Raw genomic sequence first — 115343 nt, forward strand, 5'->3', positions numbered from 1 at the left:
GAAAAAGATATTTAGTTGGGCGTCCTGGTGTGCCACTTGTAATAATTCATCTGAACGTGAAAATAAATGGATTGTTTCATTATAAATATTTCTTGCATGTAGGATATTTGTTACCAATGCTTCTAACGCTTTTGCTTGAATAATTTGGTCTTCTAATATATAAATAGCCATTTGTTCACTCATCCCTTTCTCAAGAAGATATAAAATTACACAACAAAAGACAAATGATTATAATGTTCAATCAATTTATACACCAATAAAAGAGATAAAAAATTGATTGTCTGTTAGTATATTCACATAAATTTAGTATAGCGATTTCAGTAGTTTCCTGCAAACAAAAACATAAAATAACAAAGCATCAAGAAAGAGTACTTTGGACTATTCATCTTTTGCTAACGAATCATGAGGACTATTGTCTCTTCGTTGATGAAAAACAAAGAATCAACCGCCAAACTGTTCTTGTCATTTTATACATGACAAAATCAATTCATTGGTCGATTCTGGTTATTTTAATTTGTTAGTTCACACATGGATCATTGTGCTAATTTTTTACTTAAACATCCACAGTTCTTCCTGTTGAATGAGTCGCTTAAGCGCCAATGTAGGTCACGCCACTACTATAAGCAATTACATTAGGTAAGACACGATACGAAATCGTTTGATCATTGATGACATTGCTTTCAGAAATAATGATTCCATCAGAAGTGACCGCTTCAACAAAAGCAACATGTCCATATTGATTATCTGCGCCAGCAACTCCTGGTTGGAAACTAATCGCACGACCAGCTTTAGGCAATGAACTAACTTGATAGCCTAATGCACGTCCTTTTCTTCCCCAGTCACTGCCATTTCCCATAAATTCATCCACAGAAGTGCCCAACTGTTTGAAACGATTATAGACATACCACGTACATTGGCCTACGGGATAGCTACCACTCCGATTATAATTGATCCCATCATAGACTGGAAAATGCATTTGTTGCTGTTCCGCTTCCGACAGCTTATTTTTAGATTGGATAATCAAACCGTCCACTGTTTTTGGTAAATCAAATTGCGTTAAGTTATAAACCGCAATTAACGAATTTAATTTATTATCGTATTGCTTGTCTGTTGCATATTTACCTGTTAAAAAACGCGTTGCTTGAAGGTAGTTTTTGGCTTCCGAACGCCACGCTGGTTTATAAAAATCTTGATTTCCGTCAATCCCTTGTCGGAGTAATTGAACATAATCTTGCAGTGAGTCATTATAGCCACCGTAATCGCGAAACCCAGCGGAAATTGTATAAAGTTGGCCCCTCTGATCAGCCTCTTTTGTTGAAAAGCTAACACTATTTCCTTGGAACGAACCTTTCACGCCAAAGAGATTATAATAAGGTTCTTTGGCTAGTTGACTTTCGCCAGAGCCACTTTCTAAAATAGCCTGAGCTATCATCACTGATGCAAAAACATCGTATTTTTCGCCAAGTTCTCTGGCTGTCTCACCAATTTTTTTAATAAACGCTGTGGTTTGTTCTGACTTCTGCATTTCAAATGACGCACCATATGTTGCTAAAACTTCTTTACCATACTCCGTTAATGTGAACTCCTTAAAAGGATTAGTCACTACCAAGCGTTTTTCCTCTTTTGAGTCTGGTTGTTGTTTGGCAGTATAGATATTCTCTAACTGAGCGATTACTTCTGGTTTCTCTTTAGAATCCGCTTCCGCTGCGGCAATTAAATATTTTCCTTGGCCAAGATAAACACCATTTTGAAGCGTTTTTCCTTCAGCTGTTTGCCAAAAAATCAGATCACCAGGTTCTGCCTCCTCTATAGAACGAACTTTACCAAATGTCATTTGTTCTTGCGGCGTACTGCCAATGTCTATTTTAAATAATTGTTGGTAAATTTTTTGGGCAAGGAAACTACTGGTCAATACTTGCTCCGTCAAATTAAATTCTTTTTTTGTTTTCCCAACGTGTCTTAATGCTTCAGCCACCACGACTGCCCGTTTCTTTTCGCCAAAAGACGACAACAGTGGAAGTTCGTAGCCTTTTAAATTTGAAGAAGCTATTTCATCTACTTTGAGGGACGGATTTAACGATACAGCCTGATTTTCTTCAACAACGTTATTGGTGGCTTCAGGAACTTGAATAGGTTCTTCAGGTTCTTGCTTGGTCACAGGAACTTGTGGTGGTTGCGATTGTTCAACAGGCTGCGTGATTTCTGATGATACCGTTGGCTCTGTAGGTTCTTTTTTTGTTTCAGAACTAGTATTTGTGGTTGTCGTTTCTGTCGTTGACTGACTCGTTGATTCGGTAGTCGTATCGGTAAAACTACTTGATTCAGATGACGAACTACTAGTGGACGTTGTCGATGTAGCAACAGTTGTTTCGGTTGTTTCAATTACTTTTTCTTCCGAAGTAATTGTCGTTTCCGAGGACAGAGCTGTTTGTAGCGAGCTACTTGGTAATTCTGCAGCCAACGTAACAACTGGAGCGACTTCCAAACTCAGAAGAACGAGAATACTTGTTAAAACAAGTAGTTGATTCTTGATTTTCTTTCTTTTCATTCGTAAAAATCCTCTCCTATTACTTACTTGCGCATTTGCACACTGTTTTTGTACAAATGCGCCTTGTAAGTTAATGATACGCTAATTTTGGTCTTTTTTATTTTTGAAGAATAATTTTCCTAAACCAATACTTACTATCAATAGAAAACCACTGATTGACCAGATTGGCGAAACAACTTCATTTGCTTTTGGCAAAGTACCAGAAGTGGTGGTTTTTGTTGTCGTTCCACCTGCTGCTGTGCCCTTTCCTGGACTGGTTACACCACCAGTCCCGCTAACCGTGCCATGATTTCCATTGTTGCCTGTAGAGTTGCTACTGATTGGCTCTTCTGCCATTGCTTCAATGGCTTGTGCTAAAATACTTAAACATTTGTCCACAGCTTCTTGCGTCGCATTTGGGTCCTCAACAAGTGCTTTTGCTTGTTTAATTGCTTCAGCTAAAGCTTCTTGCGATGCTTTTGTAAATTGTTTTGCTGCTTTAGGTTTCAAGGTTTCTGCTTTTTGAAGCAGTTCTCTCAACTTTGTTTTATCCGCTTGAAGGACTTGTTCCTCTAAACTATCCAAAGCAGTTTTTACATTTTTTTCAGCAGTATCAATTTGTTCTTGCCGAGCATTTTTATCAGCTAAAATCCCTTCCGCTTGGTCAATTGCTTCAGTTAAGCGCGCTTTAGATTCGCTGGTAAATTCTTTTCCGGCAGATGGTTTGATTGCTTTTGCTTTGGCTATCATTGCCTCTAAGGCTTTTTTATCTGTAACTAACGCTTCTTCTTGTAACCCATCAATGGCACTAGTTAATTCAGCAACCGCTTCCTCAATCATTTTTTGATTAGCTGCTGGGTTTTTCAATGTGTTTTTAGCTGCTAAAAGCGCTTTTTGTAAATCTTGTAACGAGGAGGCAGTAAATTGGTGCCCTTCACTTGGAGTGACTTGCTGCGCTCGTTTGACAACTTCTTGTAATTGGTCTTTATTTACAAGGGGTACTTCTTTTAATCGAGCCATTGCAGTTTCCAATGCGTTTAGAGCCGCTGAGACTTCTTCTTTTGTCGCCGTTTCTTTCGCTACGATTGCTTCAGCCGCTTGAATTGCTTCTTGCAATTGTTTTTCTGTTTCTTTTGTAAATTGGTATCCTTCTTCCGGCTTTCTTCCTCGGGCTTGAGCGATTTTCTCTTTTAAGGTTTCCTTATCAACGGCGACGGGTTGTTCTTTTAATTGTGCAATTGCTTCACGCAATGTTTTAGTCGCTTGGTCTATTTCTTCTTGGGTAACTTTTTCTTGAGCAAATACTTTTTGAGCTGCTGCTAATGACTCTTCGAGAACTTTTTTAGTTTCTTCGGTGAATTCTTGCCCATCACTTGGTTTCTTCGTTAGCCCCTCTTGAATTGCTTTTTCTAAATCAGCTTTATTCGCTACATCAGGCATTTTTTCCAACTGTTCTACAGCCTTTTTTAGGTTTTCCACAGCAGCAGAAACGTCTGTCTGTGTGGCTTGTTCATTGGCTAGAACAGCTACTGCCTCATCTAAGACTGGTTTAAAAATTGCCCAAGTTTCAGGCGTATATTCTTTTTCGACACGTGCTTGATTTAGCGTAATTAGCGCTTGTAATAACTCTTTATCTACTAGCTCTGTGGGCTTCACTGTTACAGAAAAATCTGAAAGTGTGGCTTGTTGGAATCCTTGGCCTACTAATAAGCCTTGACTCATATCAAATTGTAATGGCTGCTCAACAGTTGTCGCACGTTTTACGCGAGTTGTTTCTTTTACTTTAACTTTAAAGGTAACTAAGTCCATTGAACCATTTAACAATTGTTTATTTCCTTGATTACTAAGAACTAAATACAGATTCTCCACATCATTTGAATGTTTCCGATATTTAGAATAATTTTCCATTTGTTTTGTATTATTCGTGGTTGCAGGCTGACCGACAAGTTCAAATTTGCTAGAATCAAAGGACATTTTTGTGCTTAACGCATTAATGTTTTTTAAGTCTTGACCTTTAAGTGTAAAGGTTAATGTATCGCCAGGAAGATAAGTATCCTTGCCATTTTCATTAACCACAGCAAGGGATAAACCGCCCGCAATTTCTTCGACATCAGGTATCTCAATCCCACCATCTAATTGTCGTAAAACATAACTGATATCATAAGCATCAATTACCCCATTTTTATTTAAATCGCCTTTTTCAACATAGCCATTAAAGTCACTGTCCACAGATTCTAAGCCTGTATAGTTTCGATAACTCATTGCATCATTTTCATCAATCGTTCCATCGTTAGTAATGTCTCCATGTAAGATTCCTTCTGTTCCTGGTTGTTTGTAAAAGAGCATCTCACGACCAGAGCCAAAATTACCCACCGATTTTAATACCTTCATTTCAACAAAACGATACGCTTGGTCCTTCGTTTCAATGGTTTTTGTCAAAGCATCTTGCTTCCAGTTAATAGGTTCTGAAAACTCTGTCCAATTAGCTCCATCTTTCGACGTCCGATACTGGAGTTGCAAAATATTTCCGTTGCCGGCATTGTCTCTTGGCAAGTATTCAATTTTATCCATTTGATACTCCGCACCAAGATCAAATTTTAAAGTCAAGAAATTCCCATCACTTGGATTAGCGATGCCAGTTGACCAGTTCGTATGCCAGCCTGTACTTAAATCTTTATCTGTTAATTTCTTCAATTCTGCACCCGGTTGTTCTGGTAAATTACTTGTTGCTTTGACTTGATTAATTGTTTCTTTATAGGGATCATCTTGTGTTTTTCCTTTAATCGGTTCACTCCATTCAGAGACCCCGTTTTTTCCAACAGCTCGAACTCGAAAAGTATGTTCGCTTAGGAAGGAAAATCCATCAAATGTTGCTGTATTCGTTTGAATATTTCCGAAAACAGTCCCGTCACGCTCTACTTCATAGCTTGTTGCCTCAGTTACTTGATCCCATTGAAGAGTCAAAGAAGATGGCGTTGTTTTTTCTTCATTGATTGCGACATTTGCCGGAATAGTTAACTGGTCATCGACCGTTGTATTTCCTCCGTCAACCGTTCCTTTATTAATGAAACCTTTGACAGTTATTTGAACATCTTTGGCGGTCACAGATTGTTTCGCTAGTTTTACTGATAACGCTGATTGGTTCAGTTTTTCTCCTGAAGCTTCAGAAAGATACTGATTCACTTGGAATTCTTTATCAAAATAATATAGATTTGTGCCAGCCAAAAATTCTTCTTTATTAGCTGCTTGTTTCAAGGTTACTTCTGTTCCCCCCACCATTGCTGTTACGCTTTCGGGCGCTTCTGAAGCTAACAAATCAAGCGTGGTGCTTCGTTCATCAACAAAGTCTTTATAACTTCCTTTTGTCGGTTCGATAGTAACGGTCAGATCCCCTTTTTCGTTTGATTTAGGGCCTTGACTATTTATTTTAGTCGTAGCTGATTGCCCAGCTTCATAACTAGTTGAAATTCCGTCATCTTCATACATATTAAAAGAAGTGGCGCCATTTGGATAAATCAAGAAAGATCGTTGATCTCGTTGGATTTCCTTTGGATTGTTGTTTGGATTCGTCATTGGGATAATACTGCCATCTTTGACGAAAACGGGCACCTTCCACAGCGGTGTTTTTACTCCATTTAAGACACGGCCACCTTGATATTTTTCGCCTGTAAATAAGTCAACCCAGACTTGTTTTTCATCTGGTAAATAGATTCCATCACGGATTGAATTTCCTGCCTCATCTTGATTGCCATTATAAATTGGGGCAACGAGTAAATTGGGTCCCCACATATATTGGTATTGAGAATCTTTTGTATATGCTGTTCCTTCATTAGGAAATTCTAAAGCCATGGCCCGTACCATTGGTAGTCCATCAACTGATTCCTTGGCAATACTGTAGTTATAAGGCATCATCATTGATTTTAATTTTAGATACGCTCGGTTCAAATCTGTGGCTTCTTGATCAAAAGCAAATGGCGTTTTTGGATTGGAGCCCCAGCCGTCCATATTTAGCTGCACTGGTGTAAAAGTTTTCCATTGGAAATCACGTATGTTGACCTCTTTATTTTTTCCACCAAAAATTCCATCCATATCTGAACCGACATTTGGTTGTCCAGACAACGAAGTCCCGATATATGTTGGGATATGGAAGCGAATATATTCCCATTGACCACCCGTTTGATCGCCTGTCCAAATACCAGCGTGCCGTTGGGTTCCGGCCCAACCATCTAATGAAACAATCATCGGACGAACTGCGCCGTCTGTTTCTTTTACAAAAACATTCGCGGCATCTTCTACACCATTTAAGCCAAAGGAATACCCATACCCGACCCACGCCACGTCAGTTTTGAGAGCTTTAACACCAGCGACACTAACTTCTTTCGCAATATCCCGTTCTCCTTTTTTAGGATTTTTAGGATCCGCTGGATGGAGATTAGATTGGGTCCACAGCCCCACTTCAACACCATTGGCTTGAGCATACTCTGTAAATTCTTTTAAGTTTTGTACATCGCCGTCCAATGAATCTGTTTGGCCATAGCCAGCACCGTAACCGTCATTTGGCAAGAACCACCCTAACGGCATATCGTTTTTCTTATATCGATCAATAACTGCGCGTGCAGAAAATTGATAATTCTCTTTTTCTCCATTTAAAGATTCTAGCGTGCCATTTAAGTTTCCTAGATCGCCTGGTTGGTATTCTTTGTAAAAATTACCATCTTCAAACTTAACTGCTCCCGCGGTTCCTTCTGCTACTTTCACCCAATAGTCCCGATTATACGCGTTTAAATGCGCTTCATAGAACCCGTATTCTGGCATCAAAGCTGGTTTCCCGGTTAATTCATAGTAATCTTTTAAAATACCTGCTGAGGAATTATTAAAGAAATAAAAAGCATCAAAATCTGTTCCTTCGTGCGTTGTTGTGGTTGTTTGTGGATCATGACTGCCAAAATCATAGTTGCCAGGTTTCCATGTATTTCGAACAACGCCATACCCTGCAGTTGACCAATAAAATGGGTTAGGCGATGCTACTCCGCCATCTACCCAATTGTTCGTATTGACAATCTGGATAGCTGTTCCTTTATGCGTAAATCGACCATTTTGAGTTCCTCCGCCAAAATAATTTTCTTGACTACTTTGTTTTAACGTTTGTGTAGCTTTATCATTTTTAAAGGATAGCGGAGCGGTTTCTTCTAAAATAACTTGATTCTTTTTCTTGTCTAGAACCTTCATTAAAGCGCTTTCTTTTTCGAATATAATTTTTAAACCATTATTTTCTAGAATAAATTGGTTTCCTGAATCTGTGATGTTCGTTTGCTCAAAGGCTTGTGTGCCATAGTCGGCCATTGTTTTAGCCGTAATTTTCGCAACATGCTTTGGATCATTTGGCGTTGGATATTCTTCAAATTTACCAGTTGGATCTAGATGATAGCGAAAAAGATGGTCGTTTAAAATACTAATTTGTGCTTTTTTTCCAGAAGCATACGTAATGACAAAGTTTTTCTCCGCTTTTTCAATCGACACAATTGCTCCGACTGACGTTGCTGAATCAGCTACGTCTTCTTTTGCTGTTTGCTCTTGCGCATCAACCATTTGAGAATCCATCGTAACAAACGAATGGAACGCCAATACAGACGAACTCACTAATAAAAATGTCAACCAGTGCTTTTTACCGTAAATTTTTTTACCCTGATACTCTTTGTTCATTTTTTCCTCCTTAAAATTGCTCCCCATAGAATAGTTCCGACACAATTACTCACAAAATCCAAAACCCAACAAAGTTTTATCCAGATGAAAAGTCATAATGATTTTCTTAGTTTACTGAGACTGTTAGAAAGTCAGTTTCAGTAACCCCTTCCTAAACACATCCTTTCAATAAATTATTAAATGAAAACAATCCATTTTCATCTTATATAAAAAATTTAGTACAGAATCACAATTTCCAATGAATGCGTTTTCATTTGTTGACTACCAATTTTTCACTTTTTTAATAACATAATTATCGTATGATGGTTTTTTTGTGTTTGTCAACGGTTAATTATAGCAGCCACCATTAACAAGTATTAACCCTTGATAAACCTGTTCATTCACTTATAATGATGATTTTATTGCGAAAATATCCACATCAGAAAAAGAAAGACTTTTTTCAAAAATCTAATACCTGTTGCTCAAATTTAGTCTATTTAAAAATAATCAACACCCTCCTGCTCAGCAAGAGGGTGTTAATTACTCGTTTTTTAGTGATTGATTTGACTTGCTGGTGTGAAAAGCAAACTAATGATTATGCCAACTATCAGTACCGCTAGCAATATAAAAATTAACTTTCCAAACCGGTGATAGGGATTGATCGAAAGCCCAATCCCATAAACTTTCGGAACCCACAAAGGAGGCGTTGGATTATCTTTTTGATCTTTATAGGCTATCTTTAAAATCTGCCACGCAAAATACAACAATGGTAAAACCATAATTACCCCAACTATACCTAGCCATTTTGCTAATGAGTCACTAGTATGCAAAAGACTGATTGTCAGAATTGGTACAAACAAAAGAATAAAGCTAATTGTGGCTCCCACTTGTGCTTGTTTAAGCAGTCGTCTCTCACGGAGAGTAAGATTCGCAAACATTCCATCCATCCTTTCATGGTTTTCAGATTAAATCAACGAATCACTAAAAAACTAAATTAACTGCGAAAATCAATGACCATGCGCCCGCGAATTTTTCCTTGTTCCATTTCTTCAAAAATAGCATTAATTTCTTCTGGTTGGCGTGTTTGACAAACAGGAACAACTTTTCCTTCTGCACCGAATTGGAAAGCTTCGCTTAAATCTTGACGGGTTCCAACTAACGATCCGACTACGTGAATGCCATCAAGAACAAGACGTGGAATAGATAAATCCATTGTCTCAACAGGCAATCCAACGGCGACAACCGTTCCTCCCGCACGGACTGCATCGACTGCGCCATTAAATGCTGATTTAGCTACCGCAGTGACTACTGCTGCATGAACACCGCCAATTTCTTTTTGAAGTTGTGCAGCAAAATCAGGATCTTTAACTGGATTAATTAAAAGATCAGCACCCATTTCTTTCGCAAAAGTTAACTGATTATCATTCACATCAACAGCTACTACTTTTGCATTAAAGACATGCTTGGCATATTGTAAAGCTAGATTACCTAGCCCACCTAATCCTGAAATCATTAGCCATTGACCTGGACGAATCCCAGATTCTTTTATCGCTTTGTAGGTTGTTACCCCTGCACAAGTAATAGAGGAAGCTGGCTCTGATGCTAAATTTTCTGGCACTTTCACTGCATAACCGTCTGTGACGATGCATTCTTCGGCCATGGCACCATCAACTGTATATCCAGCATTTTTTACTGAACGACAAAGCGTTTCTCGACCAGAAGTACAATATTCGCAATGCCCGCAGCCTTCATAAAACCATGCAACAGATGCACGATCACCAATCTTTAAACTAGTAACGTCTTTTCCAACCTCCGTCACAATCCCAATTCCTTCGTGACCTAAGGTACAACCGCTAACATCGCCAAAATCTGCATTCTTAACGTGTAAATCCGTATGACAGACACCACAGACTTCCATTTTCAACCGCGCTTCATTATCTTTCAATGGACGCGATTCTTTTTCAACAATTTTTGTTGTTTTTCCTTTTGCTGCGACAATTGCTTTATACATGGTTCTTTCCTCCTTGTTTCTATTGTGAATCATTGAACAATAATAGTATAATACTACTTTCCAAAATAAGGAACACCAATGACTTGCGTAAATTAACGCTAATTTGACAATTTATCCTTGCTAGACAGCTATTCTTCCCTTATGTCATAGATAATTCATACTGGCATGATTTTTTCTGCATAATTGTCAACTATTTTAAAGGCAGGTTTTACAACCTCATTTTCCCCTTCTTTTTTCCTAAGATATAGCAGACGGTACCTAAAATAACTAGAATTAAAAAGGCCATGAGGTACTTAAGCCAGTGAAGGTTTTTGGCTTTATGATCAACAGAACGCTTATTATACTGATCAGCTTGCTTCTTGTTTATCGTGAAATCCTTTGAGAACGTCCAGTTCCCCTCATGATTTTTCAACTTAATGGTATAGGTATAGTCTCCAGGTTTAAACGAATCTTTCAGTAAAATAGGTAGGTCAAACCTTGTGTTTGGTGCAAAACTAAGATTATTTTTCTTTTCGTGAATGATCGTTTTGTTTGTTCCTTTTTCTTTAACAAAAAAATCTCCTTCGACTTTTGACAATAACTTCCGCTGTGGATTTTTAATTTCCATCGAAACAGTATTGTGGCGGTTAATTTGCCCAATTTTAACAGAACCACTTTCCAATTTTGCAGGTATGGTCTCTGCTGTTTCATTCACCCGAATAGCAATCGTATGCATATAAACATTTTGAATCCCACCCTTGCTCTGGTCCCCAGCTATCTCTACAGGTCGAATCGTCACTCCACCTAATAAAATTCCTGAGAACAACTTTTCTGGCATCGTTATTTGAAAATCAATCGTTTGTGATTGTTTACCAGGAACACTAATATCCTTCCTATTAGGACTAATCAAATCACTAAGTACCAAACTCATCGATGGATCTTTTTCAAAGCTACTTTTTGTATAGTCAACTATCCCATTACTATTTGTTGTTGCTGTATTTACCTGAACTTTAAATTTTTGAGGGTTCGGCGTAGTATTGGTTATCGTTAATTTGAATGTATCTTTTTGTTTCGGAGTTAATGTCATATCAAAAAAATTACTGGTTTTGTTATTTTGAGTTGCTCCGAAAACGGGTGTGACTGTATACGCATTCGCATTGTCAATTGTTGCTGAACTATTGGTATTAGACGGCTCTGCCCAGGCACGCATCGCTCCACCTAAACAGAGAATAGTCAATATAAAAAGTATCTTTAAAATTCTTTTCAATTTATCTGCCTCGTTTTCTTACATCGTTTTATGTTAAATTCTTAGGCGGGTGCTCCATCGATGGCATTCCAGACGATGGTCCCAGAGTAGGTATTTGCAGCAATACTTTTAGGTATATTTAACGTTGCATTTAAATCGGCTGTCGTGACAGTGTCTGATAAACGGATATCACTTTTATCTAGCGAAATAATGGTTGAAGCATCTGTGGTTAAATCAACGCCCGTAAAGGTACCTTTTTCAGAAGATCCGTCAGGTTTTTTAGTGTCTAAATGAAGTGTCATTCCGTCTAAGCCAGTAACACCTTTTCCTTTATCTTCTAAATTCGCTGTCAGATACCAACCTGTATTCGTTGTCCCACGATTATCATTAATGATAAGTTGCGACTTACTTTGATCTGGTTGCGTATGATCTTGGCCGTCTTTTGTCACCGTCCCAAAGTTAATTTGTGCTAATGGTGTAATGGTTAATCCGCCACCTAAAACCGACACATTCGCTGTGGTATTGGTATTATCAGCCGCATTCACAGTTTGTTGTCCAATTAAAAAGATTCCCGTTCCTAAAGTGACAGTTAAACCAATTATTTTTTTATTCATTATTTTTCCTCTTTTCTTTATAAAGTCCGACGATTAATGTACCTCCGAGTACCACGATTCCTAAAAGCGTCTCTTGAGACGTAATCTCGTTTGTTTTTGGTAAAAAATTAGGTTGTCCTCGTGAAGTTGGCATATCGTTAGTCTGAGGTATAAGCTCATTGGGATGTGGAACAATATCCTCACTCTCTTTCACTATTACCATGACTTTTGTGCCAGCTTGTGCGTCAGTTGTCTTGTCTTCAGCTTGTGCTTGAATTGGCAAACCAAGAATAAAGGCAACAAACAATAAATCATAGATAAACCATTTCACAGCTATTCCCTCTTCCCTTACGGTGTTGCTTCTAAGTTCCAAATTAACTGAGCTTCATATTTATCAGCAGGTGTGACTTTTGAAATAGTTAATGTGGGCAATAATTGTAATTTCGTCAAAACTTTTTTATTTTTGATAGATTGGTTACTTACATCAGCTACTAATTGTTGCTCATCGTTAACCATAATATTTTGCTCAGTTGTTACATAATCGACTGACTTTGGATTTAGCGTGAGATCAAGCCCTGCGTCTTTCCACGCTTGTGTTTTCTGATCATTTAAATTATAGGCTACTTCAAGCTGCCAGCCAGTTGTCCGATTAGGATCCCCCGTATCTTCAATGTTCATCTCACAACTTTTTAATGTCTGTGTTTGATCTTGGCCATTAAATTTTACGTTCTCAAAAGGCATTAGTTGTTCAGATAAGTGATAAAAGTCTAGACGATTAGAGTAATAGTAGGTCCAATCAACGGTAATATTTTCACTAAAACCTACTATTTTAGAGATATCATAAGTAATTCTATAAATGCCCGCTACTTCATCGTTTACCTGCTTAGGCGTATAGCGAATCGTTATCTTACTATAAGGAATGGACTGTCCATCATTATCTGTTGCACTATCAAAAAGACGTTTTGGATCGAAGGGCGTCCCTACAGAAAAGCTGCCGTTATGTGCACCAATATGAGCTGAAGAGGGAATGACTTCTAGTGCAGTCTGCGCCTCTAATCCTAGGTAGTTATAATCAATTTCATATTTACCAACCACTTTTGTATCCACCGCATCTACTGGGACTTTTTGCTCTCCGTCCAGTTTATATATGGTGACACTTACGTCTCGAAAATCACCTTTTTTACCATCTGGTGTTTGTAGGCTAGTCACTTCACTTTCTGGTTGCCATTGAGTATATTGATAAACCGTATCTTGAGATTTAACTTTAATTTGCGCTTGATCAATGTGCACAGCTAAACTTTTCTCATTTGAGTAGCTTTTAGATGTATCATCAACATCAAGAATTCTAAATGTTAATGTGTAATCTCCTGAAGTTGGTAAAGCATCTGCTAAACAGTTAAAACTAACGCAATCATCTGTGACTGGTAAATTTTTTAAATCTTGCTCCCCAATTTTATGAAAATCAGTTTGGGCAGCACCTGAAATTTTTTCTTCAATCTGAACTTTTCTAGTTGTCGGAGCCTTAACGGTTAGTTCTACTGGTATCTTTTGTTGCGGGTGAAATGTTGTTTGACCTTTAACAAAAGCTGCCTTTTCTAAACTTGGCACTTGGTATGGATCTATTGTGACGCGCATATATGTTTTATCTGTGGGCTCTGAAGAATCCGTTCCTGGCGGATTGACTAACGGCAGCCCACAACCATCTTTGCCACTAAACAAATAAGTTGTTAACCCGTTTTGTTGTTGTGAAGAGACATTCACATTGGCCTTAGGATCAACTGTGTGAGTATGAAAATTAACTACGCGCGCAAACCGTTGAGCAACATACCCATCTGTCCAATTAAGCGGATTGTCTTGTCTTTGGTTCATCGTAAACTTTGGTGATAAAAAATCCCCTGGTAACATCGTTTTGCTTTCAGGTATTTCAGGATATTTAGAGGCATCTTGGGTATTGTAATTGGATAATGGATTGTCTTTATCGCCGCTGTCCCATGGCGAGATATAAGAAGACCAAGTAGCCACTTTCCCAGTGATTCCAGTGATAATTTGATGATTCAAATTATTTGGATCTTGCTTTGCTGCTGCCGCTAAACTTGTCGCACGTAACCACATATCCGAACTAAACAATAGCCAATTATGATTAACCGTATTCGTTGTATCTGATTCGTAAGTTCGACCAAAAAAATCTGCCGACAACGAAAATTGATCACTTTCAGTACCATCTGACAAAACATTTGATACTGGTAAGCGATGTTTCGTTAAATTTTTATTGAGGGAATAATCCTTTGAATCGCCATCCTTCATTAAAGTAGCAACATCTAAATCAAAATGAAGTTCAAATTTTATGGCCGATTTGTCAGGTTCATGTCGCCAAATTTCATAAAGTTTAGTAAAAGAAAAATTAATAGTGTCCCCCCGTTCACAAAACATCACCTGATGCTCAGTATCAATTCCGCTATAATCTTGATCAGGATCACCCCATCCCGGTGAACCATCTTCTGAAGAACCGTTAAACGTCCGCATTCCTTTTGTGTTAACAATTGGTATTTGTGTGTTTTTTTGTCCACTAATTGAATAAAAATTTTCTGGATTATCCGCAAAAGCCTTGTCATAAGCCGCTTTAAAATTATCTGCACTTATATTTTCTGGCAAATGAAACATCAGTCCATATTGCATTCCTACAGTACCAAAAGAAAGAAACTTCAATGCTTCTGTATGAGAAGTGTCCACTGTTCCGTATAATTTTACGTGTAATTTTCCTCCAAATGATCCATCAGGACCACCACCACCGTCATGGCTTATCTCCATTCCATAAGGTAAATCAGTTCTCAAATCAATGGCTATCCCTCCCGCTTGATAGAGCGAAGCTGCCTCGCATTTTTGAAAATGCACGCTCAAAAAACAAGAAATCGATACCAATAGTAGACAAGAGTAAAAGAAATAAGCAATGCTTTTTTTTCTTTTGTAGGTTGGCATTTTCATTTTTAATTGTTCGTTGATTTTTTTCATTGCTTACTCACCTTGACCTTTTTTGGAATTAGAAACTAAATAATAATTATTCTAACTACTGCTAGCTTATCAACATTGAAATTGCTTTGCCACACACAATTAATGTATAAGGCTGTACATTAATTGTGATGGCCGCTTCTTATTGCGCTTGTGTTAACATATCAATACAAAAATTTAAAGAAAGTAGACTACAATGAACCTAAATTTTACTTTTGGAGGTCCATAACATGTTTCCATCCTACCTAACGAATGAGCTAGAAATTTTATTTTATATAGTGAAGCGAGCTCATACGTCATTAAATGAAATTTCTTCCAATTTAAAAATTTCAAAAAGAACGGTCAAAGAAAATCTGATAAAAATAAATCAAGAATTCGAGGATACTTATCAAATCCAACATTTTATTGTCTCTAACAATAATGGCATTGTTTGTGTAAATCCAGCGTACCGAAAAAGCGCGGTCGAATACGCCTACACGTTAAAACTCAATCTTTTAAAAAACAATGTACAATTTAATTATTGCGTACAATTGGTCACACATTCTTCCATTGATAAAAACGAATTAATTAAAGTTTTATATATTTCTGAACATTATCTGGTAAAAATCACGAAACAACTGAATAACTTTTTTAAAATTTTTGATATAGTAATCGTTAGTATTAAGGGTATTTATCAATTAACTGGCAATGAATTATCGATTCGAGTGTTTTCTTTCATTTTCCTACAAGATTCCTTTCAAGAATTGGCTTGGCCTTTTTCTAAAATAAGTCTTGAAGAAATAAAAAAAAGTCTACCCGATGAACTTCTTGAACGATCCTATAAAAATGTCCGAATGAAGAAAAGAGCGTTTTATATTTTATATGCGATATTTAAAACTAGAACAAGTGCACAAAACTTCTTAAAGATGCCGCACTCTAAAAACCTGCATTCTTTTTTTATTCTGATCAATCAATACAGTCATGTGACTTTATTTTTTCTTGAACACTCTTTCGCTGACATTCAATGCGAAACAAGAAAAACTGAAATTTTATACTTTAATTTTTTATCTCGCATTTTTATTCCTTATATCTTTTCGGAAAAGCAAACGAAACAAATAGAAAAATTATTTATAGAATCTAACCATCCTTATTGTGTCTTATCAAAAAAATTATTTAAGCAAGTAGCCTACTTACTGACAAATCAGCATGATTATCAATACGTTTACTACCTTTCTATTTTTAATGCTTGGTACTTTTTAACGGAGGGCAATTATTATACTTTTTTAACACTTTATTTACCGCAGCCAGAAATTTGTACTCCGTCAGATGTGGCATACTTTAATCGAATAAAACGAACGGTGGCAAAATTAGTTCACCAAGAAACGCATTTAGAGTTACTCAGTCAACTGCTTTACACATTGTCTGTGTCCGAAAAAAAAGTACAAGTGAGAATCTATTTACAAATTATCAAAGATTTTTATGCAAGTTATTTTATTAAAACACGGTTATCCTCCTTATATAATACAAACGCAATCTCTATTACCGAAGACTTCACAAATGCGGATATCATCATCACAGATTCCTTCGAAAAAGCTACTTCTAATCAAGATATTTTCTACTTAGATTCCATTGAAAATGAAGAAAGTTGGCATGAGCTTACAGAATTTATTCAACAAAAATATATGGCTAAACTTAATGTTGGCTTATGATTGTGAGTTTTCTTAAAAAGAGCAAATTTGAAAAAAAATTTTAGAGGTGTATACTAGCAGAGGAATAATTTTTTAGCTTTTAATAAATTTTTAAAGAAGGAATGTTTTGTGAAATTATCTATCAAAAAATTTTTTGAGGTCTTCTTAGAATCGTCTTGGGCGTATAGTCGTCCTATACTAACTTTTGATACAAGACAGAACTGGTTTGCTCTTGTTCTTAGTATCATTATTGCAAATGCTGTTGGTGCTGTTCTAACAATAGTCTTTCCTTTCGCTTTTGTTTTAGTAAATGTTGGTAGCTTTTTGGGCACTGTAATTTGTGTCTTGCCACGACATGGCTCTCCACAAAGAAGTGCCATAGATGGTATTTTAATGATTTTTCTTGGTGCCAGTCTGGGGATACTTTTACAGTCGTCAAGTATATTCATTATTTTATTATTCGTCCTTGGTTTGTATTTTTCAGGGATTGTAAGAAACTTTAGTATTGGTCTGTATATTCGATGTCTCTTTGGGACCATTTCTTTACTAGCTGGTGCGCAATTAAAAGGCAATTTGTCTATTGGTCAAACTTTTGAAGGTCTGGGTGCAATAATTTTAGGTATGTCCATCCTTTGTTTGTTCTATTGTCTTTATTCTAAGCCGCAAAATAATGAAGCACGAAAATTAGTAGCCGATTTATATGAACAATTATATTTATTAGCACAAGGAAAACCCGCACGCTATGTCCATTTCAGAATAAAAGTACGCGAATCTGTTGAAACGATGCCATGGGTCAATCATCAAAAAACACCATGGATTTATCCCTTGGTTTCACAAGCAGATGCAATTGCAGGCTCGTTAGATTCAACCAATGCAGCTGAAAATCTTCCTGCTTTAAAAGCAATTCTACTCTTTTTAAAAGGAGAACAATTAACCCTGCCTCTTCAAGAATTTGCTTCAGCAAACACCGAAATAAAATCAGCAATCCTTTTGATACAAAACAAACAAACCTCTAAAAAAATCTCATTTAAATCTTTCTTACCCACAAAAGAAGGACTTGCAGAAGCCAAAGAGATCCTTCATTCTTACAAAGGCAGCTCTGCTAGATTCGCAATTCGTTTAGCTTTAACAGGTTTAGTGTGTCATTTTTGTTCGCTTATACTTAATTACATGTACCCTTTGCCTTTAGCTAATCACGAATTCTGGGTAGTTATTTCTGGTTGTTTAATGGTTATGCCAGGTTATCATGGTACACTCGGTAAAATCACTTCAAGAACTATTGGTTCTATTTTAGGTGGTTGTTTAGGCATCTTTTTGTCTCAATTAATTGCTAACTTAACAAACCTAAATCCTTTATGGCCAATGCTATTGTCTTGTTTGCTAGTTATATTGTATGAAAGCGTCCGTAAATTAAGTCAAGCATTTCTAATGCTAAGTGTGACCACTTGGTTAACTTTCACATTAGGTGGTAGTTCTGCAGGCTATACAAGAGTTTTTGATGTAATTATTGGTGCGCTGATTGCTTTTGTTATGTTTTTTATTTTCCCAACATGGCATAGTCAAGTATTACGTAAAAATATCAATAGTTGGTCAAAAACGATCAGCTCTATTTTGCTAGCGTTAATCAATGAAGAGACCACGTTACCAAGTGATGCTTGGGTACTAGCTTATCGAGTACAACGTAGAGTAAACTATTCTATTCAAGAAATTGTTCTTGAATCTCCTATTTATAGTAACGATGCCTCTGCTGAAAGCTTAATGCAACAAAAACAACTAAATGATCAACTGTTGGAAATGCAAACTGCTATGGAAGAGCTTCTTTTAGAACTTATGAAAACACAACACTACTTAAAAAAATTAACGCCAGTTAGGCCGGACACACTAAACACTGAGTTATTTAACTATTCACAGCAAATACTTTCACTCACGAATCCCAAAAATAATCGACTAATCAACCAGTCCAAACAATCCATTTATTTTCCTCAAATTGAACAATCACTGGTAATCTTAAAAAATTCTACAGCTAATTTCTTTTTAGCAAATATCAAATGATTAAATAGACAAAAAGCCTAGGAAAAATCCAAAGGGAATTTTTCCTAGGCTTAAAAGTTAATAAACTACTGGCAGAGTAATCAATGAAAACAACCGACCTAATCGAGCAGAAAACTTGGTTTTTGTAACGGAATACCCCTGTCCTGACTCCGTTACACCGACTCAATTTTATAAATTTATCTGTCTAACATTCACAAAAAACTTTTTTTCAGTTTCTGTGAGGATATCATTCATTCGGCCAGATTTAAATCCTTCTAAGTCAAAAGTTACATAATTAAATCCTTGTTTTTTAAGATAATCTGCAATTTTTTCTCTGTTTTCTAATAACAGAGAAAGTTTGTCTTCTGGAATTTCAATCCGTGCTAAATCATGATGTGCTCTGACACGGACAATTGGAAAACCTATTTCCCGTAAATATTTTTCACTAGCAAATACTTGATCAATAGCTGAGCGTGTTAACTTAATGCCATAAGGAATTCTTGAAGCAATGCTACATGAGGCAACTTTACTCCAATTGGAAATACCTGCGTCTTTAGCAAGTTGACGTATTTCAATTTTATATAATTTAGCTTGTTGTAGCGGACTGATGACCCCTTCTTGATCTCTTGCTCTTAATCCAGGACGAAAGTCAGTATTATCATCCATAATCATCCCATCGGCCAGAACATCAAATCCCTCTTTCTGAATAGCCGAACGAATAGTTTTATATAATAATTTTTTACTGTAGAACCAGCTATTAGGGTTATTTGCAACAATTCTATCATCCGCTAATTCGCTCATTTCAAGGCCTAACACATTTGCTCCCAACCCATTAGCTAAATCAACCGCTTTATCAAACTCATCATCAGAAAATAATTCTGAATTTACAACAACCGCAAGTACATTTTCAGCACCTAAAGTGTCCAAAGCTTTTTTTAGCAAGTAAGAGCTATCAATTCCACCTGAATATGCAACAGCCAACTTATCCATTTTTTGTAATTCGCGAACTAAATTTTGTTCTTTCGTTTTCATGACAGACATTTAAACCATCTCCTATTGATTTTCTTTTACATAATTAATTATAGACATCTCCACATTAGAAAAAATCACGATTCATAGTATCAATTATTGTCAATATTTGTACACTTAATACCGTTTTAAATGTTGTAACAAGTTAGCATTGGCTTCTATCTCTTCCTTTGAGTACCTTGTGACAGCCGAATCAAACAATAAAATGGAATCAGCTTCCTCGCAAATACTCAAATAGTCATGGGTGGAAAGGATAATTGTTTTACCAAGTTGATGCAGATTTTTTATTATCTTTTTAAATAATTTTTCCGATTCTTTTGTCAACCCAGCAAACGGCTCATCTAATAAATACACGTCTGGATTCATTACTAACAGACTAGCAAAAGCCACTTTTTTCTTTTCTCCTCCCGATAATTGATAAGGCACTTGATTGCTTAAATGGGTAATTTTTAATAAATTCAAACAATCATTAATTCTTTTTGCTGTTTCATGCTCGGATAGTTGGAGCTGTCTAGGGCCAAATGCCAATTCGTCATAAACTGTTGCATTAAATAATTGTGTGTCCGTCTCTTGAAATAATATACCCAAATGAGCATAATACTTTTTTTTATGAATAGGGTCTTTTTTCCAGGCCGTTAATGATTGTTCCATAAAATAAATCGTTCCCTCGGAAGGTTTTAAAAAACCTGCGAGCAAATTTAAAAAAGTGGATTTTCCACTGCCGTTATCTCCCATCAAAACCAGATATTCTCCTCTGGCTATTTCCAAATTACAAGGCGAAAAAACAGGCTTCGTTTGATAGCGATAAACCAAATGATTTACTCGATACATATTAGTTCCTCCCTAAATAAAGCAACCCCCCGAAAAATAAAAGATAGGCAATACTAACCAAAAAATCTTTCGTTTTTAATGGTTGCTTTACTCGATAATATTGACCAGTATATCCTCTTGCTTCCATCACCATGTCCAACTTTTTCCCATACGTAAAAGATTTTAAAGAGATAAGACTGATTAAATTACTACCCGTACTCAACTGGATATTCCCACCAACTGCTCTAGCTTCTACAGCGGCAAGCAGTTGGATTAAGAGATTTCCAAAGAAAAAGATATATTTAATCGTAATATCTAATTGTAAAAGTATTATATTCGGAAAATGAAAGATTTTTAATGCTGCTATAAATTGATTCATGTTGGTTGTTTCCATATATTGACTAATCACTATGGCTAAAAAAAACAAATGAACAATAAATAATAAACTAAATTGACCTAAAAAAAAGATCGGTAAATAGATAATCAGCGGCATCAAAATGAGGATACTAGCTTTTTTGACAATGTTTCGTAGAATAGTTGGTTTTTCAACTAAAAGTAACATGCCTAGGTAGATGCCTAAGAGCCACAAAACAAGAACTTTTTGTGCTGTGCTGATTAAAACAATTAGTAAAAAAGTACTGATCAGTTGAATTGCTGGGTGTATATCACTGAGAATAGTCTTATTGCGTTTCCCACTCACCTGAAATTTATTTAATAAAAAAAGGATTCCTTTTCGATTTTTAAGCATAAAGGTTTCTTTTTTATTAGGTTCAAAGGACGTGGAAGATTCTTTCATCCATTCAGGCATCAACTTTGCCTTCTTCCATTAAATAAACGAAAAATGAGTAAAAAAACGATTATGGCTGTTACGCCACTTAAAATATACCCAAGTGCTAATGGCAGTCCTGGAATAAAGTAATCACTGAAAAGTGCATGAAATGAAAAACCATTCACCATACCTTTTGGTTGTACTGCAGGTAAATGATTCTGTTTTAAATTCTTGACTAATTCAGATAAATCCCATTCACCCCAAGCAGTGGCATGATCAATCAAACCTAATGGACATAAAATTACCATAACCAATAACAGTCTCTTTAATCGCAACAACGGAGTCCTTTTCTTCTTTTCTTCGATAAAAATTGCATCTTTTGACACACTTTTTACAAAATTATAGACACACACGGTGAAGAGACCTTCAACAATTCCTATTACTAACAGATGGACACTCATCATTGCTGGTATAGTTATAGAAAGACCATATGGGTTATAAAGTGGCGTACCATTCGCTTCATGGAATAGTAAGGGTTGGATACCTAATAATACAGAAGTAGAAAATGCCGCCACATTTACACCAAGATACCCAGCTAAGAAAAGACCCATTGTTTCAAATTTTTTTACACGCGTAACTAGCTTATAAACTCCATATCCCACGAATGGCATCACAAACGCCATAGAAAAGGCGTTTGCACCAAAAGCCAATATACCACCATCACCAAATAAACAAGCCTGTAATAGTAAAGCCACCGAAACAGACAGCGTCGCGGCCCAAGGTCCCATCAATAATGCGATGAGAACAGCCCCAACAGCGTGCGCAGTTGTTCCACCAGGTACTGGCAAATTAAACATCATTATTAAAAATGACAAGGAGGAGGAAATCCCTAACATGGTCCCTGTATCCTTTTTTAATTTAATTTGAACGTCAACTTTTTTTACAGCGCGGTACCAGACGGGTACCATAATCGCGCCCATCACTGCGCAAGTTTGTGGGCTTAAATAATTTTCTGGAATATGCATGTTCGTCAGACTCCTATCTTATCGATCAATATAATCAGCTAAATAACTTTGATCGTAAATCACAATTTTTTGTTTTTTGATATCGATGACTTTTTCCTCTTTTAAATCATGGATAATTCGGTTTACGCTATTTCTCGTTGAAATCCCGCAAAACCCCGCAATATCCTCATTAGTTACTTGAAAATCAATTAATATTCCTTCCTCTGTCTGTACACCAAACAAATCAATTAATTGGTAAATAAAAGTACAAACAGCCCCTTTCTTACCATTCATTGTCATATTCTGTAAGGAACTAATACTCTCCGATAATTTTGCTCGGTAGTAATCCCGTACATAATCTTGAAGAACAGCATCTTCTCTAACATATTCCCAAAATACAGTCCTTGGTATCCGATAAAAGCTAGCCTCTTCCGACTCAATGCGGATATTAAAAGGAGCAGATGTATAATTTGATACTTCATCACGTAACAATGAAATAATGTCAGGAGACACAATATACGACAGATTAAATTCTCGTCCATCCTTTAAAATAATACTCGTCTTAACGACCCCTTTCTTTAATACATAGGTGTACGCTTCCTCCAATCCATGATAAGCGAGATAAGTATGGCGTTTTTTTTTGATAATCGGTGTCTTCTTTCTATCTAAGAAAGCTGTAAGATAATCTGACTCCATAATTGTCACTCCTTTGACTAAGTTTCTGTTTGATTCGTTAACTATTATAAACACTCTCACCAACCTTTTGTTAGCAAATGTTACCCACAATAAGGACTGTGTGATTCCTAAATTTCATTATACTTAGTCTCGTAAAATATTACTTAGGAGATGATTGCTATGGTAGAAATTAACCTACCTTATGACAAGAAAATGATTACTGCAAGAATTCCCGATAAAAATTTTATTGGGCTTCTCGAATCAAAAGCTGAACATTTTTCAAATCCATATACTGAGAAAGAAACAGTCGAAAAATCGCTGGACAATCCTATTGGAAGCCTTCCATTAGAAGAATTAGCTAAGGGTAAAAAAGACATTGTCCTCATTAGTTCCGATCACACACGTCCCGTTCCTTCACATATTATCACCCCAATTATTTTGCGTAGAATTCGTTCAGTGAACAAAACAGCTAGAATCCGGATTTTAGTTGCTACAGGCTTTCATCGCCCTTCTACACGAGAAGAACTGATTAGCAAATATGGTAAAGCGATTGTAGAGAATGAAGAAATCGTTATGCATATCTCTACTGATGATTCCTCAATGGTCAAAATCGGTCAACTACCTTCAGGGGGCGATTGTATCATTAATCGCATTGCAGCAGAAGCAGATTTACTGCTGGCCGAAGGGTTTATTGAATCACACTTTTTTGCAGGATTTTCTGGTGGACGTAAATCTGTTTTACCTGGAATTGCTTCTTATAAAACCATCATGGCTAACCATTCTGGAGAATTTATTGATTCCTCCAACTCACGGACAGGAAATTTAACGGATAATCCGATTCATAATGACATGGTCTACGCTGCCGCTAAAGCGAATCTAGCTTTTATTGTTAATGTCGTTTTAGATGGTGACAAAAAAATTATTGGTTCCTTTGCAGGCGATATGGTTGAAGCGCATAAAGTTGGTTGTAACTTTGTAAAAGAAATTGCCCGTGTCAAAAAAATTCCTTGCGACATTGCGGTTTCAACGAATGGCGGATTTCCACTTGATCAAAACATTTATCAAGCAGTTAAAGGGATGACCGCTGCAGAAGCAACCAATAAAGACGGCGGTGTCATTATTATGGTCGCTGGGTGTCGTGATGGTCACGGTGGTGAAGGTTTTTATGAAAATATTGCCAATGTTAAAAATCCAAACGAATTTTTAGAAGCAGCCATCCATACACCACGATTAGAAACCGTGCCAGATCAATGGACTTCGCAAATTTTAGCGCGAATTTTAGTTCATCATCATATAATTTTTGTTTCAGATCTTGTTGATCCTGAGCTTATCACTTCGATGCATATGGAAATAGCAAAAACGTTTGATGAAGCGTTAGAGCGAGCATTTGAAAGAGAAGGTCTAAATGCAAAAGTGACTGTGATTCGAGATGGCTTGTCTGTCATTGTAGAATAATGATCCTTGAGAAATCAGGAATAAGGAGCGTTGTATTATGCAACCGAAAGAAATTTTAGGAGCTTTTAAAGAGGGAAAATTATCTTTAGAAGAAGCAACAAACAAATTAAATGGCTTTTGCGAATTAGACTTTGCAAAAATTGATACGCAGCGTAAAGAAAGAACTGGTTATCCAGAAGTCGTTTATGGGGAAGGGAAAACAATTGAGCAACTCATCAAAATTATCAATAGCTTAAGAAAAGAAAACAATACAATTTTAGTTACTCGCGTTTCACAACAAAAAGCCCAGCCTTTAGAGTCGAACTTTCCTCATGGAACCTACTATGAACTTGCACGTTGTTTCGTTATCAACCAAATGGAGACTACAACAAAAAACTATATTGCGATAGTTACTGCTGGAACGTCAGACATGTCCGTTGCTGAAGAAGCAGCAATCACTGCAGAAACTTTCGGGAATCAAATAAAACGTATCTATGATGTAGGCGTTTCTGGCATTCATCGTTTGTTCGCTCACCTAGATGAGATTCAACAGGCTTCGGTGGTTATTGTGATTGCAGGTATGGAAGGCGCACTAGTGTCCGTGCTAGGCGGACTAGTTAGCGTGCCAGTGATTGCCGTCCCTACTAGCATAGGCTACGGCAGCAATTTCCAAGGACTGACTGCTCTTTTAGGAATGCTAAATAGTTGTTCCTCTGGCGTTAGTGTAGTCAACATAGATAACGGGTTTGGTGCCGCTTATAATGCAAGTATGATTAATCAAATAAAGGAGTCTTCACTATGAAAAGCTTATTTTTAGAACCATTTTCTGGTCTTAGTGGTGATATGTTAAATGGATTGTTGCTTGACTTAGGCGGGGATTTAAACAAACTGTTAATCGAATTAAAAAAACTTCCCATCGATGGGTTCACCATTCAAGCCCAACGAATTGCTAAAAGTTGTATTTACGGAACAGATTTCGATGTTCTCCTACAACATGGAAAAAAGGATTACGGTATAAAACACAGTCTCTCTCCTCACCACGAAAATGAACATCATGAAACGAAAGAACATGCACATCATCATAGCCATTCTAGAAATTTAAAAGATATTTATACATTAATTGAAAAAAGCGACTTGTCCAATTTTGTAAAAAAACATAGTAAAAATGTTTTCTATGACATTGCAAAAGCTGAAGCTGCTGTTCATCAACAAACAATTGACACTATTCATTTTCATGAAGTCGGAGCAATTGATTCAATTGTTGACATCGTTGGCTTTTTTATCCTATGGGAACAGTTAGAGATTGAACAAGTCTATTCAACGCCAATTACAGATGGAAGTGGTACTATCACAATTGCCCATGGAGTCATGCCAATACCAGTTCCCGCGGTGATGGAATTACGTAAAGAAACAAATTTAATCATTCAACAAGACTTTGAGATAAAAACTGAACTTGTCACACCGACTGGCTTAGCTATTTTTAAAGAACTTAGTCCTCTATTTGTCGCACCAGAACAACGATTAATTGAAAAAATAGGTTACGGATTTGGCAAACGGGAAACAGGCAAGTTCAATGCCCTCAGAGGATCAATCTTTACTGAAACACATAGTAAAAAAAAGAGGACAGAACACCATGACCAAGTTTTAAAAATTGAAACAAATATAGACAATCAAACACCTGAACAGTTAGGTTACGTAATGGATCTATTATTGGAGCATGGTGCTCTAGATGTTTTTTTCACGCCCATTCATATGAAAAAAAACCGAAGTGCCATTCTATTAACGGTTTTAACAACAACAGAGGAAAAAGAATATTTTACAGAACTACTCTTTAAACATACTTCTACAATTGGTATGCGTTTTCAAACAATGGAACGTAGTGTGATGGACCGTTCTTTCAAAATCTTGGAAACACCTTTTGGTAAGGTCCATATTAAAAAAAATCATTATCATGGCCTATTGAAAGAGTCTATTGAATACCAAGATTGTGAACGAATTGCTAAACAATATAATTTTACAATTGAGGAAGTCTATCGCCTCGTCCAAACATTAAATAACAAAACTATTGATTAAAGGAGCTTTATCTTATGTTTCATCATATCTTATCAGAATTTATGGGAACTGCATTAATGATCGTATTTGGGGTAGGTGTTCACTGCGACGATGTCCTAAAACGAACAAAATACGCTGGTTCTGGTCACATGTTTGCAATCACTACTTGGGCTTTTGGAATCTCTGTTGTTCTGTTCGTCTTTGGCGGAGTCTGTATTAATCCAGCAATGGCCCTCGCTCAAGCTATTTTAGGAATGATTCCATGGTCTTACTTCATTCCCTATGTCATCGCTGAAATGTTAGGCGGCATTTGTGGCGCCGTCATTGTTTATATTATGTATGCTGATCATTTCAAGCTATCCGCCGATAGTGTCGATCCAATCGCTATTCGTAATATTTTTTCTACAAATCCGAACCAACGAAATTTACCAAGAAACTATTTTGTTGAAACTTTTGCAACATTCATTTTTTTAACATCTATTTTAGCGATTGCACATTCCTACGAAACACAACTACCCATTGCTGTTGGCTTGCTTGTTTGGGCAATCGGCATGGGGCTAGGTGGTACTACAGGATTCGCAATGAATCAAGCACGTGATTTAGGTCCTCGTATCGCCTATCAACTTTTACCAATCAAAAATAAAACCAATAATGATTGGCAATATGGGTTGATTGTTCCCGGAACTGCACCGTTTTTAGGAGCCATTTTTGCGACACTTTTCGTAAAATTTTTCTTAAAATTCTAATAAACCACTAAATTTCTAAAACAAAAAAATATATAAAATAGAAGCTAGTCTCTAAATTTCTTCTATTTTATATATTTTTATTTTAATCACAAGATTTTTTCTGTGTCTTAGAGAGTAAGAATTTAATTTATTAGCTTTTTCGTCATCGATTTTCTGCAAAAGCCAGTTCACTATAACACTTAGAGTCTTTTTTGGTGATTGTTCAGTAAGTTAATCCTGGATTGAAAACACCTAATAAAACGCCAACGAGAGAAATAACAACTAAAATAAGCATCGTCCAAATAGCGGAAACATGTTTTTTTGACATTAACCACCAACAAAACAAGGTAACAAGTATCGTTAATAATCCTGGATAAATACTGTCAATTTTATCTTGCAGTTTAAGGAAAACTTTTCCGTCAGCACCTATTAATTTAAGAGAAGTAGTTACATTTACCCAAGATGCAAGGACCCCACCAACAACCATACTACCGATAACTCCGATAGCAACTCTAACGGCGGCTCCTTCTTTCCCAACTAAGAAACTTACTGCTTTATCGCCAAAATGATAGCCTCTAAAATACAAAAAGCGTTGGCCAAAATAGGAAATTAACGTCCAAACAATAATATAAAATATGGCACCAATTGGCGAACCGCCCGTGGACATTCCTAAGGAAATTCCTAACAAGATAGGAATCAAGGTACCATCAACTAATGAATCACCAATCCCTGCAATTGGTCCCATTAATCCTGCCCTCATATCATTAATGGTTTCTCCATCAATTTCATTCTTACTTGCTCTAGCCTCTTCCATACTAGCAGTCACACCAACAATGACCGTTCCAAGCATTGGATTTGTGTTAAAAAAAGCTGTATATGCTTGAATGGCTTTCACTTGGTCTTCATGTTTTGGATAAAGTTTTTTGATAATAGGAAGCATTGAAGAAAGATAGCCGAAGGTTTGCATATGCTGTTGTGAAAAACAAGTTAACGCTCCCCAAAACCATAAATGAAAAGAATGCTTTAACGTTTTTTGGTCTAATTTATTGGCTTTCAACTCTTCCATCTCATATGTCCTCCTCTTCGTCATCATTCGTTAGACTTCCTGTTGAATCAACCAGTTTAGTATTGTTTTTAATCAAAGCAATTTTATAAAAAATTACAGCAAAAAGAAGCGCAATAATCGTTATTGAGACTAAATTGAGTTTTAATGAAGCAGCTAATGTGAACCCTACAAAAAAAGGGACAAAATCAATGTTCTTATTAACAATTTGACGTAACAAAATTGCAATTCCCACACACGGAAGCATGCCACCTACAGTAAAAAGCGTTTTCATTGCAAGACCATCCATAGGTAATGCATCTCTCATTGCTGTAACAGCCGTAGCCCCAAAATAGGTTAAAATCACGGTTGGCAAAAAGGAAAAAAGTAGATGAGAAATCCACGGCCAACCAAAATTAATGGCATATAAATGATCAAGCTTGCCTTTTTTTATATCTTTCCAACCAAACGATTGCCAAACTAAATTTAACGCAGCAACAGAATAAAATAATACCGTTCCGATCGTTCCAACTAATGTGCCGACCGATTTAGCCAGGTCGGCTGCAGAGCCGCCAAGTGGATCTAACCCTTTGGTCGAAATCGCCACCATCGCCAAAGGAATCCCGATATATGAAATTGCCCGCACGTCAGCAGACACTGTGCCTCCAGGTGTGACTAAAGCAATGTAAACTAATTGCATCGCTACGCCACAAGCGATTCCTAATTTTAAATCTCCTAAAATAATGCCACAAACTAATCCGCCGACTAAAGGACGCCCAATCGTATAATTTCCCACCGCTTGTCCAGCCATACAAGAATTTGAACACAGACAAGCAAATAGGCCTAAAATAGCCGCTTGTATCCAGTTGATTGTCATAATACTACTCTCCTCTTTTCAAAACTTCTAGAATCAGTAACCAAATTTAGCTTTAAAATGCGCCCAAGAACCAATTCGTTGATCAGGTAACAAGGCAAAATCCACTTTGTAACCAGCCTTTTCAATTTCTTCAAAAGCCGCTGCTTCTTCTGCTGTAAAGGATTGGTTATCCCCTAATTTAATTGTCCCTTCGCGGTCATTCCCCGGTCCAACATTAATCATTTTTACTTCACTTGGAACAAAATGCCAATCTACCAAAATTTTTTTCATATCCAAAGGGCTCTTTGTAATCAAAAAGTATTTTGACTTAGACGCTAATACTTTATCCTTTACATCAAAAAAATGCGCCATTGTCCAAATAAAGGTTTTTTTATCTTGTGCAGCTGCTTTATATGCTTCCTTTAAAATAGGGTTACTTGCTGCTTTGTCATTCACAGCTATAATGCCATCACAAGGCATTTCTTTAGTCCAACGTAAAGTAATTAAGCCATGAATCATTCGATCATCGATTCGAACAAAAGAAATTGACATGTTCATCTTCTCCTTTAGATATCCTCTTCAGTTACATCGTCTTCAGTTACAGTTAACTCTCTAATACCATAACAAGCATCTGCTACTATCATTTTTTTCAAATCAGATAATTCACTAGTTTCTTTCAATAGAAGCGCATTTAAAGCCATTGGAAAATTCACTCCTCCAACAATCAGAGAATTTTCTAGCATTTTTTGCTTATCTAATACTTTACAAATAGTAGCAAGTGGACTTCCGCCTACAATATCAGCCAAAACGATTAGCCTCGTTTCCTGCGGTAATTTTTCAACCTCACAAAGAAACCGCTTACCAAAATTATCGGTAGATTCACCAGGTTGTAAGCCAAACACTCTGACTGTCTCTATCTCCTCGCCAGCAAACATTCCTAATGAATTTTTTAATCCTCTAGCAAAATCGCCATGACTGACCAGAACTAAATAAGTCATTTCCTCTCTCCTTTCTTAACATTTCCACTTCAAAATTTTTTAAATCACCTCTTTTTAAGAGTCCATAATACAACTTTTATAAAATGAAAATATTTGCTTCGTTCGCCTCACACTCCTTTGATAGCATGAATGTTTAACAACAGTACCTTTCTAAAATTAAAGTCATTCACTAAAAAAGTTCTAATGAATTTGGCTGTTGTAGCTTGATGACAAGGAACAATGACTTTCTTTATCCATAAAAACATTTAGTTGATTACGCTTAAAAAAATAAATAATATAGCAATTTCCAAAAAAATTTACGTTTGAATAGTCCCTTTTCTAAATTTATTGATTCATTTTTTCAACTATTAGGTTAGCAAAGTCCCAACACACATTCCACCCACAATAGGTGTACATAGTTGTACATTATTCGGAGTTAATCAACTCATTTAAGCTATGGTAAAATAACTATATATCACTCCAATTTTCTAATTATATAGGTCATTCCAGGTCATCCTCTTTTGGATACAACAAAATGAACTTATATCGAATCTATGGTTTTATGCTCTTGATAAATTAAAAAGTAAAGTAGGGATATTTATATGTCAGCAAAAGAAAAAACGATGAAATATGGATTGGTAGGCCTCTTTTTAGGGATATTGTTATTAGCTCATCTAGATTTATTAGCTGAAAATCTTAGTTATCTTCTCTTAGGATTATTACTTTTACTTGTTGCATATCTAATCTTGGTAAAAAAATTTTATTTTTTCTCAAACTTGATTCCTAAAAATACTACTGATATAAATTTAGGTAAAAAATATGGTACGGCTTCTGGCATCGGCAGTTTAGTTATCGGCATTATTTTAATAATTCTGGGACTATTTTTATAGAAAAATAATTACTAAAATAAAACAAGCAGCGAAACCATAAAAAGTACACGAGTTCTTTTCTCGTGTACTTTTTATGGTTACCTGTATAGCCTTCAATTTGTTCCTTTGTTACTTCTTTTTCTTAATAATGCTCTTTACAGTGCCACATTAAAACAGCAATAAAAATTAATGAAGGGGAATTTAACTCAAATACCAATGATTATTATTTAAGACCGCTTTCTCAAATAACCCTCATTGATTACGTACTAATCGTGATAGACTCCTCGTTGCCATTTATCTAAAAATTCATCGAAAAAGTGCGCATCTTGTTGTTCTGGATGTTGTTTTTCAACTTGATTAATTTTTTCAATTAGTTGTTCGTTGTCTTCTGTTGGATGATAGTGTGCTTCAATAAAGGCCGCAGCGATATCACAGATCAAGAATTCTCCTGTTATTTTCCCACCGAAACCAATAACATTTGCGTTCAATTCCTCTTTCGCATACAACGCTGTAGTCATATCGCGAACTAAAGCAGAACGGATACCCGGCACTTTGTTAACCGCATTGTTAATTCCAACGCCTGTTCCGCAAATACATATACCCAAATCAGCCTGATTGCTCATTACGGCTTCTCCCACTTTTTTTCCGAAAATAGGATAGTGAGTTCGAGTAAAATCATACGTGCCTACATCTAAAATTTCATATCCCTTTGCTTTCAAAAAATCAGAAACTGCTATTTTGGTATCCGTCACAATATGATCACAACCAATGGCAATTTTCATAAAAACACTTCCTTTCTATTATTTGTTAAGCCATTTTATTTAACATATCTACACGTATTTGATGACGCCCGCCTGCATAATGACCTGTTAAGAATTCTTTTATTATGTTTTTGGCTAGTTCCGTTCCAACAATTTTTGCGCCCACCGTGATCATCCGAGCATTGTTGTGTTCTCGCGCCATATATGCAGAACGCTCATCTGACAACTCAGCGACAATCATTCCTTTAATTTTAGCAGCAGTCATAAAACTACCTGCCCCATAACCATCAAAAATGATTCCTAAACTTTCAGTATCCTTTAAAACTTCATGAGCCACAGCAAGCGTTGCTTCTATAAAGTCTTCCGAAGCACTTTCACTTTTATCGATTACCTCAACTTTTTCTTGCAATAAGTATTGTTTCATTTCTGCTTTTAATTTTATTCCATCTAAATCTGAACCAAGTATGACACGCATTTTGTTTTCCTCCTTACCTCGTGTATCTACTATTAAAATTCTGTCCCTTTCTTTAAACTCAAATCCCCTTCTCGAAAACATAATAAAACAATATCGAACTTTATTCAACATTTATTTTCTTTTTTGTTTATTATTGTTTAATATTGTGTTGACATCTTTTTGAAAGCGTTTTATATTATACTTGTAAATAAATAATAATATATTAAAGAAACGAGGGGTTCTATGGTTATTAAAACATCGATTTTTTCATTAGATACTACCTATATTTCAAACAAAAAAACACAAGAAGAAGTTTTTGAAGAAGTTTATTTAGACTTGTTAAAAAAGAAATTAGTTACACCTGATTTTCTAACTAATTTATTGGAACGAGAACATAACTATCCGACTGGTTTAAGTTTAACACCGATTGATCCTGCACTACCGAATATCGCCATTCCGCATACCGAAAGTACCTTTGTACGGACGACAAGAATTATCCCGATTAAATTGAAACAATCCTTATCATTTCATAACATGATTATCCCAGATGAAACGCTCTCTGTTTCCTTTCTTTTCATGATTTTAAATGAAAACGGTATTGAACAAACGGGTCTTTTAGCGACTATCATGGATTTTATTAACACGACAGACCGTTCATCACTATTGGCTTTTTTTCAATGTGAAGATAAAGAAGAAGTTTATCGTTTTTTACAAAAAAATTTTAAAGGAGAGATTTAACATGATTAAAATTTTAGCTGCATGTGGGGCTGGGGTAAACTCTAGCCATCAAATCAAATCTGCATTAGAAACAGAATTATCTAAAAGAGGCTACCAAGTTTCTTGCGATGCCGTAATGATTAAAGATATCAATCAAGAGATGCTATCCCATTATGATATTTTCGCCCAAATCGCCAAAACAGATTTAGGTTTCCCAATCACGATTCCTGTAGTTGATGCAGGCGCAATTCTTTATCGAATTCCAGCAATGGCTGAACCTGTTTATCAACAAATGGAAAGTATCATTCACTCTTTAAACAAATGATTTCCTTTTTAGACTAATTACTTACGCTTCATTGTCAACAATAACAAAACTAAGATAAAAATTTTGTTATCTTAGCTTATGAAGGAGAAAATAAATGAATACGATTATTGACCTAGCAAATACAATTTTTAAACCTTTAATTGATTTAGGTGCTGCTCCTTTAATGACTATTGTTTTAACACTGATTGCCCTTTGTTTTAAGGTAAAACCCACTCGCGCATTAGAAGGTGGTCTTAAACTAGGAATTGCTTTAACTGGTATCAGTGCTATTATAGGAATTTTAACTACTGCTTTCTCAGATGCAATGGCCTCTTTCGTAGAACGTACAGGAATTTCTTTAAATATTACCGATGTTGGTTGGGCACCTTTGGCCACCATCACTTGGGGATCTCCTTACACCCTTTACTTTCTTTTAATTATGGTGATTGTCAATGTCATTATGTTAATTCTAAATAAAACGAACACATTAGATGTGGATATTTTCGACATTTGGCATCTATCGATTGTTGGTTTATTTGCTATTTTTTGTGGCGCAAACTTAATAATTGCAACAATCTTAGTTATTTTCATAGGTGTTTTAAAAATTATCAATTCTGACTTAATGAAACCAACGTTTAACGATTTACTTAACGCCCCAGATACCAATCCTATGACTACCACGCATATGAACTATATGATGAACCCAATCATTATGGTTTTTGATAAAATTTTTGATAAGCTTTTCCCTTGGTTAGATAAATACGATTTTGACGCTGCCAAATTGAATAGTAAAATTGGCTTTTGGGGATCAAAATTTGCCATCGGAATTTACTTAGGGATTTTTGTGGGTCTTTTAGCTGGCCAAACACCCACGCAAATTTTTTCTCTATCCTTTACGGCTGCAGTCTGTTTGGAACTATTCTCTTTAATTGGAACTTGGTTTATCGCTGCAGTTGAGCCTTTATCACAAGGTATCACTGATTTTGCTTCGAATAAATTAAAAGGGCGTACACTTAATATTGGTTTAGATTGGCCTTTCTTAGCTGGTCGTGCTGAAATCTGGGCAGCAGCTAACGTATTGGCTCCAATTATGCTATTAGAAGCCATTGTCCTACCTGGCAATAAACTTTTACCACTTGGCGGAATTATTGCAATGGGTGTAACCCCTGCTCTACTAGTAGTTACAAGAGGTAAACTCATCCGAATGATTATCATTGGAGCAATCGAATTACCTTTGTTCTTATGGTCTGGTACCCTAATTGCACCGTTCGTTACCGAAACCGCAAAAAAAGTTGGTGCTTTCCCAGCGGGTCTAAATAATAATACTCTAATTTCACATACTACCATGGAAGGGCCAATGGAAAAATTCTTAGGATACTTAGTCGGCAATGCATCACAAGGTCAACTCGAATTTATTTTATACGCATGTCTGGCGCTAGTCGCCTATCTACTGATTTTCATTTGGTATGCAAAACAAATGAAGAAGCGAAATATTATTTATGCTCAAAAAGCTCAATAAGGGGAACTAAAAAGAAGAGGTGCATCTGCACCTCTTCTTTTTAGTAGATCACCCTGACAACTTTTTCCAATACTTTAGATGTGTCAAATTTATCTTTATTTGTAACTACCGCTGTCACTTCTTCTAATTGATAAAAAGAATAAAAATCCTGTTTCTCTACTTTAGAAGTATCCATTAATAAATATTTTTCTATTGAGTTATCTAATGCAATTGCTTGTGTTTGTCCTTCTTCAATAGTGGCTGTCATAATTTTATTATCTTTTAACGCATTGCAACTAAAAAATGCTTTATGGAAATGCATTTCTTCTAATGCTTTATTAGCGATTTCACCAAAAAAAGATTTAGTTAAAAGTCGCATTTCTCCACCAACCAAATAAATGGTCAACGCATTCTTTTTTTTACTTAACGTTTCAAACACAGGCAAACAGTTTGTTACTACTCTTAAATGTTTAAATTCCATTGCCTCGGCCAAAAGTTCAATAGTTGTTCCTGGTCCTAGGAAGATAGTTTCTTCTTCGTGAATTAAACTTAATGCTTTTTGGACAATTTCTTTTTTTTCAACACTATTAATAATTTGTTTATCAGCATGAGACAATTCATGTGGACGATATGTATTTAAACTGCTAGCTCCTCCATGTACTCGTTTTAAACGCCCCGCTGCTTCTAATTCTGTCAAATCTCTACGAACAGTCATATCCGAAACATTTAATCGTTCCATAATTTCAGTAACTTTGATTGCCCCTTTTTGATCTACTAGAGAGACTATCGCATTTAATCTTTCTTCTTTTAGCATTTTCATCGCTCCATTGTTAGTATATCTTTTATTCTACGATAAAATACTTACTATGAATACTAAAACATTTCTCCATTTATTTTAACATGAACGACGATTTTTAAAAAATTGACGATTTAGCCTATCTTTATATAAACAGATATCACTCCAACGATTGATTTAGATCTATTTGAGCCTAGTCAAATAGAGATCTAGCATAAAAACTTCCCAGAAAAACATCCCCTACTCTGAGCACCTCTATCCAAAAAAATAGCACATAGGCAAAGGCAGGTTACTTATAAAATGGTAAGCACCCCGCCTTTGCCTATGTTTAAGTAAGCGACGTATTTCCCCTATTACTGATTCAAAGTCCTTAAAACTTTATAATCACTGTTTTGCACAAGCAAGACGCTACTTGGGTTATCGGGATAAGCGGCATTACCATCAAATGATACAACAACAGTATTCGTACCAACTTTCGTGAATTGTGTGTATGAGCCCCCAGCACCGCCCACGTTGGCAAAATGCAATGTCAACGTGTCGCCTTTTGTTTCTACCTCGCGCCAATTTGCCCGCTGATAGTTATGCCAGTCAATTTGAGTTGAAATTTCGTTTGCCGTGTTTTTATACATTCCTTCGTAAAAATCAATCGCTTCCTCTTTTGAAGACCACGGATTGACTGAAATATTTGGGATTTGTTCTTTAGTAATTGACGGGGCACCTACAATTTTTTCAAACCCAGCCCTCAACTCTGCATTATCTGTTGCTCCAAAATACAGATAGCCATAAGGATCTCCTTGATTTTGCATCGTCACTAAAACTAAGGGATGATTGTTAACGATGGTGAATAAATACAAATGCTTTTGCATTTCTGGTTGCGTTTCTGCATCAGAGTAAACAGCAACTAACGCATATCCATCCTTCACTTGTCCATTTTCAGACCATTCTAAATAAATGGGATGCTGATCAATCGCTGGTTGCATAGTAGCATTTCCTACTAGACCATCAGGCGCTTGGATGCCATTGAAATTGATTGAATTTCCTGGTGTATATTCTTTATACGTTTGGTTCATCCGTTGCCCCCAATCAGCCATAAATTGTTGTAGCTGTGCCTTTTTTTGCGCAGACCACAACTGATTTTCAGCTTTACTAGAAGCAGAAGAATTACTTTGAGTCGTACTAGATTTTGACTCCGTGCTCATTTGACTTGCTTGGCTGTTGTTAACGGTAACAGGTGCTTTCATTTCTGATGTTGCTGTCGGCTTGCTTGCAGTGCTATCACCACTTTTGTTGGAAGAACATCCTGATAAAATACTCAATAAAAGACCTATCAAGATTATTTTTTTCATTGGGAATCCCTTCTTTCTGACAAGAATACTGTACTACTTTTCCACTTTTCTCACCAGCAAAACTCGATTAAAAACGACTATGTTTATTTGTTATTTAATTATCAAATTAAGTTGATTGTAAGCATCCCATAACCAAGGATGCACGACTTTAATATCGTGTTTCAAAATATAATCGATATAGAAATATGCGGCATTTTCTAAAGAACAATTTAAAGCTTGTAATAAACCATCTAAGTATGGTGGTTTACCTTCTTGATCCCACTTTATTTTATCAGCGACAAACAAAACTAAATCTATGTCCGAATAGTTTTTCTTCAATGTTGTATGGCATTCAATAGCTGATAAAATTTCATTGTCTTCAATACCAAAATCCATTTTCGCAATAGACTTAGAAATTTTTTGATGAATTATCATTGGAAAGGCCATTTCTGCTTCGTTTAATTCAATCCCATATTTTTGTGCGACATTAATTCTCTGATTATTTGGATAAACCGCAGAGATATCGTGTAAATATCCTGCAATACTTACTTTTTCTGGACTAGTTAAATATTTTTCACCAAGTTGATAGGCATACTCTCCAACTTCCATACAATGATAATACGTCTTCTCACAGTTTTTACTCACTAAATATTGTTTAATTTCATTTTTCAACACCTGTTGATGATCCATTTCCACAGTCCTTTCTCATTCCGATTACTCTTCTAGATAAATAAATTATACTCCTTTCATCCTCTAGCAACCTTTTATTTTTTATTAAATAAACAACTAACTAAATTGAAAAAATTGAAACTTTTTGGTCCTCAAATTCGTCTATAACTAATAGGACGTTCAATTTTGTATAACGTGGAGGTGTATTTTTTAACTTTTTCATTAACCAAAGAGGAGTGAAAGTATGCGACATAAGAAAAGAAAATTCAAAATAAACGGGTATGTATTATTTAGTGCGTTAATCCTCATTGTTCTTGTTTTCATTCAAACGTTCCTTTTAACTCAACCCAAGATAACAAGTAAAAATGATGATACTACGCAGACATCGACTAAAAATTCAACTGCAAAAAAAGATTCCCCGACCAAGTTAGAAAAGGAATCAACACACATGACTATTTCATCAAAAAAATATGCTTACTCAGCAGACAAAATCAGAAAATATATAACTGGAGAAGAACCTTACAAAGGTGAAAAATTAGTATTCTTAACCTTTGATGATGGCGTTAATAATCAAATAACCCCACAAGTCCTAGATGCATTAAAAAAGTATAACGTCCACGCAACTTTTTTTCTTGTAGGAAATACCCTAACTTCCGAAAATCAAAAGATAGTGAAACGCGAAGTTGCAGAAGGACATTCAATAGGCTTTCATAGTTCAACTCATGATTATGCAACGTTATATCCAAACGGGATTGTCAACACTGAAGAAATACAAGCGGAAATAGCGGACATGGAGAACTCTCTTAAAAAAATATTGGGCGAAACATTTCAAACAACTCTCTGGCGATACCCAGGAGGTCATATGTCATGGGGAGGTACAGAAAAATCTGATGAATTATTCAAACAACTTGGCATCCATTGGATTGACTGGAATGCGATGGTTGGGGATGCGGAGCCGTTAGACAGACAGCCTACTACAGTCGCAGAAATGCTTGCTTTCCATCAACATTCACTTGAGGTTTATCCGGATTATAATATTAGAGTAGTCTTAATGCATGATTCAGTAGATAAGGAATTAACAAAACAAGCATTGCCACAATTAATAGAGTTTTATCAAGCAAATGGTTATCAATTTGGTGTCTTATATTAGAGCAACTAGGAACAACTATAGAAAGTATTTCTGGTCTTAGTCAATGTTGATTTTCTACTTAATTACACACAAAAACACCCTCTTGCTGAGCAAGAGGGTGTTCGTTTGTCGAATAGTAAAGATTAACGACGGATTTCTTTGATTCATGTGAAAAGCTTGTTTTGTATTGATTTAAAGCCATTTGTATTGGCTTGACTACACTGTGACTGCATAATATTTGAGTTTAACTTTCTAATATTTCAAATGCTTTCAAAGGTTTCATTTTTTCTTCCGAAGTTAAATGGCGATAAATTTCAGACGTAGATTTATCAGCATGTCCTAATCGTCCTTTTAGAACTTCCCAGCTACAATGCTGTGCAACTAAGCTTGCCATTGTATGTCGAGTTAAGTGTGTATGGAATGGTTTAGTAATTCCACAACGTTCCACACAACGCTTTATGTGATCATTTACATATTCTCTTCGATAAGGTATTCCTCTCTTAAATGGAGATAGATAAACAAAAAGATAGTTCTCTTTCACCCTAAACGGAACTTGTGAATTCAGATTATCCAAAACTGTTATTAGTTGTTGCAACTTTTCCATAACTAAATCAGTTACTACTACTCGCCTTGCAGAACTTACTGACTTAGTAGTCTCAATTTTAAAATCAATTTGTTTTCCTTTTACAGAAGTTTGCTTATAAAAAAGAATTTCATTATTTTCAAAGTCAATATCTTCTGTTTGCAAAGCTAAGGCTTCGCTAATGCGACAACCAGTATAAAATAAGACATGAAAAAGTGTAGCAAGCGGTAATTCTTCATGAAGAATTGAATAATTTAACAGCATTCTAAGTTCATCAATTGTAAGATATTTTTCATCTAGGGAATTCAATGATTTTTTTAAATCCGTCACACTTTTTTGATATTTTGGCATTGGAACATTCGTTAGAGGATTATCACTCAGCATTCCTTTTTTTACACAATACTTAAAAATCATATTTAGCGTTTGTCTTAAAGAATACAATGTGTTCTTTGCGTATCCTCGAGTCTCACCATTTATTCCTCGTTCTTTTAAAGAAAACATTAATTCTTCTAAAAAATCAGGAGTTAAATCAATTAATTTCTTTTCACCTAGCCATCTGTTCAAAGCTCCTACTAATTCAGAACGTTTATCATATGTGCTTACCTTTTGCTCGTTCAAGGATTTATAGTACATAAACCACTGATCTGCAACAAGTGAAAATTTTTCATTTGAATTAACAAACTTCCTTCTTTTTTGTCGACTTTTTTTCAATTCCAAGAATTCTAGTTGCGCCTCTCTCTTTGTTTTAAATCCTCTTCGTGTTGTTCGGAATGCTTGAAAATACCAAGTAACTTCACCAGAAGTACCAATATGTTTTTTAAAACAATCTTTTGTTTCCATTCTTACATTTCCTCCTCAATTTGAAGGAGGTTGAAAAGCCAAATCTGAATTACTATATTCTCTTTACCTACCATTATAGTGCATCTCCTTTTAAATTTGAAGGTTATATTGAACGTAATAACTTCATTTTTTCTCTATAGCTTTCATAGTCATTCTTTTGATACCAGCTCATTATCTGATCTCTCGAATAATGACCTCGAATACCATACCAACAGCTCGGAAAATCGGTTAACTTGATTAATCGATTTAATGTACTGTCACTAATTTGGAATTCTCTTTTTAAATCATCATTAGTTAAAACCGATGGTAATCTATTTATTTTTTATAGTGTCGTTGCGTATCTCTCTAGAAAAGGAATTAACGTATTAATTAACTGATTTTCGATAGATTCTAAATTAATTTTCATCCCTCCATGTTCATAAAAAAATAACTTCATGACTTTTTGACATCGTATATTCATCTACAAATTTGCTAGTCAATCAAAACACTGTAAATTCTCTCATTTTTAAATCGCTTTAGGTAAAGCACATAGGAATTTCACCTCTCCTCGGTCTATGGGAGCCTTGCGGAAGTATCATTATATTCTGTCACCATCATTGCAACTTGATTACCTAGATCAAATCTTGCATTAACTAAATGTCGCTCGCTAAAGTCTTGGCGTAATTATGCTATAGCTTTGATAACAGAAAACGTAATTTAAAAGTTCATTATTCAATTTTCAAGGAACAATCGGCATTATTTTTGCCTTCACAAGATAAATAGACAAAGACAGATATTTTGAAACCATAAAATTTCAAAGTATTTCCTTTAACATAAATATCATTTTATAAGAATGATCTATGAATACACTGTTACTGCCACACTTTCCCCTCTTTTATACATAAAAAAGCAGCAAACCCTTTCAAAGTGATTGCTGCTGAATTAATCTATTTAGTTGGCATATTTTTAAAGAGAAATCTAAAACAAACAAAGTAGATCACAATGACATTCCCCACATTATTGCCATTTTCAAATAATTATATCAAAGTTATTAACTTAAAAACTTTTCCTTTAAAAATCTATCTCAGGAAATAAAGGACATCCATTTATGCATCCTTCTCCATTTCTGCTTTTAAGTAGCTTTCTTATATTTACAAATGTTATAGCATTGAGCCATATCTGTTCTAGATTGTTATCAGTGACCTCGATGCCAGAATACTTGCCTAGCATAAAAGAACAAGGATATGCTTTAGCATTTTCGTCAATGTACATGGAGAATCGTGCAGATTCACAAGGCTCTACAAAAACATCAGAAATATTTAAATATTTCTTTATCCCACTTACTGAGCAACTATCAAATCCAATCCCAGTTTTATATTTTTTTTGAAATTTACTTATTTCTGAAAAAAATGTTCTTACATGAGCACTTTCTTTACAAATAAGTTCTTTCTTTATTCCTCTTCCAACGGGTTTATAGTTTAAAAAAACTATCGCATTTACTCCTTCAAAAAATTTAGGTGGTTTCTTAAGTATTTCAATGGCTTTCTTGATGTTTTTCGAATCTAAAAGAAAATGAATGTTAGGCTTTATACCAAAGGCATTAAAGTTTTGTACACTACTTTTAACTTCACTATCGCTATAATAACTTACTGCTACTGCTCCACAGTATTTCTTAGTTGCTTCGAGAATTCCAGTTGTAAGCCCTCGACCATTTGTTGTATAAGAGGGAACTATACCATAATTGACTCTAGACAATTTTATCATTTCACAAAAATCTGGATGTTGATTTGGATTTCCACCGCCAAGAGCAATTTGAAGGCAGTCCATTTTCTGAGCTTGATTCAATATCATATCAAAAGTTTTAATACTCATATGATTTCCATGACAATTAGATTCTTTGTAGCAAAATGAACATCCTTTATCACACCAATTAGTAATTGAAATATCAATTAATTCAGGACCATGATGACTCATAAAAGGTTCTGAGTAATTTGGAAATTCCTTTCGAAGAAAGAAGCCATTTTCTTGGTTAAAAACTACTCCATACTTTTCATCTGGATAAATAATTGTTCTGATTTTATTATTACCAAGCATTTTCAAGCCCCTCAATATACAGTCTACTAGATTCTCCAAAGAATGACTGCTGCACAAAGATACGTTCAGCTTCACTGTCACCATCGCTAGATAAAGAACCTATATACACTTGTTTTCCAGCTTTTATCGAATCTTCTATTTTTTTTATTAACTTATCGCCATACTGTTTAGACTCTAAAAAACTAACAAATGATAATGATGGATTTTTCCAATGTTCATCCTTGTATTCATCCTCAATATTCATTGATTTATCGATAATTGTGTCATAAAGATCACTAAATAAACTATATATAGGAGACGACTTTGGAATTCCCAAAGTTTCAGAAAAGTCCGTTGCATCAAAGTCTCCATCAGATATTATTAAAAATGATGTACTCGAACTATTTGTAATAAAATTAGTTTTAATCTTCATTATCAAGATCCTCCACAATTTCATTTATTATTTTAATTAAGTCTTGATCCTCGGTTATATTTTGAGCAAGGCTATAATCCATTCCTAGCTTTAGTAATCCATAGTACATCTCACCTTCACTATTCTCAATTTCGATAACTTTATCAATTTGTTCTTTTTCGAAAAGAAGTTTTTTATAAAGAAACTCAGTAAATGCAGAATATTCAGAGTAGTATTTTTCATGCTCAACTCTTAAATTAATTACTCCAGAAAATATTGGCTCAAGCATTTGAATTAACAATTTTTCTCCATACGTATTTTCTTTAGCATATTTCCGAATTTTAATTACTTGTCTAATATTAACCATTTTCGGATCAATCTTTGAAAATAAAAAAAATGGATAAGTAAAACCTTCATCTTCAACAGGTAAATATAGCATGATTTCCCCACCTTTTTAAGGATTATAGTTCTTAAACAGTTCTTAAACAGTTTTTAAATATCCTTCAAATAGTTTTTTCCCCATTCAAACATGTCAGAATAAGTTTGTTCTATTTCTATAGAAAGCGATTTAAATTCAAAATTATTTAACCCCAAAAGATAACACAATGGTATCAATAATTTATGTTCTTCGTCAGTCAAGGAGTCTTTATTTAGCAAATCATCTACAAACTCTCTTAATGATTCTCCTAAACTATCAGTGTATCGATACCAATGATCTGTTCTAGGAGCTAAAATCTTATTAAAAAAAGTTTTAGATTCTTCAGAATCATCCAAAAGAAGTTTAAATAGAAAATGAATGCCAAACTTTAAGGTATTATTAGGTGATCTGCGACGTATCATTTCAACAAAAAGTTTCTCATATGGACCTTGGAAAGAAAACATCATAGTCTTTACAAGTTTTAAATCTTGTTCAGTAATCTTTGTATCATCTAGCATAATAATATTTTGAAGCAATGTAAGAGGATACCAAGCATTAGATTTTATTAAATCAAAGAAAGTAGGATTAGCAGTTTCTTTTGATGCAAAGAAAAGATATTTTCTAAGCCCCTCAGTAACAGGATAATTGTTTTCTTCATTTGTAAGCTTATTAATCAAATTTACAGCCAGCTCTGAATCTTTTTCATAGAGTACAAGTAAGTGGTTAGCTATTAAAAAATCTCGCATTTCGTCATACGTAAAACTTATTTTCGTAATCAGTCTTGTTCTAATCCCCTCACTCACGTCTGTAGTCAATTTATAAAGAATACTTTCTTCAACTACTTTATCTAAAAATGTCACTTGATCTGATGATAATTCGTTAATTGTTACTTCACTAAATGTGTCATATTTAAGCATAGATTCAATTATGATATTTAATATACGATCGAATTCTAGTTGTTCAGATGTGTTTATACAAATTCTTTCTTGTTGCCTATTTAGATATCCATTAAATAATTTAGCTAGATTTAGATGTTCAATTGATAATAACTCACTTGGTGATTCCGTAGTTTCATTGCCATAGGTTTCCGAAAAAATCCTTAGTAGAAGTTTATCACTAACGAGTTGTTTTTTAACATCAGAACCCAAACGACCAATCTTTATATTAAAGAATTCCATATATCCATCAAACAAACGTTTGTCAATTACAGAATTACTCGAATAAGATTCTTTAAGATTGAACTTAACAATATTAGGATCCTGAGCTATTTTTGTAAATCTTTCTTTAAATAATTCATTCCTTACAGACATTATTATTCGCACATATGGATACATTTCAAATCTCTTAATTAAACTATAAATTGAGTTTTCAAAATTATGTGGATCTTTTATTTCATTGATTCCATCAATAACAATTATTAGTTGTTTTCGCCTATATACCCACATTTCTTCTAGTGCACTAAAAAATAGTGTTGGATCATTTCCAAAAAGTGTGATTCTCAACGCTTCAAAGCTTGTTAGTATATTATCTTCAATTATATTCGAGACATCAAATGCCATGACGGGAATAGAGTGTGCAGCCAAAAAAGTATTTATGAAATCACAAAGAAAATTGGTTTTTCCTTGTCCTGCATCCGCCATAATAATTGAGTTTTTAATATTAAATGTCGATAACTTTTCAGAAATATCATCTAAAGGGAAATGAAGTCCATATTGACTTCCAAAAAAAGCTCTAGTAAAATCAAATTTTTCATTTTTAATACCAAAACTATGATCTAGCTTTCGAAGTGAATGACTCATTTCATCGACTATCTCTTTGTTCTTTTTCGGTATCTCAAAAATGGACTTTACATCTTGATGATCCAGTTCAATTAGTGATCTCTTTTTTAAGGCCTGAAGCCCCATCGTGGATAATTCATAATTCATCGAGTCTAAATTAATATATTGATATGTTTCTATTGCTTTATTGTATAATAGTGCAGGATGAGCTATAAAGCGGTAATTTTCTTTGGTTTCATCAGTTTCAATAAAAATTTGAGGGATATATTTTCTACTATTTTTATTTCTATAGATGAATTGTTTTGAAATAGAAAATAGTTTTCTTTCAAAGTCATCTAATACCCAAGAATTTTCTAAAAAGTCGTAACTTTCTGCAACTTTAATTAAACCATTTCGAATACCTAGTACACTACGAATTTGTGGTGAAGCAGTTTGACTAGTTACCATACCGATAATCATGTCGTTTAGGAAAATTGGACTTCCAGATGCCCCTTGCAAATTGGTTGAGTGTTTATCTAAATAAAATTCGTAATCTTCACCACTTAATGTTTGATTTTTAATTATCCTAGCACTGTCACTTTTGAACCAATGACCTAATATTTGATAGCCTTCACTATAGCTAAAAAATGCATATTTGCCTTGTGGAGGCAGCTTAGTTTCTTTTACAATTCCTTTAAAAATTTCAGATCTGTATTGCAATAATTCAAGCAAAATAATATCATACTCTTCGTCTTGATAAATTATTTTCGCTACCTTGTCTGCAGAGTCTGCATCACTAGCAATTTCAATGACTATTTGATCATCATTCTCATACTCTTTTAATAAATGCTTAGCGGTTAAAAATAAATTCGGTTTTACGAAAAAACCCGTATTTGAGTTTTTTTCAACCCCTTCACTATTCAATAACTTAACTGAATGAATAAACTTTTCTACTTCAATCATATGAACTCCTTATAGTAATGTATTTCAAATTTACTTCATTAGGGAAAACAAGTTTGCACCCTAATTTCTCGCGAAAAACATCAGAATATTCAGCAATTTTGGGTATGAAGTAATTGAAGTAAATAGCGCATCCTGGATTTTTTTTAGCAATCTTTGCAAGAACATTCAAACTTGGATGATTATCATATTTTATGCCATCTGTAGAAATAAAAAACATATTTGACTCAACATGATCTATCCAACTCCAATTATTTCTAATACTTCCATGATGAGAAACTTTAACACCAACAAATTTTTTATTTTTTCTTTGCTTCAAAACTTTTTCTATAGTTAGATCATCTGAATCAGAACAATATAAGAATTCAAATCCCTGTGAACTAATAATAAATGAAATAGCCGCTCTATTAATGACTGAAGTGTCATTTTCAGGAGGTTCAATAGATAATAGATCTTCAATTGTATTGTTTGATAGAGAAATTTGCTCAGTACCATTTCGACTATCACCAATAGAAGATGTAATTAGTTGATAATTCTCAAAAGCTTCAACAATCTCATTATCTACAGCCTTTGTTTTTCGTTTCAAAGAAAATTCTAATTCTTTTTCCCATTTTGTTTTCAGACAATTTAAATCACTTAATTCTGGAGAAATAATTGTGATAGTAATTTCTTTATGAATCAATATAGGTTCACTATTAGCAACTATTAGATCATGTCCTGAATTACGTATTAAATCGCAACGATTTTTTAAGAGGGTAGACAAAGATTCGCCTTGTCTCCGACTAATTTCTTTTCCATTATTCCTATCCTCAGATATGTAAGAAAAATCTGCTGCTAATTTTCGTTTTTCAGAAAATGTTAAGTAATCATTAGAACAATGTGTAAACAATTCATAGAATCCATTGTACCAAACATCTTTGATATGGGGATAGCTTTCAACTAAAGGTAGGATTCCTTCAATATGATCTTGATCATAATGAGTACATATAACTATATCTAATTCAATATGATTACTGATTAAAAAATTTTCTATATATTCCTTATATGTTGAGGTATATCCGCCATCGACTAGGATATGCATACTGTCTACTTGGATGAGTACAGAGTCTCCACCTCTAGCTGGAAATTGAAGAATTTTTATCATTATGCACACCCCTTGGATATTTATTACACAAAAAAATATTCCGTTTATAACAAAAAATTGATTGTTTCATAGGAAGTCAATATAGGACAATAAACTGAATTTGTCCTACATAGACCATATCTAGAAAATTTCTTTATACTGTTTGATTATATCTTTCTTTACTACTTCTACACACTACATTTACAGCATTTCCAATAACTTGAGTAGAGTTTTGAAAATATCTTTTTTAACGTACAAAAGTATATTACTCAATCCTCTTTCACGTGTAAAACCTTTCCTTCTCAATTTGAAGGAGGTTGGAAAGTCAAATCTGAGTTGCTATATTATATTATAGTGCATTTCCTTTTGAATTTGAAGGTTATATGGAACGTCATTTAAAGGTATAACAATTAATTTTCAAGAAACAATCGGCACTATTTTTGCTTTCACTAGATAAATTGACTACGACAGACATTTTGAAACCATAAAATTTCAAAACATCTGTCTTCTTGATTATTCTTTTAAATATTTATCAATATCAAACGACTGTACTGCCACAATAAATTGAGCAGCCAGTTCTTGATAGCAATCTTTGTTCACTTGTTTTGAGTAACGCCGTGAATGATTAATAATGGACGGCTCAAAAGAAAAGAATAATTCGAGCAATGGTTCTTCATCTCCATTTTGTGCTTTTTGAAGAAGTGGAACTAAATTTACTGTCATAATATCTCCACCTTAATCATTAAGTTTGGATTTTCAAACTTTTTTCGGTGGAGATTTGTTACAAAGAGCAATCTTTAAAGCAAAAGAAATTTCTTTAGCTTGGCAAAAGCTTTGCGCTTTTTTTTAGAAATCATTTGGCTGCTTACATGCAGTTTTTTCCCAACCTCTGCATCTGAAAGCTTTTTTGAATATTTTTCACTAAGAATAAAAAGTTCTTCATTAGTTAAGCATGAAAGACTTGAACAAAGTTGCTCACACTCGAACTTCTTTTCAAAAATCTCTTCTGGAGTAAATCCTTTTTCAGCATGCCACAACTTTCCTGTTTGTTTACGTTGATTAAATTCTGTTAATTCTGTAGATTCGTGAGAAAATATTTTCCCTTGACTTTTATAAAAGGTATCTGCTTGACGTTTTAAGGTAACAGTAACATAACGAATAAAAATATAGGTAATATCCATTTCTGTCTTTATATCGCAAACACCTCCTACAATTTAGGCAGACGGTATTGCCAATAACCACGATAAGCACGCTCAATAGGTAAAGACCGCTCTTTTAGCATTTTGGGTAAAATATTGCAAGTCAAGTTTTTATAAGAAATGAATAACTCGTATTCTGTATTCAGTTTTTTTAATAATTGCTGATTACTTAGAGGTACTGGACTCTGCTTCAAAATAGCCAAAATATTTTTTGATGTACGATCAAACGGGACATGATGATGCGTTTTATTTTTGCTAAATAAATAGTCTTGATTCCGTATTTTTTCTCGTTCCATTATTGAGACCGATCTTTTGATTTCAGAAATTGTGTTTGTAGACGATTGTTCTGAAATGATTAATACATCCAAGCGCTCTATTAGTTCATCATAATATCTATTAATCTCCCTTCTATTATTAATAAGTTTTTGTAACAAATTATTAATTAATTTCTTTTCTTCCCGAACATCTAACATAATTATCCCTCCTACTTGATAAATAGAAAGATGTTCTCTTTTTGAAACCTAAAATAAATAATAACTTCACATTTCATTCAGACTTTATTAAGTGTGCTGCACTTATTTCGTAAATTCCATCACAGGAAATCATATAAAGAGGTATTTTTTTATTTTCATATAAACCAATCAAATGGATCTTTCTGAATAGTAAATACAAAAAAAGTGCAAAAAGATTTTAAGCTTCCTACACTTTTAAAACTATTCAAAATATTATATTTTGTATGTTTCTAAAAATTTTTCTTTACTCCATTCTTTTTCTTCTCTATCTTCTTCATAAGCTCTAATCATAACTATAAACACCGTAGCCATTATAAACGCTCTCCCATTCAGTAATACTTTTTACTAACACTTAAAAATGAGAAACTATTCAAAATCAGCATGCCTTTTAAACATGGTTTCTGAAGTCTCCCCCAGTTCATCCATTAAGTTTAAAACCATTCCATCAAAGGTCAAAAAAGCCAATTGTTCAAACGCAGACCCCATTGGTTGAGCAAAAGAGGCTGTTTCTCGATCATTTTCTTCTTTCGTAGTACCTGGTAAAACAAGTACTACGTCAGCTAATTGACCAATCGTTGACTCTTTTTTCATCGTGACCAAGGCTAAATCAATACCACTTTGTTTCGCTTTTTCTGCCAAGCTTTTCAAACTACCAGTCTCTCCTGATCCAGAACAGATAATTAATAAATCTCCTGGTTTGGAGTGAGGAGAACTGATCTCTCCAACAATACTAACTGAAAAGCCAATATGCATTAATCGATTGGCAAACGCTCGAATCGCAATTCCTGAGCGACCTGCACCATTCAAAAAAATATGATTTGCTTGTTTAATTTGTTCAACAAAATGAGCAATCTCATTTGTATCTATCCTTTGTGCATTTTGAGTGAGTTCAGCTAAAATATCTAGTGTGTAGTTTTTCATAGGGTTCTCGTCTCCTTTAGGCAATCGTTCTTCCACCATCCATTAGAATGGTTTGTCCTTGAATATAGGAATTAGCTGGATCTGCTAAAAATATTGCTAAATTGGCAACATCTTCAATGGTTCCAAAACGTCGAACTGGAATTTTATTGATAACTGCATCTAAACTTTCTTGGGTTGGATAATTTACGCGCATCATTTCACCTGTATCAATTAGACGAGGAGCGATAGCATTGACATTAACCCCTTTAGGTCCAAGTTCTTTTGCTAATCCACGTATTAACCCTTCCCCACCAGCCTTAGACGCTGGGTATGATACACCACCGCCAGTTCCACTTAAAGCTGATCCTGAACTGATATAAACAATTGAACCCTGATTATCTAAAAAGTCATTATAAAATGCTTTTACTGTATTAAATAGCCCAGTTAAATTGATGCTTAATGTTTTGTTCCATTCTTCGAAAGAAATATCATTTACTTTGTTTGCAAAAGCTACTCCAGCATTTAAGACAAGAAAATCAATACGGCCAAATTCTTTGAACACTTTTTCGCGAGCTTCTGTCAAAGCAGCTGGATCTGAAACATCCGCTTGAACAAATAACGATTTTACATATTTATTTGTAATTTCTTCTGCTGTTTTTGTTCCTGTTTCTGGATTATAATCCACGATTACTGTATTTGCTCCGGCTGCTGCAAACTTTTCTGCAATTCCTTTACCTATTCCATGTGCTGCCCCAGTTACTAATGCGACTTTCCCTTCAAAGTTTCCCATTACGGATTCTCCTCTTTCCATTGATTTAGTTTTGATGCTGATTCTCACTAATTAACTAGTGAGAATCACATCTTTATTTTCACTTGACTGCTTCTTTTAATAATTGATATTGTGCTTGTTTATCACCTGAGAATAATGCTCCGCCAACAACAATCAGTTCTGCTCCGGCTTTCACACACTTTTCTGCAATTTCTTTATTGACTCCACCATCTACTTCAATGTCAATTTTGCGATCCCCAATAAGTTGTTTCGTATTACGGATTTTTTCTAAACTTTTTGGGATGAAAGATTGACCTGGTTGACCTGGATTAATCGTCATAATCAAAATATAGTCAATGTCATCCAGTAAATATTCCAACACGACTTCTGAGGTTCCCGGATTAATTACAACACCTGCTTTACGTCCAGCTTGACGAATTTTTTGCAAAATAGAATGGATATGTGGTGTTGATTCATAGTGCACAGAAATCATTTCTGCTCCCGTTGCAAGAACATCATCAATATGATCTTTCGGATGTTTGACCATCATATGAACATCAAAAATCATTGTAGAATTTTTTTTCATTTCGGCAATCTGATTGGGACCAAATGCAATATTAGAAACGAAATTTCCATCCATTAAATCCACATGTAAAATTTGTGTATTTTCTTCCTCTAAAAAATTGATATCATCTTGAAGGTGCATAATATCTGCACCAAAAATTGAAGGTAAGATTTGTGCCATTTTTATTTCCGCCTCTTTCTTTTTTACTAATTATTCTTAAAAAATAGTTGAAAGCCAGTAAGTAAGGATACTCCATGGACCTGTTAACACAAAGTCTGTTCCTTGCCCTTTCAGACCAACTCCAGCACCATTTAACATCTCTGTTGCACCTGGTGCTACATAACCACCTAAGTACATGACAACTACACAGAAAAGAACAGTTGTTAGTATTGAGCGCAACAAATTTCCTTTGCTTGCCATAACCGTCATCACAGACATGTAGATTACAGACATTAAAATACCAATTGGGAATGTTTTAACTCCCGGTAACGCTAACGCACAAAGCATCACCAACGGAATAGAGATAACTGTTGTTGTCGTCGTCGTTGGATCGCCTAGTCCTAAAGCTACATCCATCCCAATATTCAAATCTGCGTCTTCGCCCATTTGTTTGGTCATGAAATCTTTCGCTGCTTTACCAATTGGTGATAGCCCATCCATTAATACGCCTACTACACGAGGCATTAAGACCATTACACCGGCAACCCCCATCCCCATAGGAATAATTGTAGTAATATCTTGTCTTGTTAACAAACCTAAAAGCACCCCAACAATCGTTCCAATGATTACAGGTTCACCTAATACACCAATTCGTTTATTTACACGTTCCAAGCTAATATCTAATTTGTTTAGCCCTGGAATGAAGTCAATCAATTTGTTCATCGCCCAAGCAACAATTAGTGTCCAGCCTGTATGAATAATCGTGGTACAAGTCGTTCCTTCTAAGCCATAGTATTCTTGCCACATAGGTGCAACCCAATCTCCGACAAACAAAGCAAGAACAGATAAAATAACGGTTACAGCCAAACCGATAAAGAAATTATCAAAAATGAAGTAAGCCAGTGCACCTGGTACTAGAAAATGCATGTAATTCCAGATATCAACATTCAATGTTTTTGTTAGTTTCAAACGTACTAAAATCAAATTAAGTACAAGACCAATTGGAATAGCTAAACCAGCGAATGGTGCCATCCAAGAAGCCGCTCCTACTGCTGGCCAGCCAATATCTGCAATTGTGAAGCCAGTTCCCATTTCTGAATAATAATCGACTGCTGGTGACAATGAATCATTCAACAAGCCAACAACTAATGTCAAACCGATAAAACCTACTCCAACCGTTAACCCAGCTTTGATTGCATCCCCCAATTTCATTCGGAAAACTAACCCTAAAATAGTAATAATAATTGGTAAAATTGCTGAAGCACCCATGCCAGTGATGGTCTGTACAATATTAACTAGTGTATCCATTCTTTTTTCTCCTTTATAGTGAAATACAAGACTGTTGGGACATCTAATCACCGATTCATTTCTCAATTAAACATCGACACTTTTTTTATGATTATGGTAAAATGAACTCAGCTTTACTTTTGTATGCCGTTCCGCTTTGTTTTCGAGGCAAAAGCGGAACGTTTTTTATGCGTTTTGAATTTCTTTTAGTTTCTCTAATAACGTATGTTTAAGCTTGTCTTCATTAATTCCAGTAACAAATCCCATGATACTCATCAACGGTACATCTAAATTTCCTTTGAAATTATTCGTAGTCAACACGATATCTGCATTTTTGCTCATTGATGGTAATTCTGTCATGCTACATTTGTTCAAACTAATGTGAATCCCATGTTCTTTACATAATGCTTTGACTTCATCTGCTGCTATGGTGGATGTGGCAACTCCACTTCCACAAGCTACTAAAATATTTACTTTCTTCATCTCTTTTTCCTCCTAAAATTTATTTTTCAACAGCAATTGCTGAAATTTCCTTCATCACTTCTTCCGATGTTTTTGCAGCCTTTATTCTATTTACAAATGTTTCTTGTTGAATCACACCTATGACCTGTTTCAAAATTTGAAGGTGTTGCGTGCCATCGTTTAAACCTAAAACAAAAAATAAAGCAACATCAATTTCTTCCTCTGCATCTTCCATTTTCTTCATTTTAATGGGTTGTTGGAGTGTAACCACTGAGATAAATGATTGCTTAATGTATTCTGGATTCCCGTGAGGAATGGCAACTGTGTGTGTGCCCAAATCTAGACCAGTTGGATAATTTTCTTCTCTTTCAACAATAAAGTCATAAAATCCTTCATTGATGTAGCCTCTTTCTTGGAAGATTTCTGATAACTGTCTAAATAAGTCGTTTCTATTCGAAATATCTAAGTTGAGAAGAATTAATTCTTCTTTGACATATTCTTTTAACATGAATAACGCTCCTTTTCATTTTTTAGTGAGTGGCTAACTCCTTGACTAAAGAATAAACGCTTTCAAAGCAAATAGCTATTTCCTTTTTTCACAAAGAATGTAACTATTTAAGAACCAATTGTGATGAACGAAAAAGAAGCAAGGAAATTAAGCATTCCTTGCTTCTTTTTCAGAGAACCGCTAATAATTAAATAAAAAATGTCCTAAGAATTTTTATCATTAGTTGAAAAATTTCGTATTGCTTTACTTATTTCATTTACATCTTCTAACTTAACTAATTCTTCAATGAATTCGGCATCATTTGCCATTCGATTGATATGATATAAAATTGGTAGGTGACTGGTTTTATCTGGCGTTGTTAATAAGGCAACTACATGGATTTTTTTCCCATGATAAGTAATCCCTTGTTTTAAAACGGTAATAAACACACCCAACTTCTGATCAACAATCGCTGGATCAAGATGGGGTAGTAGAATACGCTGTCGTAACATAATATAGGAAGGTTGATCAAGGTATTCTTGCAGCAAAAGCTCATTATAGTCTGAGGAAATAATTTTTTGATTAACCAATGCCTGACTGGATTGATTAAGAATACTTTCCCACGAAAGCCGCTCTTCTACTAATACAATATTCTCATTTTTAATCATTTGCAGAAGATCACCCTTAGAACTGTTTTCAGTAATAGTATTTGATTTCTGTTCACTCAGTAATAACGAATCTAAATCCTCTTTCAATTTTGTTTCCAGCTTTTCATCCAACGAAACATACTGTTTCAAAACACTTATTATATCTGTCGCTCGAATACTGTCAAAATCTAAATGGAAGATATCCTTAATGACATCCTGACGTAGTTTCAATTGATCACTGTTAGTCAGAATTTCATTCATTACATAAACTTTTTTTTCTGACTTAACTGGCACAGTGGAAAACACGATATCATGAGGCAGCATAAATTTCTTGTACTCACGTATTGAGTTTGTTGGATAAAAAAGAAATTCTGGGAAAATTTCCTTTAATTTTTGCTCAATCAATTTTGACATAGAAATGCCATTCGGACACAAAATCACCGCCTTAATTATTTTCTCTTCCAAATCATTGTGATCATTACTAATCAAATGTCCACCCACAAATAGCGTAATATAGGCAATTTCTTCATCTGAAATCTCAGTTTGGAAAAATCTTTCCAACGGGGAAATAGATTGACATACAAAATTGTGTAATACATTGTATTCTGATCGAATTTTATCATACAGAACATTTCCTGTTGAAAGATCATACTTAATTCGATAATATGCTGGCTTAAAATGGTTTAATAACTTTATCAGTAAATCTTTTTTATCAGACAACACCAACAATGTGTTCACTTCAAACTCTGTTAGAAACTCCCAAAGTGAATTGGCTAATAGAGGTAAATCTTTTTTCGCGACCATCCCTTTATTACGAACATTTGAACTTAGTAGCTGTAAAGAGATAAAGACTTTTTCATCTTCAGGTAAGTCAGGAAAATCTGTAGTAATATAAGAGAGAGACTGATATTCTTTTGTGTGTTCAATTTCCTCTCTTTCCTGAATACGACTACTGTCGATCATTTGTCCTCGTTCTATTCTTACAAATATTGAGGAAATGAAGTAAAGTAAAGGATAAAAATCTTCATCTGTATATTTCACACCCAAAAATTTTTCAATTTTTAGAACATCATTTTTAACACTATCCAGATATTTTTGAGAACTCTCCAATAGTTGAACAGTGACATTATCACCATAGTTTTTATAAATCTCGATAATCGAATGAAATAAGGCGATCCGTTTATCCCATTCTTCTCCTACTATCACATACCCCTTTTTACGTGAAAATTCTATTTCAAGATGGTATTTCAGCAATAAAGTTTTCGCTTTCTTAATATCTGCTAAAGCAGTATTTTTACTGATTTGAAGTTCAATACAAAAATGGTCTAGGGACAACTCTTCAACCCTAGTTAAAATCATAATCAACAGTAAATGGACTCTGTCTTCTTTCGAAAATATGATATCTTGAACAGACTGATGAATCGTTAAATAATCAGCCGATTCATTCTTTGCATAGTAGTAGCCATTTCTTCTTTCAATCAATGGTAATCGTTTTTCTGATAGTTTTTCATTGATTGCTTCTATACTATAAGCTAATTGTCTGGAAGATAATTCAAGTTCGTTAAGTAACTCCGCTTCTTTTAAACTTCGATGTTTGATTAATTGTCGAAGGATTTCTTGATCACGAGCACTCATTTTAACACAACCCCCTTTACAAAAATAATAAGCGCTTTCAGTCGGATTATCTATTCTTTTCAGTCCAAAAAATGTATTTTTCTTCATTTCAATTGTGATAATCAAATAAAATTGGAAAAATCATTAATATAGTAAGCTAACTCTTAACTAATAAAAACAAACACTAGATCAAAAACAGTCAATTATTCCAAAGTAATACGCTAATATCCTAATTAAGATTGTTATGCTAGATATATTTAAGACGACAAGTAAGCATTCAAATGTTTTCAAATCAAAAAAGCCACTTACAAAAGAAATAATGAAAAACAACTTCTTTTCATATTATCTTTTGGCAAATAGCTTTTTTCACCCTATTCTAAATCAGCATGACGCGTTTTCATCGTTTGATTTGTTTCTCCTGTTTTTTCCATTAAATTTAAGATGATACTATCATATAAAAATAAACTAGTCTGTTCAAATAAAGACCCCATTGGTTGAAGAGCTTCATCCTGAGACTGTTTTGACTGTGTTGGAATAATCACTACTTGATCAGCAATTTCTCCTAGTGTAGATGATGAATTTGTTGTAAACAATCCGATTACAACGCCATTATCCTTTGCAATTTTTGCTTGATTAACAAGACTAGTTGTTTCTCCAGAACCTGAGCCAATTAGGAATAAATCACCTGATTTAGTATGTGGTGAACTAATTTCTCCGACTAAGCTTACTGAATACCCTAAATGCAATAATCGATTGGCAAATGCTCGAATCATCAAACCTGATCTACCTGCACCTGCTAAAAAAATATGATTTGCACCCTGAATAGCTTTTGTCATCCGATCCACTTGTTGATCAGATATTTCATTTCCTATCGTCAAAACTTCATCAATAATCTCATTAAAAAACTTCATTTTTTTCCTCCTAAAATCGTGTATATTTTCATATTTCACTAAATGAAAGACGGATGGAAAATACCATCCGTCTGATTTTATTCAGCTAATTTAGTCAGTAAATATTTTTGAACAGTATCAGTTTCTTCATTTTTACATGTATCTACAAACTCTTCATCTTGGAATAAGCCAATAAGTTTTCGCAAAATACCAATGTGTTGATTTCCAGAGGCTAAGGCTAAATTGAAAACCAAAGAACAACCCACTTTCAAATCTTTGTCTTCCATTCTTCCGAATTCGACTGTGTTCTTGATTCTTACCACACTGATACTGTCTTTATTTACTAAATCAGAGTTTCCGTGAGGAATAGCAATTCCATCTCCATTAGCTAGTAACAATCCTGTCGGGAAGTCAATTTCTCTTTCAATACAAGCGTCAATATACTTAGCATCAATATTCCCTTTTTCGACAAGCTTTTCTCCAGCTGTTCTAATTGCTTCTTGATAAGTTGTAATCGTATCTTGTCCATTACTTACAATAACATCAATTGCCATCTTCTATCCCTACTTTGTGATTTCTTCTTTTACAGCATCAAAAATTTCATCTTCACCTATACCTGTAAGTAAGCCAGCACCAACAATCACTTTTGTTGTCACATCAGGATTATCAATTTTTGTAGATGAAACAACTAAATCATAGCTATTATATTTATCAGCATTACAATCCATAAGAGATGATTTTTGTACATCAACTCCACTAATCCCTTGTTCTTTTAAATAGTCTTCTAATACAGAGACCATAATTGATGATGATGCAATTCCATTTCCGCATACTACTAAAATCTTTTTGTTCATGATAAAACCTCGCTATCTATTTTTATTTTTTACTATACTACACTGTTGCATCATTTTGAAGCTGAGAGCGTTCTTTCTTTTTCAACAAGTATCCTACTGAAATTAAGATCGCTCCAATCAAGATAAAACCAATTAAACCAATATGACTTGCAGCTGCAAACAATCCAGTAAATGGATTTGCTGAAGGGTTAAGTGAAGAATACATCACATTTTTTTGTGCACCTGCACCAAATTTTTGGAATAACTCGTTTGTTGCTGGCGTCATCCATGAAGCAATGTATAATCCACCACCAAACAAGATAACTGATGATAACCAAGTACGAATAATATTTCCCTTAAATACTGGTACCATACATGCAATAAAGAACACAAACTGTGATAAGTCTCCCAAAGGCATTACTCTATTTCCAGGAAGAATAACCGCTAAAATAACCATTGCAGGAATTAATAGTAGAGCTGAAGAAATAACTGATGGGTTTCCTACAATTAGAGCTGTATCCATCCCTACAGTAATGTCACGATCTGGGAATCGTTTCACTAATTTTTTGCGTGCTGCATTTGAAAGTGGAACAAGACCTTCCATCATAATAGAAGTCATTTTCGGCAGTAACAACATAACTGCAGCCAAGTACATTCCTAATTGTACACTTGAAATAATCGTTTGATATGGACTTGTCCAATCATACCCAAACAAACCTAAAAGTGTACCTAACAGAAATCCGACAATTGTTGGATCACCTAAAACACCAAATCTTTTTTGAATCGTTTCAGCCGTTACATTTAATTTCCTAAAACCAGGTATACGATCGAAAATCCAGTTAAATGGATAAGCAAATAATAAGTAAGTGTTGGCTACTGGGTGAGAAATTGATACGCCTTGAGGTAAACCAAAAAACTTCTCATTGTTTTTCGCACCCAAGTCAGCCGCAATTAACGCCCAAACATGGAACAAACCGGCAGTTAAAACTCCATATAGAAAATTACCAGAGTATACAGCAACAATCGCTCCCATTGAAGCATTTTGGTGAAGGTTGAAAACATCAACATTGACACAGTCTGTGATCTTCAACACAAGCAACAACAAGTTAATTCCTACACATAAAGGAATAATAATGGCACCCATACTAGAACCAAATCCCATAACGGCCGTTGCCGCACCACCAACATCAATTGCATCTAAAGAAGATCCTGTTTTTCCAGCTAAACCAGTGATAGCGGGTTCCATCTTTTCCAACATAAACCCAATAACCATTGATAAAGCAATAAAACCAATTCCCACCTTCATCGCTGATTGAATTGCTTCAGCAAGCGGACGTCCCAAAGCTACCATAAATACAAGAAAAATCAGTGGAATAAAAATAAAATTGCCTAAATCATTAATAAATTGTGTGATAAATTCCATTTTTTCGCTAGTTGACTAGCTTCCCCCCTTTTTTAATCCGGTCTAAATCCCATATTCCAAGCTACATGATCTGGTTTTTTTAGAAGTAAATTATCATTTTTTTCTGCTTCTAATAAATTGTTTTTTGAATTTTCTCTTGCAGTTGAAAATTCAAAAGGTTCATCATACCATGCATCAATAATCTGCTTCATGTATTCTAATCCATTTACACGCAAACCTAAACCTATGATTTGTACATTATTACTTAATCTTGCTCTTTTTGCAGAATAAGGATTTGTAACAGCTGTTGCTCGAATTCCCCAATGTTTATTGGCTTGACAAGTAAAACCAATTCCAGTTCCACAAATGTATATTCCTAAACGACAAACATCTTTTTGGATCAATACAGACATTTCATCTGCTAACTTAGCAAAAGTATTGACTCCATCCTCTGGTACCTGTACTGGATCATAGACAACATCAGCATTTTTCTCTTCAATCAAGTATTTCTTTATCGCCTCCTTTGTTTCAAAACCTAAGTCATCACATGCAATTGCAATTTTGGTTTTCATTTAAAATCTCCTTTCTGAATCCGTTTACTTTAACTACACTCTTATAATACAATTGGTTTTGATTGGTGTCAATAGTTTTTAGTTGGTTTTTTTCAATTTTGGAATCGCTTGAAATCAACTATAAAATAAATAAAAACAATATTGATTAGTTTTTGGTTGTTTTCACTAGGCTTTATGGTATTCTTTATGTAAGATGATTTGTTAATGAGGTGAAGTAAATGTTATTGATGGCAGAAAGAAGAGATTTGATACTACAGGAATTAATTAAAGAAGGCAGTGTTTATGTAAGTGAATTAGCAAAAAAATATTCTGTAACCTACGAAACAATTCGTAAAGATCTTACTTATTTAGAAAACAAAGGGCTTCTTATGAAAAGCCACGGAGGAGCAACGCTAAAACAAAATGCCATTGAGCATTCTTTTCAAGTACGCGAAAAAGAAAATGCTCATTATAAGAAACTGGTTGCACAGAAAGCTCTTGAACTTATTCCTGATAATAGTTCAATTGTAATAGGAACCGGAAGTACTACATTGGAACTTGCCATTCTTTTATCTATGAAGTCTGGATATAAGATTTTTACTGATTCACTACCAGTTGCAAGTTTACTTATAAGTTCAAAAAATCAAGTATTTCTTTTTGGTGGAGAATTACGTGAACCTAGTTCTTCAGTATTTGGAGGTTGGACCATTTCTCAAATTAATCAAATTCAAGTAGACTTATGTTTTCTTGGAACTGATGGCTTTAGTAATGTTGATGGTCCCACTAGCCCGTCATCTTCAGATGTATTTGTAGATCAAGCGATTATTTCACATGCTGAAAAACGCTACATCTTGGGTGATTATACAAAGTTTGATCGAAAAAGCCTATACAAAATTTGCGACTGGTCAGAGATTACTGCTTTAATTACAAACAAAGAAGCGGATCTCGAAAAAATTAGAAAAATCGAAACAATGACTCATGTAATTACTTGTTAAATTTTTAATATAGACATGAAAGACAAAGTCAAATCGTTAATAGTAGGTATACAAAAAAGTCTAACAATTTTGCTAGACTTTTTTTGTATGATTTTATACTTTTACTTTGATTTTTATGCTTCAGTAATTGGCTATTCAAAATCTGCATGTCGATTAAACATTTTTTCTGAGTTTTCTTCCATTTCATCCATTAAATTTAAAATTATACTATCAAAAGTCAGAAAGGCTAATTGTTCAAAAGCTGAACCCATTGGCTGTTTAAATTCTTTTGAATGATGCTCATTTTCATTCTTAGTTGTACCTGGTAGCACTATAATTGAAGAAGCTAACTGACCAATTGTAGAATCACCTTTCATGGTGATCAAACCAATCTTAACGCCACTTCCCACGGCTTTCTTAGCTAAAGATTTTAAGCTTTCTGTCTCACCTGATCCAGAACAGATAATCAAAAGGTCACCAGGTTGTGAATGAGGTGAGCTTATTTCACCAACAAGACTTACCTTAAATCCCAGATGCATCAATCGATTGGCAAACGCTTGAATTGCAATACCTGACCGACCAGCGCCTGAGAGAAAAATGTGTTTGGCTTTTTTTATCTCTTCTAGAAAAATTAAAATTTGTTCCATTTCAATTTTTTCAGCGTTTTGTGTCAGTTCATTAAGGATTTTCAAAACATAATTTTCCAAATTTTTCCTCCTAGACTTCCGCTAAAGCAGTTTTCAAATTCGTAATCATTTCAACTTCTTTGTTTTCTTCACCAAAAATGTATCCTCCTGATACAAACATATCTGTTCCAGCATTGGCACAAAGTTTGATTGTTTCATTATCGATTTTACCATCCACTTCAATTAAATAGTGATAATCATTTGATTCTCTCAATTGACTAAGTTCAGCGATTTTATTTACAGTTAAAGGAATAAAATCCCTATTAGGTCGACCCGGATTAATGGTCATTACTAATACTAGATCAACTTCAGCTAAAATTGGTGCTATCAATGACACAGGAGTTGCAGGATTGATTGCAACGCCTATTTTCTTTTTTTGTTCCTTGACCATTTGAATAATGTGCATACCATTATTGGTAGCTTCTGCATGATACGTAATAGAGTCAGCTCCAGCCTCAAGGAAAGCAGGTACAATTTTTTCTGGTGTTTCGACCATCAAATGTACATCCAGTAAGATGTCGGTGATTTCTTTTAATTCTTTAACAATACTGGGTCCTGACGCCATGTCAGGCACAAAATATCCATCCATCACATCCACATGTAGCCACTTTATTTCTTCTATCTCCAAGGTTTCAAGGGTCTTCTCTAAACGACTGATTTTAGAACTAAATAATGAAGGTGCTAAAATATATTCTTTCATAAAATTTATTCCCCCATGATTATCACATTAATTGTACGATCTCGTTCACGAAGACGATCCCAATCAACGAAATACACTCTACCGAGCGATCCGATTTGCAATTCTCCATCTTTTAAGATGAGTGATTGAGAATTGGTTCCATAAATAGATGCTTTCAGATGGGCATCTGTATTTAACATCACCCATTTTTCAGCTGGATAATTAGGATCGCTTAATGAAGTCCCGAAAGCAATATGTTCTGGACCTGGACTATGATATTGTCCTTCGGTTGTCATAACCGGAGCGATTTTTTCCATGGTTTCATTAATATCTACATGTAGAAAATCGTCTCCAAAATAATTCACATCATGCATAGTTTCCTCATAGAAAAATGAACAAGTTGTATGTGGGGTGGTAATGATCATCACGCCATCTGCCAAACCAGAATCTAAAGCAATACGAACCAAGTCTTCACGTAAATCATGGTACGAAGCACGACCTTCTATTGTATGCAGTTTGATTGTGTCATGTTTGATCATCTATTTCAATTCCAATCGTGTTTTTACATCTTCAAATATTTTGTCTGCTCCGATCCCAGTTAACAAGCCTAGACCATTGATCACCTTATCTTTGACTGAATCTGGAACAATCGTCGTGCTAACAACCGCATCGTAATCATCCATTTTATTCAGTTCGTCCGCAATCTTAGATTGATATATTTTGACCTGATCCGTATAGTTTTCTGCTTCTAACCACTTGTTGATTTTTGATACCGCAATAGTTGAGGTTGCGTGCCCCGCGCCACAAATTACTAATAGTTTTTTCATGAATTTCCCTACTTTCTTTTTATTGAACTTCTTGTATATTTTCTACTTTTTTCCCTTTGATTTTGTTAAAGTAAAACATTCCTGCTAAAATCACAATTCCTAAAAGAATAATCCCAAAGATACCTAACTTTTGAGCTAATAAAACAACTAAACCTGCTGGCCACAAGCCACTTAATAACATTGTAACTAGTCCTGAAGTTCCTACATCAAAGTTTGCCATTTGGAAGAGTTCTGTCACAATAGGCGCTAACCATGTAGATAAATAAAATGTCATCACTAGATACAGTGAGCAACCGACTAAAGAACGAACAATATTTCCTTTGAAATAAGGAATCATTAAACAAATCGCAAATGTGAAAAATGCCAAATCACCAAAAGGTAACACTTGATTTCCAGGCAAAATCACTGCAAGTAACAACGAGATAGGTACCAACAATAGCGATGTAGACATTACTGTTGGATGCCCAACTGTAAGTGCTGCATCCATCCCAATATTTACCACACGACCATTTAATTTTTTATCTGTAAATTCTTTGGCTGCCTCAGCGATTGGCAACAGCCCTTCCATAAACATTGCAACCATTTTTGGCATTATTTTCATAACTGCAGCTGTTTGCATACCAAGCAACCCGATACCTGCTGCATCATATCCTGCTAAAAATCCAACAACGATACCAATCAACAATCCAATTACAACGGTATCACCAAAAATCCCAAATTTTTTCGTCAAACTTTCAGCATCTGCATCAATTTTGTTAAACCCTGGAATTCGATCAAAAATCCAGTTCATAGGTTTAGCAAACAATACTCCAGACAATGCCATCATATGTGTAATTGCAATCCCAGGATAACCGAAGAATTCACTTACTTCTTTTTGTGCTGCATCCGCTAAGAACCATTGTAAAAGAACTGCAACAATTGCTCCAATTATCCCAAACCAAAAGTTTCCAGTTACCGTTTGAACTAGCATACCTAAAAAAATTGGGAACCAGAAATTCCAAATATCAACATTCAATGTTTTCGTCCAACCAAGCATCACTAAAATAAAATTCAAAATTAATGAGATAGGGATCATCAAAATTCCCAAAGAGGTTGAAAAGGCCAATGGTCCACCAACTCCTACTCCAATATCCAAAACATTTAGAGAAGTTCCAAATTTTTCACCCATTTGCTGAATAGCACTACCCAAACCGCCCGATAATAAATCTAATACTAATCCTAATCCAATATTCCCAATACCAACAGTGACCCCAGATATAAATGCTTTACTAGGCTTTAACCCGAAGAATAGTCCAATGATAAAAATAATTACTGGTAAAAAAACTGTTGATCCTAATCCAATAAACCACTGAATACCATCCATAATAACATCCATTTGTTTTTTCCTCCTTGACTTCTAATAAACTCCAGAATCATTTAGCAATTTGATAAAATCTTCTTTTGATGATAATTCTCGTAGCCTCTTAACTTTCTCATCATCAGTAAACAATGCCATTAAGTTTTGCAGGGTCTCTACTTGTTCATGAGGGACTGCCATCGCCAGCATGAATACTAAATTAACCTCGATGTTGTGACTTTTATCCGTCATATCTTGGAAAATTACTGGTTCATCCAATGAAGCAAAACAAATTTGTGACTTATTAACATTCACTGAATCTGTATGAGGAATCGCAAAACCGATACCATTGAATTCCAAACCAGTCGGATACTCTGCTTCTCTTGTTGTGATGCCATCTAAAAAGCTTGATTTGACGCATCCAGATAAATAAAGTTTTTCATACATTTTTTCGAATAATTGTGTTTGATCGTCAGGTTTGATATGAAACAAACAAAGTTCTTGATCAAAAAACATTTTAGTTTCCTCCAGTACTAAAAATTTGTAGCATTTGCACAGAATCGTTGACTTTCACAAGCGCATCAACTTTCTTTTTCTCATCAATAAATTGATAGAGTTCTTCGACAACTTCGCGAATCTCTTGTAAGTCTTCTTCACTGAGATTTACCATAATAATCAATTTGACCGTGCGATCTCCCCAATTAATCGATTTCTTAAGTGATACAATATAAATATGAGACTTAAGAATCGTCGTTGGATCTGCATGAGGTAATGCAACACCACTTTCCAAATTGGTATTCCCAATATCCTCTCTCTCAAAAACCGATTTCCGAAATGTAGGCAATACTAGTTTTCTTTTTTCTAGTTCATCTATCATGCTATTTAAACAATCAGCTTTATCAGAAAAAAGATTTTGCAAGCTAATAAGTTTAAGATTGACATATTTACTCAACACATCTACTTCAAAATTTCTATCTAATGAATCAGATAGTCCAAAAGGTGCTCCTTGAATGAGATACTTTGTATATGCCTCCATGATCTTGATATAGTCTTGATTACTAACTAAAGGTGTAACTTTTACAAAAGGAGTTTTTGACTGTGGAATATCAATCGAGCTGATAATCAAGTCAATATTTTCTTTGTCACTTTTATTAAATCTCTCCAATGTCGATATCTCCACATTATCATGGGCTGGAATGAACTTACGAACCTTTGAATAAATAAATTGAGCTGAAGACATTCCATATTGACAAATAATGACAATATTGCTTGCTTTGGATTGACGATCCAAGGCAATTTGGAAATGGATCAAAATAAACGAAATCTCGTCATCATTCAAAATCACATTATACTGTTGTTCCACAATAACTAATGCATACCAAACAATACTGAAAAGCTCAGAATATTGGTCACGAATATTCTCCAATAAAGGATTTTCAATGTGAATTCCACGTTTTAAACGAAGAATCATAGCAGGTATATGATATAATAGTGAATTGAAAAGGTGCTCATCCTGAGTCAGATCAATTTTTTCAATTTTACTCATTCTAGAAATCAAACGGTACACTAAATCTACATATTTTTCATCACTAGCTTTCACTTCAGTAGTAACTCGATGGGCAAAAAGTTGACGAGATAAATAGTCTTTATCAGCTTCACTAAAATTCAGAACAGTCTCTTGAGATAATCGTTCAGACATGTCATTAGCAACCACAAACGTTTCCATATATCGTATACTACTAAATAGGTAATCATCCTCTCCTTCAACATGATACCCCATTTGAATACGACGGCATTGAATCAAGAGAGTTGTCAAAAGTGATTCCATATAATAGTCAGAAACATTCTCAGTGAGTTCTCTAAAATTCTTGTGTAGAATTTTTGATACGATATCCACTAATTGTTTCTCAAAAAAGTGGTATAATTTTGCATTGACAGATTTTTCTTCTATCAAATTTGAAAAATGTGTTACTAGCTGCTTAATTGCTAGCTGAATCTCATTCTCTGCCCCCTGACTAGTCAATCCATCATTATTTGATATTATTTCAATCCCATGCGATACAATGATTTCATTTATAATTTTTAAATCGTTATAAAGTGAGGTCTTACTGACTAAATATTGCTCAGCAAGAGATTCTAATGTCGGATTATCCTCTTCAAAAAATACACTTTGAATAATTTTGACTCGTCTATTTACAGGTGACAGCTGGTCTTGCGAAAGCTCACTTTCTAGCTCTTTTAAAAAGTTGCTTTTTGCACTATGTTCACCTGACAAGTGGATACCTAAAGAAGGTAACCTTTCTATTTCAACAGAATAAGGTTGAATGAAAAGTCTAAGTGTTTCTAAATCTTGAAATACGGTTTTAGTTGAGACAGACAATTTTTTACTATAGAAAGAAGCAGGTAAAAATTTATCATGTTCAATTAGCAAGCGCGCAAGTTTTATTTGCCTTTCGTTCATGGATATCACCTTTCTGTTAGCTAACGTTCTTCTTTACATATCTAAGATAACATGATAAATTAGCCCTAACAATTACATAAGTTTCTTTATCCATTGTGGAAGTGAATTAAAAATTTTCAGTTTAATCTCGCTTACATATTTTTTCTATGTATATGAAGAACACTAATCAAAAATATTTTATTCTTTGTTTTATGATTTATTTTTAATGTTCAATTTTAAATGTTTTTGCTCTTTTGGCAAGAAACCAGTTCATTTTCTTTTGGACTTCTTAACTTAAGATAATATATTAGTTGACCATCAAAATTCTACTACATAAATAAATTTTCAAGAGAAAATGAGGAACATAATCAAAGATGATGTCATGTAGCTTCCCATAATCAGAATCAGTAGTAGTAACAGTAGTAGCTTTCTGACCTGTCTTTTTTAATTTTAATAACCCTTGTTGGGCTTTATTTCCAAAAATCACTTCGATTGTTTTGTTTGCTTCAATCGTGATTTCCTTTGATTCACCTTTATTCACAAACCCCTTACTGGCAGTGACCTCCGTAATTTTTATTTTTGTTCCTGCTTTCACTCCATCAATCTGTGCCAAACCGTTCGTGTCAGTGACAATCTCTTGTGTTTGTCCGTTATATTCAAATTTCATTTTGGTATTAGGTACAGCTTTTCCAGTATCTTCATCTACTTTTTTCAGTTTGACATTGCCATTTAGATTCACTTTAACATTCAGATTCATTTCTCCAGCATTGGATAATTTGAATGTGGCTACAGTCTGTTCACCAGGTTTCTTATAGATGAAGCTTTGACCCACTTGATCTTTTGGCACCATACTGTATTGCAGCTTACCAGACTCTTTAGAACTAGCCGTAGCAGTTAATTTCAGGATATTTCCGTTTTTTTCAATTTTTAGATTTGCGGAATTTTCTAAGAGATTGCCATATTTTGATAAAACATTGTTTGTATCTGTCAATGTGATAGAATCTCCAACATTCAAGGTAATGTTCTGATTCGCAAAACTTGGCTTAATTTTATGATTAGCTACTTTTGTTAGAATTTCATTTTTGCGATTTGCATAGTTTGGAAGTTGTGTAGTTAATAGCGTATCGCCAAACTCCTCCCATATGATGTTTTGAGTAATACCATAATTTTCCATTGTAGGACTGACTTGATACCCATAGTAGGAAATCAAAGATAGACGTTCTTTTTCTGTACTATTTAGTTCTGATGGTGTAAATCCTGAGCCACCGTTCAATAAAACACCATGTTCAATACAAAAAGCAGGTTGATTATCCGCTTTGATCAGATGCACGCCAGTGTCCGTCCAGTGTAAGCCCCCTAGTGAAGCAACATGCCAAGTCGAAACATAATCTCCAATTTTTTCATAATTGACCGAAGCTGCAAAAGCCGTAATTGGGGTAATAAAAAAAGCAATCATCACTGTGAGTACACCCACTAGCGAAATTGCTTGTCGTTTTTTCTTATTCATTTGTTTTCTCCTTAAGATTAATATTGAAAGTGTTCTTATTACTGGTGGATCTCTTATACCATGTTCTATTTTTTCATCTCCAATCCTATTACAAATTTACAGCAAATATAGGTGTTGATCATACTCATCAAGATGTATTACCTGAAACAATATAAAAAGAGCTATACGAGCTCTTTCTATTTTAATATTCCATTATATTAAATAACTTTGATAGCCTTCCTGTATTTCTTATCTTTTCCACATTGAACTACGTAAACATTTTTTATCGGAAATCTGTCAAAAAATCTAAAACAAGAAGTTATTATATTTAAATTATTTTTAGGGCTAGCTGTTGAAAATACATATACATTTTTATCACGAGCAATTAGCTGAACACTTTTTCTTATTTCATTAACAAATGGCTTATTCAAATATCTTAACTGTTCTTTATTGACAGTAGACCTAACTATTATTGTAGGATTATATTTAAACTCATTACTAATCTGGTTAATATCAATTTGATAAGTATCACATATTAATAAATTAACATTAGGAGATTCATTTAGCAAATCCATATTCAGTTTTTCTACTTCAACAGTCTCTTCATCAGCTCTTAGAACAACATCAGCTATGTTTTCGTAATGCATGTCCCAAATATCCTCAATGATTTCAGGAAATGTTCCTCTCAAGACGAGTTTAAATTGCATACCAATTGGAATTCCCGCTAATTGTAGTTTTTTATACCCCAATATTTTAGAAGCAAACCAAAAAGTTATATACCAGTGCTCATAATAAATATTACCGTTAGAGTTAAAAAGCTGTTCATTGTTTCTTTTACGAATAATACTCAATAGTTGTAAAATGATAACAAAGCTTAGAATCAAAGAAATGCTGGTATTTAAATAAGAACACAATTCTGAAATCAAATCTTTTTTTTCTACACCAAGAAGTAATTGAAGTATAGAATTAGTCAGATAATTACTTGATTTATTCAAAAAAAAGAATATAACTATTGGAGTCAAAAATATAGGGAGCCATACTTTTACTAATGCATACAACTTTGTTTTAATGTTGTTCACCCACCTTTTTCACTAATTTTGTAGCTCTTTTAAATATAGTGGTCATGTCTACACACCACACTCCTATTTCCTTTCTCCCAACAATTATAAATATCATGTACCTTGCTCCTGGACGTTCTTTCTTTCTACTTTTTTTCCAGTCCTTCCAATCTGTAATAGATGGAGTTACATAGTCTTGAGGATGTGTGTGCCAAGTTCCTAAAAAAAATGATTTCTCAACCTCAGCCTTCTCAAGAAAATTGATATGAGCATTATCCTTGATCATAAAATGTGTGCTACTCTTCCTATCTTCTTTTTGTGGTATTGTTACATCTTCAACGATTATTGAACTACTTTTCTTATTTTCATAGCCTAGTAGAAAGCCACCACTCTCAGGATCACTAAATTTTTTTTGAGTATGAGAAAGCAAAGTATTGATCACTTGAGCATGAATAATCAACTCATTTCCATCAGGAAGTAAGTATTTAATTAATCTATTTGAATGAATCACAAAAATCACATCCCAAATTTTTACTAATTGTACATTCAGTAATTCCGGTATTAATACTTGATTTAATTGCAAAAGGTTCTGAGTCTCCTAAAGCTTTTTCTAAGGCAAACAAGACCCCATTAGTCGCTGACAAAAGTGTTCTATTACCATATTTCATTCGTGTACCCCCACATCCATCATTTAACCACCTATTATCTTGATCCAAAACTTCTTCAGGAGACAATAATTTCTCTACATATTTTTTCCCACAAGTATAACATATTTTGCTGTTGTCATAAGATACTAAAGTATAACTATCAATAGCATTCTGATCCAACCAAACATACATTACAACTATATTTAGATTCAATTTTGATAACATTTTTGAAATATCATGTTGTTGATCAGTTGAACCTATACAAAAAACTAAGTATTCAATATGAAATTCTACAATATAGTTTTGAAGATTTTTTTCTGAGATCATTTCACTGACATAATTAATGGATATCTCCGGATGTTTTTGTTCCAAAGTAAATTTTAAAGCTTCAGTTTTTTTGTAGCCAATAAAACCAGAATCAAGTCTATGGCGGAATAGATTTTCTGAACTAAAGTAATCACTATCAAATAGCGATAAATTTTTAACTCCTGCATTTAGCAATTCGCTAGCCACATAGGCTCCAAGAGATCCAACACCTACAATTCCGACTTTATGCTCTATAACTTCATTTCCAATAGATTTGTTTAAATATAAAAAATCATTACGAAATAAAGTAAAAGGCTCTACAGATAAAACATTGTCAATTAATTTTTCAGTCAATTTTGCTGCACCAGCATTTTTAAAATTAACTCTACATCCAAAAAGAATTTTTTGGTCAGTTTTAGGCAAAGAAAAATATAAGTCAATTTTCATTTTTCTAATAGTGTAATTTTTTATCTTTTCATAAACCTTAGGAGCAATTTTATTGACTTGCCCATTTTCTAAAATATTCAAAATATCTTTTGAAGTCCAATGGTGATTAGTAGTTGGCGGTAAAATTCCTTCTATATTGATTAATGGAATGTAGAAAGCCATAGTGTTAATTTTTTTCCATTTAGATATATCATTCAATTTGGTATCTTGGCTAAGCACACGAGTTTGTCCATCTTTAATATAATAATCTAACTGTTGAAATGAATCATTACAGTTTATAAATAAATTTGGGTAAAAATTTGATTGAATTGAATGGGCTGCTGAATTCCAATAATATAGAAATTCCTTTTGAAACTCCTCTTCTATCTCATTTGCGCTTAGCTCACATAATCTTTGTAGACTCTCCAATATAAACTCAAATTTTTCTTCTAGTGATAAATCAGAGAATACTAGCTTTTCTTTTTGATATAAACAAATGTATCGGTAATCAATACCAGATATTTCTATACTAGACAACATAAAATGTGGAAAATCTTCTTCACAATTATTAGCCCATACATATGGCATATCTCCATTAAAATCATAATCTATTTCAAATAACATACAGGTGAATTCATGATTTTTACAATCTTTAAACTCTACAAGTCCATCTTTTTCTTTTACGAAACTAAAATTTTCAAATTTTTCTATTGATGAGCGGAAACGAGATACATTATTATCCAAAACTGTGTTCTGGTTTGACTTTTGTTGCATATGATTTAACTTCCTTTTCAGGTATTTCGAACTCTTCTCCCAAGATTTTTACTATATATTTAGCTGCATCATGATCATTATCACATTCTAAAGCGTTTGTCAGATTTTCGACAGCTCTATTAAATCGTTTATAAAATGTAATAGCATGGTTCTCAGAGTTTTCAAATTTTTTGAAAACATCAGAATAAGGCCGAACGGGTAAGTTTTTTTTGATGGAAGCAGAAATTACATTTCCATTGATATCTTTAACAACTGTAAACTCCCTTAAAATTGATTCGCACAAATTTTTAAAAGCTATTAAATCAGAGTCATTCTTTTGATATAGATCAACTGCTAGAAGTGTTAATCCAATACTTGGAGGACGTTTTTCTGTAGTATCATTGTCAGTGTAAACCTCCTGTTTCCACTTCTTTAAAAATCTAATCAACCTTCTTAATTGCCCACCTTCATTTGAGCTTAGCTTAGCTAAAATGTATTCATTTAATCCTTTAGGATCTGCTATTTCCCAACTATAACTTCCATGTTGTTTACCTCTAGCCAAATAGAATGAACCACCATATTCGGCATACATTGGAAAATCTAAGTGTAGCCAATCCTCCCCCTGTCGAATATAATCAACAGTTATGCAAGGTTCTTTGATTTTAGGCACCCGTTTCCCAGAAATTTCTAAAGCAGATTTCCCTAACTTCTTTATTTCTCTAGTATCTTCATTATCATAGATGTTTAGTGGAAAGCTGACTCCTTGATCTAAGTCAATATCTCCATCTTTTGATTTAATTGTTGTACCTAGCTTAAAACTTCCTTGCATTATAAAATTTATCTCACTTGATTTTAAATCAATATTTTTCTCTTGGCATAGCTCTGGAAATTTCACTTTAAAATCCTTTTTTAGCATATCTCTTTTTGTTCTCAGCGCCTCACTTTCACCTTCTATTTGGATATTTTTGTTAAAATTTTCAAATTCTTTCTGCAGCATAATAGTATCCCTCCAAGTTTACGAACGAGCGTTCTTTTAAGTCAATTATACATCAAAAAAAATTTCTTACAGGTATAAAATCATTACCAATTATTACATTATCGTTACAATAATTTCTAAAAGAATCTTACATCTCTTTACAAGAAAAATATACAACAAAAAAAACATCCTCTTTTTTGAGAATGCTTTTTATGCTAATATCATCAAAATTTTTGAGCAACACTTCTGCTATCAACTTGCTAACAATTGAGTGTCTTTTTTTGTATTGTAGCTACCACTAGCCTCCAAATGAAGCGATCAAACAATTGGCTATATAGCAAGAAAACTTCCATTTCAATCCTTTTCAGCTAAAAAGAATCTTTATCATAGTCTATACTTCTCATCAGTCAGTAAATAAAAGGCAATTATCAACTTATATCTCTAATTTATTCAGTATCTTGAATAAGCTTACTAAAAAATAAATCTTTGTAAATGGACTGTTCATGGAATGATAGATATTTGAATTTACCATCTTTCTTTCCAAAATAACCTCTAAAATATATTTTAATTTCTTCATCACTATCTGCATATTTTGAAATAATTTCTTTATTTTGTCTCATTGCTCTATCCTTATTTGTAAAAATTGGATTTTCAGGAAAATCAGAAAAGACTACTTTAAGTATTGTTTTCTTAAATATAGTAATTTTCCCTACACCCATGTAAATTCTAATTCTATTTCCCACACTTGTTTCTGAGGAGGGAACAAATAATTCATTCAAAGAGATCAATTCATCCTTTATTCTAACTTGTTGCCAATCATTATCAATCATCGGATCATAATATAGCTCAACAAAACTCGCAAGTGAATAGATATTTCTAGTTTCTCTAATTGTTCCATTTTTTGTAGTACTATTTGTTTCATTTGTCACTATTATTCCACTCTTATCTTCAACTTCTGTTTTAATAGTCGATGCTACTTTATTTAGAGATTGTGACATACGAATGGTACCATCTTTTTGAATTGTTTTTTTAGCCAATTCATGTTCAGTACTAATTTGTTCTTTTCTATCGGCAACCGTTATTTCTGAACAATCTATATTATGCAGTGCTTCACGACAAGAAGTGGTAAAGTAAAATCGTTTCCCTTTTGGTTCACCAAAATTTATACAGGTTAACTGAATTGCACAGTTAGGGTCTATACAATGAAAAGCCTTTTTATCCGTTATTTCACCCTTCATTGACTTCCTATAAGCCACTTTTGCTGATACCTCTTCACCAAGCTCTTCACTGAATGCTCTCTCTACCATAAACTATCACCTTCAACATGTTTTTAATCACATTATGTCATTTTTGTTTGAACAATTCATGAAATAATATAGCGCTTTCTGAGAATAATAAACAATATAAGAATCACCTACTTTTTAATAAATTTTTGCTATCTTTCAAATTAGGATCAAAGTAGAAAACTATGCTATACTCAACATTACAATTCACATATTTTAAATAGAAAATAGTTCTATTATTTGTTAACAAATAATTACTTAAAGTTTTTAGTCAATTTCTCAATTTTCAAAGTCCTATAATCAAAACCAATCTCTTCCATTAATTCTTCCCAAGACTTTCCTGTTTTCCTCATAATTGTATCCACTGATGGTAATTGATCTGATTTCGTTCTATTTCTAAACTCGCTCATTGATAGATTTTCTTCCAAACCTAATCGGATAATCTCATTCCTTAATTCAAAAAGAAGTTCAAAATTGGAAACTGATTCTACTGATTCTCTTTTAAAGAAAGGTTTAATATCATCAAATCGTTTTTTCAAAGTATCTAACGAAGGAATAGTTTTATTTCCAACAGTGCTTCTCTCATAAGCTCTTTGAGAACATATTCCTTCTTCTTTAATAAATGTCACAACGATTTCTTGCAATTCATCAGTGGGTATTTTCGACCAACGATATCTCTCTAATCTATTTTCACCTAGTTGAATCAATAACTTATCCCAAGAGCCAAATCTCTCTTGGATAAACCACAAACTAGGGACTTCTTTAGGAAATTCTTTTAATTTTTGTTGATACTTTCTCACAGAATCAATTTGATGTTTTTCAATGAATTGCAAAATAATTTGCATTAACTTCAAATCATTTTCTTGCTTCCAAATTACTCTCTTATCATTATTTTTCATAATAGATGTCTCCTTAACTATACTATAGAGAATATAGTTCTATCATCCTTTTTAGCAGCCGCTGGGTACGCATCGGCTTCTGTCTCCCTTCTTAGCAAGTCAACCTCAACCTTGCTAAATTCGGAGGTTCGTATTGGTATTTTCGGATGACTTTTGTCGTCAGCGCAATCGTTAAATTTAGCCCACATTTGACTACCTATGTTGTCAAAATAGGACAATCTAGGACAATTACATACTAAAACACCTTTTTTACGAAATTTAGGAATAAAGACAAATAGAAAAAGCCCTTGATAGACAAGGACTTTTCACATTCGAAATTTGATAGATAGTCAGAGACTTTCTTATCTTCTGATTTCTTTGATACGAGCTGCTTTTCCGTGTAATGCGCGTAAGTAGTAAAGTTTTGCACGACGTACTTTACCGTAGCGAACCACTTCAATTTGAGCAACACGTGGTGTGTGTAATGGGAATGTACGTTCCACACCAACACCATTTGAAACTTTACGTACTGTATAAGTTTCGCTGATTCCAGCACCACGGCGTTTAATTACAACACCTTCGAATAACTGGATACGTTCACGAGTACCTTCGACTACTTTCGCATGAACGCGAACAGTGTCACCAGGGCGGAACGCAGGAATATCCGTACGTAATTGTTCTTGTGTTAATTCTTGAATTAATGGATTCATTTTATCCTTCTCCTTATTCCCAAATATTCTTATGGTCACTTCTGCCACAGCGGAATATTGTAATAGTTAGAGCGCATTGCACTCACCAAATTAGTTTACCACAGACAAAATAAGCTGTAAAGAGAATTTTCTTGAAAGTTCCCTTATTTTTGCTCTTCTTGTTTAATTTCTTCTAATAACTTCAACATTTCAGGCGTCATTTCTACTGATTCCAACATGTCAGGTCGACGCAAAAAGGTCCGTCGTAATGATTCTTTTAGTTGCCATTCTGCAATTAATTTATGGTTCCCATTCGTTAGCACGGCAGGGACTTCCATATCATTGAAAATAGCAGGTCTGGTATATTGTGGATGCTCTAATAGGCCAGTGGAATGTGAATCCGTCTGTGCAGAAAGATTGTTACCTAAGACATCAGGTAATAAACGGACTGTCGCATCAATCATGACCATTGCGCCTAATTCGCCCCCTGTTAAAACGTAGTCCCCCAATGAAACTTCATCTGTGACCATCGTGCGAATTCGCTCATCATAGCCTTCATAATGTCCACAAATAAAAACTAAATGTTCTTCTTGTGAAAATTCCTCGGCCATTTTTTGATTAAACGGTTTTCCTGCTGGATCTAATAAGATGACCCGTTTTGGTTGCTGGTTTGTCTCTTCTTCAATTGCTTTTAGGTTATCATAGATCGGTTGTACTTTTAAAAGCATCCCCGCGCCACCACCATACGGATAATCATCGACCGTTTGGTGTTTGTTATCTGAAAAATCGCGAAAATTAGAGACATTCAATTCTAATAACTGCTTTTCCCGAGCTTTCCCAATAATTGATTCCCCCATTGGTCCTTCAAACATTCTAGGAAAAAGAGTTAATACATCAATTCTCATCGTCAATCAATCCTTCTGGAATGTCCACATCAATCCGTTGATTTTCGACATCGACTTTTGTAACAACGCCTTCAATATACGGTAAAAGTAAATCTTTTTTCTTTGGTCGTTGGACGACCCACACATCATTCGCACCAGGAGATAAAATTTCTTTAATTTTTCCCAGATCACTACCGGTTTCATCATAAACAGTGGCACCAATGATTTGGTGATAATAAAATTCGTCCTCTGCCAATTCAGCGAGATTGTCTTTTGCAACTTTTAAAATACCGTCACGATATTTTTCAACATCGTTGATATTTGGATGTCCTTCAAAGCTTAAAATGTCAAAATTCTTATGCTTGCGGTGGGACTTCACGACCAATTCAATTGGTGCTTTTTTCTCTTGAAATAGCAGTAACGTTGCCCCTTTTTGATAACGTTCTTCTGGAAAATCCGTTTTCGAAATGACCCGAACTTCTCCTTTGATTCCTTGTGTGTTCACAATTTTTCCTACATTTAAATAATCTGTCACGTGAAAGCCTCTCTTCCTTGTATTTCATCTTTCCTATTCTACCATTTCTTACGCGCAAATTCTATGAAAAAACAAAGGCCAACTTTTCCAGTCAGCCTTTGTTTTTATTAATTCGTTAAACCAGTTAATGTGCCATAAATTAAAAATAAATTCAATAACGTCAAGGCAATTGCAATAATCCAAGCTAAAAATTTCACCCACGCTGGATTCGCAAATTGGCCCATTAATTTTTTATCACTTGTATACATCGTTAAAGGAATAATCGACACTGGCAAAGCAATACTTAGGAAAACTTGCGTATAAAGCAACAAGTCTTCAACAGCCGTTTCGCTACCGCCATAAATAATGACACAGATAATGACTGGCACAATTGCTAACAAACGAGTTAACACTCGTCTTGCCCACAACGGCATTTTTAAATGGATAAAGCCTTCCATTACAATTTGTCCTGACAGCGTACCTGTAATCGTTGAATTTTGACCCGAAGCCAGTAAAGCAATTGCAAAAAGAATACTTAACACTGGGCTAGCAATATTACCAACAATATCTGGATTTTTCAGAGCATCAAATAAATCAACAAATTTACCTAATTCACTGTTGGTTCCATAAAATAATGCTCCTCCTAAAATTAACAACAAACAATTTACGACAAAAGCGACAGTTAATTGAATATTTGAATCCCAAGTAGTGAAACGAATTGCTTTGGCTTTCTCAGCATCATCGTTACGATCAAATTTCCGAGCTTGCGCAATGGAAGAATGCAAATATAAGTTATGAGGCATGACTGTCGCTCCAACGATTCCCAAGGCTAAAAATAACATGGATTTATCTGTCGCTATTTTTGTGTCTGGAATAAAACCTCGTAATACTTCACCAACATTTGGATCTGCTAATGCCACTTCATAAGCAAAAACAAAAAAGATGACTGCAATTAAACAAGAAACAATTGCTTCGATTTTGCGAAAGCCTAACTTTGTCAGTAGCAAAAGTAATAAAACATCAAACGTTGTTATCAACACACCAATTAATAATGGAAAACCAAATAATAATTGCAAAGCAACGGCACCACCAATTACCTCAGCGATATCTGTTGCCATTATGGCTAACTCCGTCACCACCCACAAGGCAACGCCCGTTCGTTTACTTGTATGCTCTCTAGTCGCTTGAGCTAAATCCATTCCTGTCACGATTCCTAAGCGTGCAGCCATACTTTGTAGTAACATGGCAACTAAACTAGAAAGTAAAATCACACTAAGTAACGTGTACTTATATTCCGCTCCGCCAGCAATTGACGTAATCCAATTTCCTGGATCCATATAACCAACAGCCACTAAAGCGCCAGGTCCGCTATAGGCTAACAAAGTTCGCCAAAAGCTTGCGTTTTTAGGTACCTCGACGGTATTATTTATCTCTTCTAAACTAGGTCCATTTGCATAATTAAGCATTTTTTCCGTTTTCTTTTCTTTCATCCAACATCCCTCAATCTATCTTGTTCACACATTTCACTTTTAGGTACACCTAAAACTAGTTAACATAATTATAGTCTTCTTATTCTTCGTTGTAAACTGTTACATTCTAATTTTTTTAAGCACTCTCGCTATAAATCGTTTGGTTTTTACCAAAAAATCCCTTACACTTATTTTATCATAGATCGGAGGTTATGAGGATGAAGTTAGATATGGTCGGTATTATCGTCAACGATATGACACAAGCACTCTCTTTTTACCAAACGCTAGGTTTTAACGTGCTGGGAGAAGCTTCGCCTGATTACACAGAATTACAAAACAATGGCGTCAGGATTTCTTTAAATTCACTACAAATGATTACTGGTGTCTATGGGTTTGCGCCTAGCCAACAAGGCGATAAAATTGAACTTGCTTTTCTTTGTGAAACGGCCGCAGAAGTTGATAACACCGTGAAAAAAATGAGCCAAGCTGGTTACATTGTTTTTAAAGAACCTTGGAATGCACCTTGGGGCCAACGATACGCAATCATTAAAGACGTGGATGCAAATTTAATTTCACTCTTTGCCCCTCTATAATATTACTAAAAAATGCGCCACTTTCGTTTCTTTTACTCTCTTTCGAAAGATCAGTGCAGAATGGGTCTTAAGTAGGATGTCTTTTCTGTCTCTTTTTTTGTATAATAAACTTATCAAATGATGCGTATCTTACAACTTTGTTCGTTTGCAGAAAGAACAAACGATGTTTTTTATTGATAAAAAGTTATATACTAAAAGTACGATGAGTATAACTAAAGGAGATGAGAAATGTGAGTGTTACCCTATCTAGAAAAATTGTTAATATTATTTCCATTTTGGGCATTGTTGCAACCATAATTGCAACCATCTATTTTATCCGATTAGGTGTCTTCAAGGACATCAATGCACTAAGAGGACTAGTAGGGCAATCTGTCATTCTCGGTCCGATTATTTTCATGTTAATTCAGATTATTCAAGTGGTTATTCCGATTATTCCTGGTGGTGTTAGCTGTGCTGCAGGGGTCTTGATTTTCGGACCAACAATGGGCTTCGTCTATAATTACGTTGGTATTGCACTTGGCTCTATTATCATTTTCTTATTAGGTCGTAATTATGGGAAGCCATTCATTATGAGCCTTGTCAGTGATAAAACATATAACAAGTATATCGGTTGGTTAGACAATGAAAAACGTTTTGAACGATTGTTTGCTTTAGCAATTTTCTTCCCGATTGCACCGGATGATGCGCTTTGTTTAATGGCCGGTTTAACAAAAATGTCTGTGAAAAAATTTACTCTGATTATTTTATTAGCAAAACCTGCTTCTATCTATTTATATAGTCTTGCGTTAATTTATGGCGGTACATTTTTAACTAGCTTACTGGGAATGTAAAATAAATAAAAAAGCGAACGGACTAAATCAAAACTCTGCCTGTGTCAGTTTGATTTAGTCCTTTTATTATGGAATTTTGGTAGAAACTGGGGGACTTTTGATGTTTAGTTATTTTAAAAATAGTATTGTGAATACGCTAGATTTTCTTAAAGGGACAACGGCGTATTTTCGCGATGTGCTCTTGATGCACGGATTTATGTTATTCGTTCTATTGCCTTTATTGACAAGTTTGTCCAAATTGGTACTCAAAGAAGGTGGGATTGATTATATTTCCTACGATAACTTAGGGGCAATTGCTACGCAACATCCCTATGTCCTTTTGACTTTTCTACTAATTGGGCTGTTAATTTTACTGGCGCTCTTTTTTGAATTTACCTTTTTATTGCTTAGTGTTTATTTTATTAAGAAAAAGCAACCAATTACTCTAACGCAATTATTGCACGGCACCTTGCTTCAGATCAAAAAAGTTCGAGGAATTACCTTTCTGTTTTTCCTGGCATATTTCTTTTTGATTTTACCATTAAGTGGGTTAACCTTCCGCTCTTATTTATTAACAAGAGTTAAGATTCCAGCCTTTATCTTAGATTTTATTTTTGCAAATCGCGTCATTATTATTATTGGTTTCGTATTGTTAGAACTGATTATCTTATATTTAGCGATTCGACTTGCTTTTGCCCTTCCAGAGTTGATTTTACGTGATGTTGGTTTTCGTGAGTCTTTAAAACGTAGTTGGCAAATTACAAAGCGACGCTTTTTCCAGATTTTAGGACAATTTATTATCATTGGTGGAACTGTTTTAGGGATTTTTACGGCTGGCTATTTCTTGATATTTTTAGGTCAAACCGCCGTCGAAACGTTTAAACCTGAGTGGTCTTTACCTAGCGCTGTCATCGCTATGACACTCCTTCAGGTTATGATGCTCTTAAACTTGGTGTTGTCTAGTGTTGCTATTTTTTACATTATTGTTGATGATATGGAGGATGAAGGGATTTTGCCTGACACGCCAGAATGGTTCACCCCGAAATCAGAGGTTCGGGTAGAATGGACCACCTTCAGAGTCGTTCTTTTTTGTTTGATTGCAATCATCTTCGGAATTGGTGTAGGCACCTATAATACGAATTACCTAAGTCATACACCTGACCGAAAACCGGTTACCATCTCCCATCGTGGTGTCAATGGTAACAATGGCGTTCAAAACACCTTAGACTCTTTAATCGAGACCAATAAGGCAAAACCTGATTATGTTGAAATGGATATTCAAGAAACCAAAGACCATCAATTTATTGTCATGCACGATTTTAATTTACGGGCGTTAACGGGCGTTAATAAACGACCGAATCAATTAACACTTAAAGAATTAACGAATATGAATGTCACAGAAAATGGTCAAACTGCTAAAATGGTTTCTTTCGATGATTATTTAGCCAAAGCCAATCAATTAAAACAACGTTTATTAATTGAAATCAAAACCACGCCTCAGGATAGCCCTGATTTAGTACAGCGTTTTGTCAAACAATACCGCGAAAATATTTTAGAAAACGGTCATATCCTTCATACCTTAACCTATGATACGGCGATGGCCTTAAAGAAAGAAGAACCACGCTTTTATGTAGGCTACGTTATTCCTTTCAACATTGTGGGACCGCCTAAAATGCCAGTTGACTTTTTTACTATGGAATACAGTACAATGAATCGTAACTTTGTAAATGCCGCTCATCATGATGGGAAAAAGGTTTATGCTTGGACAGCAAATGATGAAGATGTTATGACACGAATGATTTTTTATGGCGTCGATGGCATCATTACCGATCAGCTCAGTCTACTGAACGAAACAATGAAAACCGATTTAGAAAACCCAACATACTCCGATAAACTGTTGAATTTCGCTATTGGAATGGGTTAAAAAAAGAGCCAATCTGCTGAGCAGATTGGCTCTTTTACGTTCATGTTAGTTGTTTTTACCAAAAATTCTTAAGAAAGCTAAGAATAAGTTGATGAAGTCAAGATATAATTGTAATGCGAAGAAAACGGCCATCCCAGTACCTGCTTGATCACCTGTTTGCGCATAGACTTGGCGTATACGTTGGTTATCATAAGCAGTAATCCCTGAGAAAATTAGAACCATTAAAATGGAAATAAAGAATTCTACAGCATTACTGTGTAAAAGGAACATATTTAGCAACATCGCAATGATAATTCCGATTAAGGCACTATAAGCGGCATGACCAACTGCTGATAGGTCTTTCTTCGTAAAGACACCTACTAATGACATCGCGCCAAAGGTAGCTGCTGCACTTAAAAATGCGCCGGCCACTGTTCCACCAGTATACATTAATAACGTCACGGATAAAGTGACACCATTTAATAATGCATACGCAACAAATCCTGCAATCGCAATGGTTGGATTCTTCTGTGCTTTTGCGCCTAGATATAAAACTAAGCCAATTTCAACAAGCCAAATCATCCAAAAAGCTAAGCTTGATTGGAATAAAGTAGCTAGAACGGGTAAAAAGACAGTTGTCATTGCATAAGCCATGATTGCGCTAATACCAATTCCTAACGCTAAAAATCCGTAAATTTTGGCATAAAATTTATTCAAACCTGTGCCAGTTTGGATATACTCTTGATTATTCATAAGTTAAAGTCCCTTCTTTCTCTGTTAGTTCATCAATCGTCACTTGGGGTGGTTGAACCATCACCACTGCATCTAACACGCGATTTTCTTGCTCATTAACAGCCTCAACTGAAATGGTAATCACATCTTTCATTTTGTCGACTTTGATTACTTCTAATTGGAAAGTCAATGTTTCGTAATGAAAAACGGGTTCCACAAAGTTCACAGAGAAATTCACAACATGGGAACCTGGTCCTGGCAAATGTTTAGAAATCGCACTAGTGATAATTCCCATCAGCATAATTGATGGTACGATTGGTTTTTCATATTCTGTTTTTTGGGCATAATCATGTTGGATATATAAAGGATTCGCATCATTGGTCAAGCCCAAGTAAAGTAATAAGTCCTTGTCTTCAATTGACTCTGTCAAGGACAACGAATCTCCCTCTTCGATATCTTCGATGGTTTTGCCTAATTTTCTCGGTTTTCCGATATTCAAATTAGTACACCTCCGTTATTGATAAGATAATTGTACCAAAATGTACTTAAAAGGCAAGTTAAAAAGTAGTCTTTAAAGGATGTTTAAACAAAACCAACTTATCTACCATGCTAGATTTTAAAAACAAACAACGGAACAGGAGCAGCTTCTTATTTTTTGAAGCCAGATACCCCTGTCCCGATTTTGTTTCTTTTTATTATAAAACGTTTCTAGTTGTGTTACTTAGTAATGTTTCGTAAGCTTGTTCAAATTTCTGAACATCGCCAGCGCCCATAAAGACAACCACTGCATTTTCAAAATCTAGTAAAGGCGACACATTATCTTCGGTAATTACTTGTCCACCTTTTTGAATTTTTTCACCTAAATCTTCAATGCGTACCTCGCCTTGTGTTTCACGCGCAGAGCCAAAAATATTACATAAGAATACTTCATCTGCTAAATCCAGTGCTTCAGCAAATTCATCCATTAAGGCAATTGTTCGTGTAAATGTATGTGGCTGGAAGACAGCAATAATTTCTTTGTCAGGATATTTTTGACGAGCGCCATCAATCGTTGCTTTAATTTCGGCTGGATGGTGCGCATAATCATCAACAATAATCATGTCACTGACTTTTTTCTCGCTAAAACGACGTTTTACACCTTTAAAACTTAGCATTTCTTCTGCGACTTTTTGCATATCAAGTTTTTCAAAATAAGCCACAGCAATCACACCTAGCGCATTCATGATATTGTGATGGCCAAATGCTGGTAAGACAAAATGACCTACAAAATCATCCTTGTGATAAACATCAAAAGATGAGCCTTCCGTTGTTCGTTGAATATTTCGTGCTTGGATATCATCCTCTTCGCTGACACCATAATAATAAACTGGCACTTCTGATTCTAACTGGCGAAGATACTTATCATCACCATAAGCAAAAATTCCTTTTTTGACTTGATGAGCCATTGTTTGGAACGCTGAAAAAACGTCCTCAATGCTCTTGTAGTAATCTGGATGATCAAAATCGATATTCGTCATAATCGCATAATCTGGTGAATAAGCCAAGAAATGACGGCGATATTCACACGCTTCAAATGCAAAGAAATCAGCATCTGGTTCGCCGTGGCCAGTGCCATCCCCTATTAAATAACTAGTTGGATTGATACCACTTAATACATGTGCTAGCAAACCAGTCGTACTTGTTTTCCCATGTGACCCTGTTACAGCAATGCTTGTGTACGGTTCGATAAAACGAGCAATGAAATCGTGGTAACGAATTACTTCTGCGCCTAATTCGATGGCGCGGGCGATTTCCTCATGGGTATCTGGAAAAGCATTTCCAGCAATAACAATCATGTCTTTATCAATATTATCTGCATTAAATGGTAAAATAGGGACACCTGATTTTTCAAGATCCCGTTGTGTAAAGAAATACTCTTCTACGTCTGATCCTTGAACGTTGTAGCCTTTTTGGTGTAAGACCAACGCTAATGAGCTCATGCCAGAACCTTTAATTCCGACAAAATGGTATAATTTGTTCTCTTGATTTCCCATTATAATCCTCTTCTCTGTCACTATATAAAACATACCTTTTTTAAAAAATTTCAATCATACGAGATTCATTATCGTATAAAACAAAAAAATAATCAACTATTAAAACAGAATAAAAAACTTACATGTTTCAATTCCACATGCAAGTTTCATCTCTTAACTAAAATATTTACTGTTTTCTAATACAGAACTTGAATCTTCTAGCATCCCACTTAATGGTTTATCCAAGATGCCCTTTTTCTTCTCTTCTGTCACAGGTGCTTCCGGCTCCACTTGAGCATTCGCTTTAGCTAATTTTTTCCCATAAGCAGTTTGACTTTTAGCATTTTTCTTTGCGGCATTCAAACGGGAACGCGAACGTAAATCTAACGCATCTTCGCCAAAACGTTCTAAGTCTGGTTTGATTTGTTGATATTGTCGTCTAGTTAAAGGAATCTCAGGTTCTGAGGTTGGAATATTAAATTTCCGCACCGTTGGATCTTCTTCCGTATCTTTCACTTGAAAAGCCGTTGGTTCATCATCAAGAATCACATATGAACGACGATCTTTTTTCATTGCTTTTAGCAACTCTTCTTCAGTAAAACTAGGTTCCTGTTCCTCAGGAATCACAGAAGCCGGGATATATTTAGGAACAAAATAAGAAGGTGTCGTTTTCTGCACTAATGGTGATGCGGCAGGTCTACTTGGTTTCGCTACGACTTCTTTTTTTTTATACGTTTGTGTCCAGCCATTTCCTTTTGGCGTCCCAAAAAGGCTATTATTTTTTTTCGTTGCTTGTTTATTTTTCGTTGCTTTACTAGCATGTTTTGTGTAGTCTGGCAAATTAGAACGATGACGTGCTAATTGCTCTTGTTGTGCTGCCGTTAATTGTTGTGTTTGTTTATTTGTAGTTGATTGATTCGTTGTTGGTTGTTGGACGGATGGTGTGCTTTGTCTAGTATCTTCGGCAGATGTTGCAGTTCTTCTGCTACCAGACATTGCTTTACCAATCAGATCATCTTGAAATAAGTTACGTTCATTATCTGTTGGTAATTTTACGCCCTGTTCATCATCATACGCTGGAAAACGGAAATGTTTTCTCTTCACTTGAGCATTATCCATTGCGGTCATTCCTTTTATTTTTCTTTCTCATTAGTTTAACACATTCTCAATGAATACTAAAGAACTTGCCTGAATTTTTAAGAGAACAAAAAAGAAACCTCTGTTTAAAAAGGTTTCTTTTTTGTTTATTTATCTAGTTGTAATTTGGCAAAGTCCGCTTTGACTTGAATGAATGACTGAAACAATTGTAAAAACTGAAAGAGCCGCGCCCGATTTTCAAATTCACTTCTTGTTTGCGGCAATGGTTTTGTGCGATAGGTTTCATAAACGGTCTTAATTCGATTCATAATTTCTTGTCCATCATTATTCTCTGCAAATGTTTCTGCCGTATATTCCAATAATTGTTGAATATAGCGAACTTGTTGCGCATCAACAGTAATATCTTCTAATAATTCCAACATGTTTTTTAGAATATTACTTTGCATTTTTCTCATCGCAAAGTACTCTAAATAGTACGTATTGGTAGACAGCAATTGATTCTCGGCATGATTTTTGGCCCACGTCTCGCCTGTGCGAATAAAGGTTTTTAAATCTGCACAATGCATGACCAAATTTCGCTCTCCTGCAGCGTTGTTTAAATGTAGCGCCATTTCCCTTAAAATTTTACGAAACATTGTTTCAATGACTTCTTGGTCTTCTCTTAAACGTTTTTCTGTATCAGGCATATAAGAATTAGCTAATAACGCTAGTCCCACACCAATACTCATTAATAAAAATTCATTTCCAATAATCGCCCAAGAAAGATTTTTTTCGACTAAATAATGAGTTACCAAAACGGAACTCACAACAATACCATCAGATAATTGAAAATACACAGCTGCTGGAATAAATAATAACAAAAAAATACCAAAAGCAATCGCTGTAAAACCTAAAAAAGTAAAACAAATATACGCTAAAATAGTTGCTAAAGCTAAGGATAACAAACGATAAATTCCTGTCATGACAGATGTTTTTTTCGTGCTAGTAACACTTAAAACTGAAATAATCCCTGCCGAAGGGGCATAAAGTAATCCCAGTTTTTCCGCAATAATCATTGCTAATGCAGCGCTAATGGCTGTCTTGACTGTTCGTAAACCAATTTTCATGCATACTCCCCTTAAAAAATAATAATTCTTCACTTTTCTCTAGTAATTTTACCTCTATTTCGGTTATCATTAAAGAGAAAAGTTATTTAGGAGCGAATATTTATGATAGTGGGTCGATTTCGTTTAGGCATGCGAACGTTAAAAACAGCAATTGCTGTCATGCTGTGTATTCTTTTATTTCAATTTTTCCATCGTGGCTCACCTATGATTGCCTGTTTAGCAGCTGTTTTTTCGCTAAGACAAGATTTAAATACCAGTTTGTCTTTTGGAAAATCGCGCATTATTGGAAACACATTGGGTGGCTTTTTAGCTTTGCTTTATGTATTAGCACAAGATTATTTTCCTAATCAACACTTAGTAGAATTACTGCTACTACCACTTTTAGTCATTATCGTCATCGTTGTTTCTGATGGGATTAATAACAATGCTGGAATCATTTCTGCAACTGCGACACTTTTAATGATTTCTTTAAGTATTCCGCAAAGCGATTCCTTTCAATATGCAATGGAACGTGTGTTGGATACATTCATTGGGACCTTTATAGCGATTGGTTTAAACGTCTTTTTACAACCTAAGCCAGCAGAAGAAGCCCATGAAATTTCTGAAGATTTAGCTGAATTAGAAAAGAAAGAAAAAGAACTAGAAGCTTTACGCCAACAAGTTCAAGCGCGGATTGACGCAGAAGAAAGCACTGACGACAAGGCAAATAAATAAAGAAACAGCCGATTGAAGAGAATAACAATCGGCTGTTTCTTTATAGTTCCCAATTCGTTTTTGCTTGAAAGTTGGCGGCTGCGCCAATCAAGTTGGCATCATTTTGATAATGGCAGGTCACGATTTCTGGAACAAAATCTTTTAATTCAAAGGTCTGTAAATGCGTTAGCATCCGGCGATTAATCTCTGCTAATAAGCCTTCTTTAGCAGAAACACCGCCTCCAAGTACAATCATTTCAGGATCATAAGAAAACTGTAAGCCGAATAATCCTTGTGTTAAATAATCATAAAAATTATTGACTTCTTCGCGAGCAACCTCATCCCCTCGTTGTGCCAGTTCAAAAACTTCTTCTCCTGTCACCGCCTGTTTTTCGACTCCGATTCGTTCACAATAGCGCTGAGCCATCTTGACAGCTGTGCCAATTTCACTGAATGTTTGGCCATTACTTAAAAAGTTCAGTCCAAACTCGCCTCCATATAAATGAGCGCCTTTGTACAATTCACCATTGCGAAAAATCGCTCCGCCAATTCCTGTCCCAATAACGACAAAAAGCACTTCTTTTTTTCCTTTCGCCGCGCCTTCATATATCTCAGCTAAACCAGCACAATTCGCATCATTTTCGATAGTCACTGGTAAGCCAAACAACGCTTCTAATTCTTCATAAATGTTAAAATGATGAATATATGGAATGGCGGAAATCCCTAAAATCTGTTGACTTTTTTCGTCAACTACTCCAGGTGAACTAAAAGCAACACCACTAATCGACTCATTTCTTTTGTCTGCATAAACCGAATATAAATGCGCTTTCATTTCTTCCCAAGAGCCAGGTGTTGGAAAGCTCCCTTGATTTGTTAATTCTTTGCCTGTCCAAACGCCGTATTTCACGGAAGAACCGCCAAGATCAAATGCTAAAATTGCCATATTTATCCATCCTTTTCTACTTCTGTTTTCTTATTTCTTCGATACGTATACGGTCCATGATAGGTCTCATCAGGATTTTTCGTCAAGCGAAATTTCAACGGAACATAGTCAATGCCGCCTTTAACAAAAGGATGACATCGTAAAATCCGTGCTACCCCCATCGTTGTTCCTTTGACACTTCCATGTGTATGAATTGCATCAATCATATATTGTGAACACGTTGGGTAATAGCGACAACGTGCAGGCAATCCTGGAGAAATAAATCGTTGATAAAAACGAACACCGCCGATTAACGGATTTTTCATAAAGTGCCTTCTTTCTAACTAATTCTTACTAAAGAATAGCTTGTTTTTTCATGTTTGGCAAGTCTTAGTTACGAGAAATTACACCAGGTGCACCTATGACGAATTCTTACATTTCTGTTGCTATCCAAATGAAAAAAAACGTGCTACACTATAAAAAAAGGAATGGAGGCTTAGTAAATGGGATTAAAATTTGAACGTTCCAATGACTTAGATAAACTCTTCGATTCTTTCGCCGTTGATCCATTAAAGAAAGAAGTACCTCTTGAAGAACTGGCAAAACAACGACAAGAAGTAAAAAAAGAAGAAGCAAAAAAACAAGCAAAAGAGTAATTTTGCTTGTTTTTTTCTATAGAAATTTTTCAATTGCTGTCCAAGCTGCTTCTTTTCCTTCTTTTGTTTCAGAAGAGAAAATAATAAAGTCATCTTGTTTATCAAAATTCAAGGCTTTTTTGATGACACTCTCGTGTTTGTTCCATTTGCCCCGCGGAATTTTGTCTGCCTTAGTTGCCACAATAATAACTGGCAAATCATAGTATTTCAAAAATTCATACATTTGGATATCATCTTGGGTCGGCGGATGACGTAAATCAATTAAAGAAACGACTGCACGTAACTGCTCACGTTGCGTGATATACGTTTCAATCATTTTTCCCCACTTCGCACGTTCTGTTTTAGAAACTTTGGCATAACCATAGCCAGGAACATCCACAAAGTGTAAGGCATCCTCAATTAAATAAAAGTTTAGCGTTTGCGTTTTACCAGGTTTACCTGAAGTTCTTGCTAAATTTTTACGATTAATCAAGGTATTAATAAAAGATGATTTCCCAACGTTCGAACGTCCAGCTAAAGCAATCTCCGGTAACTGAGATTCAGGATATTGTTTAGGGGATACCGCACTAATCACGATTTCTGCATTATGTACGTTCATTGTTTTCCTCCGTTCTTCTGTTCAGTCTTTCATTCAAAAGCTTAACAAAAACAGCTCTTTCGGAGATCCGCCGAAAGAGCTGTTTTCAGCTTCAATCTTATACAGCTTCTTTATCTTTTTTGTTATAAATAATTGTTGGTTTACCTGTACCTTCAGCGGCCATTTTAGTAATGATAACTTTTTCAATGCTTTCATCTGAAGGAACATCAAACATTACGTCCATCATAATTTCTTCAATGATTGAACGAAGTCCCCGTGCGCCAGTATTACGTTCAATGGCTTTGGCTGCGATGGCTTTTAATGCTTCTGGTTCAAATTCTAATTTAGTGTCATCAAGAGACAATAATTTTTGATATTGTTTCACCAAGGCATTCTTCGGTTCTGTTAAAATTCGAACCAAATCATCATTCGTTAATTTATCAAGCGCAGCCATTACAGGTAAGCGTCCAATAAATTCTGGAATTAAACCAAATTTCAATAAATCTTCTGGAATAATATGTTGCATGATGCTTTCTTCTTCATTTAAAGCAGAATTAGTTTTACCAAAACCAATAGTTTTTTCGCCTAAGCGGTTTTTAACAATGGTTTCAATTCCATCAAATGCTCCACCAACGATGAAGAGAACATTCGTTGTGTCAATTTGGATAAATTCTTGATGTGGATGTTTGCGGCCCCCTTGTGGTGGTACACTTGCAACTGTTCCTTCAAGAATTTTTAGTAAGGCTTGTTGAACACCCTCACCTGAAACATCTCGAGTAATCGAAACATTTTCACTCTTACGGGCAATTTTATCAATCTCATCAATATAGATAATGCCCTTTTCCGCGCGTTCAACATTATAGTCAGCAGATTGTAGTAATTTTAAAAGGATGTTTTCAACATCTTCCCCTACATAACCTGCTTCTGTTAAACTGGTCGCATCAGCGATTGCAAAAGGTACATTTAATGTTTTTGCTAACGTTTGAGCCAAGAAAGTTTTACCTGAACCTGTTGGTCCAATTAAACAAATGTTACTTTTTTGCAATTCAACGTCATCTTGAGTTGCAGCTGTTTCTGATTGATTTACACGTTTATAGTGATTGTAAACAGCAACAGAAAGTGTGCGTTTTGCACGTTCTTGTCCAATAACATATTCATTTAAAACATTTAAAATTTCTTGGGGTTTTGGCACATCCGTTAATTCTCGGACTGCTTCATCATAAAATTCTTCATCAATAATCTCTTTACATAGATCAATACATTCATTACAAATATAGACACCCGGACCAGCAACAATTTTTTTTACTTCTTCTTGTGTTTTCCCACAAAATGAACAACGAACGGTCCCGTTATTATCCGTATTGTCGTACATGTTCGTCACCCCTCTAAAAATCAAAAAATGACTGTCATCACAGTCTCTCATCATAATAGCACAAACCACTTTAAAATGCGAACATCTCAGATAGAAAGTTTTATTGTTCTTAGACTTCTTATGGTATACTACATTATATAAAAGCACTTTCATAAAAAGTGATTGTGTTGAAACAAATTGGAGGAATTGTGATGTTAGAACAAATTTTACTAGGTACCTATACTCGAAGAGCCAGCCAAGGCATTTATAAAATTGCATTAGATACGACACAAGGTCGTTTAACAGAAGCGACACTTTTGTTAGAAGAAACGAGTCCTACCTATCTTGCTCTGAGTCAAAAGGGCGAACTTTTTAGCGTCACTAGTGTTGACGGTGAAGGTGGCACTGCCGCTTATCAACCAGAAATGGACCATTTTAACTTATTGAATAAAGTAACTGAGGAAGGTGCGCCGCCATGTTATGTAGCTGTTGACGAAAACCGACAACTTGTCTATGCAGCAAATTATCACCAAGGTATCGTTCACGTGTATCGTATCTTAGAAGATGGTTCTTTGGAAGATGCTGACAAAGTGATTCATACAGAGCCAACTGGTCCTCATGAAAACCAAAACAATGCCCATGTTCATTACACAGATTTAACACCTGATCAACGCTTAGTCGTCTGTGATCTAGGAACCGATCGTGTGTATACGTATAATGTTAGCTTAGATGGAAAGCTTTCTGAAATCGCTCAATTCGTGACTGAGCCAGGGACTGGTCCACGTCATTTAGTGTTCCACCCAACAAAATCATTGGCTTATCTATTTGGTGAATTAGATAGCACTGTTTCAGTTCTTTCATATGATGAAACAGATGGTTCTTTCACTGAATTACAAAAAGTTTCTACTTTACCTGCTGATTATGATGCGTTTAATGGTGGTGCTGCGATTCGTATTTCTTCTGATGGCCGTTTCCTTTATGCTTCAAACCGTGGCCATAACTCAATTGCTGTCTATGCTGTTTCAGAAAATGGCGAAGCGATTGAACGAATTCAATTAATTTCAACAGAAGGCGATATTCCGAGAGATTTCGATTTAGATCCTTCTGAAGATTTCGTTGTTGTCGCTAATCAAGACTCTGATAACTTAACACTTTATCGTCGGAACCAAGAAACAGGCTTATTAGAAATGATTCAAAAAGATGTTGCCGTTCCCGAATGTGTTTGTGTTTTATTTGTATAATTAAGTTGACTATTTCCTTGGAAAATAACAGGAGGTCGGGACAGAAGCGTTTAACTCCGAGAAATAAGAAGGAATTTCCGAAAATTGTTCTTTAATTTTTGGAGAATTTCGGCTTATTTCCGAAGGAGTTGCTTTTGTTCCCGCCGTTTATCAGTTTTTGAGCGTGGAGCAAAAATCCAAAGTGATTTTTGTCCCACGCTCCCTGTTTTCTTATTTTAAACGATGGATTGGTTCTCCAATTCTTTAACGTATAAATAAAAAGAGCCAAAGTCTAAGCGATTCATTTGTAAAGATTCATGAACTTTTGTGAACCCTTTACTTTCGAAAAATCGAATCATTCTATGGTTTGTATGATTAGTCTGAGCATACATTTTACGTCTTCCTTCCCAGACTGCTCGTTTCTCCAATTCATGGAACAACAAACTGCCATAACCCTTAGCAATATAATTAGGCGAAGTTGCAAAACGCTTTAACCAAACAAAGTCTTGTTCCTGCTCCATACAGAACGTTGCCATTGAAAAAATCATTTCTTCGTGCACTAGCAAATACAACCGTTTTTTTGTAATGTCTTCTTGGATGTCTTCTTGAGAAGGGTAGTCCTTTGTCCACTGTGTAATGCCCACAACATCCATGTATGCCTTTACTTCTGTTAAAAATTGAAGAATCATCGGTAACTCTTTCTCATCAGCCACTCTAATTTTCATTGTTTATTCTCTTAATAAGGTAACAATAGAATCGACAAGACAATCACACTAATAATGCCAATGATGGTCGGTACACTCGTCCGTTTTAAAATTCTGATGGGACTAACTCCTACTGTTGATGCGACAATCATGACAACTGCTGCTACAGGAGAAATCGTTCTAGTTAAATTCGCGATCATCTGCATTGGCAAGGAAATTAAAATACCATCAATCCCAGCTTTTTCGGCAATCCCAGGGATTAGTTCGATAACCGCATAAAACATTGCCAGTCCACCACCGCTTAAAATTCCAAAAAGGGTCGTTGCACCGCTGAAAATTAAGGTCGTAACGATTCCTGCTGAACTTGACGCTTCGACAGATGCCATAATACTATCAATAATTCCTAACGTTTGAATCGCAGACGTGAATAATGAACCGCCTACGACAAGCATCACGACTTGACTAAACCCTTGCCCCATTCCTTTAAACATCTCGACAGCCGTATCTTGAACCTTTTTAAAAGATTTCAAGCGAAGCGTCTCAACCAATACCGCAATGAAGAAAGAAATAAATGTAAGAACAAAAATATCCATCGTTATTCCTTTGACAAACATTCCTGCGATTCCCACTCCAACAATTAATAATAGCGGTAATATTGGCAATATTGCATAAAATTTAGGAACATCAAATTCTTTTTGTTTGCTTAAGCCTTCTTCATTTAATGAGACATAGGCAGCCTCGCCTTCTTTTTTATCGCAGTATTTTTGCCAGAAGTACTGTGCCACCGCAATGATTAATAACGATGGCAGCGAAATTTTGGCATTCCATACAACATAATTTAACACATCATAACCAAGGGTATTTGCGGCGATTACGTTATCCGCGCCTAAAGGTGTTGGCATGATAGTTGCCGTCATTGCAATCACACCTGCAGCAGTTAATGATGAAATCCCCATGCTGGCTAGCATCGGATATAATATAGACATTAAAATAATCGCTAAGCTTGATGCACTAGGAACTACTAGTGACATTAAATTTCCAATTAAAAAGACTACAGGGACAAATAACGATTTACGTTTAATCTTCATTAATGGTTTCACCAAAAAGTTGACAGCCATCTGATTGGCCCCGATTGCATTCATATAGCCTGAATAACCAAAAAGAATCATAATTACAATTCCTGCTGAACTCACTTGTGCAATAATTGTATCTTTAAACTTCAAGAAAATATCAAATAATCCAAAACCGGTTCCTTCCCCTGCAGGATAAATGGGATGTCCTAACATCCATGCACAGGCAAGTAGAACAAGCGCACCAATAATTAAACTGAGTGCGGGATGATAATTTTTTACAATCAAATAGGCTACAACAACTAAAACGACCAATACCAATAAACTTTCAATCATACTTATCCTCCTTCAGTTAATTAACCGCTTTCATTTTTTCGACAACCCATTTTTGAAAAGCCTCAACATTTACATCTATACAGGCAACGGCATTCGTGTTTTTATGATACTTCATTTTTAAATCCGCAACAGTAGCTCCCGCAGCTGGACCTTCCAAAGCAACTTCAATGAACGTTTCAGTTGTCTCAAATAGTTCTGGTGAAGTTAAATAGGCAATCGCACAGACATCATGCATTTTCAAACCTGTAGTTAAACTGCCGCCTCTATAATGACGGAAAAGACCATAAAACATTTCCCCAACTCTACCAAGTGCTCTGATAGCTGTTACTTCATGATTCGTTAACACAGCTTGACTTGTAACATCTAATCCTACCATTGTTATCGGGACACCTGATTGGAAAACAATTTGTGCAGCGTGTGGATCGACATACGTATTAAATTCGGCACTTGTATTTGTATTTCCCCTTGCTAATGAGCCACCCATCATGACGATTTCTGCAATATTTTCTTTGACTTCTGGATAGAGGGTCAGTAACAAAGCAATATTCGTTAATGCAGCAATTGGAACAATGGTCAAAGGAACATCACTAGACAGAATTTCTTTTCGCATAGCTTCCACTGCATGAATATCTAAACACGTAGAGATAGGTTGCGGAAACTCAAAGCCATCCATGCCAGTCTCCCCATGAATCTCAGCAGAATCTTCCAATTGAATAAGTAACGGACAATTACACCCCTTGGCTACAGGAACCTTTTTCCCAAAAAAATCGACAAGTTTCAAGGCATTATTTGTTGTTTTTTCTACATCTACATTCCCTGCAACCGTCGTTATTAAGCGAACTTCTAGGTTAGGATGATTCAGTGCAATCGCTAAAGCTACAGCATCATCAATTCCTGGGTCCGTATCAATAATGATCGGTCTTTTCTTTGTATCCATTTTTCTTCCTCCATTCACATTTAGGAAAAACATTTCCGGAAACGTTTTCTTAACTTGAGATTAACAGCGCTTTCATTAAAAGTCAAGCAGAATTTCTAAATAATAAATAATTAGGCTTTTTCTTGACTTTCTGCTTTTAGAATGCTTACTATAAAAAAGAGTTCAGTGAAAGGACGAAAATGATGAATATTAAAGATATTGCAAAATTAGCTGGCGTTTCCGCTTCAACTGTATCCAAAATTATAAATAATAAAGATCAAACTATTAGTAAAGAAACCCGTGAACGTGTCTTAAAAATCGTTCGAGATTACAACTACACACCTTACTCAGCAAATCTCGTCACAAATAGTACTACAAAAACCTTCGTGTTATTATTAAATAGCCATGAAACTTTTGAGGCTTGGGTTACGAGCTTTATTGATAAAGCTCAAGAAAATGGCTATAACTGCTTGATTTTAAATAGTCACGGTAGTTTAGAACAAGAACTGAAAAATATTACCTCGCCAACTTTAAAACAAGCCAGTGGCATTATTTGGGACCCAATCAATGAAAACAGTAAACAATACGCGAAATTTATAGAAGAATTAACGATTCCTTACTATTTCGTCAATCACTCAACTAACGAATTACCTTCTCTAGCGGGGCTTTATGAAGAAGCTAGTTATGTTTTAACCCAAGAATTATTACAGAATAACCATAAAAAAATTAGTTATTTCGTCACTAACCCAAAATATAAAGAAGCAATTATTGCAGGCTATAAAAAAGCCTTGTTTGATGTCAATTTACCCTTTAGTAAAGAAAATATTTTAACTACTATCCCTGCTGATTTCAGTAATCAGCTTATCACAGATGGGATTACGGGTATCCTTACCGATGACTATACCCAGGCTGTTTTTTTGGAACAGCTTTTAAAGCAGAGCGGTTTGCGAACCCCCGATAATTACTCTTTACTCGCAATTAAGCGAAAAATTGATCGTTCATTTTTACCTGATCATATTTCTTCCGTCTTATTAGACACAGAGACGTTTGGCAGCCAGTTAGCCTTATTATTGCTTAACAAACGCAAAGAAAAAACAGCCTTGATTAACGAGACTGAAAAATTGGTGCTAGATCACAAAAATACATTAGGCATGTCTAGTGTTAATCCACATAGCAAAATGATTGTAGTGGGTAGTTTAAACGTTGATAATTATCTGTATTCAACAAATTTACCACATAACGGCAAAACAAATTTTTTGTCTAGCTATGCTAAATTCCCCGGCGGAAAAGGATTAAATCAAGCTGTTGGCTTAACCAAACTGGGCCATCAGGCCACCTTAATTGGTTGTTTAGGCTCAGACACAGATGCGAATTACTTATATAAAGAATTAGAAAAATACCACGTTACGACAGATGGTATCACACGTATTCAAGATACTGAGACTGGTCAAGCTTATATTTATGTTGAGACAAGCGGCGACTCCATGATTTCAATCTTACCTGGTGCAAACACAGCGCTTACACCTAAAAAAATCGCACAGCAAAAACACCTATTTATGGATGCCAGTTTTTGTCTCATTCAAACAGAAATTCCTTTGTCTGCTGTAGAGAAAGCTTGTGAAATTGCCCAACATTCAGGCGTACCGATTATTTTAAAACCAGCTGCTATTCATCATATTCCAGTGAATATACTAGAAAAGGTTGATTTTTTCATTCCCAATGAAGATGAATTATTGGAACTTCAACCAGATACTGGTACATTAGAAGAGAAAGCGGCGTACTTCTTAGAAATGGGCGTAAAAAATGTCATTGTTACTTTAGGAAAAAAAGGCGTGTTATTAAAAACACCCCAAGTGTGCCACTATTTCCCTGCAACAGAAAATATAGCTGTGGATAGTACTGGTGCCAGTGACAGCTTTATCAGCGCGCTCGCCTCCTATCTTTCGAAAGGTTATCCGACTGAAGCAGCCATTCAAATAGCAATTCAGGCTGCAGGATTTTCAGTTTCTAAAGAAGGGGTGATTGATTCTTTAGTTGATCATGTCACTTTGGAAAATTATTTGATAAAAAAAGAACCCGCTCTTTTTGCTCATCGTAACACCTGTGTCGACTGACACAGGTGTTTTCCTGCTGAATATCTTGTTATTTTCTCATAAACCAATGAGAATTGTTCTTTTTTATTACAATTTATTAGGCGAACTATTATAATAAAAGAGAAGTTATTACTAAGGAGTGAGTCTCATCAAAACACAAGATGCCATAAAAACATTTTTACTTTCAAAGAAAACACAAAAAAAATTGGCTGTCTTTTTATACTTAGCAAAACAAACGAACCTTGATTTATCTAGTGTTGCCCGAAAATTCGATCTTTCTACTAAAAATTTATCAATTTATCTTCGTGAAATTCAAGAAGACTTAGCAACCCTTCCTGAAAATACCTTAGAGATTCAGATCCATCACGGAAAAATTTCATTACATACGACTTCCAATGATTTTCTTTTCCACTATTTTTTATTATTTAATTATTACTGTGTCCATTCTACTGACTTCATTCTTTTTCAAGCAATTATCAAAAAAGAAAACAATTCTGTCTGGAAAGTGAGTCAAGAAACTAATTTTAGCTCATCTTACATTTACAAACGGTTAAATAACATTAATAAACTATTTGGTTTGTATGGAATTTCCGTCCATTTTTCCCCCTCCGCGAGTAAAGTGATTACAGGTTCTGAATTTCAAGTCCTATATGCTTTTCTTGATGTCTACTGGACCATCTTTTTAAATACCTTAGCCTTACCACGTTATACCTCTACTTATTTTGAAGATATACTGACGCAACATATTAAACCAGAAATTCTTGAACGCTTGGAACACGCTTCTCTACTAAAATTAAATTTACTTTTACACATCGCAAAATATCGCTTTCCATATACTTGTGAAGATGATCTCCAAAAAGAATTTGAAGAACATCCTTATTTAAGGCTTTTCTCAGACTCAAAACAAACTATTTTTTGTTCCCAATCAAATTTTTCAGAAGATCAACAGCGGGTTGTAGATATCATTGCACCCATTGCCATTGATAATTTTGATTCAGCAAAACGAGCCAAAGATTTACTGGCTGCTCTAAATGAAATTTCTTGCCCAGAATATTTCTACGTTGATTCTTTATTAACCAATTTTTGCGAAGTTTTTCAAATTCCAAAAATGCGTGAATTTGATCGTCATTACTTCTTACTTATTTTATTTAAAAATATTATCTATAACCAATTATTTATTTCACAGCAACCAAATACCGCGATTCTAGATTTTTTAGTCAATAAAAATAGTACTTATCAAAAAGATTTACAGAAAAAAATTTATGCTTTTTATCAAAACTTTTCAGCGCATTCCCCTTATCAGTTAAGATTTAAGGATCAGGAGAACCCAATTTGGACATGTGAATTGTTGTTACGAATTTATAAGCACTATAGTCCCCGCAAAAAAATTAAAATTGGTGTTGCATATTCTCGCGATTTTTACATTGCTAGCTTTATTATGATGAAAATCAAGCAAGCATTTAGTGAGGATATTATTTTTGAACGAACCGATTTTTCTAGTTGTGATATTGTGATTACTGACTATCCCTTATTTGATTTACCAAAAGAAATTGACCGAATTTACATTTTAGAAGAAGAATTAACCCGAGAAGATTGGGAACTAATTTTCAGTAAAATAAGTATCGCCATTTTTGATTTGCAATATTAAAACAAACATCAAGCGCCAACCTGTCTCACCAGCCATAATGAAAACAAGCGACCTACAAACCACTTCTGCCAGTTTTAGTCTGACAGAAAATAGTTTGTAGGTCACTTGTATATTGCTGTTCTTTTCTACGTTACCTTCAAAGACAATCTAGTAAGTGGGTACACGTCGTACTTCAGTCCTTAAAGTGCTACGCTTCCACCGCTGATCAGTTTTTAAGCCTGAGACAAAAATCCAAAGTGTTTTTTGTCTCAGGCTCTTACATTTTTTCAACAAAGATGTTACTAGGCGCTACTTGAAGCTGAAAACTAGTTTCTCTATCGAGATTCCTCATCAGTAGACTCAAATTTAAAACTTTTTTCTATAAAAGCGACTTCTTTTGCGTATGTTTTTACAAAAGAAGAATAGTCTTTGGGATCTTTGACCTTTTCCAATTGGTCAACAGAGACTTCTAATTCAAATCCCGTCCCATCTTTAAAGAGATAATATTTTGAGATGTCTGTATATCCTTGATTCCGTTTTAAAATATAGCCGGTTTGTACATCAGCAATTTTATCAATTGGGTATGCTTTGATAAACTCTTTACTTGTATCCAAATAATCAGAAAGACTGTTGACAAGATTGCCAGAAAGGTACATACCTGCCGATGTATAATAGTCTCTTTTTTCATAAAAACTGATATTGCCTAGATATTTTGTATCTGGATACTCCTCTGTAGAAGGTAAAATTAAAAAGTTCTTTCCGCCACTGGTTTCAATATCGGCATCGCCGATAATTTCTATTTGATAGCCTTGATTAAATAAAAGTTTATTTTCTTCTATTGTGACTTTTAGTGGTTTTTCTAAATCAACAGGTCCAGTTGTGGTAAGTCCAGCTTCTTTTAAAGGATAAACATCTTCTGATGAAGCGGAGTAATCCCAATAATCATCTTTCTCCGCAAGATCAATATATACTATAAAGCCAATTGCTACAGCAATGCCTATCCAAATAATTTTTTTGTTCTTTTTTTGTTTTTTCTTTTTTTTCGTCTGTGGTTTTACCACTTTTTTATTGGGGTTAGGAAGTTGCTTTACTGTGTCTGTTCTTGTGACAGGAAAAAACGACCATTTTGGCTTTTGAAAAAGCGCATCATATGTATCATAAAAATTCTTTTGTTTAGCCATTTTTTCTCTCCACTAATTTTTTTGATAAGGAAATTTCCTCAGATGCTTCGGAGACTAATCTTTCATAATCATCTGTGATACTTTCCGACAACACTCGTATGGTACTTAAGATACCATTGGTTGCAAGTGTTATTTCTTCTGTTGACAATTTATCTTCTTTAATGCTTAAAAACCGTTCTGATGCTCGTAAAATCTCTGGTACCTTATGATATAAAAAATCACTAAAATGAGTAATTGCTTCAGGATACTTCACTAAGTGTTTAAAGATGCCCTTAGCGGAAGCAACACCCAGTTCTACTTGTTCAATTTTTTTTAAATTTCGTGACTTATTCGTTAGTTCGTTTAAATAAATAATTTGTTTTTTTAATTCGTCCATAATTCTTTGGTACATCTCTAGGTCACTGTCCGTTAGATGGTGCGTCGTTTGATATTTTTTTAGATTTTTTTTATAACGGAAATACGTACGACCATTTCTATAAATAACCCAACCAATGTACCCAGTCCCCACTAACAAAACCATTATCCCATTCAAATCATGTACTCCTTTTTAAATTAGTATATATTACTGAACACATTGTCCAGCTTAAAATTGACAAATAAGTATGAAATGTTACTCCCCCAATTACTTGTGCACTTTTATTGTATCATATAGGAAAATTGTTCTGTTCCGCATTTGGACAAATTGTCTAAATGTCTAACGAAATCTTTTTTTGTTTAATATGTAGCAAAAAACACTTGCAAGAATTGATTACTTCTCACAAGCGTTTTTTATTGTCTAAAACAACTATTTACATTTCATTTTATTAAATAGTGAATAAATAAATTACTGCAGCTAATGAAGCACCTAAGATAGGTCCCACAATTGGCACCCAAGAATAAGCCCAATCAGAATCACCTTTTGTTTTCACAGGAATAATTTGGTGCGCTAAACGAGGTCCTAAATCACGTGCAGGGTTAATTGCATAACCTGTAGGTCCGCCTAATGATAGACCTAGTCCTAAGACCAAAATCCCAACAAGCATTGGGTTAATGCCAGCCGCTAAGTCGTTTTGAGAAAAGGCTAGTAAGCCAAAAACCAAGACAAATGTGCCGATAATTTCTGTTAAAACATTGGCTGGATAGTTACGGACAGCTGGACCAGTGGCGAAGGTTCCTAAAATAGCACCTTTGTCTTCTGTAATGTTCCAATGGGGTAAATAAGCTAACCAGACAACTAAACCACCAATAAAACCGCCTAGGACTTGAGCTACGATATAAGGTAAAACCATGCCCCATTCAAAGTTTCCAGTAATTGCCATCGCAACCGTTACAGCAGGATTTAAATGCGCTGGACTCATATACCCAGACATGTAAACAGCTAATGTAACAGCAGCGCCCCAACCTAAAGCAATAACGACCCAACCAGAAGCAAAGGCTTTGCTTTTCTTCAAGTTAACTGCGGCACAGACGCCATCCCCTAGTAAAACTAAAATCATCGTTCCGAAAAATTCACCGAATAATTGTGTCATCATCGAAGTTCCCATTTTTTCTTCACCCTACTTTCAAATTTTTTAAATCTGATTCTTCAATTACTTTTTCTAATGTTTCAATGTGTCGTGCTCTTTCTTCCGCTGTCCACTGATAATGCTGTGCCATTTCTTCAATGACTCCCGCTTTCACTTGGTCCAAACGATCACGCATAAATAATAAGTGGTTGGTCCGTCGCAATAAAAAGTCGACGGGTGTTAAAGCCATTTCTTCTTCCATCGCATAGTTTAAAGAGACAGTTTCTGTTAAGGTTAAACCAGGAATTACTTTGGCATCATCAATCATTTCAAAAACAGTTGGTACGTTGGAGCCATATAAATGAGCTAAGTATAGTGCATCCTTTTCACTTAACCCTTTAGACACGCCATGTTTTGCCAACGCTTCTAATTCTTCGTCTACCGTTGCAGGGTTCAATTTTCCGCCTGAAACTGGATAGTTTTTAGAATCAATTAAGGTGAATTCTTTTTGGTATTCTTCTGCTAAGATGGTTTGAATCATTTTCATCGCACCTTCTGCCATTTTACGATAATCTGTTAATTTCCCACCAGCCAAAGTGAGCAAGCCATCCGCTGATCTTTCCAATGAGCTGCCTCGAGAGACAGCTGAAGGATTGACTTTATTTTCCACCAAACTGTCTTCTAGATGGTTTAGGACTTCTTCAATTTCTCGTTTATCTGTTTGGTTTTTTTGGTATCTGTCAACGACATCAATGACTTCATCAATACTTTTATCTGAAAGTTTGCCATTGTTTCCCCCGTTATAATCTGAGCCACCGTTAGCAGAAATTAAAGGTCGTAAGCCAGCCCAGCTGGCTTCAATATCATCAATTGTCAATTGTACCTCTGGATAACGATTATTGACTACTTCCAATAGGTAATCCACATCACTTTGTTCTACTGTTGGATGTTGAAAGTCTCCATGGTAATCTGTATCCGTCGTCCCAAAATATGTTTTTTCTTCTCTTGGAACAACGAAGACCATGCGGCCATCTTGTTTACCTGTATCAAAATACGTTGGTTGAGGAACATTTAAACGGCTTTTGTCGACAACTAAATGAACCCCTTTGGTTGGACGCATTTGTGGTGTAAATGAATCGTTTTTGTCTAAGCCTCTTAATTTATCTGACCAAGGACCAGTAGTATTAATCACAACATCTGCGTGAATCTCAAACTGTTCGTCAGTTAGTAGGTCCTTTGCTTGAATGCCAGTAATTTTCCCTTCATCATTGTATAAAAAGCCCACCGCTTGAACCCGACTCACAGCATGTGCCCCGTCAGCTACTGCTTGTTTAATATTTTCAATAACTAAACGAGCATCATTATTTCGGTAATCTAAATAAACACCGCCACCTTGTAGACCTTCACTTTTTAGTTGTGGCTCACGTGCCAAAACCTCGTCTTTTGTTAACAGATAGTTGGCGTACTTGGTACCTGTTACATCAGCTAACTGATCATATAAATCCATTGCTATTTTGACAGAAAATAGATTAAATGTTGCATTTGGCTCATCATAAATCGGCAATAACATGGGATCCGCTTTAGGGATGTGTGGTGCAATGGATTGAACGACGGCTCGTTCTTTCACTGTATCTGCTACCACCTCCACGTCAAACGTTTTCAAATAGCGGATACCACCATGAACTAATTTGGTTGATCGTGAAGAGGTGCCCTCTGCGAAATCCTGCATTTCAATTAACCCTGTCTTCATTTTAGCGGCACTGGCTTGCAGGGCAACGCCTGCGCCAGTAATGCCACCACCAATAATTAAGACATCTAAGTGTTGTGTTTTTAAAGCGTCGATTGATTGTCGGCGTGTTTCTATTGAGAAAGTCATAGAAAATTCCCCTTTTCCATTTACTTATTTTTACGTTTGAATTGTTGGGTAGCTGCTACTGCTTGTTGCCAACCTTCATATAAATCTTCTCGTTCTTCTTCCGCCATAATGGGTTCAAATTGTTGTCCTTCTTCTTGGAATGCTTTGATTTCTTCTAAGTCTTTCCAGAAGCCAACCGCTAAGCCCGCCAAGAAAGCTGCGCCTAAGGCCGTTGTTTCTAAGTTATGGGCTCTTTGAACAGCAGTGTTTAAAATATCTGCTTGGAATTGCATCAAGAAATCATTGTTTGCTGCTCCACCGTCTACTTTTAAGACAGGAATGTCTATGCCTGTATCTTCTTTCATCGTGTCAATAATGTCACGAACTTGATACGCAACTGCTTGAAGTGTCGCTTTGACAAAATCTTCTCTCGTGGTACCGCGTGTCAATCCAAAGACAGCCCCACGCGCTTGTGAATCCCAATATGGTGCACCCAAACCAGTGAATGCAGGAACCACATAAACTTCATTGTGCCCTGTTGACGCTTTGGCTACTGCTTCAGATTCCGCAGCCGTTTGCAACATTTTTAAGCCATCTCGTAACCATTGAATCGCTGAACCAGCCACGAAGATACTTCCTTCCAAGGCATAATATACTTTGCCGTTAATGCCATAGCCAATAGTGGTAAGCAGATTATTTTTAGAAAGTTGAGGTTCTTCGCCAGTGTTCATGACAATAAATGAGCCTGTTCCATAGGTATTTTTAACCATCCCAGGTTCAAAGGCCATTTGACCAAATAAAGCGGCTTGTTGGTCACCAGCCATCCCAGCGATAGGTACTTCACTTCCGTAAAAATGGTAATTTTTTGTTAATCCATACACTTCAGAGTTCGAAACGACTTTCGGTAACATCACTCGTGGGATATTTAAAAGATCCAAAATTTCTTGATCCCAATCTAAATCATGGATATTAAACAACATCGTCCGACTTGCATTTGAATAATCAGTGACATGAGTATCTCCCGTTAATTTCCAAACGAGCCAAGTGTCAATTGTTCCAAACATCAATTCTCCATTTTCTGCACGTTCTTGCGCACCTTCTACGTGATCTAAGATCCAACGAACCTTCGTTGCTGAGAAATAAGCATCAATGATTAACCCAGTTTTTTCATGAATCATTTCGCTGTAGCCATCTTCTTTTAGTTGATCGGCAATAGGTGTCGTTTGGCGTGATTGCCAAACAATTGCGTTATAAATGGGTAACCCAGTTGCTTTGTCCCAAACAACGGTTGTTTCCCGTTGGTTTGTAATCCCAATTCCAGCAATATCTGTAGGTTTCACTCCTGACTCAATTAAAGAACCTGCAATAACGGATTGAACAGAATTCCAAATTTCATTGGCATTATGTTCCACCCAACCTGCATTAGGAAAATATTGAGTAAATTCCTTTTGTGAACTACCAATTTTGTTTCCTTTTTTATCAAAAATAATTGCACGAGAACTAGTCGTTCCTTGATCAATCGCCATAATGTATTTTTCTTCTGCCATGATAATTCCTCCTAAACGTTTTTGAAATCGTTTTCTTTATGTCCCTATCTTACAAATAAAAGAATAACTAAACATGTCAAAAACTTTTTTTATTTTAAAAAAATTGAAAGGATTTCTACTAAAACCAACAAAGACAACGCTTTCAATAATACTTTTATTATCTCTAATTTTTCAATAAAAAGAAACATTTTTGTTTAAAAAAGCCTAATTTTCGACTTTTAGTTGTAAAAAGGCTGGTGCGAGGATCAGACAATTTCCGTCACACCAACCTTTTGTTTATTTCTCCCGCAAGGTGCGTATTTTCTTTTTTAATTGTTGCACATCATAGGTCGAACTTAATTCTGACAAAACATAGACTTCCGGTGTTCCTTGATAGCTCGTTTGCTGATAATTGGTCACAATTAAATCATATGTTTGTTCAGGCTGATACCTCTCCACCAGCGTGCCATTCATATTTTTAAGACTAAGCATTAATACTTGTGTTAACGCCGCTTGATAAAGAGCATCCATTGCTAAATGAATTCCAATTTTTATTTCACCAATCATTTTAAATTCAATTAATGCCAACACGCTTAAATATTTGACCAGAGAAAGTTCATGCAAACTATCTCCTGGTTGATACGTTTCATCAAAACAAGCTAAAGCTTTTTCTAATAACGTTGTTGAAAAAGAAGCTAATTCCCGACTAGATAATTGCTGTTCTTTTTCCCAGATATGGGCCCGATCAAAGACTTCCAATTCTCCTTTAAAAAAATACAGTTTTCCATGAATTTGTGAAAAATAGTAAGCCATGGTTTTCTCAAGAGTAGGTTCAAATTTATGGGGCCGATAATACAAGACCACATTTTCCAAGATAAACGTATCAGCTAAAGAAACAGCGGAACGACGTCCCCGAATTAAGGAATATTCATCAAAAGCTGATTCTGGTAAGACCGACATTGTGATTAGAAAAACAAAATGAATCATGCTTTCTCCTTCGTCTAATTCTAATGAATAGCGACTAGAAAAACGGAAAAACAATTGTCGAACTTGCTTAAATAACGGATCTTCTTTAAAATCAATCATTTTCTTTCTCAATTGTTGATATTTTTTTGAAGTAACCGCTAGGCGCTTTTTCGTAATACTCAACCAAAGGCTAACTTTTAACGCATTATGTTCATTAAAAGTAAAACCTAAGCCAGTTTCAATCCCTTCAATTATCCGTTTATTTAACGGGGACATCGTTTTTTTCTGGTGTGTTTCATAGGGAGTAATATACCAATACAACTGAAAGTAAAAGTAACGAATCTGCAATTCTTCTCCCTGTAGTTGTCCATTTTTTATTTGCAAATCAAAGGCGGCTAACAATTGATTGAGTTCCTTAATCTTTCGAAATAAAGAAGACTCACTAATCATAAATTTAGTCGTTAATTGAACAATAGAAAACTCTTTATTACGATATAAATAATCTAAAAGTTGAAATTTAAGAGACTCTTTTACAAATGCTTCAATTAAATGATTCAACGAAAAAAAATCCGATAAGGTGATTGATAGCTGTTGGCCATCATAAGTAAGCTGACAATCCTGTCCAAAAGGTTTCAAAAAATAATGTAAATCCTCTAAGTCTTTTTCAAAGGAGGCTTTTGTGACCGCTAAAAATGCTGTTAAATCAGAGACTGAGCAGGTACCGCCTGCTAAGATGGTTTGTTGCACCGTTAATAATTGTCGCATCGCTTTCTTTTCCAATAACGTCTCAACTTTCATCGTTCTCTCTCCAATAAGCCGAAGCACCCATCAAATTTGTAATATCATAAATATTGGTTAAGGAAGGTTGATAAAAATAATCTTTTTGTAATAGGTCTGTCAGTGTCTGACCTGTTTGGATACTTAATGCTAACGTATTTATTTTTTCTAAACAATTGTTTTTTGAACAAAGCTGTGCCCCAAGGACCCGTTGTGTCACTTTATCATAGATTAATTTGCCTAAAATTTCTGTCCCATGTTGTAGAGGCGGCGCTGGCTGTCTAACAATTACGGAAGCAAGTGTTTGCGGAAAAAATAAACCTTCCGTTTCGGTTAGACCTGTACTAGCAAGGTAATAGTCCCCCACTTTTGTTCCCATTGTTCGCAAAGAGCCAATGAATCGGTGTGTTTTTTCTTCTAAATTGTTGGCGACTACTAAGCCAGTTCGTACCGCATTGTTCACTAACGGAGCATAAAAAGTTTCCGCGACTGGTTCATTCATAACTGAAATGCAATCTCCGATGGCAAAAACATTTGGCACTGAAGTTTGTAAATAAGCATCCACCGCGATTGTCTGATCCAGATTTCGTTGAATTTTTTTATCCAAATAGGCTAATTGAGGATGTAAGTTTAAAGCAAAAATCCCACTGTCACAAGAAATTTTCTGTTCGCTTGTTTCAAGAACAATACCATTTGCTGTTTCTTCAATTCCTAGGACCGTTTCTTCAAAATGGAAAATTACTGCTTGTTTTTCCAAAGATTTTTGAACATCTGCAACCATTTCTTTATCAAAATATTTAGGCAATAGATTTTCTAAACTTTCAAAGACATGGACCGTTTTCTTCATTTTCACAAGAAAATCAATAGCTTCCATTCCAATGGGTCCTGCACCAATGACGGCTACTGTCTGGCTCTTTTCCAGTAATGGAACAGCCGCTAAAGCACCTGATAAAAATTTATATTTGAGTAATTTTTCTGTTTGACTACCACGAATTTGCGTGGAAAATTGGCTCGCGCCTGTCGCTAAAATCAATTTATCATAAGAATACCACTGTTGTTCTTCCTTTTGCGCCCAAGCAATCAGTTGGTTCTCAACATCCATTGCCACGACTTCTCTATTTAAAAGCAACTGAATCTTTTGACGACGTAATTCCTCTTCCGTTATGTAACGTGCTTCGTGTAATTCATTGATGGTATGATTAAAATACGCACTTAAGCCACCAGATAAATACCCCACTGTTGCTTGTTTGTCAATTAAAGAAATTTCTGCTTGGGGATATTTTTTCCTTGAAGCAATTGCTGCGGAAATACCTGCGAATGATGCACCAATAATCACAATTTTCATTTGTTTCCTCCTCTGTCAGGACCTATTATACTTCTCTCAGTTTATCATGATTAAAAAGAATGCTAAAGCAACAACTATAGTTTTCCCTTAAAATAATTATTTTTGCTGAGCGCATTGCTTTTCAAGCACTTTCATTTTCATTTATAATAAATGTTACTACTGTTTGAGGAGGAGTTTTCATGTCTGCAACGAAAGAGCAATTGGAACTATTTTTATTTTATTTATCTGAAACCCATACAAAAAGTTTATCTTTACATGACTTAGTTACAAGTCGACCACGCCCAGAAGAAGCGCGTATTTTATTAAATATTAACGAGGTTTTCACTTACTACCATAGCGCTCGTGTTCTCTACACAAGTGTTCCTGCTCTTGAAAACAACAAGTCTGAGCCTTTTTTCCAAGCCTTCGAAAATTTTTATTTTGAATTAAAACAACATTTTTTCAATGAAGAAGATGAAACCAATCAATTGAATGAACGTCTAGAGGAAATGAAAATTGCCTTTGAACAATTGACGGATGACTACAATGTTCTATAATAGAAGAGAACAATTCGTTGAGAAGGGGTCCTTATGAAGCAAGAAGAAGTGATTGAACGTTTAAAAGAAGAACTAAATTTGCCATTTTTTAATGGTACGCTAGAAGAAAAGAACTATTCTGAAGCAGATTATCAACAAATCAAGAAAGAGTTAATTCAATACTTTGATGATTATGTGCGAAATGTTGAAAATTAACAAGCTAAAACAACCTTTGATTTTAATAAAATCAAAGGTTGTTTTATTATCAAAATAAAAAAAATAACAAAAAAACCACCGGCAGTTTTGCCGATGGAAAAGGAGTATTTACTCAATAAGAGTAAAATGAAAAATAAAAAGGTTGTTGTTGGTATGAATTAATAATACAATACACTTTCTCTTTTGTCCATAAAAAAGACATGAAAAAAATATTAAATTCGTTAGTTATTTTTATTAGTTTTTTATTTTTTCAAAAGAATGTTGCTCATTCGCGTAATGGCAAAGGTTAATTCATCCGTTGCTTGGTCTTGCTTTTCTTCTGAAGCGTTAAATAAATCTGCATCAATGCCTGTTTCTGGATCTGTTGCTAAAATCATTTCATTGCATCTTGCTACATATTCTGTATAAGCATGTTGAAATTTTTTGTGAATGCCAAGTACTTGTGGTGTTGGTTTTAATGTTCCGACTTTTTTGAGCATTAATTCATATTTTTCAGTACCTTCTTTAAATTTTGCTTGAATTTCTGCAATTCGTTCGGCTGTTAAATCATTCACTTTATTCTTATCGATCGCTTGACGAACTTCTTCGTAATATGGATTCATGACTTCGCCAATGTCTTCTGTTGTTTTAACGATATCATTAATTGTTTGAACGTAAAATCCTAAATTTGGTCTCATAACCATCCCTCTTTTCCCTTTTCTCTTTCACTCCATTTTACACTTTTTCTATTCCATCTGACAAGTGGCACTTTTTCAGTCTTCATTCTTTTGATTTTTAACAGAGAAAACATAGTGAGGCATCGTTTTGCCACGGTATGTTTTAATGTATCGATCCCTAACAAGCATCTGGTTTCGAATAGCGACATTCATAGAGGCTAAGTTCGTATCACGAATCGTTGAAATAACTTCTGGAAAATTTAATACATCGAATGCGTACTGTTTTGCCGCTGCGGCAGCTTCAATCGCATACCCTTTGTGCCATTCTTTCACACATAAATGATAACCAATTTCTGGATAGCTCTTACCTTTTACTAATTGATTGGTGAGACCACACTCGCCGATGACTTCGCCTGTTCGCTTCTTCTCTAACGCCCATAAGCCGTAGCCGTATTCTTGATAGGACTGTAAGTTCCACTTTAGCCAGTTTGCAACCTCTTCATCAGAAAAAGCGTGTTCATAGGCATACATCACATTTTCATCTTGCAAAAATTTTTTCAATTCCACTTCATCTTCCGACTGCCATTCTCTGACAATAAGTCGTTGTGTTTCGAAAATAATTTTCCGTTTCAAGCCCTTTCACTCCTTACATAAAGAAAAATTGACTGGTTTAAGTACCAGCCAATTTTCTTTTCTTATTTATTAAGCACCTTTACCTGCTTTACGTTGGAAGAACTTCACAATTTCCACAATTGGGATGATAGCAAAAGAAGTACCTGCTACAATTGCCCATTGATATGCATCTAAATGTGTAACGCTGAATAAATCATTAAATCCTGGAATAACAATCGTTGCAGCTAATAGCAAGAACGAAACAAGAATCCCATAGTTAAATGATTTGTTGCGGAATAAGCCAACTTTGAAAATTGATTGATAAATCGACTTCACATTAAAGGCATGGAACAATTGAATTAATCCCAAAGTAGCGAAGGCCATGGTTAAAGCATCGCCGTGTTGTAAATCATACAACGCTTGCGCCGATAAGTTTGTGTTAGCTGCGGTATGTGCTGGGAACATAATTGACATTTTGTACACAATCAAAGTCAATGCCCCTTGCGTAATCCCTTGGTAAACAACACTGCTTAAAACGCCGCCAGAGAAGAAGTTCGATTTTTTACCACGAGGTTCATGGCTCATCACATCACGTTCTGCTGGTTCCACACCTAACGCAATCGCTGGGAAAGTATCCGTTACTAAGTTAATCCACAATAAGTGAACAGGTAACAAGGTATCCCAATTGAGCATTGTTGCAATAAACAAGGTTAATACTTCCCCTAAGTTAGCTGAAAGTAAATATTGAATCGTTTTTTGGATATTTGAGAAAACTTTACGTCCTTCTTCTACTGCCACAATAATTGTTGAAAAGTTATCATCGGCAAGGACCATATCTGAAGCACCTTTTGATACTTCTGTTCCGGTAATCCCCATACCAATGCCGATGTCAGCAGCTTTTAAGGCTGGGGCATCATTTACGCCATCACCAGTCATCGCAACCACTTTTCCTTCTTGTTGCCACGCTTTAACAATCCGAACCTTGTGTTCTGGTGAAACACGAGCATAGACAGAGTAGTGTCCCACGACTTGTGCGAATTTTTCATCTGACAATTCATTTAATTCAGCGCCTGTAATGACTGCATCGTCGTCGCCTTCTTTGATGATGCCTAAACGTGCCGCAATTGCTTCTGCTGTATCACGGTGGTCACCCGTAATCATAATTGGACGAATACCCGCTTCTTTCGCGACTTTTACAGCATCTGCAGCTTCTTTTCTTTCTGGGTCAATCATACCGACTAAACCAGCAAATGTTAAATCTTTTTCCACAAGTTCAGAACTCATTTCGGCTGGAATCGTCTCAACATATTTATAAGCCATTCCTAAAACACGTAAGGCTTGTTTCGCTAATGAGGTGTTTGTTTTCAAAATTTCTTGACGTTTTGTTTCATCTAATGGACTTGTTTCTCCATTTGATAAGATTTCCGTACAACGTTTCAATAATTCATCTGGTGCACCTTTGACAGAAACTAGGAAGCCACCTGTTTTTAATTCATGAACAGTAGTCATTAATTTACGATCAGAGTCAAAAGGAATCTCTGCCACACGAGGTTCAGCTGCTACTTTTTCGGTTACGTTAAACGCATGATCTAAACCAAATTGTACTAAGGCAGTTTCTGTTGGGTCACCAATTAATGAACCATCTTGAGCGATTTTTGTATCATTCGTAAAGTTCATGATTTTTAAAGCCATATTATCGGTAGGGATTTCTGTGGAAGCAGATAAAACTTGACCATCTGTATACAACGCTTCAACGGTCATTTGATTTAAGGTTAGTGTACCTGTTTTATCTGAACAGATAATATCTGTACTTCCTAATGTTTCAACGGCTGGTAACTTACGGACAATCGCATTTTTCTTGGCCATTTTTTGGGTCCCTAAAGCCAAAATAATCGTGACAATCGCTGGTAATCCTTCTGGAATTGCCGCTACAGCTAACGAAATTGACGTTAATAACATGTCAATCCATGAACGACCATTCATCATTCCTACCACAAACATCACCGCTGCAATAACTAGAATGGCAATTGTTAACATTTTACCCAATTGGTTTAAGTTTTGTTTTAAAGGCGTTTCCGTTTCTTGTTCGCTTGCTAGCATGCCAGCAATTTTACCGACTTCTGTATTCATTCCTGTGCCAACCACAACGCCAAGACCACGTCCATACGTCACATTACTATTGGAATAAGCCATATTGATTCGGTCACCGATACCAATATCGGTACCCTCTAAGATGGTTACTTCTTTTTCAACTGGAACAGATTCACCGGTTAACGCTGCTTCTTCAATTTTTAAGCTATTCGCTTCCAATAAACGTAAATCGGCTGGAACGACATCCCCTGCTTCTAATAAAACAATGTCACCTGGCACTAATTCATCACTTTTAACAGTAATGACGTGTCCATCACGGCGAACATTCGCATTTGGTGAAGACATTTCTTTTAATGCTTCAATGGCTTGTTCCGCTTTAGCTTCTTGGATGACCCCAAAGATGGCGTTCAAGATAACAACCACTAAGATGATAATCGAGTCTACCACATCATGGGAAAAGACGGCTGAAATGACCGCTGCCGCTAATAAAACAATAATCATAAAATCTTTGAATTGCTCAAAGAATTTCACGGCAAGTGATTTTTTCTTCCCTTCATCTAGCACATTTTCCCCGTACGTTTCTAAACGCTTTTGAGCCTCCTGTGCACTTAATCCATCAGTTGTTGTGTTCATTTTCTCCAAAACAACTGTGTCGTCTTGTGCGTAAAATGCTTCAGACAATTGTGTTTTCTTTTCTTCTGACATGTTCTTCCTCCTCTATTTTTTGCAGCATCCTTCAAGTACTATTTTACATTTCATCAAAAATAAATGAAAAAAAATAGACTTGTGTATGCTACTTCGTCGAACATACATAAGTCTCACCGTTTAAGACAACACCAGAAATTGCTTTCGGAGTTGGTGATGTTGTCACAGCATAAATACTGTCAGTTACTCCCTCATGAAAAAACTATTTAACATTGATTGGAGAACCAATGTTATGAATAATTACTTAATTAGTATACCGTTTTCCACTCTTTTTTTCAAATAAAAGTTCTGCTCATTTGAAAAAAACTGAAATCCTTTCATTCGGATTCCAGTTTCTTGATTTGTATTCGTAAAATACGCTGTTGTCCCCGCTTTCTCGACCAACTAATAACCCAAGAAAGTAAGAAAAGACTAATCACGGTTCCTTCACGAACAAAAATCGGCAAATGATAACTAATGGACAATCCTAGTGCTAAACTGACACAAAAAATATCAACTAAATAACGATAAAACTGAAAACTATAGCGCGTTCTTTCAGAAATAAGTGTACAAAATTTTTCAATGGGAAATTGCAAAACACCTAGCGCAACTACCTGTCCTGTCCCAATTCCTGCTATGATTGTCCCTAAAATAAATAGAACAATTTTAACCAAATAATTTTGAAAAACAAGCGAACCAAATAATTGATATAAGAAAAAATTAATGACAAAACCAAAGCCAATTAACGCCACCAAAATAATCAAATAGTCCTGAATTTTACGCTGCTGATCTAACAACCAACACGTGCCTAAAAAAGCGAAATTGATAGCTGTGGTAACAGTTCCGACTTTTAAATGTGTAAGTGTTGCAAAGGTCACATTAAACGCATTAAAACTGCTAACCCCGATGCCTGCTTGAATTGTCAAACTGATGCCCAATGCACTAATTAAATAAAAAAGAAACGATAGTACAATTTTTTTCTTCCACATTATAAAAACTCCTCTACTCTTGATACGTCTATTATGTGCTACAATGGAAGAAACAAATAGGAGATATCTCCTATTATAAGGAGAAAAAATGCTTAAAACAGCCTACCAACGATCACCGAAACAAGAATTAGCTAAAAATACGCCTTTTTTTAATGAAACTGATTTAAAACACAGTTTTATTATCGATTTTGAAAATCAAGAATTCATTCATCACCAAGCAGAGCCATTAAATTATCTTTTTTATTTAATCAAAGGAAAAGCGAAAATTTTAAAAACAGAACGCAATGGCCGCCAATCCATTGTTCAGTTTTTAACGACAGGTGATTTAATTGGCGATTTAACATTAGTTCAAGCGGAAACGATAACCAAGGACGTTATCGCCTTAGGTGAAACCTGTTGTTTGGCTGTACCTTTAGCTTACGCAGAAACTGTTTTAAAAAACAAGGTACTTTTTATGCAGCAACTCAGCCATTATCTAGGGAAAAAAATGCTCCAACGGGTGGACCACTTTACAACGAATCAGACCTATGAACTAAGTTATCGGCTAGCGGAATTGCTATTGGTTGCCGCTAATCACGAAGATGTTTATAAAGAAAAACATACTGAGATTGCCGAATACTTAGGGGTTAGTTATCGCCATCTTATTTATACCTTCAAACAATTTCGAGAGCGCGGCTTTATTCAAAAACAAGGAACTGCTTATCACATCAACCGCTTAGCGTTACATTCTTTTGTGCAAAAAATGAAGAGTTAAAGTGGTGGATTGTTGACAAATAGTGCGCTTCCCGCTACCCTATTCTTATTAATAAGAAAGAAGGGACAGCAATGGAGCAAGCATCATTTACTGTATCTAGTTGGCAAGAACAACCGATTGACAATCTTAATGAAAATTTCCCAGTGAATCAAGCGACCGCTACTTATCAATTGTCAGGCGCCTTATCTGGGACAGCTTCTGTGGAATACTTAATGACTTATCAAGGCTCTTCAATGGCTGATGGGCTTGAAGCTGTGGCTCAAGTGGTCGGTTTCCTACATTTCGAAGGAACTTATTTAGGAAAAAAAGGCACCTTTACTGCTTGCGAAAAAGGGACGTTTACACAGGGTCTTTTAGACTGCCCAGGTGAACTATTTCAAGCATCAGGTGAGCTTGCCGGTTTATCCGGTCGCTACACTTATGAATTTAGTCAAGAAGAAGCGCTTCTTCATTTAGACTTTGTATAATAAAAAATTTCAAGGAAAGTTGGTGACATTATTTTACTTATTTTAAATTTGGCGGTTGTAAAAGACAATGGGTGTTTTTGATTAGATTAAACTTTTAAGGAGAAAAATCATGAAAAACACCCGAAACACCGTCCCATCATTACTAATTATTATTTTGCTTGTGGGATTTCCACAAATCAGCGAGTCGATTTTCACACCTATTTTACCAGCGCTGAGTTCTGCTTTTAACATTCACGATAGCGTGGCACAATTAACCATGAGTATTTATTTTGTTGCCTTTGCCGTTGGCGTTTTATTCTGGGGAATTCTATCCGATACGATTGGACGTCGCCCAGCTATGCTATTAGGAATTTTATGCTATTTAATTGGAAATATTGGCCTTTTTTTGAGTCCGACATTTCCTTGGCTGTTATTCTTCCGTTTAATTCAAGCATTTGGTGCAAGCGTTGGTTCTGTTATTACTCAATCGATGATGCGGGAAAGCTTTAACGATCTTCAAAGAGGGAAAATTTTTGCTCAAACAAGCGCTGCCCTATCGCTATCTCCTGCCATCGGACCCTTAGTCGGCGGACTTGTTCAAACCTATTTTGGCTATCAGCATGTCTTTAGCACCTTAATTGTCATGGCTGTTCTATTACTTTTCTATAGTTTTTATCGTTTACCAGAAACCTTTCACTTAGGAAATACCTTAACGAAAGCGCCTTTTTGGTCCGTGGCGAAACGCCTTTCCTTCGACTCGAAAGTTTGGTGCTACGGCTTATTGATTGGGGGCATTAATGGTTTATTGTTTAGCTACTATGCAGAAGCTCCGTTTATTTTCATCAATCACTTTGGCTTTAGCAGTGTCCAATATGGCTTTCTTGGTTTAGTTTTAGCTGTGTCTAGTATTCTTGCTGCATTTCTTATCAATTGGTTGCTAGGATATTGGTCAGCGGAAAAAATTGCCTTTGCTGGTTTGCTGCTAAGTATCTTTGCGGCTTGCTGTTTATTAATAATGACACAATTTGAATCAATCATTGGTCTTATTTTGTTTATTTTTCTCTTTTTCTTAGGGATTAATATTACTTTGCCCAATGCCTTAAGTATGGCCTTAAAAGGCTATGAATCTGTAATTGGTACTGCCAGTGGAATTTTTAGTTTTGTCTATTACTTGTTTGTTAGTTTCTTTACCTATTTGATTAGTTACTTTCACAATGGTACCATTTGGGTCTTACCGCTTTACTTTTTAAGTTTTGCTTGTCTGTTAGCTTTCAGCTATTATGTCATTGTTTATCGTAAAACTTTAAAATAAAAAATCAAGAAACACACGAATATTTCGTGTGTTTTTTTTAGCTAAAAAATTGATTTTCTAAACTATATTGCTTCCCTGAAACAATGTCATATTGAATCAGTCGGTATTCCTCATATAGTTGTTCTTGCTTTTTATTCATTTCTACT

The 115343-nt window shown here is 35.1% G+C and carries 110 protein-coding genes and 2 pseudogenes (2 of these 112 only partly in view); 25 read left to right on the plus strand and 87 right to left on the minus strand.

Annotation, left to right across the window (positions count from 1 at the left end):
• The 9 genes from fsrA to IGL93_RS07420 form a co-directional block, all read right to left on the minus strand.
• Nucleotides 1-171: the start of a response regulator FsrA gene (gene fsrA, locus IGL93_RS07380; RefSeq protein WP_075578546.1), read on the minus strand. The gene continues 561 nt to the left of window position 1, outside the view; the window shows 171 of its 732 coding nt (coding positions 1-171); its start codon is at nt 169-171; the stop codon falls past the left edge of the window.
• A 418-nt stretch (nt 172-589) separates the two neighbouring features.
• Nucleotides 590-2548, minus strand: a complete 1959-nt coding sequence (locus IGL93_RS07385; RefSeq protein WP_010775907.1) for an amidase domain-containing protein — start codon at nt 2546-2548, stop codon at nt 590-592.
• A gap of 81 nt (nt 2549-2629) precedes the next feature.
• Nucleotides 2630-8257, minus strand: coding sequence for a TIM-barrel domain-containing protein (locus IGL93_RS07390; RefSeq protein WP_025192692.1), 5628 nt, complete (start codon nt 8255-8257; stop codon nt 2630-2632).
• 503 nt (nt 8258-8760) lie between these two features.
• Entirely contained in the window at nt 8761-9156 is a 396-nt protein-coding gene (locus IGL93_RS07395; protein ID WP_002408845.1) for a hypothetical protein, read from the minus strand.
• Nucleotides 9157-9203: 47 nt separating this feature from the next.
• A complete protein-coding gene (gene adhP, locus IGL93_RS07400) occupies nt 9204-10220 on the minus strand; it encodes an alcohol dehydrogenase AdhP (RefSeq protein WP_002374623.1) in 1017 nt (338 codons plus the stop codon).
• 208 nt (nt 10221-10428) lie between these two features.
• Nucleotides 10429-11409, minus strand: a complete 981-nt coding sequence (locus tag IGL93_RS07405; protein ID WP_025189216.1) for a DUF916 and DUF3324 domain-containing protein — start codon at nt 11407-11409, stop codon at nt 10429-10431.
• Between the two features lie 98 nt (nt 11410-11507).
• Entirely contained in the window at nt 11508-12059 is a 552-nt protein-coding gene (locus tag IGL93_RS07410) for a hypothetical protein (RefSeq protein ID WP_002357217.1), read from the minus strand.
• The gene (locus IGL93_RS07415; protein ID WP_016618298.1) at nt 12052-12411 is read right to left on the minus strand and encodes an LPXTG cell wall anchor domain-containing protein; all 360 of its coding nucleotides are present in this window, start codon (nt 12409-12411) and stop codon (nt 12052-12054) included. Before IGL93_RS07415 ends, IGL93_RS07410 begins: the two co-directional genes overlap by 8 nt.
• Nucleotides 12387-15047 (minus strand): bacterial Ig-like domain-containing protein, encoded by a 2661-nt coding sequence (locus IGL93_RS07420; protein ID WP_033789336.1) that lies wholly within the window; start codon nt 15045-15047, stop codon nt 12387-12389. Before IGL93_RS07420 ends, IGL93_RS07415 begins: the two co-directional genes overlap by 25 nt.
• 227 nt (nt 15048-15274) lie before the next feature.
• Between IGL93_RS07420 and IGL93_RS07425 the strand changes: the two genes are divergently transcribed.
• Complete coding sequence (locus IGL93_RS07425; protein ID WP_010710266.1) at nt 15275-16732, plus strand: helix-turn-helix domain-containing protein; 1458 nt, start codon at nt 15275-15277, stop codon at nt 16730-16732.
• 108 nt (nt 16733-16840) lie between these two features.
• Nucleotides 16841-18763 carry an FUSC family protein gene (locus IGL93_RS07430; protein ID WP_010775912.1) on the plus strand — a complete coding sequence of 641 codons (1923 nt, stop codon included), beginning with the start codon at nt 16841-16843 and terminating at the stop codon, nt 18761-18763.
• A 184-nt stretch (nt 18764-18947) separates the two neighbouring features.
• Here IGL93_RS07430 and larE read toward each other — a convergent pair.
• From larE to IGL93_RS07455, 5 genes and pseudogenes are all read right to left on the minus strand, one after another.
• Nucleotides 18948-19783: pseudogene (gene larE, locus IGL93_RS07435) on the minus strand (ATP-dependent sacrificial sulfur transferase LarE).
• A 105-nt stretch (nt 19784-19888) separates the two neighbouring features.
• On the minus strand, nt 19889-20602 hold the full coding sequence (locus tag IGL93_RS07440) for an ABC transporter ATP-binding protein (RefSeq protein WP_002361995.1): 714 nt from the start codon (nt 20600-20602) through the stop codon (nt 19889-19891).
• A 1-nt stretch (nt 20603) separates the two neighbouring features.
• Nucleotides 20604-21389 (minus strand): energy-coupling factor transporter transmembrane component T family protein, encoded by a 786-nt coding sequence (locus tag IGL93_RS07445; RefSeq protein WP_002394539.1) that lies wholly within the window; start codon nt 21387-21389, stop codon nt 20604-20606.
• Entirely contained in the window at nt 21389-22375 is a 987-nt protein-coding gene (cbiM, locus tag IGL93_RS07450; protein ID WP_002361997.1) for a cobalt transporter CbiM, read from the minus strand. The genes IGL93_RS07445 and cbiM overlap by 1 nt, the downstream gene beginning before the upstream one ends.
• Nucleotides 22376-22393: 18 nt before the next feature.
• Entirely contained in the window at nt 22394-23050 is a 657-nt protein-coding gene (locus IGL93_RS07455) for a Crp/Fnr family transcriptional regulator (protein WP_002361998.1), read from the minus strand.
• Nucleotides 23051-23209: 159 nt separating this feature from the next.
• Between IGL93_RS07455 and larA the strand changes: the two genes are divergently transcribed.
• Genes larA through larD form a run of 4 tightly spaced genes read left to right on the plus strand, consistent with a single transcriptional unit; the run spans nt 23210 to nt 27261 of the window.
• Nucleotides 23210-24484, plus strand: a complete 1275-nt coding sequence (larA, locus tag IGL93_RS07460; protein WP_002361999.1) for a nickel-dependent lactate racemase — start codon at nt 23210-23212, stop codon at nt 24482-24484.
• A gap of 37 nt (nt 24485-24521) precedes the next feature.
• A complete protein-coding gene (larB, locus tag IGL93_RS07465; protein ID WP_002379543.1) occupies nt 24522-25265 on the plus strand; it encodes a nickel pincer cofactor biosynthesis protein LarB in 744 nt (247 codons plus the stop codon).
• Entirely contained in the window at nt 25262-26536 is a 1275-nt protein-coding gene (larC, locus tag IGL93_RS07470) for a nickel pincer cofactor biosynthesis protein LarC (protein WP_002362001.1), read from the plus strand. Before larB ends, larC begins: the two co-directional genes overlap by 4 nt.
• Nucleotides 26537-26550: 14 nt before the next feature.
• Nucleotides 26551-27261, plus strand: coding sequence for a D/L-lactic acid transporter LarD (larD, locus tag IGL93_RS07475; RefSeq protein WP_002357197.1), 711 nt, complete (start codon nt 26551-26553; stop codon nt 27259-27261).
• Between the two features lie 202 nt (nt 27262-27463).
• Here larD and IGL93_RS07480 read toward each other — a convergent pair whose 3' ends face one another.
• The 4 genes from IGL93_RS07480 to IGL93_RS07495 are packed head-to-tail and all read right to left on the minus strand — an operon-like array spanning nt 27464 to nt 30136.
• Nucleotides 27464-28333 carry a PTS system mannose/fructose/sorbose family transporter subunit IID gene (locus IGL93_RS07480; protein WP_002382434.1) on the minus strand — a complete coding sequence of 290 codons (870 nt, stop codon included), beginning with the start codon at nt 28331-28333 and terminating at the stop codon, nt 27464-27466.
• A complete protein-coding gene (locus IGL93_RS07485; RefSeq protein WP_002357194.1) occupies nt 28308-29159 on the minus strand; it encodes a PTS mannose/fructose/sorbose/N-acetylgalactosamine transporter subunit IIC in 852 nt (283 codons plus the stop codon). Before IGL93_RS07485 ends, IGL93_RS07480 begins: the two co-directional genes overlap by 26 nt.
• Nucleotides 29160-29192: 33 nt before the next feature.
• The gene (locus IGL93_RS07490; RefSeq protein ID WP_002357192.1) at nt 29193-29690 is read right to left on the minus strand and encodes a PTS system mannose/fructose/N-acetylgalactosamine-transporter subunit IIB; all 498 of its coding nucleotides are present in this window, start codon (nt 29688-29690) and stop codon (nt 29193-29195) included.
• Between the two features lie 14 nt (nt 29691-29704).
• A complete protein-coding gene (locus tag IGL93_RS07495; protein WP_010713307.1) occupies nt 29705-30136 on the minus strand; it encodes a PTS sugar transporter subunit IIA in 432 nt (143 codons plus the stop codon).
• Nucleotides 30137-30717: 581 nt separating this feature from the next.
• Here IGL93_RS07495 and IGL93_RS07500 point away from each other — a divergent pair.
• On the plus strand, nt 30718-31005 hold the full coding sequence (locus tag IGL93_RS07500) for a hypothetical protein (protein ID WP_002369241.1): 288 nt from the start codon (nt 30718-30720) through the stop codon (nt 31003-31005).
• Nucleotides 31006-31250: 245 nt separating this feature from the next.
• Here the strand turns inward: IGL93_RS07500 and lacB are convergent, their stop codons facing one another.
• On the minus strand, nt 31251-31766 hold the full coding sequence (gene lacB / locus IGL93_RS07505; protein WP_002374591.1) for a galactose-6-phosphate isomerase subunit LacB: 516 nt from the start codon (nt 31764-31766) through the stop codon (nt 31251-31253).
• A 25-nt stretch (nt 31767-31791) separates the two neighbouring features.
• Nucleotides 31792-32220 (minus strand): galactose-6-phosphate isomerase subunit LacA, encoded by a 429-nt coding sequence (gene lacA / locus IGL93_RS07510; RefSeq protein WP_010713306.1) that lies wholly within the window; start codon nt 32218-32220, stop codon nt 31792-31794.
• Nucleotides 32221-32442: 222 nt separating this feature from the next.
• On the opposite strand from lacA, the gene IGL93_RS07515 reads away from it, so the two are divergent.
• The 3 genes from IGL93_RS07515 to IGL93_RS07525 all read left to right on the plus strand — a co-directional run bounded on the left by IGL93_RS07515 (nt 32443) and on the right by IGL93_RS07525 (nt 34739).
• Nucleotides 32443-32937, plus strand: coding sequence for a PTS sugar transporter subunit IIA (locus IGL93_RS07515; protein WP_002357187.1), 495 nt, complete (start codon nt 32443-32445; stop codon nt 32935-32937).
• A gap of 1 nt (nt 32938) precedes the next feature.
• Nucleotides 32939-33241, plus strand: coding sequence for a PTS fructose transporter subunit IIB (locus IGL93_RS07520; protein ID WP_002357185.1), 303 nt, complete (start codon nt 32939-32941; stop codon nt 33239-33241).
• Nucleotides 33242-33335: 94 nt separating this feature from the next.
• Nucleotides 33336-34739 (plus strand): PTS galactitol transporter subunit IIC, encoded by a 1404-nt coding sequence (locus tag IGL93_RS07525; protein WP_002357183.1) that lies wholly within the window; start codon nt 33336-33338, stop codon nt 34737-34739.
• 40 nt (nt 34740-34779) lie between these two features.
• Here the strand turns inward: IGL93_RS07525 and IGL93_RS07530 are convergent, their stop codons facing one another.
• The 3 genes from IGL93_RS07530 to yqeK form a co-directional block, all read right to left on the minus strand.
• Nucleotides 34780-35532, minus strand: coding sequence for a DeoR/GlpR family DNA-binding transcription regulator (locus IGL93_RS07530; RefSeq protein WP_002369238.1), 753 nt, complete (start codon nt 35530-35532; stop codon nt 34780-34782).
• 335 nt (nt 35533-35867) lie between these two features.
• Entirely contained in the window at nt 35868-36860 is a 993-nt protein-coding gene (locus tag IGL93_RS07535; RefSeq protein ID WP_010775915.1) for a DUF4767 domain-containing protein, read from the minus strand.
• A gap of 90 nt (nt 36861-36950) precedes the next feature.
• A complete protein-coding gene (yqeK, locus tag IGL93_RS07540) occupies nt 36951-37529 on the minus strand; it encodes a bis(5'-nucleosyl)-tetraphosphatase (symmetrical) YqeK (protein WP_010775916.1) in 579 nt (192 codons plus the stop codon).
• Between the two features lie 223 nt (nt 37530-37752).
• On the opposite strand from yqeK, the gene IGL93_RS07545 reads away from it, so the two are divergent.
• On the plus strand, nt 37753-38658 hold the full coding sequence (locus tag IGL93_RS07545) for a polysaccharide deacetylase family protein (RefSeq protein WP_010775917.1): 906 nt from the start codon (nt 37753-37755) through the stop codon (nt 38656-38658).
• 223 nt (nt 38659-38881) lie between these two features.
• On the opposite strand, the gene IGL93_RS07550 is transcribed toward IGL93_RS07545, so the two are convergent.
• From IGL93_RS07550 to IGL93_RS07655, 22 genes and pseudogenes are all read right to left on the minus strand, one after another.
• Nucleotides 38882-40060, minus strand: coding sequence for a tyrosine-type recombinase/integrase (locus tag IGL93_RS07550; RefSeq protein WP_010775918.1), 1179 nt, complete (start codon nt 40058-40060; stop codon nt 38882-38884).
• A 103-nt stretch (nt 40061-40163) separates the two neighbouring features.
• Nucleotides 40164-40466: pseudogene (locus tag IGL93_RS07555) on the minus strand (DNA-binding protein).
• A gap of 644 nt (nt 40467-41110) precedes the next feature.
• Nucleotides 41111-42133, minus strand: a complete 1023-nt coding sequence (locus IGL93_RS07560; RefSeq protein ID WP_010775919.1) for a radical SAM/SPASM domain-containing protein — start codon at nt 42131-42133, stop codon at nt 41111-41113.
• A complete protein-coding gene (locus IGL93_RS07565) occupies nt 42123-42545 on the minus strand; it encodes a hypothetical protein (RefSeq protein ID WP_002398410.1) in 423 nt (140 codons plus the stop codon). The genes IGL93_RS07560 and IGL93_RS07565 overlap by 11 nt, the downstream gene beginning before the upstream one ends.
• Nucleotides 42535-42963 (minus strand): hypothetical protein, encoded by a 429-nt coding sequence (locus tag IGL93_RS07570; RefSeq protein ID WP_002398411.1) that lies wholly within the window; start codon nt 42961-42963, stop codon nt 42535-42537. Before IGL93_RS07570 ends, IGL93_RS07565 begins: the two co-directional genes overlap by 11 nt.
• Nucleotides 42964-43016: 53 nt before the next feature.
• Nucleotides 43017-45662, minus strand: coding sequence for a S1 family peptidase (locus IGL93_RS07575; protein ID WP_010775920.1), 2646 nt, complete (start codon nt 45660-45662; stop codon nt 43017-43019).
• Nucleotides 45655-46803 (minus strand): MBL fold metallo-hydrolase, encoded by a 1149-nt coding sequence (locus IGL93_RS07580; RefSeq protein WP_010775921.1) that lies wholly within the window; start codon nt 46801-46803, stop codon nt 45655-45657. Before IGL93_RS07580 ends, IGL93_RS07575 begins: the two co-directional genes overlap by 8 nt.
• 492 nt (nt 46804-47295) lie before the next feature.
• The gene (locus IGL93_RS07585) at nt 47296-47505 is read right to left on the minus strand and encodes a helix-turn-helix domain-containing protein (RefSeq protein ID WP_010775922.1); all 210 of its coding nucleotides are present in this window, start codon (nt 47503-47505) and stop codon (nt 47296-47298) included.
• A gap of 74 nt (nt 47506-47579) precedes the next feature.
• Nucleotides 47580-47963, minus strand: a complete 384-nt coding sequence (locus IGL93_RS07590; protein ID WP_010775923.1) for a sigma factor-like helix-turn-helix DNA-binding protein — start codon at nt 47961-47963, stop codon at nt 47580-47582.
• A gap of 26 nt (nt 47964-47989) precedes the next feature.
• Nucleotides 47990-48454 (minus strand): hypothetical protein, encoded by a 465-nt coding sequence (locus IGL93_RS07595; RefSeq protein ID WP_010775924.1) that lies wholly within the window; start codon nt 48452-48454, stop codon nt 47990-47992.
• A 405-nt stretch (nt 48455-48859) separates the two neighbouring features.
• The gene (gene hxlB / locus IGL93_RS07600; RefSeq protein ID WP_002368870.1) at nt 48860-49414 is read right to left on the minus strand and encodes a 6-phospho-3-hexuloisomerase; all 555 of its coding nucleotides are present in this window, start codon (nt 49412-49414) and stop codon (nt 48860-48862) included.
• Between the two features lie 16 nt (nt 49415-49430).
• Nucleotides 49431-50183 (minus strand): SDR family NAD(P)-dependent oxidoreductase, encoded by a 753-nt coding sequence (locus tag IGL93_RS07605; protein WP_002368869.1) that lies wholly within the window; start codon nt 50181-50183, stop codon nt 49431-49433.
• Between the two features lie 79 nt (nt 50184-50262).
• Nucleotides 50263-50907, minus strand: coding sequence for a ribulose-phosphate 3-epimerase (gene rpe / locus IGL93_RS07610; protein ID WP_033789346.1), 645 nt, complete (start codon nt 50905-50907; stop codon nt 50263-50265).
• A 36-nt stretch (nt 50908-50943) separates the two neighbouring features.
• Nucleotides 50944-52194: a PTS transporter subunit IIC gene (locus IGL93_RS07615; protein WP_010775928.1), complete on the minus strand. Its 1251-nt coding sequence runs from the start codon at nt 52192-52194 to the stop codon at nt 50944-50946.
• 165 nt (nt 52195-52359) lie between these two features.
• The gene (locus tag IGL93_RS07620) at nt 52360-52656 is read right to left on the minus strand and encodes a PTS sugar transporter subunit IIB (RefSeq protein WP_002368863.1); all 297 of its coding nucleotides are present in this window, start codon (nt 52654-52656) and stop codon (nt 52360-52362) included.
• Nucleotides 52657-52675: 19 nt separating this feature from the next.
• Nucleotides 52676-53143, minus strand: a complete 468-nt coding sequence (locus IGL93_RS07625; protein WP_002384125.1) for a PTS sugar transporter subunit IIA — start codon at nt 53141-53143, stop codon at nt 52676-52678.
• A 203-nt stretch (nt 53144-53346) separates the two neighbouring features.
• Nucleotides 53347-55404, minus strand: coding sequence for a BglG family transcription antiterminator (locus IGL93_RS07630; RefSeq protein ID WP_033789348.1), 2058 nt, complete (start codon nt 55402-55404; stop codon nt 53347-53349).
• 350 nt (nt 55405-55754) lie between these two features.
• Nucleotides 55755-56294, minus strand: coding sequence for a 6-phospho-3-hexuloisomerase (gene hxlB / locus IGL93_RS07635; RefSeq protein ID WP_010775930.1), 540 nt, complete (start codon nt 56292-56294; stop codon nt 55755-55757).
• 77 nt (nt 56295-56371) lie between these two features.
• Entirely contained in the window at nt 56372-56827 is a 456-nt protein-coding gene (locus IGL93_RS07640; RefSeq protein WP_002368859.1) for a PTS sugar transporter subunit IIA, read from the minus strand.
• Between the two features lie 9 nt (nt 56828-56836).
• On the minus strand, nt 56837-57127 hold the full coding sequence (locus tag IGL93_RS07645; protein WP_002384122.1) for a PTS sugar transporter subunit IIB: 291 nt from the start codon (nt 57125-57127) through the stop codon (nt 56837-56839).
• A gap of 37 nt (nt 57128-57164) precedes the next feature.
• The gene (locus tag IGL93_RS07650; RefSeq protein ID WP_002368857.1) at nt 57165-58529 is read right to left on the minus strand and encodes a PTS galactitol transporter subunit IIC; all 1365 of its coding nucleotides are present in this window, start codon (nt 58527-58529) and stop codon (nt 57165-57167) included.
• 32 nt (nt 58530-58561) lie between these two features.
• On the minus strand, nt 58562-59080 hold the full coding sequence (locus IGL93_RS07655) for an RpiB/LacA/LacB family sugar-phosphate isomerase (protein ID WP_002368856.1): 519 nt from the start codon (nt 59078-59080) through the stop codon (nt 58562-58564).
• 218 nt (nt 59081-59298) lie between these two features.
• On the opposite strand from IGL93_RS07655, the gene IGL93_RS07660 reads away from it, so the two are divergent.
• Complete coding sequence (locus IGL93_RS07660) at nt 59299-60054, plus strand: DeoR/GlpR family DNA-binding transcription regulator (RefSeq protein WP_002368855.1); 756 nt, start codon at nt 59299-59301, stop codon at nt 60052-60054.
• Between the two features lie 131 nt (nt 60055-60185).
• Here the strand turns inward: IGL93_RS07660 and hxlB (IGL93_RS07665) are convergent, their stop codons facing one another.
• The 18 genes from hxlB (IGL93_RS07665) to IGL93_RS07750 form a co-directional block, all read right to left on the minus strand.
• Complete coding sequence (hxlB, locus tag IGL93_RS07665) at nt 60186-60740, minus strand: 6-phospho-3-hexuloisomerase (RefSeq protein ID WP_010775931.1); 555 nt, start codon at nt 60738-60740, stop codon at nt 60186-60188.
• A gap of 10 nt (nt 60741-60750) precedes the next feature.
• The gene (gene rpe / locus IGL93_RS07670) at nt 60751-61419 is read right to left on the minus strand and encodes a ribulose-phosphate 3-epimerase (RefSeq protein ID WP_002368853.1); all 669 of its coding nucleotides are present in this window, start codon (nt 61417-61419) and stop codon (nt 60751-60753) included.
• Between the two features lie 5 nt (nt 61420-61424).
• Nucleotides 61425-61937 carry a YjbQ family protein gene (locus tag IGL93_RS07675; protein WP_002368852.1) on the minus strand — a complete coding sequence of 171 codons (513 nt, stop codon included), beginning with the start codon at nt 61935-61937 and terminating at the stop codon, nt 61425-61427.
• Nucleotides 61938-62225 carry a PTS sugar transporter subunit IIB gene (locus IGL93_RS07680; protein ID WP_002368851.1) on the minus strand — a complete coding sequence of 96 codons (288 nt, stop codon included), beginning with the start codon at nt 62223-62225 and terminating at the stop codon, nt 61938-61940.
• A 19-nt stretch (nt 62226-62244) separates the two neighbouring features.
• Nucleotides 62245-63600, minus strand: a complete 1356-nt coding sequence (locus IGL93_RS07685) for a PTS galactitol transporter subunit IIC (protein ID WP_002384120.1) — start codon at nt 63598-63600, stop codon at nt 62245-62247.
• A 21-nt stretch (nt 63601-63621) separates the two neighbouring features.
• On the minus strand, nt 63622-64077 hold the full coding sequence (locus IGL93_RS07690) for a PTS sugar transporter subunit IIA (RefSeq protein WP_002384119.1): 456 nt from the start codon (nt 64075-64077) through the stop codon (nt 63622-63624).
• A gap of 1 nt (nt 64078) precedes the next feature.
• Complete coding sequence (locus IGL93_RS07695) at nt 64079-66022, minus strand: BglG family transcription antiterminator (RefSeq protein WP_010775932.1); 1944 nt, start codon at nt 66020-66022, stop codon at nt 64079-64081.
• 286 nt (nt 66023-66308) lie between these two features.
• Nucleotides 66309-67508, minus strand: a complete 1200-nt coding sequence (locus tag IGL93_RS07700; RefSeq protein WP_010775933.1) for a SpaA isopeptide-forming pilin-related protein — start codon at nt 67506-67508, stop codon at nt 66309-66311.
• A 197-nt stretch (nt 67509-67705) separates the two neighbouring features.
• The gene (locus IGL93_RS07705) at nt 67706-68566 is read right to left on the minus strand and encodes a hypothetical protein (protein ID WP_010775934.1); all 861 of its coding nucleotides are present in this window, start codon (nt 68564-68566) and stop codon (nt 67706-67708) included.
• Nucleotides 68553-69056, minus strand: a complete 504-nt coding sequence (locus IGL93_RS07710; protein ID WP_010775935.1) for a Mov34/MPN/PAD-1 family protein — start codon at nt 69054-69056, stop codon at nt 68553-68555. The genes IGL93_RS07705 and IGL93_RS07710 overlap by 14 nt, the downstream gene beginning before the upstream one ends.
• Nucleotides 69040-70698 carry a ThiF family adenylyltransferase gene (locus tag IGL93_RS07715; protein WP_010775936.1) on the minus strand — a complete coding sequence of 553 codons (1659 nt, stop codon included), beginning with the start codon at nt 70696-70698 and terminating at the stop codon, nt 69040-69042. The genes IGL93_RS07710 and IGL93_RS07715 overlap by 17 nt, the downstream gene beginning before the upstream one ends.
• Nucleotides 70661-71674: a cyclic GMP-AMP synthase DncV-like nucleotidyltransferase gene (locus tag IGL93_RS07720; protein WP_033789351.1), complete on the minus strand. Its 1014-nt coding sequence runs from the start codon at nt 71672-71674 to the stop codon at nt 70661-70663. Before IGL93_RS07720 ends, IGL93_RS07715 begins: the two co-directional genes overlap by 38 nt.
• 425 nt (nt 71675-72099) lie before the next feature.
• Nucleotides 72100-72960, minus strand: a complete 861-nt coding sequence (locus IGL93_RS07725; protein ID WP_033789354.1) for a hypothetical protein — start codon at nt 72958-72960, stop codon at nt 72100-72102.
• 230 nt (nt 72961-73190) lie between these two features.
• Nucleotides 73191-73835 carry a hypothetical protein gene (locus IGL93_RS07730; protein WP_010775939.1) on the minus strand — a complete coding sequence of 215 codons (645 nt, stop codon included), beginning with the start codon at nt 73833-73835 and terminating at the stop codon, nt 73191-73193.
• A 341-nt stretch (nt 73836-74176) separates the two neighbouring features.
• A complete protein-coding gene (rplS, locus tag IGL93_RS07735) occupies nt 74177-74524 on the minus strand; it encodes a 50S ribosomal protein L19 (RefSeq protein WP_002357176.1) in 348 nt (115 codons plus the stop codon).
• Between the two features lie 143 nt (nt 74525-74667).
• Nucleotides 74668-75408: a tRNA (guanosine(37)-N1)-methyltransferase TrmD gene (gene trmD / locus IGL93_RS07740; protein WP_002381776.1), complete on the minus strand. Its 741-nt coding sequence runs from the start codon at nt 75406-75408 to the stop codon at nt 74668-74670.
• Nucleotides 75398-75922: a ribosome maturation factor RimM gene (gene rimM / locus IGL93_RS07745; RefSeq protein WP_010713301.1), complete on the minus strand. Its 525-nt coding sequence runs from the start codon at nt 75920-75922 to the stop codon at nt 75398-75400. The genes trmD and rimM overlap by 11 nt, the downstream gene beginning before the upstream one ends.
• Before the next feature lie 107 nt (nt 75923-76029).
• Nucleotides 76030-77391, minus strand: a complete 1362-nt coding sequence (locus IGL93_RS07750; protein ID WP_002360069.1) for an Nramp family divalent metal transporter — start codon at nt 77389-77391, stop codon at nt 76030-76032.
• Between the two features lie 197 nt (nt 77392-77588).
• Between IGL93_RS07750 and IGL93_RS07755 the strand changes: the two genes are divergently transcribed.
• The 3 genes from IGL93_RS07755 to IGL93_RS07765 all read left to right on the plus strand — a co-directional run bounded on the left by IGL93_RS07755 (nt 77589) and on the right by IGL93_RS07765 (nt 80696).
• Nucleotides 77589-77963 (plus strand): VOC family protein, encoded by a 375-nt coding sequence (locus IGL93_RS07755; protein WP_002381774.1) that lies wholly within the window; start codon nt 77589-77591, stop codon nt 77961-77963.
• Nucleotides 77964-78184: 221 nt separating this feature from the next.
• Complete coding sequence (locus IGL93_RS07760; protein ID WP_002383106.1) at nt 78185-78793, plus strand: TVP38/TMEM64 family protein; 609 nt, start codon at nt 78185-78187, stop codon at nt 78791-78793.
• Between the two features lie 100 nt (nt 78794-78893).
• Nucleotides 78894-80696, plus strand: coding sequence for a glycerophosphoryl diester phosphodiesterase membrane domain-containing protein (locus tag IGL93_RS07765; RefSeq protein ID WP_002364138.1), 1803 nt, complete (start codon nt 78894-78896; stop codon nt 80694-80696).
• A gap of 45 nt (nt 80697-80741) precedes the next feature.
• Here the strand turns inward: IGL93_RS07765 and IGL93_RS07770 are convergent, their stop codons facing one another.
• The 5 genes from IGL93_RS07770 to IGL93_RS07790 all read right to left on the minus strand — a co-directional run bounded on the left by IGL93_RS07770 (nt 80742) and on the right by IGL93_RS07790 (nt 85623).
• A complete protein-coding gene (locus IGL93_RS07770; RefSeq protein ID WP_002357165.1) occupies nt 80742-81428 on the minus strand; it encodes a Bax inhibitor-1/YccA family protein in 687 nt (228 codons plus the stop codon).
• The gene (locus IGL93_RS07775; protein WP_002357164.1) at nt 81421-81906 is read right to left on the minus strand and encodes a MaoC/PaaZ C-terminal domain-containing protein; all 486 of its coding nucleotides are present in this window, start codon (nt 81904-81906) and stop codon (nt 81421-81423) included. Before IGL93_RS07775 ends, IGL93_RS07770 begins: the two co-directional genes overlap by 8 nt.
• A gap of 196 nt (nt 81907-82102) precedes the next feature.
• Nucleotides 82103-83440, minus strand: coding sequence for a UDP-N-acetylmuramate--L-alanine ligase (gene murC / locus IGL93_RS07780; protein WP_002357163.1), 1338 nt, complete (start codon nt 83438-83440; stop codon nt 82103-82105).
• A gap of 153 nt (nt 83441-83593) precedes the next feature.
• Nucleotides 83594-84547 (minus strand): hypothetical protein, encoded by a 954-nt coding sequence (locus IGL93_RS07785; protein ID WP_002360064.1) that lies wholly within the window; start codon nt 84545-84547, stop codon nt 83594-83596.
• A gap of 116 nt (nt 84548-84663) precedes the next feature.
• Nucleotides 84664-85623, minus strand: coding sequence for an aromatic acid exporter family protein (locus IGL93_RS07790; protein ID WP_002360063.1), 960 nt, complete (start codon nt 85621-85623; stop codon nt 84664-84666).
• A gap of 102 nt (nt 85624-85725) precedes the next feature.
• Between IGL93_RS07790 and IGL93_RS07795 the strand changes: the two genes are divergently transcribed.
• Nucleotides 85726-86337, plus strand: a complete 612-nt coding sequence (locus IGL93_RS07795) for an FUSC family protein (RefSeq protein WP_010713300.1) — start codon at nt 85726-85728, stop codon at nt 86335-86337.
• Between the two features lie 40 nt (nt 86338-86377).
• Here IGL93_RS07795 and IGL93_RS07800 read toward each other — a convergent pair whose 3' ends face one another.
• The gene (locus IGL93_RS07800) at nt 86378-87259 is read right to left on the minus strand and encodes an ROK family protein (protein WP_002365792.1); all 882 of its coding nucleotides are present in this window, start codon (nt 87257-87259) and stop codon (nt 86378-86380) included.
• A gap of 2 nt (nt 87260-87261) precedes the next feature.
• On the minus strand, nt 87262-87564 hold the full coding sequence (gene yidD, locus IGL93_RS07805; RefSeq protein ID WP_002357157.1) for a membrane protein insertion efficiency factor YidD: 303 nt from the start codon (nt 87562-87564) through the stop codon (nt 87262-87264).
• 177 nt (nt 87565-87741) lie between these two features.
• On the opposite strand from yidD, the gene IGL93_RS07810 reads away from it, so the two are divergent.
• Nucleotides 87742-87894: an SPJ_0845 family protein gene (locus tag IGL93_RS07810; RefSeq protein WP_002357156.1), complete on the plus strand. Its 153-nt coding sequence runs from the start codon at nt 87742-87744 to the stop codon at nt 87892-87894.
• Nucleotides 87895-87910: 16 nt separating this feature from the next.
• Here the strand turns inward: IGL93_RS07810 and yihA are convergent, their stop codons facing one another.
• Nucleotides 87911-88492, minus strand: coding sequence for a ribosome biogenesis GTP-binding protein YihA/YsxC (gene yihA, locus IGL93_RS07815; RefSeq protein ID WP_002357155.1), 582 nt, complete (start codon nt 88490-88492; stop codon nt 87911-87913).
• 97 nt (nt 88493-88589) lie between these two features.
• Nucleotides 88590-89843, minus strand: a complete 1254-nt coding sequence (gene clpX, locus IGL93_RS07820; protein WP_002357154.1) for an ATP-dependent Clp protease ATP-binding subunit ClpX — start codon at nt 89841-89843, stop codon at nt 88590-88592.
• Nucleotides 89844-90034: 191 nt separating this feature from the next.
• Here clpX and IGL93_RS07825 point away from each other — a divergent pair, with 191 nt between their 5' ends.
• The gene (locus IGL93_RS07825) at nt 90035-91063 is read left to right on the plus strand and encodes a lactonase family protein (RefSeq protein WP_002366856.1); all 1029 of its coding nucleotides are present in this window, start codon (nt 90035-90037) and stop codon (nt 91061-91063) included.
• A 215-nt stretch (nt 91064-91278) separates the two neighbouring features.
• Here the strand turns inward: IGL93_RS07825 and IGL93_RS07830 are convergent, their stop codons facing one another.
• From IGL93_RS07830 to rihC, 3 genes are read right to left on the minus strand one after another with little or no spacing between them, the layout of a single operon-like run.
• Entirely contained in the window at nt 91279-91767 is a 489-nt protein-coding gene (locus tag IGL93_RS07830) for a GNAT family N-acetyltransferase (protein WP_010713299.1), read from the minus strand.
• Between the two features lie 11 nt (nt 91768-91778).
• Complete coding sequence (gene dcuC, locus IGL93_RS07835; protein WP_002357150.1) at nt 91779-93152, minus strand: C4-dicarboxylate transporter DcuC; 1374 nt, start codon at nt 93150-93152, stop codon at nt 91779-91781.
• Nucleotides 93153-93168: 16 nt separating this feature from the next.
• Complete coding sequence (gene rihC / locus IGL93_RS07840; protein ID WP_016616924.1) at nt 93169-94122, minus strand: ribonucleoside hydrolase RihC; 954 nt, start codon at nt 94120-94122, stop codon at nt 93169-93171.
• 146 nt (nt 94123-94268) lie between these two features.
• Between rihC and IGL93_RS07845 the strand changes: the two genes are divergently transcribed.
• Nucleotides 94269-96182, plus strand: a complete 1914-nt coding sequence (locus IGL93_RS07845) for a PfkB family carbohydrate kinase (protein WP_010713297.1) — start codon at nt 94269-94271, stop codon at nt 96180-96182.
• Between the two features lie 118 nt (nt 96183-96300).
• Entirely contained in the window at nt 96301-97809 is a 1509-nt protein-coding gene (locus IGL93_RS07850; protein WP_010775941.1) for a helix-turn-helix domain-containing protein, read from the plus strand.
• A 314-nt stretch (nt 97810-98123) separates the two neighbouring features.
• On the opposite strand, the gene IGL93_RS07855 is transcribed toward IGL93_RS07850, so the two are convergent.
• The 7 genes from IGL93_RS07855 to IGL93_RS07885 form a co-directional block, all read right to left on the minus strand.
• A complete protein-coding gene (locus IGL93_RS07855; protein ID WP_002369202.1) occupies nt 98124-98969 on the minus strand; it encodes a hypothetical protein in 846 nt (281 codons plus the stop codon).
• Complete coding sequence (locus IGL93_RS07860) at nt 98962-99489, minus strand: 5-bromo-4-chloroindolyl phosphate hydrolysis family protein (RefSeq protein ID WP_025188812.1); 528 nt, start codon at nt 99487-99489, stop codon at nt 98962-98964. Before IGL93_RS07860 ends, IGL93_RS07855 begins: the two co-directional genes overlap by 8 nt.
• A 283-nt stretch (nt 99490-99772) precedes the next feature.
• Nucleotides 99773-100492 (minus strand): MIP/aquaporin family protein, encoded by a 720-nt coding sequence (locus tag IGL93_RS07865; RefSeq protein ID WP_002357140.1) that lies wholly within the window; start codon nt 100490-100492, stop codon nt 99773-99775.
• A 7-nt stretch (nt 100493-100499) separates the two neighbouring features.
• A complete protein-coding gene (gene glpO, locus IGL93_RS07870; RefSeq protein WP_002379559.1) occupies nt 100500-102329 on the minus strand; it encodes a type 1 glycerol-3-phosphate oxidase in 1830 nt (609 codons plus the stop codon).
• A 20-nt stretch (nt 102330-102349) separates the two neighbouring features.
• Nucleotides 102350-103855, minus strand: a complete 1506-nt coding sequence (gene glpK, locus IGL93_RS07875; protein WP_002357138.1) for a glycerol kinase GlpK — start codon at nt 103853-103855, stop codon at nt 102350-102352.
• Nucleotides 103856-104131: 276 nt separating this feature from the next.
• The gene (locus tag IGL93_RS07880) at nt 104132-105598 is read right to left on the minus strand and encodes a helix-turn-helix domain-containing protein (protein WP_002385844.1); all 1467 of its coding nucleotides are present in this window, start codon (nt 105596-105598) and stop codon (nt 104132-104134) included.
• Nucleotides 105588-106922 (minus strand): FAD-dependent oxidoreductase, encoded by a 1335-nt coding sequence (locus tag IGL93_RS07885; RefSeq protein ID WP_002374545.1) that lies wholly within the window; start codon nt 106920-106922, stop codon nt 105588-105590. Before IGL93_RS07885 ends, IGL93_RS07880 begins: the two co-directional genes overlap by 11 nt.
• 179 nt (nt 106923-107101) lie before the next feature.
• On the opposite strand from IGL93_RS07885, the gene IGL93_RS07890 reads away from it, so the two are divergent.
• Nucleotides 107102-107458 (plus strand): hypothetical protein, encoded by a 357-nt coding sequence (locus IGL93_RS07890; RefSeq protein ID WP_002357135.1) that lies wholly within the window; start codon nt 107102-107104, stop codon nt 107456-107458.
• Nucleotides 107459-107491: 33 nt separating this feature from the next.
• On the plus strand, nt 107492-107653 hold the full coding sequence (locus IGL93_RS07895) for a hypothetical protein (protein ID WP_002357133.1): 162 nt from the start codon (nt 107492-107494) through the stop codon (nt 107651-107653).
• Nucleotides 107654-107895: 242 nt separating this feature from the next.
• Here IGL93_RS07895 and IGL93_RS07900 read toward each other — a convergent pair whose 3' ends face one another.
• The 4 genes from IGL93_RS07900 to IGL93_RS07915 form a co-directional block, all read right to left on the minus strand.
• A complete protein-coding gene (locus IGL93_RS07900; protein WP_025192696.1) occupies nt 107896-108336 on the minus strand; it encodes a hypothetical protein in 441 nt (146 codons plus the stop codon).
• A gap of 69 nt (nt 108337-108405) precedes the next feature.
• Complete coding sequence (locus tag IGL93_RS07905; RefSeq protein WP_002364151.1) at nt 108406-108942, minus strand: GNAT family N-acetyltransferase; 537 nt, start codon at nt 108940-108942, stop codon at nt 108406-108408.
• A 69-nt stretch (nt 108943-109011) separates the two neighbouring features.
• Complete coding sequence (locus IGL93_RS07910) at nt 109012-111717, minus strand: cation-translocating P-type ATPase (protein WP_010707395.1); 2706 nt, start codon at nt 111715-111717, stop codon at nt 109012-109014.
• A gap of 317 nt (nt 111718-112034) precedes the next feature.
• On the minus strand, nt 112035-112685 hold the full coding sequence (locus IGL93_RS07915; protein WP_002385840.1) for a YczE/YyaS/YitT family protein: 651 nt from the start codon (nt 112683-112685) through the stop codon (nt 112035-112037).
• Nucleotides 112686-112773: 88 nt separating this feature from the next.
• Between IGL93_RS07915 and yeiL the strand changes: the two genes are divergently transcribed.
• From yeiL to IGL93_RS07930, 3 genes are all read left to right on the plus strand, one after another.
• Nucleotides 112774-113439, plus strand: coding sequence for a transcriptional regulator YeiL (gene yeiL, locus IGL93_RS07920; RefSeq protein ID WP_002362037.1), 666 nt, complete (start codon nt 112774-112776; stop codon nt 113437-113439).
• A 71-nt stretch (nt 113440-113510) separates the two neighbouring features.
• The gene (locus tag IGL93_RS07925; RefSeq protein ID WP_010775944.1) at nt 113511-113906 is read left to right on the plus strand and encodes a DUF3224 domain-containing protein; all 396 of its coding nucleotides are present in this window, start codon (nt 113511-113513) and stop codon (nt 113904-113906) included.
• A gap of 109 nt (nt 113907-114015) precedes the next feature.
• Complete coding sequence (locus IGL93_RS07930) at nt 114016-115197, plus strand: multidrug effflux MFS transporter (RefSeq protein ID WP_010775945.1); 1182 nt, start codon at nt 114016-114018, stop codon at nt 115195-115197.
• Nucleotides 115198-115234: 37 nt separating this feature from the next.
• On the opposite strand, the gene IGL93_RS07935 is transcribed toward IGL93_RS07930, so the two are convergent.
• Nucleotides 115235-115343: the end of an LTA synthase family protein gene (locus IGL93_RS07935; RefSeq protein ID WP_033625033.1), read on the minus strand. The gene runs 1727 nt beyond the window's last position; the window shows 109 of its 1836 coding nt (coding positions 1728-1836); the start codon falls outside the window, past its right edge; it ends in the stop codon at nt 115235-115237.

The organism is Enterococcus sp. DIV1328a (assembly GCF_050536905.1).
GTDB classification, from domain to species: domain Bacteria; phylum Bacillota; class Bacilli; order Lactobacillales; family Enterococcaceae; genus Enterococcus; species Enterococcus faecalis.

Excerpts from the sequence above, each read along its gene's own strand:
- IGL93_RS07395 (WP_002408845.1), bottom strand. The coding sequence starts at position 9,156 with ATGGATGGAATGTTTGCGAATCTTACTCTCCGTGAGAGACGACTGCTT.
- IGL93_RS07385 (WP_010775907.1), bottom strand. The coding sequence starts at position 2,548 with ATGAAAAGAAAGAAAATCAAGAATCAACTACTTGTTTTAACAAGTATT.
- IGL93_RS07770 (WP_002357165.1), bottom strand. The coding sequence starts at position 81,428 with ATGAATAATCAAGAGTATATCCAAACTGGCACAGGTTTGAATAAATTT.
- IGL93_RS07825 (WP_002366856.1), top strand. The coding sequence starts at position 90,035 with ATGTTAGAACAAATTTTACTAGGTACCTATACTCGAAGAGCCAGCCAA.
- IGL93_RS07685 (WP_002384120.1), bottom strand. The coding sequence starts at position 63,600 with ATGGATGTTATTATGGATGGTATTCAGTGGTTTATTGGATTAGGATCA.
- IGL93_RS07425 (WP_010710266.1), top strand. The coding sequence starts at position 15,275 with ATGTTTCCATCCTACCTAACGAATGAGCTAGAAATTTTATTTTATATA.
- lacB (WP_002374591.1), bottom strand. The coding sequence starts at position 31,766 with ATGAAAATTGCCATTGGTTGTGATCATATTGTGACGGATACCAAAATA.
- IGL93_RS07910 (WP_010707395.1), bottom strand. The coding sequence starts at position 111,717 with ATGTCAGAAGAAAAGAAAACACAATTGTCTGAAGCATTTTACGCACAA.
- IGL93_RS07720 (WP_033789351.1), bottom strand. The coding sequence starts at position 71,674 with ATGCTGCAGAAAGAATTTGAAAATTTTAACAAAAATATCCAAATAGAA.
- lacA (WP_010713306.1), bottom strand. The coding sequence starts at position 32,220 with ATGCGTGTCATACTTGGTTCAGATTTAGATGGAATAAAATTAAAAGCA.
- IGL93_RS07490 (WP_002357192.1), bottom strand. The coding sequence starts at position 29,690 with ATGTCAATTTCTTTTGTTCGAATCGATGATCGAATGATTCATGGCTTA.
- IGL93_RS07660 (WP_002368855.1), top strand. The coding sequence starts at position 59,299 with ATGTTATTGATGGCAGAAAGAAGAGATTTGATACTACAGGAATTAATT.
- IGL93_RS07830 (WP_010713299.1), bottom strand. The coding sequence starts at position 91,767 with ATGAAAATTAGAGTGGCTGATGAGAAAGAGTTACCGATGATTCTTCAA.
- glpO (WP_002379559.1), bottom strand. The coding sequence starts at position 102,329 with ATGACTTTCTCAATAGAAACACGCCGACAATCAATCGACGCTTTAAAA.
- IGL93_RS07680 (WP_002368851.1), bottom strand. The coding sequence starts at position 62,225 with ATGAAAAAACTATTAGTAATTTGTGGCGCGGGGCACGCAACCTCAACT.
- IGL93_RS07560 (WP_010775919.1), bottom strand. The coding sequence starts at position 42,133 with ATGCTTGGTAATAATAAAATCAGAACAATTATTTATCCAGATGAAAAG.
- IGL93_RS07480 (WP_002382434.1), bottom strand. The coding sequence starts at position 28,333 with ATGATGACGAAGAGGAGGACATATGAGATGGAAGAGTTGAAAGCCAAT.
- IGL93_RS07750 (WP_002360069.1), bottom strand. The coding sequence starts at position 77,391 with ATGAAAGAAAAGAAAACGGAAAAAATGCTTAATTATGCAAATGGACCT.
- IGL93_RS07730 (WP_010775939.1), bottom strand. The coding sequence starts at position 73,835 with ATGAAAAATAATGATAAGAGAGTAATTTGGAAGCAAGAAAATGATTTG.
- IGL93_RS07885 (WP_002374545.1), bottom strand. The coding sequence starts at position 106,922 with ATGAAAATTGTGATTATTGGTGCATCATTCGCAGGTATTTCCGCAGCA.
- larB (WP_002379543.1), top strand. The coding sequence starts at position 24,522 with ATGCAACCGAAAGAAATTTTAGGAGCTTTTAAAGAGGGAAAATTATCT.
- rihC (WP_016616924.1), bottom strand. The coding sequence starts at position 94,122 with ATGTTTTTCCTAAATGTGAATGGAGGAAGAAAAATGGATACAAAGAAA.
- larC (WP_002362001.1), top strand. The coding sequence starts at position 25,262 with ATGAAAAGCTTATTTTTAGAACCATTTTCTGGTCTTAGTGGTGATATG.
- dcuC (WP_002357150.1), bottom strand. The coding sequence starts at position 93,152 with ATGATTGAAAGTTTATTGGTATTGGTCGTTTTAGTTGTTGTAGCCTAT.
- IGL93_RS07795 (WP_010713300.1), top strand. The coding sequence starts at position 85,726 with ATGATAGTGGGTCGATTTCGTTTAGGCATGCGAACGTTAAAAACAGCA.
- IGL93_RS07645 (WP_002384122.1), bottom strand. The coding sequence starts at position 57,127 with ATGAACAAAAAGATTTTAGTAGTATGCGGAAATGGAATTGCATCATCA.
- IGL93_RS07440 (WP_002361995.1), bottom strand. The coding sequence starts at position 20,602 with ATGTATCGAGTAAATCATTTGGTTTATCGCTATCAAACGAAGCCTGTT.
- IGL93_RS07895 (WP_002357133.1), top strand. The coding sequence starts at position 107,492 with ATGAAGCAAGAAGAAGTGATTGAACGTTTAAAAGAAGAACTAAATTTG.
- IGL93_RS07620 (WP_002368863.1), bottom strand. The coding sequence starts at position 52,656 with ATGAAGAAAGTAAATATTTTAGTAGCTTGTGGAAGTGGAGTTGCCACA.
- IGL93_RS07525 (WP_002357183.1), top strand. The coding sequence starts at position 33,336 with ATGAATACGATTATTGACCTAGCAAATACAATTTTTAAACCTTTAATT.
- IGL93_RS07845 (WP_010713297.1), top strand. The coding sequence starts at position 94,269 with ATGATGAATATTAAAGATATTGCAAAATTAGCTGGCGTTTCCGCTTCA.
- hxlB (WP_010775930.1), bottom strand. The coding sequence starts at position 56,294 with ATGAAGTTTTTTAATGAGATTATTGATGAAGTTTTGACGATAGGAAAT.
- murC (WP_002357163.1), bottom strand. The coding sequence starts at position 83,440 with ATGGGAAATCAAGAGAACAAATTATACCATTTTGTCGGAATTAAAGGT.
- IGL93_RS07800 (WP_002365792.1), bottom strand. The coding sequence starts at position 87,259 with ATGGCAATTTTAGCATTTGATCTTGGCGGTTCTTCCGTGAAATACGGC.
- IGL93_RS07420 (WP_033789336.1), bottom strand. The coding sequence starts at position 15,047 with ATGAAAAAAATCAACGAACAATTAAAAATGAAAATGCCAACCTACAAA.
- IGL93_RS07695 (WP_010775932.1), bottom strand. The coding sequence starts at position 66,022 with ATGAACGAAAGGCAAATAAAACTTGCGCGCTTGCTAATTGAACATGAT.
- larD (WP_002357197.1), top strand. The coding sequence starts at position 26,551 with ATGTTTCATCATATCTTATCAGAATTTATGGGAACTGCATTAATGATC.
- glpK (WP_002357138.1), bottom strand. The coding sequence starts at position 103,855 with ATGGCAGAAGAAAAATACATTATGGCGATTGATCAAGGAACGACTAGT.
- rpe (WP_033789346.1), bottom strand. The coding sequence starts at position 50,907 with ATGGCACAAATCTTACCTTCAATTTTTGGTGCAGATATTATGCACCTT.
- IGL93_RS07580 (WP_010775921.1), bottom strand. The coding sequence starts at position 46,803 with ATGATAAAAATTCTTCAATTTCCAGCTAGAGGTGGAGACTCTGTACTC.
- yidD (WP_002357157.1), bottom strand. The coding sequence starts at position 87,564 with ATGAAAAATCCGTTAATCGGCGGTGTTCGTTTTTATCAACGATTTATT.
- IGL93_RS07865 (WP_002357140.1), bottom strand. The coding sequence starts at position 100,492 with ATGGGAACTTCGATGATGACACAATTATTCGGTGAATTTTTCGGAACG.
- IGL93_RS07640 (WP_002368859.1), bottom strand. The coding sequence starts at position 56,827 with ATGGCAATTGATGTTATTGTAAGTAATGGACAAGATACGATTACAACT.
- IGL93_RS07390 (WP_025192692.1), bottom strand. The coding sequence starts at position 8,257 with ATGGGGAGCAATTTTAAGGAGGAAAAAATGAACAAAGAGTATCAGGGT.
- IGL93_RS07495 (WP_010713307.1), bottom strand. The coding sequence starts at position 30,136 with ATGACTTATTTAGTTCTGGTCAGTCATGGCGATTTTGCTAGAGGATTA.
- IGL93_RS07500 (WP_002369241.1), top strand. The coding sequence starts at position 30,718 with ATGTCAGCAAAAGAAAAAACGATGAAATATGGATTGGTAGGCCTCTTT.
- IGL93_RS07445 (WP_002394539.1), bottom strand. The coding sequence starts at position 21,389 with ATGCCTGAATGGATGAAAGAATCTTCCACGTCCTTTGAACCTAATAAA.
- IGL93_RS07760 (WP_002383106.1), top strand. The coding sequence starts at position 78,185 with ATGAGAAATGTGAGTGTTACCCTATCTAGAAAAATTGTTAATATTATT.
- yihA (WP_002357155.1), bottom strand. The coding sequence starts at position 88,492 with ATGAACGTACATAATGCAGAAATCGTGATTAGTGCGGTATCCCCTAAA.
- IGL93_RS07530 (WP_002369238.1), bottom strand. The coding sequence starts at position 35,532 with ATGCTAAAAGAAGAAAGATTAAATGCGATAGTCTCTCTAGTAGATCAA.
- rpe (WP_002368853.1), bottom strand. The coding sequence starts at position 61,419 with ATGAAAGAATATATTTTAGCACCTTCATTATTTAGTTCTAAAATCAGT.
- larA (WP_002361999.1), top strand. The coding sequence starts at position 23,210 with ATGGTAGAAATTAACCTACCTTATGACAAGAAAATGATTACTGCAAGA.
- clpX (WP_002357154.1), bottom strand. The coding sequence starts at position 89,843 with ATGTACGACAATACGGATAATAACGGGACCGTTCGTTGTTCATTTTGT.
- IGL93_RS07890 (WP_002357135.1), top strand. The coding sequence starts at position 107,102 with ATGTCTGCAACGAAAGAGCAATTGGAACTATTTTTATTTTATTTATCT.
- IGL93_RS07650 (WP_002368857.1), bottom strand. The coding sequence starts at position 58,529 with ATGGAATTTATCACACAATTTATTAATGATTTAGGCAATTTTATTTTT.
- IGL93_RS07855 (WP_002369202.1), bottom strand. The coding sequence starts at position 98,969 with ATGGCTAAACAAAAGAATTTTTATGATACATATGATGCGCTTTTTCAA.
- IGL93_RS07590 (WP_010775923.1), bottom strand. The coding sequence starts at position 47,963 with ATGGATATTACCTATATTTTTATTCGTTATGTTACTGTTACCTTAAAA.
- IGL93_RS07930 (WP_010775945.1), top strand. The coding sequence starts at position 114,016 with ATGAAAAACACCCGAAACACCGTCCCATCATTACTAATTATTATTTTG.
- IGL93_RS07785 (WP_002360064.1), bottom strand. The coding sequence starts at position 84,547 with ATGACCGCAATGGATAATGCTCAAGTGAAGAGAAAACATTTCCGTTTT.
- IGL93_RS07675 (WP_002368852.1), bottom strand. The coding sequence starts at position 61,937 with ATGATCAAACATGACACAATCAAACTGCATACAATAGAAGGTCGTGCT.
- IGL93_RS07755 (WP_002381774.1), top strand. The coding sequence starts at position 77,589 with ATGAAGTTAGATATGGTCGGTATTATCGTCAACGATATGACACAAGCA.
- IGL93_RS07565 (WP_002398410.1), bottom strand. The coding sequence starts at position 42,545 with ATGAAGATTAAAACTAATTTTATTACAAATAGTTCGAGTACATCATTT.
- IGL93_RS07550 (WP_010775918.1), bottom strand. The coding sequence starts at position 40,060 with ATGGAAACAAAAGATTGTTTTAAAAAACATATTGGTACTTCTGGTGAA.
- rplS (WP_002357176.1), bottom strand. The coding sequence starts at position 74,524 with ATGAATCCATTAATTCAAGAATTAACACAAGAACAATTACGTACGGAT.
- IGL93_RS07485 (WP_002357194.1), bottom strand. The coding sequence starts at position 29,159 with ATGACAATCAACTGGATACAAGCGGCTATTTTAGGCCTATTTGCTTGT.
- IGL93_RS07765 (WP_002364138.1), top strand. The coding sequence starts at position 78,894 with ATGTTTAGTTATTTTAAAAATAGTATTGTGAATACGCTAGATTTTCTT.
- IGL93_RS07410 (WP_002357217.1), bottom strand. The coding sequence starts at position 12,059 with ATGAATAAAAAAATAATTGGTTTAACTGTCACTTTAGGAACGGGAATC.
- yeiL (WP_002362037.1), top strand. The coding sequence starts at position 112,774 with ATGCTTAAAACAGCCTACCAACGATCACCGAAACAAGAATTAGCTAAA.
- IGL93_RS07725 (WP_033789354.1), bottom strand. The coding sequence starts at position 72,960 with ATGGTAGAGAGAGCATTCAGTGAAGAGCTTGGTGAAGAGGTATCAGCA.
- IGL93_RS07655 (WP_002368856.1), bottom strand. The coding sequence starts at position 59,080 with ATGAAAACCAAAATTGCAATTGCATGTGATGACTTAGGTTTTGAAACA.
- adhP (WP_002374623.1), bottom strand. The coding sequence starts at position 10,220 with ATGTATAAAGCAATTGTCGCAGCAAAAGGAAAAACAACAAAAATTGTT.
- IGL93_RS07700 (WP_010775933.1), bottom strand. The coding sequence starts at position 67,508 with ATGAATAAGAAAAAACGACAAGCAATTTCGCTAGTGGGTGTACTCACA.
- IGL93_RS07790 (WP_002360063.1), bottom strand. The coding sequence starts at position 85,623 with ATGAAAATTGGTTTACGAACAGTCAAGACAGCCATTAGCGCTGCATTA.
- IGL93_RS07715 (WP_010775936.1), bottom strand. The coding sequence starts at position 70,698 with ATGCAACAAAAGTCAAACCAGAACACAGTTTTGGATAATAATGTATCT.
- IGL93_RS07625 (WP_002384125.1), bottom strand. The coding sequence starts at position 53,143 with ATGTTAAAAGAATATGTCAAAGAAGAATTAATTCTTCTCAACTTAGAT.
- IGL93_RS07405 (WP_025189216.1), bottom strand. The coding sequence starts at position 11,409 with ATGCGTGCCTGGGCAGAGCCGTCTAATACCAATAGTTCAGCAACAATT.
- IGL93_RS07880 (WP_002385844.1), bottom strand. The coding sequence starts at position 105,598 with ATGAAAGTTGAGACGTTATTGGAAAAGAAAGCGATGCGACAATTATTA.
- IGL93_RS07860 (WP_025188812.1), bottom strand. The coding sequence starts at position 99,489 with ATGGTTTTGTTAGTGGGGACTGGGTACATTGGTTGGGTTATTTATAGA.
- trmD (WP_002381776.1), bottom strand. The coding sequence starts at position 75,408 with ATGAGAATTGATGTATTAACTCTTTTTCCTAGAATGTTTGAAGGACCA.
- IGL93_RS07630 (WP_033789348.1), bottom strand. The coding sequence starts at position 55,404 with ATGAGTGCTCGTGATCAAGAAATCCTTCGACAATTAATCAAACATCGA.
- IGL93_RS07575 (WP_010775920.1), bottom strand. The coding sequence starts at position 45,662 with ATGATTGAAGTAGAAAAGTTTATTCATTCAGTTAAGTTATTGAATAGT.
- IGL93_RS07515 (WP_002357187.1), top strand. The coding sequence starts at position 32,443 with ATGGTTATTAAAACATCGATTTTTTCATTAGATACTACCTATATTTCA.
- IGL93_RS07595 (WP_010775924.1), bottom strand. The coding sequence starts at position 48,454 with ATGTTAGATGTTCGGGAAGAAAAGAAATTAATTAATAATTTGTTACAA.
- hxlB (WP_002368870.1), bottom strand. The coding sequence starts at position 49,414 with ATGAAAAACTACACACTAGATATTTTAGCTGAACTCACTCAAAATGCA.
- IGL93_RS07915 (WP_002385840.1), bottom strand. The coding sequence starts at position 112,685 with ATGTGGAAGAAAAAAATTGTACTATCGTTTCTTTTTTATTTAATTAGT.
- IGL93_RS07570 (WP_002398411.1), bottom strand. The coding sequence starts at position 42,963 with ATGCTATATTTACCTGTTGAAGATGAAGGTTTTACTTATCCATTTTTT.
- IGL93_RS07690 (WP_002384119.1), bottom strand. The coding sequence starts at position 64,077 with ATGTTTTTTGATCAAGAACTTTGTTTGTTTCATATCAAACCTGACGAT.
- IGL93_RS07545 (WP_010775917.1), top strand. The coding sequence starts at position 37,753 with ATGCGACATAAGAAAAGAAAATTCAAAATAAACGGGTATGTATTATTT.
- IGL93_RS07520 (WP_002357185.1), top strand. The coding sequence starts at position 32,939 with ATGATTAAAATTTTAGCTGCATGTGGGGCTGGGGTAAACTCTAGCCAT.
- IGL93_RS07605 (WP_002368869.1), bottom strand. The coding sequence starts at position 50,183 with ATGGGAAACTTTGAAGGGAAAGTCGCATTAGTAACTGGGGCAGCACAT.
- IGL93_RS07585 (WP_010775922.1), bottom strand. The coding sequence starts at position 47,505 with ATGACAGTAAATTTAGTTCCACTTCTTCAAAAAGCACAAAATGGAGAT.
- IGL93_RS07925 (WP_010775944.1), top strand. The coding sequence starts at position 113,511 with ATGGAGCAAGCATCATTTACTGTATCTAGTTGGCAAGAACAACCGATT.
- IGL93_RS07535 (WP_010775915.1), bottom strand. The coding sequence starts at position 36,860 with ATGAAAAAAATAATCTTGATAGGTCTTTTATTGAGTATTTTATCAGGA.
- IGL93_RS07615 (WP_010775928.1), bottom strand. The coding sequence starts at position 52,194 with ATGGATACACTAGTTAATATTGTACAGACCATCACTGGCATGGGTGCT.
- cbiM (WP_002361997.1), bottom strand. The coding sequence starts at position 22,375 with ATGCATATTCCAGAAAATTATTTAAGCCCACAAACTTGCGCAGTGATG.
- IGL93_RS07810 (WP_002357156.1), top strand. The coding sequence starts at position 87,742 with ATGGGATTAAAATTTGAACGTTCCAATGACTTAGATAAACTCTTCGAT.
- IGL93_RS07900 (WP_025192696.1), bottom strand. The coding sequence starts at position 108,336 with ATGGTTATGAGACCAAATTTAGGATTTTACGTTCAAACAATTAATGAT.
- IGL93_RS07455 (WP_002361998.1), bottom strand. The coding sequence starts at position 23,050 with ATGGAGTCAGATTATCTTACAGCTTTCTTAGATAGAAAGAAGACACCG.
- yqeK (WP_010775916.1), bottom strand. The coding sequence starts at position 37,529 with ATGGATCATCAACAGGTGTTGAAAAATGAAATTAAACAATATTTAGTG.